Genomic DNA, 115,343 nt, shown 5'->3' on the forward strand with positions numbered 1-115,343 from the left:
CTAGCATTGCGAACAGGCTTAATGCCCAATGACAAACCTCAGTCTTGTTCTTTACCCCTTTTCTTCTGCAATGATTCAATACCTAAATTATCTCTATTTACTTGCTATTGCAAACATAGGATGACCACCTTTGGGTATTCAGGCAAAAGAAAATCGGCTAAAGATGTGCCTTTAGCCGATTTTTTTGTTGGTATGTAAATGATCAATTACTGCTGTCCGCCGGTGGCGTTGGCATTATTGAGGTTGTAGTAATAGCGGCCCTGGTAACCGGGCTGGAAGCCCGAGAACTGCAGCACTTTATTGTTGCTCACGATCTGCTCTACATCGGTAACAGATGCAACAGGAGCATCGTTGATGTTAGTGATCACAAAGCCTTTGTGCATCTGTGTTTTAGCCAATGATCCCTTGCCTATATCTGTAACAACAACACCTCCATCTATGCCATATTGCTGGCGCTCTGTAGCGGTGAGTGCTCTGAAGGTAGCGCCGAGTACATTGGTAGGTACTGTGGCCTTGTTGAGCTTTACAGTTGCGGTCATAGGCTTGCCATCGCGGAGGAAGGTAACTACCACATCATCGCCCGGAGTATAACGGGCTATCTGTTCCTGCAACTGTGGCTGATTGCTTACGTTTTGTCCATTTACCTGGGTTATCAAGTCTCCCTTTACCAGGCCTGCATTGGCGGCACCACTACCTGCATATACATTGCGGATGTATATGCCTTCGTTACGGTCTAATCCCAGTGACTTTAATTGCTCAGGAGTAGCAGTCTTATTGTCTAAGTATTCTATACCCATGTAAGCACGTTGTACCGCGCCAAACTTCATAAGGTCGTTAGCAACTTTGCGCACAATGTTTACAGGTATGGCATACGAGTACCCTGCATAAGAGCCGGTAGGAGAGGCGATAGCAGAGTTGATACCTATTAACTGGCCGGCAGTGTTGACAAGCGCACCGCCACTATTGCCGGGGTTTACAGCGGCATCGGTCTGTATGAATGACTCAATGGCAGATTCGGACTGTTGCTTATTGATGCCCAGCGAACGGCCTTTGGCACTAACGATGCCAGCTGTAACAGTGGCATCTAAAGAAAGCGGATAACCAACAGCCAATACCCATTGGCCCAGCCTTACGTTATCGGAATTGCCAAGCTCCATGTAGGGCAGATTTTTTTCGCCATCGACCTTTAGTATGGCTATGTCGGTAGATGGGTCTTTGGCTACCACCTTTGCTTTTGTGGTATAGCGGTCGTTGAAGGTAACTGCTACTTCATCTCCATTGGCTACCACGTGATTGTTGGTAACTATATAGCCATCGGGAGAAATGACCACGCCAGAGCCTGATTCTACCTGCGATGGAATGTAGTACTGGCGCGGGCCGAAGAGCTGGCTGTAAATATCGTTGGCATTATTGTCGACCACAGTGCGGGCTTTGGTAGTTGTTTTTACGTGTACTACTGCCTTCACCGATGCAGCTGCGGCAGCTTCGAAATTGACTCCGGCGTTAATTGCCGCGGTGTTGCCGGTTGACGTGTACGAAGTGTAATTGACCGGCAGGGTGTGGTCGGGGCCCTGAGTAAGGAAGGGAACGTTGCGTTGAAAATGTGCTGCAACGAAAAATGTCATAACAGACGTAAATGCAGCTGTTAAAATGACCGGGAACAATTTAGTTTTCATCGCTATTAATTGATTTTTAGTTTCGTGGTTAGTACCTCAAATTTATTACCTATAGTGTTTATAAAAATGTTAAAAGCGTTGGGTGAGTGGCGTTTTAAGATAGTGTTGGGAATTATGATTTCTGGTGGGATGTATGTCGTATTTCAAAGAGAATCGGCCCGTGCGAATGTCGTGGTTCGGCGCGGCTCACCATGACATTCTGGTGTGTTGTTGTAAACGTTCTGAGAAAAACTGATGTTAATCATTTGATTAAATCAATTTTTTAATTTTAACTTTGCAGTGAATTAATGATGAAAGAGAAGGAAGACATAGGGAAAAGCGAGAGTACGGAGCAGAAGATAAAAGAGGCTGCGCGGAAGGTATTTACCAGCAAAGGGTATGCCGCTACACGCACGCGTGATATAGCCGAGGAAAGCGGTTTTAACCTGGCGCTGATCAACTATTATTTCAGGAGTAAAGAGAAGCTGTTTGAAATAATAATGCTGGAGAACCTGCAACTCTTTATGGGCAGTATAATGGGCATTTTAGATGAGCCTGCGACCAGCCTGGAAGAGAAAGTAGATCTGCTGGTGACCTATTATGTGGATATGCTGATAGTGAATCCGGGCATACCGGTGTTTATCCTGAACTTGATCAATAACAACCCGGAAGCGTTGAAAGAAAAGCTGGATAGGGCGAGTCTTGTGGCCAACTCGGTATTTGTGAAACAGTTTCAGGAGTTGATGAAGAAGAAGGGGATGAACATCCATCCGCTCCATCTGTTTATGAATATCATTTCGCTTACGGTATTTCCTTTTGCCGCAGCGCCTATGATCAAAGCAAAGAATGATATAAGCGATGAAGCCTTCAATCAATTGATGCTGGAAAGAAAGAAATTGATACCCATGTGGGTGAAGGCGATGATGGGGGTGTAGTTGGAGGTAGATAGTAGATAGAGTAAAAAAGTAAGAAAAGAGCAGTACAAAAAAAGAAACAAGTGTTATGTATAAGCGAATACTAGGTACATTGATGGTGGTGATGGGAATGGTTGCTACATCATTGGGGCAGGTGACGTTCAGCTCGGTAGAGGATGTGTGGAAGTATGCTGATGAACACAATGTAACGATAAGACTGGCTAAGTATGAGGCCACAAAATCGGGCTTGGCAAAGAAGCAATCGGTTGGCGCACTATTACCATCGGTAGCTGCATCGGGGAGCTATACAGATAATATGTCGCTGCAAACAACTTTATTGCCGGGTATCATATTGGGTAAGCCCGATGGAACATATGTGCCAGTGCAGTTTGGACAGAAGTACATTTATACCGCAGGTATTACTGCACAGATGGATGTGCTTAATTTACAGACTTGGTTCAATGTGCGTACGGCTAAGATCACAGCGGGTATGAGTAAGGATTCACTGGCCAGTACCCGTAAAAATATTTATCAGCAGGTAGCTACTCAATATTATTCGGTGTTATTAATGACAGAGGCTGCAAGGCTGGCTGCAAGGAGTGAATCGATATCTGATTCGGTGTTATCTTCTGTAACCAATAAGTTCAACACGGGCACAGTAAGTAAGGCTACAGTAGATGTGGCGAAGATAAACCTGGCGAGGACACAGCAGACCAATATCACAGCGCAATACCAGATACAAACTGCCAAGAATAATCTGAAAGCATTGCTGGACATGTCATTGAGCGATTCGCTGATCATTACCGGGATATTGCAGAGTGCAATGAAAGCATCTGACGATGCTTTTAAAGATGATCCTGCAGTGAAGCTGGCATATGGTGCGCTACAAATAAGTCTCAGTCAATACAGGGCTTCCAACAGCACATTTCTGCCAACTCTTTCAGTGCTATATAGCAATACCAAACAGCAGAACGATAATAAGTTTGAGCCATTCAGCAGTGGTGGTCCGGAGTGGTATCCCGCACAATACTGGTCGTTGAGAGCATCGTGGAATTTGTTCAATGGTGGCAGCAGGTACTTCCAGAGCCGGAGGAATAAGATAACTGTAGATGAGCGTAAGATGCAGTACGAGAGTGCGCAAAAGCAGTCGGTAGTGAATGACGAAAACCTGAGACTGAATTATAGAAAGACGCTAGCGCTGCTGGAGAAGACCGATGAGGTGATGCAGTTGTCTTTCGATAATTATACCCACATATCTAACCGTTATGCAGAGGGAGTTTCGTCATTGGATGACAGGCTGAATGCTTTCTCGGATTATATAGGGTATCAGAATCAATACCTGAACAGCCTGTCTGATATGCTGGTGCAATTGTACCAGGTGAAGATCAGGCAGCTGGAATTATAAGTTAAAAGTCAAAAGTGAAAACTAAAAAGTGTGTGCTGAATGGGTTCACGCAAAGAGTGCGGAGATCTTAAGCTGAGTTTGAGCGCGCGAAGACTTTGATGTAGAAGGTAGTAGCAGAGTTATACAATAATATAAATTGTCTTTAATTTTTTAGAATAGTATTTTATGAAGACCAAGTTGCAACAAATTTCACCAAGAATAGCATTGGGTATAGCGTTGCCGGCGCTGGCCATATTTTTTGTTACATCGTGCAAACCTAAGTATGATGAGGTGATGCCTAAGACAGGGCCTGTTACGGAAGCTGTATTTGCATCGGGTAGTATAGAGCCTAAGGATGCGTACACGCTTACCTCTATATCAGACGGATTTATAGTGAAGAGCCTGGTAACCGAAAACGACCTTGTTAAGGATGGGCAGGTATTGTTCTCATTAGATAACAGGCAGCAGAACACACAGGTGCAGATTGCGCAGAATAATGTGCAGTATGCGGCTATAGGGGCGAATAGTGATAACTCACCGCAACTGCTGCAAGTGCAGGCGCAGATAGATGCAGCGCGTGCGAAGAAGACCACAGACTCAACAACGCTTGCACGTAACGAAAGATTGCTGACGACCAATTCTGTATCGAAGCAGGATGTAGATAATGCCCGGCTCAACTATCAGTCATCGCTCAGTAATTACAATGCTGCTGTAGAGAACTACAGGGTCACTGCTAATAGGGTAAGACAGGACCTTGCCAATACCCGTGCTCAATTGCAGAACGCGCAGGCTGGTAACCAGTTCTATGAATTGAAAGCAATAGGTATGAGCAAGGTATACCAGATATTTAAGAAGCAGGGCGACCTTGTGAAGCGAGGTGACCAGGTAGCACAGCTGGGGAATCCTGATTCTATTGTCATTAACCTTGATGTGGATGAGGGAAGTATCTCCAAGATAAAACTGGGTCAGCAGGTGCTGGTAGAGTTGAATACCCAGAAGAACAAAACGTATGAAGCGACCATCAGTAAGTTGTATCCGCACTTTAATGAATCATCACAATCATATAAAGTAGAGGCGAGGTTTGTGAAGGAGTTGCCGGGGTTGATACCGGGTACGCAGCTGCAAGCCAATATTATAACCAACAAGAAAGAAGGCGTATTGCTGATACCTCATACTTATGTGCTACAAGGTAACAAGGTGCAGGTGCAGCATGGCAAGAAGATAGACACAGTAGCCATTACTACAGGTATTGTATCTGATGAATGGATAGAAGTGACCGATGGTATTACGGCAGGTGATAAGGTGGTGAAGCTGAAGTAAGTCAAAAGTCAAAAGTTAAAAGTGAAAACTAAAAAGTGTGCGCTCGCACAGGGATACTACATATTAGTGCTTGAGTTTTCACTATTCCATTAATGGAGTTTAGAATTTAGTCAAAATGAAGATCAGTGTAAATACAGAAATTGCGCTCACCTATCTTTCGTCGAGAAAGAAGCAGACGGCTGTGGCAGCGATGGGGGTGATGTTCGGCATATCGATGTTCATCTTTATGCAGTCGCTGATGAAGGGCACGAATGATTACTTTGAAAAGTCATCGTTCAGTACTACTGCACATATAAGGCTGTATAGCGAGAACAAAGTTGCCGATGCGCATATGCTCAATAACTTTCTTAAAGATAATTCTACCAAGATACTCACTAACCCCAAGCAGCTGAAGCAGAGTCAGGGGTTGACCAACCCATATGGCATCATCCAAAACATCAGGGAAAATCCGCAGGTAGTAGCGGTGACGCCACAGGTAACTGCAAATGTTATCTATGCCAGTGGCAGTGTAAACATCAATGGTACTGTTGCGGGTGTGAGCATAGATGAAGAGGACAAGATGTTTGATGTGCAGAGCAATATGAAAGAAGGTGATCTGCATGATCTGAACAGGGTGAACAACGGATTGCTGATAGGAAAGGGGATTGCTGATAAACTAAGCTTGCGTGTAGGTGATAACATAACAGTGAGAGCGGGTAGTGGTAGCCCCATGATCATGAGAGTGGTGGGGATCTTTGCAACAACTATAAAGCAGATAGACGAAACAAAATCTTACGCGAATATAGTGCAGGCACAGAACCTGCTGGGGAAAGACAGGAGTTATGTGACAGACATAAAAATAAATCTGGCCGACTATAACAATGCCCCAATGGTTGCCAAAGACATAGAGACAATAACGGGTTATAAGGCAGAAGACTGGGTGCAGAGCAACGAACAGCTGAAGGCTGCCTTCAAGATAAGGGCCATTATTCTGAACAGTGTGATAGGTGTGATATTGCTGGTGGCAGGCTTTGGTATCTATAACATCCTGAACATGACCATCTATGAGAAGATAAAGGAGATAGCTATTTTAAAAGCTACAGGATTTTCTGGAAAATCTGTTATCAGTATCTTCCTGCAGCAGGCGGTATATATAGGATTGATGGGTGGCATTATAGGTGTGATCTTTGGTTTTCTAATTACATTCATGGTGTCTAAAATATACATTGGTGCGGGTACGCTCAAGTATCTGCCTATGTCGTTTTACATACCACACTACATAGAAGCTGTGAGCTTTGGTATCCTTACTACTATAGCGGCCGGTTTCTTTCCTGCAAGAAAAGCATCAAAAGTTGACCCTGTAACAATCATACGCGGATAATGGAAAACACAGCATTAAAGACGACCAACATAACCAAGTATTTTCATGACCCGGTGACTATACCAGTGCTGAAGAATATAAGCCTTGAAGTAAAGAAGGGCGAGTTTGTTTCTATAGTGGGTAAGAGTGGTTGTGGTAAGAGTACATTGTTGTATGTATTGTCTACAATGGACAGAGACTATGAGGGTGAACTGGAAATAAACGGAGTAAAAGTTACGGGACAGTCGTTGAATAATCTTGCGGCCATACGTAATGAGTCTATAGGGTTTGTGTTCCAGTTTCACTATCTTTTGCCCGATTTTTCCTGCCTTAAAAATGTAATGATACCGGGTTTGAAACTGGGTAAATTTTCTCCTAAGGAAGTAGAAGAAAGAGCCTACGAAAAGCTGAAGATGTTTGGCGTGGAAGAGCTGGCGCTGAAGAAGGCCAATAAGCTGAGTGGCGGCCAGCAGCAGCGCGTAGCCATTGCCCGTGCACTGATCAATGATCCTGCAATTATAATGGGCGATGAGCCTACGGGTAATCTTGATTCGCGAAACACGGGTATTGTGTTCGATCTGTTTCAGAAGTTATCTCATGAATATGGACAGACGTTGATCACAGTGACACATGATGAAGACTTTGCACAGCGCTCTGACAGGATCATAGAAATGGCGGATGGTGAGATCACTAATCACGGACATAAGTAACGTTTGGTTATCTTTGAAGGCAACTATTTTATTATGGCTCGGATCTTGCGCGCGTTAGTATTTATGGCAGTTGTGACGTTGATCAGTGAGCCTTCATTTGCACAGCCTTCAGTTATTAAACCCAACCCACGGTATGCTTACAGATCGCAGGGTTATTTGCTTTCTTCAAGATTTCCTATTGATGATATAACAGGTGTCACAGTTGAAAATTTCCGTGGGAAACACAAGCTGTCGAGTAAAGAATTATCCTTCCTGAAACAGCAACTAAAGCTGGCCAGAGCCTTTGGTGGGCTTGAGGTTGAGCCCGGTCATATTGTAGTGCATATACAATTGAAAAGTAACAGCAAGGTGAAACTTGGCTATACGTATGCATCAACAGGGTCTATTCACTTCGAGAGAGGTAGTGCAAATGGTAATGATTTCTCCGGTACTTTCTTCCTATCTGTAGATTTGAATTTTGATAATTATTAGGATCGTTTCTTTCCGGATCATTGTTAAGAAAAGCTAAAATTTATTTTACCTATTTGTACTTACGAAATAATTCGTACGTTTGTCGTACGAAATAATTCGTAGGAAGGATTGCAGATATAATTTGAGCAATGAATAATAGCAAAGTAAAGCCAACGGCAAGTGAACTGGAGATACTGAATATACTTTGGAGCAAAGGGCCCAGCACCGTAAGGGAGATACATGAAGTACTGGAACTGAACAAAGATGCGGGGTATACTACTACACTTAAGCTGATGCAGATAATGAATGAGAAGAGCCTCGTGAAGCGTGATGAGACCAGTAAGAGTCATGTGTATAGCGCAAATGTTTCGAAGGAACTGATGCAGGGGCAAATGGTGAAAGGGATGATCGATACTATGTTCAACGGATCGGCATCTCAATTGGTGATGCAGGCACTGGGTAACCATAAGGCCGATGCGAAGGAGCTTGATGAGATAAGGAAGTACCTGGACCTGATGGACAATAAAAAGTAACAACATACATATTATAGCATTAAGATACCTCTCCATAAAACATACGCATATGAACACACTTTCATTAACCTCTTTACTAACACATTCCCTGGCCTGGGCATTATTGTATTCCCTTTGGCAGGGGTTGCTTGTATACGGCACTTTGTTTGTAGTGCTGCGTGCGCTTCGCGATGTAAGTTCGCGCCTTAAGTATTTCATTTCTATCGGGGCGTTTACCACTATGGTTGCGTGGTTTGCGGATACATGGATGACACAGTACCAGAAGCTAAAGGGTATAACTGTGTACATTACTAATGGTAGTGGTGTGGCCGCGCCACTGGTGACGCACCAGGGAGTAGCGAATCCAACCATTAACATTGCAGACCAGAGTATCATTAAAAATGCACTCACAGGGATGGAGCGATATTCATCATTGATCATTGCTGTTTATTGTGCCGGTCTTGTTTTAATGTTGTTCCGCTTTGCAGTGAACCTATGGCAGGTGCGTATGTTGAAGAAGAGTGGGGTTGTAGCGCCACAGGAGCATTTGAATGACCTGGTAGCGCAGTGGCAGGAGCAATTTAATATATCAAGGCCGGTAAAATTGCTTTTGTCTGCTAAGGTAGATGTGCCAATGATGTTAGGCATACTGAAGCCGGTAATACTGCTGCCGGTAGCTACTATTAACCACCTGAGTATGGATCAGCTGGAGGCTATACTGGTGCATGAATTGGCGCATGTCAAAAGGCAGGATTTCTTGTTCAATATATTTCAGACCATAGTAGAAACAGTACTCTTCTTTAACCCATTTATCTGGCTGATATCTTCTGTCATACGCAAAGAGAGAGAGAACTGTTGCGATGATATGGTGGTTGCCAGTACAACAGATCCTATGCCTTATGCAAGAGCACTGGCTATACTGGAGACCAATCGCTACGAGGCAAATTTGGGGCTGGCGGTAACAGGCAGAAACAAAAAGCAGTTATTTAACCGTATAAAAAGAATAATGGAAATGAAAAAGCAAAACATCAACTACAGTCAGCTGGGTATAGCTGCTGTGATCATTATTACCATCGTGTTTTCACTGGCGATATTTACTCCTTCTTTTGCGCAGAAGAACAAAGTGAAGAGGGATGATAGTGACTCAACAAAGACAACAAAGGCATACGCTTATAAGAAAGTGATCATTGATAATAATGGAGACAAAAAGGAGATCAACAAGACTATCAACATTAATGATCACAGTGATGTGCAAGTATCATTCAATGATGATAATATTTCCGGAGACTTTAGTAAGGCTATTACAGATATAGTAAAGGCAGCCACAGAAATAGCTGCGTCTGTAACAAAGCTTGATGATGTGGATGTAGAAGCGGAGATGACGCAGGCGCGTAAGGAAATGGAAAGTGCAAGGAAAGAGATGCGCGCTGCGAAGAGAGAGATGAGGACTGCGCAAAAAGAAATAGACGCAGTTGATTGGGATCAGTTAAGAGCGGAGATCAATAAAGGCCTTGCAGAGGCTAACAAGGCACTTAATGATCCTGAATTGAAGAAGGAGATATCTTTGGAGATAAGGAGAGGTATTGAGGAAGGGAAAGCTGCGTTGGAGCAGACAAGGGCCGAATTGCAGCGTCAAAGAATCGATCTGTCTGTTACAAAGGATGAAGATGAGCATGTAACGAAGAGTTCAGAAAATGATTTTGACGAGATGCTGGACAAAATGGAAAATGAGGGATTGATCAACAGGAATAAGGGATTTAACATAGTAAAGAGCGAGAATGGTACGCTGATCATTAATAGTGAAGTGCAATCAGGTAGCGTTTACAACCGCTACAAGCAATACCTGGATGCCAATAATATTGTTATTAGTGGCAAGAAAGGGAAGTTGAGCATTACCGTCAACAATTAGTGTGTCGACAATTGTTGGAAACAAAAAAAGCGTTCATTCCGATTGGGATGAACGCTTTTTTAGTTTTAGGATCTAGGCCTTCTTTTTTTCGTGATGGAATATCGCTTTGAATGTCTGGCTCATCTTGCCATCGCTCTTGTTCTTTACATTGAAGCTAAGGCTTACCAGTGCCAGCTTACTTTCCATGTTGCTGTATATTTTAGCACCGTTAGCATCTTTATAATCCTGGTTCATAAAGTTGCCGGGATAATACTGGAAACGAATGGTAAAGTTCCCTTTCAGGCTGATGCCGGCAAATACATATGGCATAACAGGAGTGACTTCTTTGCTAAACCACTCGTTTGATTTTGTTTTGTTCTTCCTGCCATCTGTAAAGGTTTTGATCTTGTAGTTGGTAGGGAAGTCTACGCCACCGCCTATCAGGCCAAATGTACCCTTTGGTTTAAGGTTGCCAAATTTAAACCCAATCGGAATACCTACGGCATATACCCGGCGTTTTACAGTAATGCTAACGCCTGAGGTCGTATTTCCTTTCTCGATATATCCCAGGTTTTTAACGCCAAATCCCGCATACATACCAAAGTGGTTGCTGAAATCTTTGTTTACGTTCATGCCCGAATTGATGAAATAGCTAAAGCGCGGAATGTTGGTTATGCCATTGTAGCTGGATGTAGACATGGAGAACAGCGCACCATCGAGTGAGCTTGATGTGTATACTTTGCTGCCTTTTGGTGGCAGTGGGTCAGTAGGCGTAGTTTGCGCAGTGCTGAGCTGTGAAAATGAGGCAATGAATGCCGTTAGTGCTAGAAATCTTTTCATGCAGGTTAGTTTTGCCGTAAAGGTATAAAACCTTTTAACTGCAAAAATTACAGTTTTTATGCTTTGGCATAGCTATTGCCCATTATCTTTACTATCCTTATTTTATCTACAGGGATGAATTATTTGTCATAATGTCTTAATTATTATAAATGTTAGATATGTTTTTTGGCCAAAATGAGCATGAAATGGAGTTTATGCCCATAGTGCCTTTAGGAGAAGACGAAATGGACGACCAGGAGAAGAATTCTATTCCTTCTGAGTTGCCTATAGTGGTTTTGCGTAATACAGTGCTTTTTCCTAATGTAGTTTTGCCTATCACAGTATCCAGGGACAAATCAGTAAAGGCAATAGCCGAGGCGCAGAAAGGTGATAAGTGGATTGGTGTTGTAGCGCAGAAAGACAGTACCAATGATGATCCCGGCACAGGTGATATTTATCATATCGGTACATTGGCCAAGGTGGTGAAGCAAATAAAGATGCCCGATGGTAATATTACCATCTTCATTATGGGGCGTATGCGCTTTAAGATAGATAGCTTCTCGCAGAGCGACCCTTATCTGGCAGCAAAGGTGAGTTATCTTGAAGATATTTATCCTAAAGAAGATGCATCTTTTGATGCGTTGATGTCGTCTATCAAAGATTATTCTGAGAAGATAGCGCAGATGTCTCCGAATATTCCTTCTGAAGCATCTATAGTACTACGTAACATAGAGCAGCAGAGTTTCCTGATGCACTTTATTGCCAGCAATATTTCTTCAAAGCTTACCGACAAGCAGGCTTTGCTTGAGGAAAATGATGTGCAAAAGCGCGCTGAGCGCCTGTTTCAGCTACTGCAAACAGAGCTGCAACTGGTAGAGCTGAAGAATGAGATCACTAATAAGACCCGTGCAGATATAGACAAGCAGCAGCGCGAATACTTCTTGCAGCAGCAGATGAAGTCTATACGCGAAGAGCTGGGTGGAGATCCTAATGACCGCGAGATAAAAGACTTAATAAAAAGAGCGGAAGAGAAGAAGTGGACCGAGGGTGCTAAAGAACTGTTCAAGAAAAATATAGAGAAGCTGGAGCGTATGCACCCCAGCACACCTGATTATTCGGTGATCTATAATCATCTTGACCTGATGCTGGACCTGCCATGGGGCACTTATACCGAAGATAGCTATGATCTGAAGAACGCACAGAACGTGCTGGATGACGACCACTACGGTATGGAGAAAATAAAGGACCGTATACTGGAATACCTGGCTGTACTGAAGTTGAAGGGTGATATGAAGTCGCCTATTCTTTGTTTTGTAGGCCCTCCGGGTATTGGTAAAACATCTCTTGGACGCAGCATTGCCAATGCCATACACCGCAAGTATGTAAGGCTGAGCCTTGGTGGATTGCACGATGAAAGCGAGCTGCGCGGACATCGTAAGACGTACATAGGTGCTATGCCCGGTAGGATCATACAGTCTATAAGAAAGATAAAGTCTGCTAACCCTGTATTTATACTGGATGAAATAGACAAGATAGGCAAGGACTTCAGGGGAGATCCTAGTTCTGCATTGCTGGAAATATTGGATCCTGAGCAGAACAGCACATTCTATGACAACTACCTGGAGCTGGAATTCGATCTGTCAAAGGTATTGTTCATAGCTACAGCCAATAGCCTGAGTGAGATACAGCCCGCGTTGCGCGACAGGTTGGAGATCATACAACTATCGGGTTATTCTGCCGAGGAGAAGACCGAAATAGCCAAGCGCCACCTCATACCGAAGCAGAAAGAAATGCATGGCCTTATGAAGGTGCCTATGAAGTTTGCCGACAAAGTAATAGTGAAGCTGATACAGGACTACACACGCGAAAGTGGTGTACGTGAGCTGGACAGAATCATAGCTGCTATGATGCGTAACATGGCCAAGCAAGTGGCTATGGAGGAAGTAGTGGAAAAGCAGGTAACTCCCGAGTTTATTGAAACGGTATTGGGCAAGCCAAAGTACACTAATGATATCTATACCAAGGGACATCCTACAGGTGTGGTGGTTGGTCTTGCATGGACCTCTGTAGGAGGTGATATTCTGTTTATAGAAACATCATTATCGAGAGGTAAGGGTGGTGTTACACTAACGGGTAATCTAGGTAATGTAATGAAGGAAAGTGCTACTACTGCATTGTCTTATCTTAAAGCACATGCTGCAGATTACGGCATTACTTATGAACAGCTGGAAGAGATGAATGTGCACGTGCACGTGCCGGAAGGTGCTGTGCCGAAAGATGGTCCTAGTGCGGGTATAACCATGTTTACTTCATTAGCATCAGCATTTACAGGCCGTAAGGTAAAACCTTATTTTGCTATGACGGGTGAGATAACACTGCGTGGACAGGTACTGCCAGTAGGTGGTATAAAGGAGAAGATGCTTGCAGCTAAGCGTGCAGGTATAAAGGACGTGATATTGCCCGCGCAAAACGAAAAAGATGTAGAAGAAATAAACAAGGCCTACATAAAGGGCATGAGGTTCCATTATGTAACCGATGTGAGTCAGGTGTTAGGTTTGGCGCTTGCCAAGTAATTGAGGTCTATAGAAATGGAAATGGCTGCTTCGGGTGAAGCAGCCATTCTTGTTTTATGCTTGTCTGAACCATGATTTACATGATTAAATGATGGGCATGATTCCAGCTACAATAGGGCGATTCCGAATTTCTCTCCGATCTTTTGCAGGTCATTAAACACGCTTTCGTTTAGAGGTATGCCATCTTTCATGCGTATGGCTTCCATTTCGCGTTCCGGGTCACCGGGTATCAATACCTTTTCGTGGCCGGGTGCCGGTGTAGCTGCGCGGAAACGGGTGATCCAGTTGTCCATATGATCTTTAAATTCATCTGCCGGGCGGAATGCATCTACGCGCATAGCACCGAAGAAGTGACCAAGGCCTTGTCCGGGCATGTTTTCGGGCATAGGCACATAAGCAGGGAAGGGTGGTGCCCAGGGGCCATAGCTGGCGCCGCTTAGTACTGCAGAGAATATGTCTACAATACTGCCTAGTGCATAGCCTTTATGGCTGCCATGTTCACGGTCGCTACCGAGGGGTAGCATTATGCCGCCATCTTTCAGCGCATGTGCATTTGGAGTATCGGTGCCCGCTGCGTCCTGTACCCACCCTAGCGGGGCGTCTCCATTTTTTCGCTGCAGTATTTCAAGTTTACCATTAGATGCTGTAGTGGTTGCAAAGTCGGCCACGAACGCCGGTTGTTTGTTTGCCGGAATAGCTACTGCTATAGGGTTGGTGCCCAGCATACGTTCTATAGAAAACGTTGGGGCAACAAGCGCGCTGGCATTGGTCATGGCGATGCCGGTCATGTCGTGTTTCAGCGCCATCATAGCGTGATAGCCTGCTATACCAAAGTGATTGCTGTTGCGTACACTTACCCAGCCTGTACCAGCTAAAGCTGCTTTATCTATTGCTACCTGCATGGCAAAAGGTGCTACAACCAGTCCCAGTCCTGCATCTCCATCTACTACAGCCGTAGAAGGGGTTTGATATGTGATCTTGATGTTGGGTTGGGCATTAATTCTTCCTGCTTCCCATAATCTTATATATCCAACCAGCCTCGCAATGCCATGACTGTCTATACCTCTTACATCTGCTGATAGGAGAACAGTGGTAGCTGTTGTTGCGTCATTTTCGTTACAGCCCATAGCTGTAAATGCATCGTGGGTGAAGGCGTAAAGCTGGCTATATGTAAACGTTTGCTCCATAGTGCAATATAGAGCAAATCGTTGGCAGGTGGTTGTATTTCAACTTCCAGAGTATCAGCTAAAACAGAATTGTATGTTATTCCGTATGTTATTTATAATTCAAAGATTTTTGAATATAGTATTATTTTGTATAATTTATATGAAATTTAACTAAGAGTTAAAAAAAAGATGAAATTTATTGTAGTTGGACATTTTTTCTGGTTTTGGATGACTTTTTTACAGAAAAAATGTTACAATATTTCACTTTTTTGATGATTTATATCATCTAATTCAGTAGATTTACTTCTATTGAATAATTTTAATTATTATCAAATAATAATATTTTGTAACTATAATTTTAAAAAAGTTGATTTCTAACTGTACGAATATGAAGGTGATGTAGCTAAGTTACCCAGTTATTAATGCCGGCGTAGAGTTATATAACGATATATTATATGGAAGTAAAGATAAAAATGTGTTTGACCGAAAAAAAAACGTTTATGAAAAGAATACTACTCACTATCCTTGTTGCAATTATTGGATTAAACGCTAGTGCCCAATTATCGGGTACGAAAAACGTACCGGGGGATTATGCCACACTTGGTGCTGCTATAGCGGCCCTGAACACAAATGGGGTAGCCCCGGGTGGGGTAACTATTAATGTTGTAGCCGGAAATGCACAAACGGCGCCGCTGGTAGGGGGGGCTGGGTCTGTAGCCGGATCTATAGGTGCCGGATATGTAATTAATATTACCGGTACATATGCGCCATCGGCTGCAAACCCGGTGGTAATACAAGGTAATGGTAATACGGTTACGTCGTCATCGTTGGGTGCAGCAGCAACTAATTACAATGATGCCATATTTACTATTGCTGGTACCAGTTACGTAACCATTAAGAACTTCAGAATGCGGGAAAATGCTGCTAATACAACTATTACAGCATCTAATAACTGTACAGAGTTTGGTGTGGCCATTGTCGGAGCAACCATATCCGGCACTCATGTTGGGTCTCAAAACTGTTTTGTTCAGGGATGTAATATTTTATTAAGTACAACCTACACCTGCAATATTGGTATATACTCCAATTCCAGCAATGTATTTACCACTGCGTATTCCACTGCCAACAATCCTACAACTACTGGTGGTGCAAATAGTTACAATACTTATTATCTTGATACTGTACAAAGCACTACATCTGGCATTGTGCTATTAGGTAACGCATCATTTAATGACCTGAATACTGTGGTAGGTGCGTTAAACAATGGCGATACCATTGTGCTTGGTGCGAGAACGGCGAACATGGTGATGGCTACAGCCTATGTAAATTATGGTAAGACGCAACAGGACGGTATTTATGCAATTAATAATTTCAACATAAATGTCAATTATGATCAGGTGACATTGAGTGTCGGCTCTACAACCAACTCAGAGCAGGGTATATACATAAACACATGTGCCACAGGAAGTACATTTACAACCCAAATTACCCGCAACCATATTACATTTAGGACGGCATATGCACCTGCAGCGGTAACAGCAGCTGGAGCTATTCGAAATGGTACAGGTAGTGCTACTAATGCCACCCTAAAAATAAATAATAACTGGATTACTATGAATGTGGCCAGTACCGGCTTTGATTTTTATGGTATATACAATTCAGGAGCCGCACTTGTTGCTAATATAAATAACAATACAGTAAACGATACCACTACAGGTGCTGAAATATTCGCAATCTATAATACCGGTGCAATTGGAACACTGACAATAAATAGTAATTCAAGTTTAAATTATGTAACTGCCACTGATGGCGATATTTATTCGATTTATAATACAGGTGTTTGCACGACAGGTAACATCGACAATAATACTTTGGGCGTCAGGATGACTGCAGCAAGTGCTTATTCCCAAGTGGGTATCATCACATCAGGCGCAATAAGCAATGCCAGTTTCAGTAATAACAATATCAATATTAATGCCCCGTCGGTTACCGCAAATTGCTTTGGTATCAACAATTCGGGCGCGCTGGCTACTTCTGGAACATTTAGTTCAGACACTATTACTATCAGCGCTGTAGGCCAGGCCCTTATAAATACAGGGGCCATTGGCACTGCAACATTCAATTATAATATTATTTCTCTTTCACCCGTAGGTACTAATGCTATTTACGGTATTTATCATAGTACAGGAGCGATCACATCGGGAGATTTCAGTTATAATCGAATATCATCACCAGGTACTATTGCCGGGCAATTTGCCGGTGTATATCTTTTATCCGGAACAATAACTACCGCCACTGTTACCAATAATATAATTAACACGACAAACAGTGGTATTTCTTACGGTGTATACCGCGGAGCAAGTCCCGGTACAACCTATACTGTGAGCAACAACTCAATAACTTTAAAACAAACGGCGACTGGCGTTAACACTTTTGGATCATATTGTTCACCTACTACCGCTATTCCCAACGCTTTTTTTAACAACAACACTCTTGATCTCTCCAACACGGCAGCGGCAACCGCCAGTACTTATTTTTTATATACCGCCGGTGCTGCAAATGCAAGTGGGGTTAAAAGCACGTTCCTGAATAACACATTCAAGTCTACCTTTGGGTTGGCCACAACATCAGGTAATATTTTATTATTGTATTGTGCCAATGAAAATCCTATTGATAGTATTTGTGGCAACAGAACATCCGGTACTATATCAAAGACCGGAAGCGGTGGACTCTTTTACGGGATATATAATGCCGGCGCAGGCAGTACATTTAACGCCACTACTATTTATGGCAACAATATGAGCAATATTTCTGTAGCAGGAACAACTCAGGTCTATGCAATCTATTCTGCTACTTATGCCGGCCAGGCCAGACTGATTGCTTATGATACAATGAGTAATATTACGGCATCTACCGGGATACTCAGTGGGATAATAGCCGATTACTGCGCATCTACAACTGTTTCAACTAATTGTTACCTCAGTAGTTTATCTGGAGCAGGCAATGTTTATGGTATCAGTTATGCTACCAATACAGCTCCAGGAACAGCATCTGTCAATGCTATTGGCGGAATCATTAATGACAATGTCGTCACAGGGCTTTCGAGCAGCAACGCGTCAGCTACTGTAATGGGTATTAATCTTAATGGTACTACTACGTCTGTTTTCTCTGCTTATAATAATAATCTGGGAAACTTTTCATCCTCGGGTAATACTGCTCCGCTTTTATACGGGATATATTTGCCGTTTGGTGTAACACCGAATCTTTATAACAACGTGATCCATGATTTCACAACTACAGCCGGTGGTGCAGCCAACGCTAAAATATATGGTATACATCTTGCAACAGGAGTGGCCACTACGGCATCAATTTATAAAAACACTCTTTATAATCTTAGCGCGGGTAATTCTGGTGGTGCTACCACTCAGGTAAACGGTATCTACCTGCCGGGTAATACAGCCAGTCTTATTCACAATGTATACAATAATAACTTGTCAGCCTTTTCAGCGGCTTCAGCTACAAACCCCGATGCGGTGGTTGGTATTAATATGGCCGCCACAAATCCAACATGGAATCTATACTACAATACGCTTAATTTGCAATCTCTTGGTGGTGGGGTGAATTTCGGTGCCGCGGGTATACTCTTCCCAACTGGAACTACATTGCTCACGTTGAAGAATAATATCATCAACATGACTTCATCCGGCACGATTGCTGCTAACGGTATATTGGCTTGCGTGAGAAGGAATGTTTCAGGGACGGGAGGTACAGCGCCAGCTACGTCCAATTACGACGGCAACTATAATATATATTCAGTAAACTCCGGAGCCCGTAATTATTTTTACGCTGAGCAAACAGCGGGCGGTGCTCTTACAAATGGTTACAACCTTACAACCGATGCCAACTTTAATTCTTGTAATGCGTTGTATAAGGCATACATGGCAAGCGGCAGGGAAAGTCAGAGTTACTATGAGAATAATCTGTCTTCTTTATCAACAGGCGTTTTTGCACCTACATCATCTTCATACGCCTACCAGGCTGGTTTGCAGATTACTTCTCCGGCTATTACAGATGACTACGCGGGTGTCACTCGCAATAATCCTCCGTGTATAGGTTCCCTTGAATTTGCAGGTTCTTATCCGGCAAGTGGTGCACCGGTAATTACTTACTCTGCGCTCAATCCCGTAAGCTATTGCATTGCTGCGCCTCCAACGCTGAGTGCAGTTATTACGTCGGGAGCCGGCGTAAATACTACAAACGGAACGAAGCCAAGATTGTATTATAAAGGTAGTACTGACGCAAACGCATATAATGGCAATACGAACGCAGTAGATGGTTGGAAGTGGGTAGAAGCAAGCAATTCATCTTCACCTTTCATCTTTACGCCGGATTATTCACTTATACTTACGGCACATGCTCCGGCTGCAGGGACTGCCATGTCCTATTTTGTGGTTGCGCAGGACAATAATGTGGTTCCTTTGGTAGCGTCCAAAACAGTGGGGTATGCTGCAGGCTATTGCCCTACCAGCGTAGCGCTTACTAGTGGCGCGTTTCCTACAGTAGCTGCACCAACTATCAATTCTTATGTGATCACTGCCATCCCTTCATTCACTTCTGCCAGTGCTCCGATTAATTTTTGCGGAACTACAAATCCTGCAACACTTTCATTGTCTCCAAATGCAGCAGACCTGTTGGTGCAGTGGCAGAACGATTATGGATCAGGATACACAAACATTTCCGGTGGTACTAGCAGCACGTATCTGGCTACTCCGCCAACAGTAGGTGGAACATCTGCAACAGTTAATTACAGGGCTAATCTTACTTGTAATGCTTCTGTTGTAGCTACATCAAGTGCCACTGCTACCTCGCTATATAATCCAACTGTTACAACGAGTACTCCTGCAGATCGTTGTGGTACTGGTACAGTAACATTAGCGGCTACAGGTCCGGTAGGTACTGTACTGGAGTGGTTTGCAGCTTCTACGGGTGGTGCGCCATTGGGTACCGGTACCACCTTTACCACGCCGTCTATCTCAACAAATACAATCTATTATGTTGCCGATTCATTTGGATATTATGGCAACCCACAAACGGTTGGCCCAATTACTACCGCAATAGGTTCTACACTCACCGGCAGATTTTTTGGATTATACAACAATGCTGGTTTGAACTTTACAGTTAATACGCCACTTAATCTGCAATCAGTAGATATTTTTCCCAATGCATCAGGTCAGTCCTTTTCTATAGTGATATATAATTCAAGCGGTACCATAATAAATACAATAGCGGGCACGACAACAGTTTCAAGCGGGGCTCAAACAGTAACGCTGAACGTGTATCTTGTACCGGGTACCTACCAGATGGCCTTCGGAACTTTAGGGGCGAGTCTAAGTCCATATTTTAATACTTCAGGATATAGCTTCCCTTACAATGCAAACTTCAATACTTTGTCAATTACTTCCTGTCCTATTGCAGGGTACTACTTCTATTTTTATAATTGGAAGGTGAGGGCCGGATGTACTTCGCCGCGAACGGCAGTAACAGCTACTATCAACCCACTTCCTACAGCAGGCACTATTTCCGCTACGCCTAACCCGGTATGTGCGGGAAGTACACTTACTTTGTCTGAAACCGGTACACCTGTTGGCAGTGGCTCTATGGCATCTTACAATTGGAGTGGTCCTAATAGTTATGCCAGCTCCGGCACGGGTACAGTGGCCAATGCATCGTTTGCACCTGCATCTACACTGGCAAGTGGTATATACAGCCTAACAGTTACCTACCCGGGTACAGGGTGCACCAGTTTGCCGGCTTCTTCATCATATGTAACCGTCAATGCATCTACAACTCCTGTTATAGGTGGTACGTTGAATGCATGTGTGGGTGCTACAAGTAACCTTACTACGTCAGTGCCTTCAGGTACGTGGCTGAGTACCAATACCGGAGTTGCAACTATTAATGCATCACTTGGAATAGTTACAGCTGTATCTGCCGGCACAACTACTATCAGCTATACATCTCCGTGTGGCGTTGTTGCTACGGCTACATTCACTACCAACTCTACTCCTACCGCAATTACGGGTGTTACCGATCTGTGTGTCAGTTCAGTTACTACTATGTCTAACGGTACCGGAGGTGGTACATGGAGCAGTACAAATACATTTGCAGCCAGTATAAACTCATCTACAGGTGTTGTAACAAGCGGAGCAAGCTCGGGAACAACAACTATCTCTTATGTGATAGGGTCTTGCGGTGTAGCATCCGCGCTGAATATCAGCAATAACACTCCCGGATCTATTACCGGTACCACAACGCTTTGTGTTGGGGGCAATACTACCTTAGCCTGTTCTCCTTTAGGCGGTACATGGTCTTCCAGCAATACGGCGCTGGCCACCATCAACAGTTCGGGAGTTGTGACCGGTGTATCTACAGGAACGCCAAATATTACCTATTCCACTGGTTGTGGCACACCGTCGGTACAGGCTGTAACAGTAAGCGGATCATCCATTACCTTGTCTACAAATGGTCCATTATGTTCGGGTACTACAGCCAGTCTTTCGGCTGCGTTGGGTGGATCTGGTACTTACTCATGGACCGGCCCCAACAGCTTTAGTTCGGCATTACAGAATCCAACCATTGCCAACGTAACTACTGCAGCTTCTGGTACTTATAGTTTTACAGCAACGGTAAGCGGATGTTCTAATTCTTCTACTGTTTTCCTTGCCGTAGATGCTTCTCCTTCAGTTACAGTTTCTGCATCTCCTTCTGCAATATGTCTCGGTGGTGTAACCAGTTTGACAGACGTAGTTTCGGCGCCGCTTTCATTTATGATCAACGCGATTCCGTATTCTCTTGCCACTTTAACATCGCCGACAACACTTACTAGTGGATCGAGCTGGACTGGTGGTAATGACGACGGTTATATCAATGTGCCGCTTAACTTCACGTTCAATATGTTTGGCACAAACTACACGACCGTGAATATTTCTGCAAACGGATATGTGAATTTTGGTACGTTAAGCGCCAGCTTTGCATCATCACCGGTAACACTGCCTTCAACAGGTAGCTCGGTTCCGAAGAATATGATCTCTTTGTTCTGGCATGATATGGTGGTAAATAGCGGTAGTATAACCTACGGCGTTATGGGTACAGCGCCTAACAGAACCTTTATCATTAATTATAACGCTATCCCAGATGCCTCAGGCTTAAATACAAACAGTGGGCAGGTAGTACTGCATGAAACTACCAATAATATTGAAGTGATGGTGTCGAGTACAGCCAGCTCTGCAAAGACTTGTGGTATCCAAAACCTTGCCGGTACTTCAGCGTTAACCGCGGTCGGCGAAAATAATGCAACGTATGCTATTACTCCTGCGGCTCCGCAGGGCTGGAGATTCAGTACGCCTAGCTATAATTATGCATGGACACCAGCTACGGCATTAAGTAGTACAACTATCTATAATCCGGTTGTTACAGGACTTAGTGCATCTCAAGTGTATAGTGTAACTACCGCAGATATATATAGCAGCTGTAGTGGATTGTTATCTAGCGTTGGGGTAACAGTTAATCCTGTGCCTACGGTTGCAAGCGTTACACCGTCTGCATCAAACTTGTGCACCGGTGGTTCTATAACGCTTACTGCCGGATCTGTTTCAGGTGGTGTCGGCTCATTCGTTTCTTATGTATGGTCTGGCCCCGGAGGGTATTCTAATACTGTTACTTCTGTTAGTACGGTTACAGTATCGGCTACGCCAGGTGCTACTGGTGCGTATAGCGTGGTTGCTAATTACAGCGGCAGTGGCTGCGCAGGCACAACACCAGCGGTTTCTTCTGTTGTGACGGTTACTCCACAGCCTGCTATTACTTCTGTCACTCCATCATTTACAAGCGCCTGTGCAGGATCTTCGCTAACAATAACAAGTACTGCAACAGGTGGTGTTGGAACGAGTAAATATACCTGGAGTGGTGCGTCGATCGCCACTACTACAACTAGTACAGGTACATCTCCTGTATTCTCGCCAACTTTGGCAGGCACAAACACCTATTCAGTAGTGCTGCACTACGATGGGGTAGGATGTATCGATAATGGCTCAACAACGTCTGTAACTACTAATCCTAACCCATCAGCATCTGTAAGTGCTGCAATGCCAAACATTTGCCAACCAACTACTGCGGCCTCTGTTGGTTTATGCAGCATTTTGGGTGCTCCAACTACCTATAGCGTTGTATGGAATGCAACAGCTATCAGTGATGGTGGTTTTAGTAATATCTCAGCAGCAACTTTATCAGGTTCTTCCGTTACATTGATATACAATCCTTCCGGTGGCGCAGGTTCGTTTGATGGTACATTGACTTTGTCAAACGGTTCTTGTACAAGTGCACCATATCCTGTGCATACCATCGTTCATGCCGAGCCGCACGTTGCTGTTGCTGCAATTAACACACCATGTGTTGGTTATGCGGGTAGCATAGTGTTTACTGGTACTGATAGTGCCAGCGTAGCATATAAAATTGATGGTGGTTCTACTGTTAATTTCTTATTTGCGGGTACTACACATACACTTTCCACGGGTGCTATCACATCTGCACACAACTATCTGATAGTTGACGTTCACAATGCTGTTTGTACTACAACAACTGATCCGGTAATAGGCACAACGATTACCATTACCCCTACTCCTATGGCATGGGTAGGTGGTACCGGTGGTGCAGGGCATGAGTCTGAGTGGAATAGAATAACCAACTGGAGCTGTGGTTTCGTGCCAACAGTGGCGGATGATGTACAAATATCCGCTGCGGCATTTAATCCGGTAGTACCTAGCTCGTTTACTGCAACTACAAGAAATCTTACAGTTAGCAGTGGCGGTGTGCTGGTGATTGATGGTAGTAGCGAAGTCGATGTAAAGGGCTCTTATAACAACAGCGCACAGGTACTCGGCGCCGGTAAGGTTGTCTTGAATGGCGGCTCGGCCCAGGCTATTACGGGTATTGGTACAACTAATAATCTTGTGTTAGATAATAGCTCAGGGGCGACCATTAATACGGGCTCTCGACTTATTATTGGTAATACCATTACGATCACTTCGGGTACGTTGACAACTAATGATAGTCTGGAGTTGGCATCAACAGATACGAATGCCACTGCCCGTATTGCTCAGATACCATCATCCGGGGCAGCCATAACTGGTCAGGTGAAAGTAGACCAATATGTTATGGGTGGCTATCGCAGGTTCCGTTTCTTCAGTCATCCATTCAGCGATACTATGTCACTTAGCCAGTTGCAACCGTACATAGACATTACCGGTCCCGGTGGTACTGCCAATGGATTCAGGTATACAGCTTCTAATTCCCCTTCTGCATTCAGGTTAGACCCTTATACCGAGAATTCGAGTATGGGTTATGACCCGGGTTGGAAGCCATTTACAAGGATCAATGCAGGTGCCGCTGATTCCAATAAGGTGCATCCTGGCCAAGGTATCCGATTCTTGATTAGAGGCGCAAAGGGTGAAGGGCTAGGATATCTGGGTTACATAGGTGGATATACCGTATCACCAACTACCTTCAAGATGATGGGTAATGTTAATCAGGGAGATATATCTGTAAATCTGGCACAAGGCGCAACACCAACACTGCAGAGCTACAATATGGTGGGTAACCCTTATGCATCACCTGTAGATATGGGTACCGTTATCTGGAATGCGAGGGCCGCCGGCCAGGTTATGGGTGGTGCGTTTTTCGTCTTTGATCCTTCTCTGGGTGCCGGTGGACAGTTTGTTCCTGTTAACTTGAGTGGATCACCTATTCCTTATTACGTACAGGCCAACACTTGTATACAAGTACAGGCCGATCATGATGGTGCGCACATCGACTTTACTGAAGCGGATAAGTCGGCAACAACTTCTAATTACTTGTACAAAACGCCCGTACAATACACTAAGCTGAATGTATACGATGAAAATTATCACACGTGGGATATGTTGCAATTTGACTTCAACGATAAGGCAACTGATGAAAACGATAGAATGTTAGACGCGGTTAAGCCAATGGGTATTTCAGACTTCAATTTTTATAGTCAGGCAGCAGACAACAGCAAGCTGGCTGTAGATAGTCGTCCGTTTGTGGCCGAAAAGGTAATACCATTGGGTATAACCAGCGGTTACCAGCAGCAATTCATCATCCGTGCAGACAACGTAGTTGTGCCTGCCGGTGGTCAGTTGGTGCTTCATGATAAGTTGCTCGGAAAATATGTTGACCTGAACCAGGGTACAGAATATGCCTTTACAATTGGTAAAGACAAAGCTTCACAGGGCGACCGCTTCGAACTTGGCTTGAAATCAACTGTCCCACTTCCGGTTAAGCCTTTTGCCGTGAGCATGACACCAAATCCTACTACTGATGATGTGAAGATCAGCTTTACCTCAGGTAAGAAAGACAAGGTAACAGTTCGCGTTATGGACATTAGTGGTGTAAGTATCTACAGCAAGGATCTTGGCGAACAGCAAGACGGTACTATAAGTGTTCCGTTGAGCAGTTTTGCAGCAGGCTTCTATATGGTAGAACTGACACAGGGCGATCAAAAAACAACACAGAGATTGGTGAAGGAATAATTTCACTTTTGATGACAAAAAGCAGGCCACCTCCCAATTGGGAGGTGGCCTGTTTCATTGGGCAGTGCATGTGCTTTTTATAATATTTACATGTATTGTTTTCTCTCTTTATAACTTAACTTTGCCCCATAAATTACAAAAATAATCAATGACTGAAGTGCTGCATAAAGTTGTGGATGAAACGAGGCAGGGTGAGGCGTATGCTCCATTTGTGAATGACCCGAACCTGTTCAGTAAAAAATTTTACATAGAGAGTTATGGCTGTGCTATGAACTTTAGTGATAGTGAGGTAATTGCTTCTATCTTAAATGATGAAGGATACGGATCGACTCGTGACTATGAGGTTGCCGATCTGGTATTGATAAATACATGCTCTATAAGGGAAAAGGCAGAACAAACTATCCGTACACGTTTACAGGCTTTTAAGAAGGTAAAGGAGAAGAACCCTGGTATGCTTATCGCCGTAATGGGTTGTATGGCCGAACGCCTGAAAGCAAAATTACTGGAAGAAGAAAGGCTGGTAGATATAGTGGTTGGTCCTGATGCCTATCGAAGTTTACCGGGGCTGATTGAAGAAACTACAGGGGGGCAGAAGAGTGTAAATGTATTATTGAGTAGAGAAGAAACTTATGCAGACATCGCGCCAATTCGCCTGGATAGTAATGGTGTAACTTCTTTCGTCAGCATTATGCGTGGTTGCAACAACATGTGCACATTTTGTGTTGTGCCTTTTACCCGTGGCCGTGAGCGCAGCCGAGATGCCGTGAGTATTCTGAACGAGTGTCGTGTACTGTTCGATCAGGGTTACAGAGAGATAACTTTGCTGGGACAGAATGTAGATAGCTATTATTATACCGGTGCAGATGGCATTGATGTAACCTTTGCCGCCTTACTGGAAAGTGTGGCTCAGATTGATCCGTTACTACGTGTAAGGTTCAGTACTTCTCATCCTAAAGATATTACCGACGACGTATTGCATACTATGGCCAAATACCATAACATCTGTAAGTATATACACTTGCCGGTGCAGAGTGGCAATACGCGGATATTGCAGCAGATGAACCGCACTTATACCCGTGAATGGTATTTGCATAAAGTAGCCAGGATAAGAACTATAATGCCCGATTGCGGTATCAGTACAGATGTAATATCAGGTTTTTGCACTGAGACTGAAGAAGAGCATCAGGATACATTGTCTTTGATGCAGGTATGCGATTTTGATATGGCCTATATGTACTCTTACAGCGAACGCCCCGGCACACTTGCCGCGCGTAGGTTTACTGACGATGTGCCTGAAGCGGTAAAGAGCAGAAGGCTGGCAGAGATCATCAAGGTGCAGAAAGATAACCAGGCAATAAGTTATAGAGCCGATATAGGTAAGACCTTTGAAGTACTCATAGAAGGCAACAGTAAGAAGAGCGAGAACGACTGGAGTGGTCGCACAACCCAGAATAAGGTTGTAGTATTTCCTAAGGGAGATGCGGGTCTTAACAAAGCGGATTATTGCCACGTAAAGATCATACATGCTACTTCAGCTACATTGATAGGGGAGTTGGTATAGCCTAAAGCTATTTTGATAAAAGTCTTTACGAGAGAAGCCTTCCACAATAATTGCGGAAGGCTTCTCTCGTAAAGTGATTACAGGCTATTAATGGGCAATAACCACCTTCTTACATTCGATCATTTTACCGGTTTGTATCACCAGACTATATACACCTGGGGTAATAGTGCCTGTATTAATGCTGAAATTGGACTTGCCTGGTTCAATTGATAAATTGTATATCTCCTTACCTGAGAGGTCATAAAGCTCAATATATCCTTTGTTGTCATTTCCTTCGAGTACAATATCGAGGCGATCGTTAGCGGGGTTAGGGTGAACATTGGCCTTTATTAGTTCTACATTAGTAACGCTTGTGTTGTCTCCCTTGTCCATTATATAAAAATCATCAACACCACCTACTGTAGTGCTCTGGCCATTGTCATCCCAGTTAGACAGAATGGAATCTGATGCTACAAACCTTACCTGGATGTGTGAAGCACCGGTTACAAATGCATTTACCGGGAATATTCTGTGCCGCCATTGTACATCGGGCTGGTAGGTACGCTCTACTGTTTGCCATGTGCCACCGGCAGTATTCCTTATCTGCACTATCCAGGGGTCGTTCTTGAAATTGTTGCCCTGCTCATTTGAATACCAACGGTAATATTCCACCACAGGTGAGGTGAAGCTACTTATGTCGAACGATGGACTCAACGCGGTAGTGGCACCGCCTGCTACCGGTGTACCCCAACTGCTACCTGCACCGGTTCCACTAACAAGGCATTTACCGGCTCCTGTTGTATGATCACTTATAGGAAAGGCGGTAAAAAATATATTAGACACAGGGAAGCCCCATTGCCATAGTCCTGATGTTGCATCATCGCCCGGGTTGCCACCTATGCCCCAGCCAGTGGTGTTAGATTCAAAATCATTACTGATCTTCCTTACCACCCCTACACCAAACTGATAGGGGATGGTAGTTTGTTCCGCAGGTATATTGGGGTTACAGGTGAGTGGAAAATAGCCATTAGCAATACCCAAGGAATCGTGCATAGTAAAGTAATACTCTACTGTTGTGCCTTGTGGTTGCGAAGGTATGGCTGCAGAATAACCTCCTGTAATGGGTGCCATAATAAGCGATGTCCATGTACCGGTGCTATTGGTTCTGTAATTAAGGGAAAGGTCATGCAGGTAGGCTCCCCCCGTCATAGAGAGTGATACATAGACAGGAATGGTTACGCCGGGTGTTCTGTTGATGATTTCATTGTGGAACAGCGTGGCATCACCCTCAAGATATATACCATGCCTTGCGAAGGCTGCTACAATCTGGCTATAGTGAGGTGTACCGTTGCTGAGGTTAGCGTCATTGTCGTCGGCCATCAGGGCATCTATCAAAATTTCCTGGTAAACGACACCTTCAGTTCCGTTGGGGCCATCGGGTACATCATAATAAACATCAGTAAAGAGCTGAGTCATGGTAGGTACACTACCTATGTTCACACCAAGGTCCCACCAGCATCCGGCTATGATCTGGCCTGCAGCATGTGGTTCGGGTACCATATCTAAAGGATACACCTGCGGTGTCATATCATACCTGCGGATAAATCCGCCGAAGCCAACAAACGGATTGTAGCCCAGTACTGCATCATGGGTGATGCTCATGCCCCAGACATCGGCATATGCTTCATTGAGCGCATCATTCATCATAGACCCTACGGTATGAGTGGAATAGAAGTGGTCGTTGATAGCATGTCCATATTCGTGGTAAACAATATCGCCTATTTCTGCAAAAGAAGTACACTGTGCGTCGGCCGCAAAAAAGTTAACAGAAACGCCATCATAATATGCGTTGCAGGTGCCGCTGGTCAGGTCCACATTTGTTGGCATAGGATAATCAAGGTCGGTAAACGAGGGGAAGTAACCCTTCATGAAGTTATGGACCCTGTTCACATGGTAGTACGCATTTACATGCCTGTCGCTGGCTGGTGCTGCAGTGGGGTAGGTGTAGGTAGTGCCCGGCAGCAGCACTGTGTCGCTGAATTCCGGGGTCAATCCGGTTGCATTATCAACAACAATTGCCCATTTACCCGATAGTCGCACGCCTGCGGTAACAGGAAGTATCCAAAGGGGTGTGTTGAGCACACCGGTGCTATTAGTATTTAATGTGGTAAGGCCATCAGTCACATCAAGATCCGTTAGCGCCTCCAGCGTAGCAGGATTGTTAGTGCCATTTTTATAGACCATTCCCTTAATAGTAACATCAAAATCAGTTTCTTTTACTTCATTCATTCTGTACAGCACCTCCCCTGTCAGTCCGTCCACATATCCTGTGAGAATAAGCGGTACACTGCCTTTTATATTGCCCTTAATTTTAAAATGCCACGCGGGGTGCAGGGTATAGCCATCTGCCTGTGGAATGGGAAACCACGCCCATTCCGCGTCTACAATGGCACTCGATACAGTAATGCCCTCTATGTCTTTTATAACATTATTCTTTGCATCTTCGGTTGTAATTGATAGAAGTATATTTTTTGGGGTGCCGTAATTTTTCATCTGTATCCTTGTCAACGCTCCCGTCTTTGAAAACCGGAATTTAAGTGCGGAGAATACAACTGGATGACCATTGACTATTTGGTGGTAATTAATATAATCAGCATTTGGCGCGGCATACTCATTTGCCAGCTGCCAATCGCTCTGTTTAACCCCCGCACCCTCTAGTTTCCGGTTGATGATCGATGTGGCTTTTTCCTGTAGCGTATTGCCATCAATAGCTAAGGGTCTACCGTAAACATTGGTGAATGTCCCATTCAGTTTGTCTGTCGTGGCCATCCAGCCTGGAAAGTATGTTTTTAAAAGATTTCTTGTTTTTTCTCCCGCTTCAGTATTAGCAGGCAAAGATTGGTATTTGCTGAAAACGGATATTGTATAGGTCTTTTTTTCTTTTGCCCATGTGCCTAAAGGCAATGTGAGCATTAAGGCGAGTGCTGTTCCGGTGATGAGTTTAAGTTGCAACATAGAGAAGATTATTGAGTATGAATAATGAAATTATGCTTTTTGTGAATATTACCCGCATATATAGACGTTTTTTTTAGGTTTGTGCTTGGGTTTTAGCTGAAATATTAATATCTTTTGACAAGACTGATTTATGAAGAATAAACTATCGGCAAGTCACTTTATCAGGTATTGGTTGTTATTGCCAATTTTCTTTGTGTATTCGGGTGTTTTTGCTCAGCACTTTACCGATACAATCCATACAGACTATCGGGCCTTTAAAGGAAAACTCATAGTACTCAATGAATGCCACAACGTGGCTTCAAACGATAAGGTATATGAGCACATTGTAAGACAGATAGCAGCAGGTGCCAACACTGGAGATACATTGAACCTGGTATTGGAGATGCCTTACAGTAACGCTTGTCTGCTAAACAAATACTTGCAGGGAGATACACACCCAATACCCTGGAATTTGCGAAAATATATAGAGGCATTAAAGGGGCTGAAAACGCCGCTGCGCATTATTGGGGTAGATTTTGAATATGACCTGGGTGGAAGAGCGAGGTACTATCTGCCGTTTGTGAACAGGATAATAGAGGAGTTAAAGATGGGCAACATACCCGGCCAGCCGCTTATGGATTACTTAGCGGCGCTAAGGCGCGATACCATATGGGTGCAACCGGACAAAAATGAACTGATCTCATTTTACACTGAAGAGCAAAAGAAGACAGTGGTGGGCAGCGCGGCGTACACCACACTTCGCGACTTACTTTTTGTATTGGCCGCGGAACACAATATCAGTTCACATGGGCATAGAGATAATGTTGCTTACCGTAGGTTTATTGAAGCACAGAAAAAAGGGATCGTGAGATTTTCAAATAGCTATAATGTGCTGATATATGGCTCTGTCCATACCGACCCCTCAAACAGGCACAACATTTATAGCAACTTCAGGTATAGGCGATCGTCTCCATTTAAGGACAACGTATATAGCATAGCACAGGTGTATATAGATTGTAAAAGCACAGGTGATTATTTTGAACAGAAATTAAGAACAGTCAGTGCTTCGATACTGAACGGCAAAAAGAAGAATGATGATAATTTGTTAGCCTATGTCAGAGAGCGCTACGCCACACAGTCATTCAATAGTGTACAATGCGTCAAGGACATAGGTGGTTTTTCTGTCATTGAACCTTATAAGCCGCACATCATATCCTGGTTTATACATTGGATGGTGGAGGAATAGCAGATATAAAAACACATTGATTACCTGTTTTCATAATAGCAACCTATTTTTACAGTATGAAGCGTTACGTAGCATTTTTAAGAGGCATCAATGTCAGCGGTAAGAAACTGATAAAGATGGAGGTGTTGAAAGGCATATTTGTAGACTATGAATACAAAAATGTGGTTACCTATATACAGAGTGGTAATGTGATATTTGACGCCGATCCGGCTAAGGCCGCTGACCTGCGGGCCAACATAGAAAAGATGCTGGAAAAAGAACTGGGTTTTGAGGTTGTAACTATTGTAAGGTCGGTAGACGAGATAAAACGTGCAATTGGCAATAATCCATTTAAAGAGATTGATGGCGACAAGAAATTATACATAACATACATGTCTGATAATCCTGCTAAGGAGAACGTTGCCGCCTTGGACAGTGCATTAGCATTTGGTGAAGAGCTGCATGTACGCGGTAAAGAACTATTCTTTGTTACCCAGATGTATGGCAATACTAAACTCTCTAACACGTTCATTGAAAAGAAATTGAACCTGGACGCCACTACGCGCAATATGGCCACTACCAAAAAGGTGATTACGCTGTAAAAGCAAAAAGGCGGCACGTGCGTAGAGACGCAATGTCACCCTGAGTTTTATCGAAGGGTTGCGTCTCCACATAACATGAGCCACCGGGCGTATTTCTTTTGGAACTCAGCACAAAACCACCCCAAAAAACTCCCGCAGATACCCCATGTGTTAATAAATTATCAATGTTTTCGTTTTTTTAAAATTTGAATTACCTTTGCGCATGGCAATAAAATCTAAGTTTTATGGCGAAGGACTTACGTTTGACGATGTACTCCTGATGCCTGCTTACTCCGAAGTACTCCCGCGCGAAGTAAACATCTCCACCAATCTCACAAAAGACATTAAGATCAACATTCCAATGATCTCTGCGGCTATGGACACCGTAACAGAGGCTCAGTTGGCTATAGGTCTTGCCCGCGAGGGCGGTTTGGGTATTCTGCACAAGAATATGAGTATCGAACAGCAGGCCGACCAGGTGCGCAAAGTAAAGCGTTCTGAGAATGGGTTGATCGTTGACCCGATAACCCTTATGCCTGATGCGACCGTGGGAGATGCCATAAAGATCATGAAGGACAACCGCATAGGTGGTATTCCTATTGTAGATAAGAATCACATTCTGGTAGGTATACTCACTAATCGCGATCTGCGTTTTGAAAAAGATACCAAGAAAAAGGTGAGTGAGGTAATGACCAAAGATCGCCTGGTAACAGCACCGCTGGGTACTGATATGCTTAAAGCAGAAGGTATACTGGAACAGTACAAAATAGAAAAACTACCAATAGTTGATAAGAAGAATAAGCTGATTGGCTTGATCACTTTTCGCGATACGCTACAGTTGAAGAGCCACCCTAATGCAGCTAAAGACACAATGGGCCGCTTACTGGCCGGTGCCGCAATTGGTATTACCGAGGATATACTGGATAGGGTAGAAGCTTTGAAAAATGCAGGCGTTGATGTGATTACTTTAGATAGCGCTCATGGTCACTCTAAGGGTGTAATTGATGCAGTGAAGAAAGTAAAGAAAGCATTTAAGAATATTCCTATCATAGCAGGTAATGTGGCTACAGCAGCCGGTGCAAAAGCATTGGCCGATGCAGGTGCCGATGGCGTGAAAGTAGGTGTGGGACCAGGTTCTATCTGCACTACCCGTGTAGTAACAGGTGCCGGTGCACCGCAGCTTACAGCTATTGTTGAAGCGGCTCAGGCATTAAAGAAAACAGGTGTTCCTGTTATTGCCGATGGTGGTATCCGCTATACGGGTGATATGGTCAAGGCTATTGCGGCAGGTGCATCATGCATCATGGCCGGCTCTATCTTCGCTGGTACAGAAGAAAGTCCGGGAGAAACGATCATCTATGAAGGCCGTAAATTCAAGTCTTACCGTGGTATGGGTTCTGTAGAAGCCATGCAGGAAGGATCAAAAGATCGTTACTTCCAGGATATGGAGGCCGATATAAAGAAGCTGGTTCCGGAAGGTATTGTTGGTCGTGTACCTTACAAAGGCTATCTCAGCGAAGTAGTGCAGCAGTTTGTAGGCGGTCTGCGTGCTGGTATGGGCTATTGCGGTGCAAAAGACATAGCCACTTTACAGACAGAATCTCAGTTTGTTCGTATCACAGCAGCAAGTATGGCAGAAAGCCATCCTCACGATGTGGTGATCACCAAAGAAGCACCGAATTATAGTCGTTAATAACTAATTCAATAAAATTACCAAGAGCCTATCTTTTATCAGATAGGCTCTTGGAATGAAAGGACTTAACCACCAAATAATGTCATGGTGAGCCGCAAGCACACCCGAATGTCATGGTGAAGCTCTCGAACCACGACATTCGCATCAGGACGTATTCGTTTTGTAGCACCAATAACACACTCTCCTCCTTTTGAAGGAGGAATACCTCAATGTTCCGCTCCTTGAGCGGAACATTGAGGGGAGGTGGCTAAATATATAAGGAACTACCGCCCTTAACCGGGCATCAGAAGAAAAAAAATGGAATACAAACTACAACTGGTAGACGAAAAAGTAAAACAGCAGCAGGTAACTGCACTGCACCTCATCACATCCCTGGCTTTCCTGGGTGCGGGTGCTATCATTTTTGTCTACAACTACGTGATCACTTATTGGGGATTAGCATTGTTGATCATTGCACTGGGGCTGCTTGTTCTTACTATAGCCAAAAACAAAATGGTGACCTCTCCGGCCAACAACACAAAACTGCGCATAGCAGAGTTGATCATTGCGCTGGCTCTGTTAGGCTATTCGATCTCTCAGCAGTGGCGTTTTCCAATGGGTATGTTTGCTGTGCTGAGTGCCGTGCTGGCTTTCTCGCTTTTTTGGGAACGTAAAGCCAATGCAGCACAGTTCGTAATTGTCAGCGAAGAAGGTATAGATATTCCGGCTGGCGTAAGAAAGAAGCTGTTGGAATGGGCAGGAGTGGAAGAGGTATTATGGAGGTATGGCACCTTATCTATTGACTGTACCGACAATCATCTCTATCAGTGGAATGTATTGCCGGCCACATTCGGTCAGGATGCATTTGAAGCCTTTTGTAAAGCACAGGTAGCAGCCAACATGGATAAGCGACCTAAAAATGATTGGTAGGCGGGAGCAATATTCTTTCTACAAAAGGGTTATTATTGCATCTTCATTTTTGACCATCTGCATAAATACCGACTTTGAATAACATCATCCGTTTCGCAATAATAGGTTTTGGAAATATTGGCCGTCGTCATGCCGAGCATATCCTGCACAATGCAGATACCATGCTTGTTGCGGTATGCGATACCAATGTGTCTGTTGCGGATCGGGTGCCCGAAGGTGTTCCTTTTTATACATCTCTGGACACAATGTTGCAGCAGGGAGATATAGATGTACTATGCGTTTGTACGCCCAACTATCTGCACGAACAGCATACCATAGCCGGCTTGCAGGCAGGTCTGCACACGGTTGTAGAAAAGCCAATGGCACTAAGCGTTGCTGAGTGCGACAGGATGATAGCAGCCGCAGAAGAGGCTGGTAAGACCATATTTGCAGTAAAGCAAAATAGGTACAATCCACCTGTGCAGGAGGTAAAGAAACTAATGGCTGAAAGCAAACTAGGCAAAGTATACATGATGCAGGTCAACTGCTTCTGGAACCGTGGCGATGCCTATTATTCAGAAAGCGACTGGCGCGGAAAGAAACAAAAAGATGGCGGTTGCCTGTTCACACAGTTTAGCCACTTTGTAGATATTCTCTATTACCTCAATGGCAGTATGCAGCAGTCCGAAGGGCTGATACACAATTACGCTCATCAGCACAATACTGAAGTAGAAGATGCCGGTAGTTTTGTAATGCGCTCTGCAAATGATGCCATTGTTAACTTCAACTTTACCACCTGTGCATACCAGAAAAATATGGAAGGATCAATAACCATATTCGCAGAAAAAGGTACGGTGAAGATAGGAGGGCAATACCTCAATACGATAGAATACCAGCAGCTGGAAGGTGCAGCACTTCCCGAGATCAACATCAGTGCCAAGAACAACGACTATGGACTGTATCAGGGCTCAATGAGCAACCACGATAAGATGATACAAAATGTAGTTGACGTACTCAACAGCGGCCAACCCATTATGACCACTGCCGAAGAAGGCCGCGAAGTAGTCCGCATCATCGAACAGATGTATGCAGGTGCAGCTAATAAATGATATTCAGGGAAGTAAAATATTTTCAAACGATACTTTGGTAGAGACGCATAATTGCGTCTCCACAGCAGGTGGGCGCATCAACCTGCCGATTGTTATGTTGAGCCTGAGTTTATACTGAGCTTGTCGAAATGCCGAGCCATCACATCCGCACCCGACTTAATCGTTTTGGAAAGCAGAATATTCCTCCTCACAATTAACGCCTCAACGCCGTATATTTACAACCAAACAATTCATCAATGTTCAGCTACTGGGAGCAGGAGAGTTTCACACGTTACGACCACATAGTTATCGGGGCCGGCATCGTTGGCCTGAGCATGGCGATAGAACTTAAAGATAAGTTCCCGGCAACGCGAGTATTGGTATTGGAACGCGGCTTACTCCCAACAGGTGCCAGCACCCGCAACGCCGGTTTTGCATGCATGGGTAGCGCTACCGAACTGCTCGATGATCTGCAGCATACTACAGAAACTGAAGCAGTTGAACTTTTTGAATGGCGCAAAAAAGGATTAGAACTTTTAAGGAAACGATTGGGCGACAGTAACATAGGCTACAGAGAAAATGGCAGCTATGAACTGATCAGCACCGACGAACTGGAAGCGCTTGATAAACTCGAATACCTCAACCAACTTCTTCTGCCGATTACCGGCAAACCTGCATTCAGATTGGCTAACGACAAGGTGGGTGAATTCGGCTTTTCAAAAGACTACACAAAAGCCCTCATAGAAAATAACTGCGAAGGAGAACTGCATAGTGGCATGATGATGCGTGCACTCACTGATATGGCCATCAGCAAAGGCATAGAAATTAAGACGGGTGCTGACGTTATAAAATTTGATGATCTCGACACCAGGGTAGAGGTATTGCTTCGCGATCCATTCCGAAATGAAACATCGGTACTGCACTGCGATAAACTATTCATCTGCACGAATGCCTTTACCAAACAATTACTACCCGATGTTGATGTAGTACCAGGTCGCGGACAAGTGGTGATAACCCACCCGGTACCCGGACTTAAATTTAAAGGCATCTATCATTTTGATAAAGGGTATTATTACTTCCGTGAGATCGATGGTAGAGTGCTGCTCGGCGGTGGCCGCAACCTCGATTTTAAAACAGAGAACACCACCGACTTCGCGCTCAATGAAATGATACAAGCCGACCTTGTACAAAAGCTCTATGACATTATCCTGCCATCTACTCCCTTCACCATAGATCGCCGCTGGACAGGCATCATGGCCTTCGGAGCTAATAAATTTCCGATCGTTAAAGCCTTCTCACCTCGCGTCTTCGGCGCCTTCCGTATGGGCGGCATGGGAGTAGCATTGGGCAGTGAGGCGGCAAGGAGGCTGGTGGAGATAGTGGCTGAAGGAGATTGATTTTTACAATTTTATTTTGAATAACGAAGTAACTGAGAAGCCCTGAAAGGGCTATCAATGTTAGCCCGGGGTTTTAACCCCGGGGAGGTGAATGTCTATCTAAAACTCCCTTTCCAACACCTCCAGTACACTACCTATAGGCAAGCCCATTACATTATAATAATCTCCGTTTATTTGCTCTATGCCTGTCACGCCAATCCATTCCTGAATGGCATATGCACCTGCTTTATCAAACGGCTTATAGTTGCTCACATAATGCTCAATTTGTGCTGTGCTCAGCTTACGGAAATACACCTCTGTAGTAATAGAAAAACTTTGCTCCTTATCATCCTTTCTTATGCAAACACCCGTCACCACCGTATGCATCCTGCCGGATAACCTGGAAAGCATATCAACAGCATTGGCGGCATCAGTTGGTTTGTTCAGTATATCATCGTCCAGTAGTACAACAGTATCAGCTGCTATCACTATCGCACCAACGGCTTTATGTGCAATTGCATCAGCTTTCTTCTTGGCCAGGTACACAGGTAATTCCTTGCCCGGCATGCCAACCGGCGGCGTTTCATCAACATCAGCAATGATCACCTCAAACTGTAGTTCAGCCATTTCCATAAGCTGTTTTCTGCGTGGCGATTGCGACGCCAATATTATTTTATTCACTGGATATTCTGTGTTGTAAAGTTGTAAACAATAAGCGATGCAATGCCCGCGAGCATTATGAACTTCAGCCATTTGCTGGCGCTATGGTAATGCGGTATTGTGTTTTTTCGTGAAAGATATATGCACCACCACAATATTGGGGCAACGATAAAAAGAAGAGTGTAATAGCCCAAATACGAGTAGTAATGTTTACTGAGGTAATAGGTAATTATTGCGAGCGCTATCACTGTTGTTACACCAAGCGTCTGTGCAAACCTTGCTGAAAACTGTAGTCCCTTCTTTATCGGCATTGTCATGCAACCCTCGGCTGCGTCACCCTTATAATCTTCCATATCCTTCACTATCTCGCGCATCCAGGTGAGCATGAACGCAAAGAACGCAAAGCCGGCAAACATCCATTGAGGATCAATGGCGGGCATTAAGAAGCTCGTCATTGGTGGAGGTGTTGGAAAGTGCATTCGTAGTGCTGGTTCATAAACCAATAGTACAATTACCGTAAGCGCGGTCAATAAGGCTATCACAAGATTCCCTGTCATGTACTGTCGCTTAAAGTGCGTCGAGTAGAACCAAAGCAGTATGATGGATAGACATTGAACCCACATCCACTCAAAATGATGACTATTAAAGGCAATGCCACCAGCCAATGCTAATCCCGCAATATTTAGTACCACATGTGCAATTATTGCCGTACGGAGAGGAATACGTTTCTCTAAAATTACTTTTTCAGGACGGTTGATGATGTCTATCTTGATATCGAAATAGTCGTTAATTATATATCCTGCCGCAGCAATAAGTATTGTAGATCCGGATATAAAAAGAAAGTCGACCATTCGGTATATACCCCATGTATTACGACTGTCGTATATAAGGCAATACCAAACCAACAACTGTGTCAGAAACACAATCAGCAGGTTCTTATAGCGTATCAACCTCAGCCAGTTCATCATTAAATTAAAGGTCAAAAGTGAAAACCTAAAAGTGGCATAATTAATAGCAGAATGATGGTCTCGGGTATTCAATTTTCGAGACAAAGGATTTAACCCGGGTCTACCCGTTTATATCCATCCGTTCGTAGAGACGCAAGATTTTGCGTCTCCAGAGAAGTTGTTTTCGTGCACAAAAAGGCGGTCATTACGTAAAACTGCATCTACCCTCTTTGAGCCATTAAGCTATTCCTCAATTGAGCCATTTATTACTTGTTCCAGTTCCCCGGGTCCACTCTCCACTGCTCCAATGTTACCTTTTCCTCAGGTTTGAACAAGCCCTTTTCTTCCGCTACTTCCATCAATGCCTGGTAGTTGCTTATGGTAAACAATGGTACATTAGCTTTAGCAAAAGCTTCATCAGCCACCGGGAAACCGTAAGTGAACAACGCACACATGCCTATCACATCGGCACCTTCTGCACGCAACACATCTACTACCTGCAGGCTGCTCTTGCCTGTAGATACCAAGTCCTCTATGATCACTACCTTCTGGCCCGGAGTCAATACACCCTCTATCTGGTTGCCCATGCCATGCTCTTTCGGTTTCGCACGCACGTAGATGAAAGGTAATTTCAGCAGATCAGCCGCCATCACACCATGTGGTATACCCGCTGTGGCAACACCTGCTATCACTTCGGCGTCCGGAAAATGTTCCAATACCATATTGGCAAGTTCGCTCTTTACAAAATCACGTACATAAGGAAAAGATAATGTCTTACGGTTGTCGCAATACACCGGCGAATGCCAGCCCGATGCCCATGTATATGGTTTTTGTAGGTTCATTTGCAAAGCCTTAATTTGCATCAGTTTCTCGGCAAAATGTTTAGATGTGCTCATAGCTGTCAAACCTACGCCAAAAGCACAAACCTGCAAAAATACTACCATGAATTTTATACAAAAACTCTACTACAGCGATAAACCCATCGTCCTAACCAACAACCTGCAGGCCTGTATTACAGATAATCCAGAAATGAGCGAATACAAAGTTTTTCATGGCTTAAGTGGCGTACATTTCTCAGAAGCGCTCGATCACCTGCATCAGAAAAACAACAGGGGCGCCATCATAGAAGAACAATCTTCAGGCGCACTTATGGAGCACATCGATAACTTCTTCAAGGTCATTAAAGCGGGTGGGGGACTGGTGTATAACGCCGAAGGCAAAGTGCTGATGATCTTCCGACGTGGTAAATGGGATTTGCCCAAAGGCAAGCTGGACAAAGGCGAAACCATAGAAGAATGTGCGCGGCGCGAAGTAATTGAGGAAACAGGCATAAAGCAACTCACGCTGGGCAGCCATCTTACAGAAACCTGGCACCTATATACCGATCGTGGCCGTAACCTGGTCAAGCATAGCATCTGGTACACAATGACATCTACAGATACCGAGCCATTAAAACCACAGGCCGAAGAAGACATTATGGAAGCCCGCTGGACAGACACGAAAGATCTGGCACCAATGATGGATAATTCCTACCGTGCCATTAAAGACGTATTACAGGCTGCTAAGATTAGTTGGTAGAACATAGAAATGAATATCACAACTCTGGTAGAGACGTATAATTGCGTCTCCAATGCGGCTGGGCCTAGGTAGCCGCAACTGGTCGAAGCGTCTCGCTTCGTCCTATTCCATGCAAGCGTCCCGCTTGTGGAGAAACTGAGACTACTACTGTCGCGAGAGTTAGCGCAGCGCTCTCGTGACCACTCAGTTTAACGGGTCTCTGACCGCCATAGCGAATGGGAAATTTAGAGAAGCAAACCAACTATCTCGACATCCTTCTCTCTCTCGCCTCTTCCTTCAGCTTCTTCAGCAATATTTGCTTAAACTCCCTTTCCGACATATTCAGGTCAGAAAGCTGTTGCTGACTGATGATCTTTAAAAACCTGTCCTGATACTTTTTCTTGATCAGCAATATCTGTTGCTGGCAATCCAGGTCATCGGCCACATACTGCATGATCACAAAATCCTTTGCATCGGGGTGTGCCTTCGTATACTTTTCCTTATATGGTTTTCTTGCGGTACGTGCTTCTGCTTCATACTCATTATACAGCGGTATGAACTCTCCGGATTGTGTTGCGGAAAGATGAATTCTGTCAGTTATATACGCCATTTTAGCGGCATGTATACGTGCCTTAGCTGCTTCGTCACGCTGGGCATAGGTTGTGCTTACAGTTAAAAGCAGTGCAAGTATGAGTAGTAGATTTTTCATATAATTTTATTTAGACTTAGCTGAGATCTTTCAATTTGAGTTGCTCAGCAGTTTTAGTTATTCCCAACCGGTTTCATTCAGGTAGGCGATAATATCTTTATTGTCAATATTCAGGTCATTAATATTGCCCTCTTTCAAAACCTCATTTACATCCAGCGCATACCTGGTTTGCACATAGCTCTGTAGCTCCGCCTGCGGCACCGATGATAGCATTTGTTCCGGTGCTTCTTTATGCGTAGAGAAAGTAATAAATCCACCTATGCTAATGATCATCGCAAGCATAGCAGCGGTAAGCCATTGTGCGCGAGGTACAAAAACACGTCTGTTGCCTGTCTCTTCTGCTGTAACCTTTGCCATTATCTTCGATGGCAATTGATCAAAATAATCTGCTGGTACGTCGTAAGGCGCATCATGCTTTATTGTAAGCTCTCTATCACCTGCCATCACCGTAGCGGCAGCGTGTTCGGGTAGCTGATTGAAATAACCCTGAGGCACGGCATAGGGCATGCTGCGCGGCATATCCGCCAGCATGCTGTTCAATTCCTTAAGCTCATCCTTTATGTTATTGTGGTTATTCATTGCATTTATAAGACATTCGTTACATTCAATAGTTTAATCTCTTTGTAGAATTATTACCCTTCCAGCAGCTTGGCTTCTACTTTCTTTACTGCGTGGTGATAAGATGCTTTGAGTGCTCCGGCCGATGTACCCAACAACTCCGACATCTGCTCGTAGGGCATCTCGTCATAATACCTCAGGTTGAAAACCAGCCTTTGTTTATCGGGTAAAGATAAAATGGCCTGCTGTAGTTTCCACTCTATTTTATGCGGAGAAAAATCCTTTTGAGATGCCAGCTTCTCCGCAAAAAAGTTCTCATCACCCGACAAAGATACCGATGCATGCCGTTTTTGTTGCTCTATCCAGGTAAGGGTCTCATTGGTAGCTATGCGGTAGAGCCAGGTATACAACAGCGCTTCCTCTCTAAACTCTCCCAGGTTCTTCCACACCTTTATAAACACATTCTGCAATATATCATTCGCATCATCATGCACTACCACCATCCTCCGGATATGCCAATACAGCCGCTCCTGGTACTTGCGCACCAGTTGGGTAAAAGACGCCTCCTTTAGTTTTTCATTCTTAAAGGAAACCACCAGCATATGATCGTTCAACCGATCAGTTTCATCCGGCATTGTTGTTCAGCTGTTTGTAAATAGACTGTAGAAAGGTAAGAAAGTTTAAAATGGTCGCAGATGTTTAACTTTGCAACAGTCGGCCTTCTACTGTAAATGTCTTAATTTATATTACTAATGTTTGATGTTTTAGAGAAATATAAAAATTGGGATCACTTCTTTTTTTGTTCTGATAATTCCATGGCAGATGTATGCAATGCTCCAACTGATAATGCAGGGGTATACTTAGTTTATGCGTTAAAGAAAGGAAGGATTGAATTAGTTTATATTGGACGATCAGGAAAACTCAATCGTGATGGCACTCTGTTTATAAGGAAAGGTGGTATCAAAGATAGGCTTGTAAATGGGAAACGTGATGGGATGTTGCGAACAAGGTTCTGGCGTGCTGAGATGATTAATGAAGAAATTGAAGTTCTGGATATATATTGGTATGTCACAGAATCCAAAGGCAAGTTTGATTGTCCTGACCAAGTCGAAGATATATTGTTGAGAAATTATAAGTCTATCTATGGGCAGCGTCCCAAATGGAACCGAACCTAATAAGTGTTGAAATGCTGACAGATTGTATCATTTTATTAATTAGGATGACAATTAATCACGTCGTTTGTTTTATCCTCCCTAACTTTTCAACTGCATTTTTAATGTATATGTTCTTAAGATGCTCCGGTAAAAAACTCTGCTCAACAAGCGCTTCTATTGCATTTTGCTTTGCCCCAAAGCTGTCAATTATCCGTTCCGCTCTTATGGGAATTATGCCCAGTCTTTTAGCCAGTTCCATAAAATTCTCCCTGCCATAGTGCCCATACTTGGAATAATAAGGAGAATCAATATCGCCGGGGTAAAGATCTAAAGCTGTGTCGGCCTCCTGTGGGGTGTGTATTATCGTACTTAACAGATCATACGCCGGAGTTAATTGGTATTCGCCATTATCGTCTCTTATCAGCGAAAAATTCTTCAGGTGGGCGTCGCCATTAGAGATCACATAATTGAACACCACCAGCTGAAAGAACCTTTCCAGAGCGGGCATAGCTGCCGCGACAAATTGTTTGATAAGCACGCCTATTTCTTCATAACTACCGTCATACTTATATGCTTCGCCATGAGTTTGACTAGTTCGGTTTGTGAGCTGTGCGAAATCTTCTTGCTGATATTTTGTACCGTCGTCTTTTACGTCAAATCTCCTGGTTAGGTAGGCGGGTTCACTATCTTTAAATAGTATCAGCCCGTTTTTGGCTGTGCTTATTTTGAATACCTGTTCCGCTATTTGCATGGTCAGGTGTTCGTTTTCAGGAACTTCCTCTATGTTCGCCAGTTGTCTTGCGGGAGGAATGGGTTTCAGAATATACTGTCCTCCTTGTTCACACAGCACAAGGTCGTTTTCTGCTCTACGCAATGAGTATTTTAGTTGTACACCCGATATCGACAACTGTTTCGAGTGCTCCTGATACATAATGATATTATCGGCAGTCGGAGCCGGGAAGTCTAACACAGAGCCTATTTTACTCTTGTCAAACAGCTTCTTTCTACAGGGTGTGCAGTAGCTTTCTTTTACGTCGGTATAACATCCTCTACATTGCATTTTCTTCTTGTTGTATGGTTATTGCGCCTATTGTGTCATGGCCTGCAGTTAATAGCAGTCTTTTAAAATCATCTTTTTCGTCAATTTGGTACAGCCGGCATTGTATGTCCTTATTTACCCCTTCCGATAGCAGCCCGTAGAAGAAGGCAAACATTTTATCTGATCGATATTCCTGTTGGATTTTAGGTAGGGTAAGGCTGATTGGGGGATTGGATTTGCCGGTAAAATAATCATCGTCGTAGCGGAAAATATAGCTTCCTCCTTCAGGCCGCTCCAGCGTACCAGCTTTTAAACCATTATTATAAACTATGCCTTTCATTACTCAACTCTTTTTATATCCACTATTATTTCAAGTCCCAATACCTCAAATATCTTTTGCAACGTATCTAATGAGGCATTGCCCTTCCCTTGTTCTATCAAATAGATGAACTTAGACGATATGCCGGCCATCTCGGCAACATCTTCCTGCTTTAACGTAAGATGGTCTCTCCGCTGTCTTATCAAATTGCCTATTTCAATCTTTGTCATCAGAAATATATTGCTGATTTTTTGTAAAAATAATAATATTATTTTCAAAATCGCTAAAATCAGCAATATATTACTGATAAAATGAGGGTTAATGTTTCCCTAAAATATCCCTAACACATCCACGGTAAAAGTTATATCCTATCTTTAAATCATGTTTCGTTTTTACATTTCCATTTTTCTATTGCTTTTGCAACTCCCGGTTTTCGGACAGGTGGTAGATGGGATTGTGTCGGACAATGTAGGCGGCCAACCCGTGGCTGGCGTAAGTGTTACCAACAGGCGAACAGGTGTTACAGTGGGAACGGATAAGCAAGGCCTTTATGTTATAGACGCTACCGATGAAGATGTACTCGTTTTTCGTCATGTAGCCTATCGCACCTATTACAAAACACTATTCCATGGTGACAATTCGTACAAGAGAATAACATTGGAGCCTGCCACATATAAACTAAGAGATGCCACAGTTTCCCGTACAAAATACCAGCAGGATTCTATTGCCCGGCATGAGATATATGGCCACGAACTCACCCGCCCGCTGGTTCCCAAACCAAAGTTTTATGGCATAGCATGTGTGGGCTGTTTTGGCTGGCTGGCAGATAAGATCACCGGCAACAGTAAACCTGCGAAGCGCTTCAGGGCAAAATTTGCATCTGAAGATGAAATGAAATTTATCGACACCCGCTATACATTCGATGTGGTTACCGCAATGACCGGTATCAGGGATACCGACAGTATGGTCACATTTATCAACGCCTATCCCATGGATTATGGTTTCGCCCGCAATGCCACTTCACTCGAACTTAAAGCCTGGGTGCGCGCTAATTATAAAGAATATCAAAAACAGTTTTTTGTGAAGAAAGAGCAATAACATATCCACATTCCATGGCCTCAGATCCCTTAAATCACACTCCGGCCAACCCATACACCCGAAACAAAAATTGTGAATATCTTCATTTGCTAAAAACACCTTCCCAAACGACCTTTGTAGGCCAATTTTTAAAATCCTCAACTCTATTTTTTACCTTTCCTTAAAAAATAACTATGAAATGTTATCATATTCTACGCTCCTTGTCGAATTGCCAGCTTACTATATTGCCAAATTGAAAATCGGGCACGATCGGGCATGACCAAAAAATCTAACTCATTGAAAAACAACAAACTGCACGGAATCAATGCCCGATTAGAATTTCATTTTCATCGGGCATCACCTTAAGATCACCCGTTGTCGGTCTCAGACCGACAACCATCCGTCCGGTCCTCTTTGAGAAAAACTATTTGGATTTGTAAATCGGTAGTGGGACTACCACTAAAAACTGTCAACTTTTTTCAGGACGATGCAGATATGAGAATCATGAAAATCCTTTAATCCTTTTAATCCTGGTTCCGACAACGCCCATCGGGCACGATCGGGCATAACTCAAAATCACAACCAAATGAATACCAAAACATTACACCAATCCCATGCCCGATTAAAATTTTATTTCCATCGGGCATCATGCAAAAGCGTACTGCTATTCTGTTCATTCTAAAATTCCGGCCATTCTGATTCAGACAAATGCCATCGTGCCAAACATTGCCGAATTGTCGAATTATCGAATTGCCCATTGGCGAATTAAGTCTACACATTACTAATTTTCGCTGTTCTATTTTTATGTCAGACAAACGTTTTACTGCGTAATATCGTCTTATTAAGTAATTTACACACACCTATCTACAAAAGTTTAAATACCATGCGCATTCTTAAATTCATACTTCCTTTTATTTGTATCCTCATGTGGGCAGATAGTGCTTTGGCACAAAATCTCTTGCAGAACGGTACATTCAGTGCTTCCGGTGCTAACTGGATAACCTCGTGTACGAGTATCGAAGCTACGTACTTCGAAACCACTTACGGCGGTACAGTGGGTACTAACAGGGTCGCAGAGGTAGATGATGAGTCGTGTTTTCACCAGGACATCTGCGTTTTGCCCGGTGCCACCTATACATTCGCCATGCAGGCTTCCCGCCGCACATCCGGTAGCCCCAATCCACTAACAACACATATAAATATCATAGGGTTAGATGCGCTTGGCGCAACGGTGGCTACCTACGTTAATATGGACTTTACACGCACAAATACTGTATTTGCACTTACGGCTGTAGCGGGTATCCCTACTATAACTGTACCGGCTGGTTCTGGCGTTATCCGACTCAGGGTTACCCTTACCGACAATACATCTGGTTATTCTACATTGGGTATGATCGTAGATAACCTCAGCCTTACTTTTGCGGCTCCTCCTTCCGTTGTTGCGGCTGCTACTGCATGTCAGAATCACGCTGCCTCATTCAGCGTTTCAGGTGTTTCTGCAGGTTCCGATGTTTTTTATAACTGGACATTCGGTGGCAGTGCTACTCCGGCTACATCTACTTCGGCTACTCCGTCTGTAACCTGGATTACAGCGGGTGCTACTGTGGCTACCGTTCAGTTGGGTAATGGCACCTGTTGGGTAGATACTGTTTCGTATGCGGTAACCGTAAATCCGTCTGCCAGTACAACGCTATTCGATACTATCTGTTTCAACAGCCCAATTACGTTCAATGGTTCGGTGATCAGCACCAGCGGCACTTATCTCGACACATTATCTACTATTTCGGGTTGCGATTCTTTTATTACGCTCAACCTTGTGGTGAAACCACAGCCTGCTGCACCATCTATCACGGGAGATACTTTCTATTGCCAGGGCGAACCATTTGTTCCCTTTTCCGTAACAGGAACGGGTATCCTTTGGTACACCACTCCAACGGGCGGCGTTGGCTCTCCGGCGGCACCGGTTGTACCTACGGGCACGCCGGGTGTATACAATTACTATGCGTCGCAGGTAGTGAATGGCTGTGAGAGCGCCCGCGATTCTATCAAGGTTACTGTAAATCTTACACCGGTTGCGCCTACAGCATCAGGAGCAACATACTGCCAGTATACCGCTACTGTGCCGCTTACAGCCACAGGCACCAATCTGCTCTGGTACACAACACCTACAGGTGGCACCGGTTCTCCTACCGCCCCTACGCCATCCAGCGCCGTAGCAGGCGTATTTACGTGGTATGTAAGCCAGACCAATAATACCTGCGAGGGGCCACGAGCTACAGTTAATGTCACCATTTTTGCTAAACCTCCTGCACCGGTCATTACCAATACGCCTGGCACTTATTGCCCGGGTCAGCCATTCAATAACTGGACTATTGTACTTGGTTCTAACATTCTTTGGTATACAGCAGCAACAGGTGGTGTGGGCTCTGCTACCGCTCCGGTTGTCAATACTTCCGTACCAGGTACGTATACTTTCTGGGCCAGTCAGACGGTCAACGGTTGTGAGGGTGACAGGTCATCGGTAAACGTAGTTGTAAATGGTATTGTTACTGCCAACTTTACGTATAATATCAGGTATGGCTGTCATGGCGATACTGTTTCTTTTACTAACCTGTCTACCGGCGGTGTCAGTTATTCCTGGAATTTCGGTGATGGTACATCCTCTACTGCTTTTAGTCCTACACACGTCTATCCCGTTCAAAATACTTACATAGTTAAATTGTACACGCACAGCTATACCTCTGTAGATAGCAGCGTGCAGAGCATCGATCTCAATCATAAAGACAGTTCAGGATTTACCATCAGTAGTCCATTGATTTGTGAAGGGTCTTCTACCACATTTACTAACGGATCACTACCTGTCGTAGCCTCATACGTCTGGCTGTTCGGCGATGGTGGTACCAGCACTGTTATGAATCCTGCTCATACCTACACCGCCAGTGGCATTTATACTGTGGCGCTTATTGTTACAGATTTTGTGCCTTGTAAGGATACTTCCTATCAGGTAGTAACCGTAGATTCATCTGGGGGAATTGGCCTGAGGGTAACAGATACCCTACTCTGTCGGGGCACATATGTGACTATGACGACCGATTTCCTGGATATTGGTACCGACGTGCTGGTGTGGAATTTTGGTAATGGCGATAGTGCAAAAGATGTGAACCCTGTGGTGTACGCCTACCAGGAGCCGGGTGTATACACATTGACCACTACCGCAAGGTTCAGGGCGTGTCCTACGTTAACAACATCGCGCATCCTTACCGTATTGCCGCAGCCCGTCATTAACCTGGGGCACGATACGACGATATGTGCGGGTAGCGAGGCCGTGTTGCTTAAAGACTGGTTTAACGATGGAGTTGCAGGTATGTCCTGGTTATGGAATACCGGCGAGACCACTTCTTCTATTATCGTAGGTAGTGGTGGTGTATTTCAGGCAACCGTCCGTTTTGGCAACTGCTATGCCTCAGACTCCGTTACGGTCATCAACGATTGTTATGTTGATATCCCCAATGTATTCTCTCCTAATAATGATGGGCTGAACGACTATTTCAATCCCAGAGATTTCTTTGGCAGATCGCTTACCAGTTTTAAGATGGATATATACAATCGTTGGGGAGAGATCATCTTCTCTACCGACAAGCTTACCGGCAAAGGATGGGATGGCAATTACAATGGCGAACCACAAATGCAGGGCGTCTATGTATACACCGTCAAGGCCACCTTCGGCGACGGCCAAAAAATAGAACAGCGCGGTAATTTGACATTGCTAAAGTAAATTACGCACGGTGTCTGTAATGTCCTGTTTGAAATGCGCTATTATCACACTCTCCTCCTTTTGAAGGAGGAGTACCCTCGGAACGAGGGGGAGGTAGTTAACGTGTCGGGACGTATTCGTTTTGTACAGTATCATAATCTAGTTCTACAGTCATCCCGAATGTCATGGTGAGCCGCGCCGAACCACGACATTCGGTATCGGGCCGGTTCACTTTAAGGCCTACGAAGACGTCACTGCGAGGAACGAAGCAGTCTCGCGTCGGGACGTATTCTTTTTCGTATAGAAAGACATAATATTTAGCAAATAAAAACTGCGTAACATGTCTTTGGCACTGCGCTGAACGACATCAAATCCAACATCCCGATTGATCACATTGGGGTCTACCTGCGTGAGATAATCCCCCAAATAACATAAAATCCCTACTTTAGTCCTATGAATACCACAACGGGTGAAATACCTGCAATAACCTCATCTAAACCGGTACAGCGCGCATGGGCTATGTACGACTGGGCCAATTCGGCTTACAACCTGGTTATTACTTCTACTATCTTCCCTATTTATTATGAGGCGGTGACTTCTGTAAAATCCGCAAATGGAGAGGTGTTGAATGATACGGTTTCTTTTTTCGGCATCCAGGTCAAGAACTCTTCCCTGTTCGACTATTCAATATCAGCAGCTTATCTTGTTATTGCTTTCCTGTCTCCCATTCTCTCATCAGTAGCCGACTATAGGGGAAATAAGAAATTCTTTATGCAGTTGTTCTGCTACCTTGGTTCAGCGGCATGCTGCGGTTTGTATTTCTTTAAGCGCGACACTTTGGAACTGGGTATTATCTGCTCTTCTATTGCTGCGCTGGGATACTGCGGTAGTCTAGTGTTTTACAACGCCTATCTGCCGGAGATAGCGCCCGAGAATGAGCGCGACCGGCTTAGTGCACAGGGTTTTTCTTACGGTTATATTGGTAGTGTTATTTTGCAGGTCATCTGCTTCATCTTTGTCCTTAAGCCCGATTGGTTTGGAATAAAGGATGATTCATTTGCACCAAGATTGTCGTTCCTGCTGGTGGGTATATGGTGGTTTGGTTTTGCGCAGATCACATTCTTTAAACTACCCAAAGGTGTTGCGCTGCCTACCCAACCCTCGCATGGCGTGCTGGCTAACGGGTTTATAGAATTGAAAAAGGTGTGGGCACAATTGAAGCAAATGCCTGTGCTAAAGACATACCTGGGCGCATTCTTTTTTTATAGTATGGGTGTGCAAACGGTTATGTTGGCAGCAGCGTTATTCGGTAGCAAGGAGCTGAAACTGGAGCAGGGGCAGCTGATAACTACTATCCTCATTATTCAACTTGTGGCAATAGCTGGTGCTTATTTGATGGCCAAACTGGCGGCTACCTTCGGGAATCTCAAGGTTTTGCTATTTGTGCTGTTCATATGGGTGGGGATATGTGTAGGCGCTTATTTTGTTAAGACCGCTATGGAGTTTTATGTCTTGGCTACAGTGGTGGGTATAGTCATGGGAGGCATACAGTCATTAAGCCGATCTACCTATTCCAAGCTCATGCCAGTCACTCATGACACAGCTTCGTTCTTTAGTTTCTATGATGTTACCGAAAAGCTGGCTATCGTAATAGGAATGATGTCATTCGGTTTTATAGATAGTCTCATGGATATGCGTGCCGCAATTCTGGCCCTGATCACATTTTTTGTGGCGGGGGCATTGATTTTGTATATTGCAATCAGAAGGCAGACTGCACAAAAAATGGCGGTTGGCCACTAACACATAACAAACAGCTCAGAACTTCAATTGATATGAAAGTATATACAATAAATGCCGGCTATTTTAAATTAGATGGTGGTGCAATGCATGGGGTGGTACCCAAAGTAATGTGGAATAAGGCTAATCCCTCAGATGAGAATAACTTGTGCACCTGGGCTATGCGCTGCCTGCTCATAGAGCATGGCAACTACCGCATACTCGTAGATAATGGTATGGGGTACAAGCAAGACGAAAAATTCTTCAGTCACTTCCATCCGCATGGCGACGACAGTATAGAAAAGGGCCTGGCGAAACATGGTTTTACTACCGATGATATAACCGATGTATTCCTTACCCACCTGCACTTCGACCATTGTGGAGGTTCAATAATGAAAGACGCAGAGGGTAAGCTGGTGCCCACCTTTAAGAAAGCAGTATACTGGTCTAACCATAAACATTGGAAAGAAGCCATTAACCCGAACGAACGGGAAAAGGCTTCCTTCCTGAAAGAGAACATATTACCTATAGAGGAGAGTGGTCAGCTAAAGTTTGTTGATGTTGCGGATGGTGCCGAGTGGATGCAGGATATTCGTATCCGCTATTGCCAGGGCCACACAGAATCTATGATGTTGCCGCAGATAAAATATAATGATGCTACAATACTGTTTTGTGCCGATCTATTACCAAGTGTAGCCCACATATCATTGCCATGGGTTATGGCTTATGATATGCGTCCGTTAGATACGCTCAATGAAAAATCACGCATATTGCGCGAAGCCGTGGCTAACGACTGGGTGCTATTCCTGGAGCATGACCCTAAAAACGAATGTTGCATGTTGCAACAGACCGACAAGGGTATTAGACTAAAGAAAACATTTGCTCTTGCAGACCTTGAGACAGAAGTAAAAAAGTAATTGGCCTACCGGATGTGGCGCACCTCAAAGGTGTGCCACATCTCTTGTCTTAAAAACGGCATCTATTCTATCTCCAGCATAAACGCTTTTTCAGTTTTATTTTTATATACCAGCGATACAAAATACATTCCTTTTGATAGCTTGTGTATGTCAATGCTTTCCTCTGGCAAAACGCGGGATTGCTTGATCAGGTCTCCCTTCTCGTCGGTAATAACAGCCCATGGCGCTTTGGTCATATCCGGCAGATTACTGAAGGAAATACTACCTTTGCTACGCGCCATTTCCGTTCCTTCAAATATGTTATCGTGCTTCACCGTGGGTTTTGCTTTTGGGCTTTTAATGCGTGCAGTGCTTGCGTAAGATCTGTCTGATGTTTGTGCTTGTACAGCATTGAAACCTGCTACTAATGCGCAGATAATGATAATGCGTTTCATTTTCTTTTGTTTTAAAGGTGAGTGTTGTTGTCTGTATAAGACGCTGTAAAAGTAGAAGAGGTTACAAGGGTAGGCTTACCGCTAATCGGGTGATTTGCATTTCCGTAACAGGTGAAATAATGGGGGATAAATAACTAAAAAAGAAAAACTAAAAACTTAAAAGTGTCTGATCTGTTGCTTAATGAATAGACAGATAGGCAAATTCACAAATAGGAGGTGTGTCAATACTTGCTATTCACGCATAACGGGGGAGGTGATTAAAGTCTGATAGTCGATAGATCTTTATTGTCGCATTCCATCACATTTTACCACATTACCGCATTACCCACGCCATTCCTTAAAATATTATCTTTGCGCCCATGGAACTCAACGCACTCACCGCCATCAGCCCCATAGATGGTCGTTACCGCTCTCAGCTGGCCTCTTTAGCACAGTATTTTTCTGAATTCGGACTGATCCGCTACCGAGTAAGGGTAGAGGTGGAGTATTTCCTCTTTTTAGCTGAGCAAAAGATCATAACGCTGCCCGCTAAGGTAAAAGCCGCTAAACTCAGAGCCATCTACCTGGATTTTTCTGAGGCTGATGCAATGCAGATTAAGGGTATTGAGCGTACTACCAATCACGATGTTAAGGCAGTAGAATACTTCCTTAAGGAGAAGTTGAACGCAATGGGCGCAGGTGATAGCGTGGAGTGGATCCACTTCGGACTTACCTCTCAGGATATTAATAATACTGCTACACCATTACTCTGGAAGGAAGCATTGGAAGATGCCTACCTGCCTATGTTATACAATATTGTACTGCACTTGAGAGGTATGGCTAAGGAGTGGATCAATGTGCCATTACTCGCCCGTACACACGGACAGCCTGCGTCTCCGACCATGTTGGGTAAGGAGATAATGGTATTTGTGGAGCGCCTTGAAGGACAGATCAGGTTGTTGAGTCATATACCATTTGCAGCCAAGTTTGGTGGTGCTACCGGAAACTTCAACGCTCACCATGTTGCATTCAGCAAGCACGACTGGGAAAAGTTTGGTAATGACTTTGTGAACAACAAACTTGGTCTGGAACGTATGCAGTATACTACCCAGATAGAACATTACGATAACCTTGCAGCACAGTTCGACTCGCTGAAGAGGATCAACACTATATTAATAGATCTGTGCCGCGATATATGGCAGTATATCAGCATGGAGTACTTTAAGCAGAAGGTGAAAGAAGGAGAAGTGGGCAGCAGTGCTATGCCGCACAAGGTGAACCCTATAGACTTTGAAAATGCAGAAGGTAACCTGGGTATAGCCAACGCGCTATATGAGCACCTGAGTGCCAAACTTCCTATCAGCCGCCTCCAGCGAGATCTTACAGATAGCACCGTGTTGCGCAACGTGGGTATGCCGCTCAGCCATAGTTTCCTTGCCCTACGTTCAGTAGAAAAGGGATTAGGCAAGCTTTTGCTGAATGCCAAGAAGATGGAAGACGACCTGGAAAATAACTGGGCGGTGGTAGCGGAAGCCATACAAACCATACTACGCCGTGAGAACTATCCACAACCATATGAGGCACTAAAGGCCCTCACCCGTGGAAAAAACAGCATTGGCAAAAAAGACATTCATGACTTTGTAGAAAGGCTGAATGTAAATGCCAAGGTGAAGAAAGAACTGAAAGCCATCACTCCACATAATTATACAGGGGTAGGGTTTAAGTATTGAGATTAATCTGCGTTGATATCTAAAGCAATCCGAAAAGTTGCTTTTTTGAATTGCTTTAGATATTTATGTAACTTTCCATAAATGAGGAGAATTAGCCAAAATAGTAATGTGAAATATTTATGGCAAAACTAAAATACTATACAAGTTTTGATAGTTTGAAATCGGCCAATAGCCCTGTTGCGAAAAGCAAAAGAGCCCGGGTTCACGATAATGATGAGCTGAAAAAGCTGATCGATCTCATGAGAAGTGCCGCAGTTCCAAATGAGAATAAGATTTCTGATAGGTCTTTTAACCGATAATCAGATGGACACAAATTTGGCGGGCACGCTATGCAAAGTTTGTGGTGTTTTAAACAAGCACTCTGTCGAGTACTTGATTGTTGGCGGTATTGCTGTTGCAATACATGGATATTTCAGGCTGACTACAGATATGTCTGGTAGGGAGACAGACAAACCAGACTTTGATTTTTGGTACAATGCCACTTACAATAATTATTTTAGACTGTTGGATGCGATTGAAGAATTGGGCCAGGATGTCACTGACATAAAAAACGAAACTACGCCCGATCCCCAAAAGTCATTTTTCAAGATCGACATGAAGGCGTTTTCCGCAGACTTTTTGCCCGGATTGCCTGGTCTTTCCAATTTCAAAGAGTCATTCAAGCAGAAGAAAATCATAGTACTTCAGGAAGTTGATATTTTCTTTATTAGTTATGATGATCTCCTATTAACCAAAATTGCAACCGCCCGTCCCAAAGATCTGGACGATATTGAACATTTAAAGCAAAGACGAGATCAATAACACTTTCGGGGCGGTATAATGCCGCAGCTATACATACTTAGCACATATTGTCACCCCAATTTCATTTTCTCTTTTGATTTTGGTAATTTTGCACAAATTCTACGCATTAAATTTTTACTTCATGGCATTTGATATTGATCTGATCAAGAAAGTTTACGAACAATTACCTGGCAAAGTAGAAGCAGCGCGCAAGCTTTTGGGCCGTCCGCTGACACTTGCAGAAAAGACATTGTACTCACACGTGCACGATGCGCTTACTACAGCATACAGCCGTGGTAAAGACTACGTTAATTTCTCTCCCGACCGCGTGGCTATGCAGGATGCGACCGCTCAGATGGCGTTGTTGCAGTTCAGTACTTGCGGCCGCAGCAAGGTAGCTGTGCCAAGCACAGTGCATTGCGATCACCTGATACAGGCGAAAGTTGGTGCCAAAGAAGATCTGGCAACTGCGGTTGACGTAAACAAAGAAGTTTATGACTTCCTTGGTTCAATATCTGATAAATATGGTATTGGTTTCTGGCGCGCAGGTGCCGGTATCATTCACCAGGTTGTATTGGAGAACTATGCGTTCCCAGGTGGAATGATGATAGGTACAGATAGCCACACACCTAATGCAGGTGGATTGGGTATGATAGCTATTGGTGTTGGTGGTGCTGACGCTGTGGATGTGATGGCAGGATTGCCTTGGGAGCTGAAGATGCCTAAACTGATAGGTGTAAAGCTTACAGGTAAAATGAGCGGTTGGACATCTGCAAAGGATATTATATTGAAGGTAGCAGGTATCCTTACAGTAAAGGGTGGTACCGGTGCTATTGTTGAATACTTTGGCGAAGGCGCTGAAAGCCTTAGCTGCACTGGTAAAGCAACGATCTGTAACATGGGTGCTGAAATAGGTGCTACATGCTCAATGTTTGCTTATGATCCTAAAATGGCTGAATACCTGAAGGGTACTAGCCGTGCAGATGTAGCTGAACTGGCCGATAAGGTTAAGGACAGCCTTCGTTCTGATATTGAAGTTTATAACGACCCACATATTTTCTACGATCAGCTGATCGAGATCAACCTGAGCGAACTGGAACCATATGTAAATGGACCATTCACTCCGGATCTGGCTACGCCGATCAGCGAAATGGCTGCTGCTGTTAAGGAGCACGGATGGCCTGATGCAGTGGAAGTAGCCCTGATAGGCTCTTGCACTAACTCTTCTTACGAAGATATCAGCCGTTCTGCTTTCATTGCTAAGAATGCAATGGCAAAGGGTTTGAGCTGTAAGAGTGAATTCAATATCACTCCGGGTTCTGAACTGGTACGTTTCACTATTGCCCGCGATGGTATGCTGGACACATTCGACCAGATGGGTGGTGTGGTAATGGCAAATGCCTGCGGACCGTGCATTGGCCAGTGGGCGCGCCACGTAGCCGACCCTGCAAAGAAGAATACAATTGTAACATCATTCAACAGAAACTTCGCTAAGCGTAATGATGGTTTGTCATCAACCCACGCTTTCGTAGCTTCTCCTGAAATAGTAACAGCATTTGCGATCGCCGGTAGCCTTTCTTTCAATCCGCTTAAGGATACATTGAAGAATGCTGCGGGTGAAGATGTAATGCTTGACGAACCACAGGGTTATGAAATGCCTCCACGTGGCTATGAAGTAGAAGATGCAGGTTACACTGCACCTGCTGAAGATGGTAGCAAAGTGCAGGTAGTTGTAAAGGCTGACAGCAGCCGTTTGCAGTTGCTGGAGCCATTTGCTGCATGGGATGGTAATGATATGCTGGGCCTTAAATTGCTGATCAAGGCATTTGGCAAGTGTACTACCGACCATATCTCAATGGCTGGTCCATGGTTGAAATTCCGTGGTCACCTGGATAATATCTCTAACAACATGCTGATAGGTGCATTGAATGCATTTAACATGGAGCCTAACAAAGTAAAGAATCAGTTGGATGGTTCTTACGGCGAAGTGCCTGCTGTGCAGCGTGCTTACAAAGCTGTAGGTATTGGCAGTATAGTAGTAGGTGATGAGAACTATGGTGAAGGTAGCAGCCGTGAACACGCTGCTATGGAGCCACGCCACCTGGGAGTAAAGGTAATACTGGTAAAGAGCTTTGCCCGTATCCACGAAACCAACCTGAAGAAGCAGGGTATGCTGGGTATCACATTTGCAGATAAAGCAGACTACGACAAGATACAGGAAGATGATGTATTGGATATAGTAGGTCTGAAGACTTTTGCAGAAGGTGTGCCATTGACAGTAGTATTACACCATGCAGATGGCTCACACGAGTCATTCCAGGTAAACCATACCTACAACCAGCAGCAGATAGAATGGTTCATCGCCGGTGGTGCATTGAACGTTATCCGTCGCAATGTAGCGAATGAGGGTAAGTAAGTTAATTAGTTAAAAGGTTAATAAGCCATAGCCCGTTCTGAGAAGGATGGGCTATGTTGTTTTTATAGCTGACCGGAAATTATATTATTCTTAAAAGATGTTAATGAAACATACAGAAGTATCATATAATCAATCATTCACCTTACATTTGTATCAACAATCTATGCGTAAACTGAACAACATAAAGGATTTTATTGAGTGGAAAGCATTCGGGGTATGTTCGGCAATGGGCGAACGTATGGGGGTTGCTACATCACGTATCCGGTTGTGGTTTATTTATATTTCCTTTCTTACAATGGGGTCTCCCATTATCATCTACATGGTGCTCGCCTTCTGGATGAATCTTAAAAACTACATTCTGTTGCGCAGAAGGAACCCGTTGAAGTGGTTGTAGATTAATTCTTACCAGCTCATAGAAGATACCTACCTTAGATATTATGGTATCATTTAGAATGAGCACTTTCTTATCATAATGGGTTACCCTACCAAAATACCATCGTCATGAAAAGAGCACTGATGCTTTTAGTATCCTGTGTGATGTGTAATCTGGCAACGGCTCAGAATGTACCTTGTTACATGCCATTATCAGGTCTTGTAGCATGGTATCCCTTCAATGGTAATGCTAATGACCGCAGTGGCAACGAATTAAATGGCATTGTTAATGGCTGTACGCTAACAACCGATAGATTCGGACATAAGAATCGAGCCTATTATTTTGATGGAACAGGGACTTATATAAATGTGCCTTATTTGCCACTTTTGGATATTCCGCAGGCTACCTGGAATATATGGTTCAAACTTGTACAACCCAACAATAATGCCATCACCGGCCGTTTTTTATGGGGCTGCGACCCTGGGATTGGCAAACACATTACCAATTATGTATACAGAGATGCTGTAGGGTACCAGGTAGTGTATCTTGACCCAAGGGTAACCTCACTGGAAGCAAAACAAACTTTGACCGATACTAGCTGGCACATGTTCACCACTACCTACGACGCATTAGCAGGACAAATGCGCATTTACCAGGACGGTATGTATATGGGTATGCAGGTGTTCACCCGCGTTAAATGGTTATCTGGTGACCTGCGTTTTGCATTATCCACAGATAGATATTGGCAGCCCTTTTACGGGGCATTGGACGATGCTTCTATACATTCACGTGTGTTAACTGCTGAGGAGATATACAGGTTATATAGAAGGGCAAGGCCGTCTAAAAGGCACCGGCATAGGTAAGTGTGTGGTTTATATATATATCCTTTCTTACAATGGGGTCTCCCATTATCATCTATATGGCGCTTGCCTTCTGGATGAATCTTAAAAACTACATTCAGCTGCGCCGGAGGAACCCGGTGAGGTGGTAATCGGCTCTTGTTTTTTATTTATAACTGACAGTTATAAATTCTCACTCCCCATTCCAGAGGTGTTATCCGTATTATTAAAATATGCAATTGTTTTAAGCAATAATGCACCGATTAATGCATGCGTATTTTAAAAATAATATGTAGAATTATAAAGGTTTAAAATTAAATATTATCTTCAACCTTGCTAAATACTGTCGTTTTTGACAGGCGGTATTACTATGCCCAGCACCTTACAAAAATTGAATTATGAAAATGAAATTTACCTCTGTGTACCGGAACGTCTCTTTTGCAGTGTTTTTATCAATCTTTGTGATTGTGCTGTTTATGGGAGGAACAAAATCAATTGGCCAGCCTACATTTAATAATGGTGCTACCCAGTCGTTTTCCGTATGCGAGAATTCCGGGGCATTAGATATTACATCCTATCTGACAATTAACGATCTCACATCGGGGTCTACAGAGACCTGGACAGTTGTGTCCTCCACAAGTGGGACATTGGGAGGATTCGATTATGCAGGATTTTCGAATGGAGCTGATATGACCCCGGTAGGGCTTTTTTACACACCTCCTGCGGGATTCAGCGGCACAGATGTTTTCAAAATTCGCGTCTCCGACGGAACAATAACTGATGAGACAACTATAACGGTAACGGTTGCTCCTAGCCCGGTACTACCTGCAATAGGAGGCCTATCATCTGTATGCGCTGGAAGTACAATAGTCCTTACAAGTGATTCTACAGGCGGAGCATGGAGCAGCAGCGACAACGCGGTTGCAACTATAGATGCCGGTACAGGTACCGTTACCGGGGTAGCGGCGGGTAGTGCTACATTGTCATATATATTTTCTAATTCTTGCGGTATAGATACGGCTACTCTTGCGGTTACTGTGCAAGAGTCACCTGCACCCATAACGGGAATCAATAGTATTGTTGCGGGGCAAACCATAACATTGAATGAGTCTGTTGCAGGTGGAATGTGGAGCAGCAGTGATGCAGCTATAGCTACAGTAACTGCAACCGGCGTAGTAACAGGTCTTTCGTTTGGCAATGCCAATATTTCCTATAGTACCGGCTGCGGAATAACAGCGGCATTTGCTCTTTCGGTGTTGGACACCATGGCGTTGTCTGACGCAAATGATACTACAGTATGTGCCGGTGCCGACGCAACACTCAGTGCACTTATATCAAGTGGTGGCAGTGGCGGTGGTGGATCCGGTTTTTATACAGATCTGCACTGGGAGGTGTCTACAGACGGAGGAGCGACCTTTACTACTGTAGCTGATGGAGGTGACTATACTTACTCAGGAGAGAGTCTTATAGTGCATACCACCACCTCATTGACAGGCAATAGTTACAGATTATATGTAGATGGTGGTGTGTCTGGTAACGGACTGCTTACAGTAAATCCGATACCTGATGCTGGCACCATAAGTGGTGCCAACACCGTTTGTACGGGAGCGGCAATAACCCTTGCAGAAACAGTAACAGGTGGTGTGTGGACAGCAAGCAACTCATCAGCGACAGTAGTTGGTGGAGTAGTTACGGGTGTTACTGAAGGGGTCGACACAATTATATATACTGTTACTTCGTTGGGCTGTACTGCAACCGCAACGTATGAAGTTACCATCAATGCACTGCCTGATGCAGGTTCAATAACCGGCCAGGATAGTGTTTGTATAGGTGCTTCGGTAATGCTAAGCAGCACTGTAATTGGCGGCACATGGACTACAAGCGATGCTTTGATTGCTACAGTTGATGCGGGTGGGAATATTACTGGATTGGGAGCTGGTAGTGTGACTATAGTTTATACTTCAACGACACCATCATGCGGAACTGATACGGCCAATCATACTGTGACAGTTAATCCATTACCTGACGCGGGTGCAATTAGCGGAGCTGCAAATGTTTGCGTTGGTTCTGTAATTACATTGACAAATACTGTAAGCGGTGGAGACTGGACAAGCTCATCTTTGAATGCAACAGTTGATGCAGCCGGAGTTGTTACAGGTGTAACTGCAGGAAGTGTCACTATAACTTATACAGCAAACACATTTAGTTGTGGTGCTAATTTTTCAACACATAACGTAACCATTGATGCCCTGCCTGATGCAGGTGACCTTAGCGGTTTAGACAGTGTTTGTGTAAATGCTTCTATATTATTAACAAGCACAGTTGGCGGCGGTGCATGGACTACCACCGATGCATCTGTAGCTACCGTTGATGCGGGTGGTAATGTAACCGGTGTTGCTGCCAGTAGTGTGACTATAGTTTATACTTCCACAACAGCATCATGCGGAACTGATACTGTTAACCATACAATTACGGTTAATCCTCTGCCCGATGCAGGCACAATAAGCGGTGCTACAGGTGTTTGTGTAGGTGGTACAATTACATTGACCAATACGGTAAGTGGTAGTGACTGGACAAGCTCATCACCAAATGCTACGGTTGACGCGTTCGGCGTTGTTACAGGTGTAACCGCAGGCAGCTCAACAATAACTTATACAGCGAACACCTTCAGCTGTGGCTCAGCGTTTACAACACATAATGTTACCATTGACGCTCTGCCAGATGCAGGTGCCCTTAGCGGTTTAGACAGTGTTTGTGTAAATGCTTCTATATTATTAACAAGCACAGTAGGCGGCGGTGCATGGACTACCACCGATGCATCTTTAGCTACCGTTGATGCGGGTGGTAATGTAACCGGTGTTGCTGCCGGTAGTGTGACTATAGTTTATACTTCCACAACAGCAACATGCGGAACTGATACTGTTAACCATACAATTACGGTTAGTCCATTACCAGATGCAGGGACAATAACCGGTGCTACTGGTGTTTGTGTTGGATCAACAATTAATCTTGTTACTACCGGTTCAGGCGGAGACTGGACAAGTTCTTCAACTGATGCTACTGTTGATGCTGCCGGTGTTGTTACCGGAGTTTCGACAGGAAGCGCTATCATTTCTTATGCTGTAACGAATAGCTGTGGTACCGCGGTTGATACGCAACTGGTATCGGTAAATGTGGCGCCAACCGGTATAGTGATCAGCACATCAGCCACAACGCTTTGTGGTAGTACACCGGGCGATGTTACCTTCAGTGGTCCGGCAGGTGCAGTTGTACGCTACCAGGAAATGCTCTCAGATGAGGTAGGCGCTACTCGAATTGATACACTGACAACTACATTGGACGGTGCAGGAAATGCGACAGTAGCCATTACTACAACTCGCCCGGGCCTAACTGGAAATATTACCTTCCTCTACACGCTGCTTGACGCTACATCAGGCGCTTGTAGTGCTTCATACACTGCGGCAGATAACGTGACATTTGCAACCCATTACATTAATGGCTGGTTAACGAATGTGTCTGGCAGTGGTGTATATACAGTTCCTACAGATGGAGCGCAGCATACCTTTATGTGCAGGGGTAATACTGCTGTAGTGCATTTGGCAACTGAACCTTTTGCGACTGCAATTTTCAAGATCCATAATGCCGCAACCGGAACTGATACATACGACACCTTAGTCGCTGATGTAATAGGTCATTGTGACGAACCGACACTGCCGATTTTTGATACTTTGATCTACACAGTGGTGGGTATATCCAATGGCGGTTGCAGTGCGTTTGAGATGACGTATGGTATAGATAATTTCTCTTTGTTACCACTTCCGCAAGCACAGATCACCAGTAGGTTGATACAGAATACGTTGGGTACAGGTGTGCCGATCGATGCCGCAACCTCGCAGGTTTGTGATGGTACAGACAAGAATATTGACCTGAGATTTAATGTTGAGGAGCTGAATGTAGTGGAAGGTACACCGACCACACCTATGCTTACGTACCATATTAATGGTGGTTCAGATATTACAGTTCCTATGGAATTCTATCCATTTACTACAACGATCAATACCGGAACAATATCCGGTAATACGACTATCTACTTTACCCAGGTTGCAGACAACGCAGGATGTCCAACTACATTGACGGACAGCATAAACCTCTTCTCTATTCCTGCTCCTGTTGTAACTATTTCAGGTGCAGCAGCATTGTGCGCGGGTAGTACTACAACTATATCAGCAGACTCTTCCGGTGGTGTATGGAGTAGCAGCAACATTGCTGTAGCTATTATAGATGCTACTACAGGAGTTGTAAGTGCAATTGCTGCCGGTATCTCTGTTATTTCTTATAATTATACAGGTTTATGTGGGTCGGGATCTGACACCATGTTGATCACCGTAAATGCTTTGCCTGATGCAGGCGCTATAACTGGATTGGACAGTGTTTGTGCTAATGCGACAATTGCATTGTCTACAACCGGCACTGGTGGTGTATGGTCTACAACTGATGCTGCGGTAGCTACAGTTGATGGTTCAGGCACGGTAACTGGTGTTGGTGCAGGGGATGCAACAATATCGTATACCGCAACGTCTGCGTCTTGTGGTACTATGGCCGCTACACATCTTGTAACTGTTAACTCGCTACCTGATGCAGGTACGCTCAGCGGAGCAGATACCATTTGTTCCGGTACATCGACAATGATCGTGAGCACGGTGCCGGGTGGCGCATGGACCATTACAGGCTTGAGTGCTACGATCGACGCTTCCGGAAATGTTACAGGTAATTCTGCGGGTGATAATATAGTAGTGTATATCTCTTCTACATTCAGTTGCGGTCAGGATACTTCATGGCACCCAATATATGTAAAAGCTGCCCCGGATGCAGGTACTATCACAGGCCCTTCGTCAATGTGTGTGGGTAGTACTGCGACATTATCTTCCGATATGCCGGGTGGCGTGTACAGCAGCTTTAACACATCTGTTGTTTCGTCAGATGCAGCAGGTAACTTAACTGCACTATCTGCTGATACGGTTACTATATTATATACAGTTAACTCTCCTAGCTGTGGTTCTGCATCTGCAGGTCACTTTATTACAGTTACGCCATTGCCTGATGCAGGGTCGATCACAGGATCTGATAGCGTTTGTGTCAACGGATCAGTACTATTAGCAACGACAACAACAGGCGGAACATGGAGCACAAGTGATGCAACGGTGGCTACAGTTGATGGAGCGGGTAATGTAACAGGTTTGATAGCAGGAAGTGCAATGATCGTTTATACTTCTACTGCGTCTTGTGGTACAGACACGGCCAGTCATTTGATAATCGTAAATCCATTGCCTGATGCAGGTGCCATAACCGGTGCAGATAGCATTTGCTTTGGTGACGTTACAACACTTACAAATACGACAAGTGGTGGTACATGGAGTAGTGCAGATGCAAATGTAGCCGTGGATGCTACGACTGGTGAAGTTACCGCTATCCTTTCAGGTACTGCTACAATAACTTATACAGCTGCGACATTCAGCTGCGGCTCTGCAACTACAACCCATACGTTGGTTGTGAAATCTCTACCTGATGCAGGTACAATTTCGGGCTTGGATAGTGTTTGTGCAGGTGCAGTTGTGACATTATCTAATACTGCAAGTGGTGGTGTTTGGACCAGCGATGACAATGCTATAGCTACTGTTGATATAACTGGCGCAGTAAGCGGTGTTGCAGCGGGTACAACAACTATTACTTACACTTCTTACGTGTTTGGATGTACGAATGCAAGAACGGTATTTGGCATTACAGTTAATGCTGCGTCAGATGCAGGTGCTATATCCGGTGCAGATAGTATTTGCTTCGGTGATGCAACTACGCTTACTAATACCGTAAGCGGTGGTACATGGAGTAGTACTGATGTTAATGTTGCAGTTGATGCTGCAACAGGCGAAGTAACGGGTATGATATCGGGAACTGCTACTATTACTTATACAGCAACTACTTTCAGTTGCGGATCTGCAACTGCTACTCATACATTGGTTGTGAAAACGCTGCCAGATGCAGGGACAATATCCGGTTTGGACAGCATTTGTGCAGGTGCTGTTGTTACTTTGTCTAACACAGCAAGTGGTGGTGTATGGAGTAGCAATGACAATGCTATAGCTACTGTTGATGCAACAGGTAATGTAAGCGGTGTTGCAGCTGGTACAACAACTATTTCTTATACCTCTTCAATATTTGGTTGCACTTCTGCAACATCAACCCATGATGTTACTGTTAATGCTCTACCTGATGCGGGCACTATAAGCGGTGCTGACAGTATTTGTTTTGGCGATGCAACTACGTTGACCAACACGGCTAGCGGCGGTACATGGAGTAGCGCAGATGCAAATGTGGCTGTTGATGCCGCCACAGGGGAAGTGACCGGCATGCTTTCGGGTACAGCTACTATTACTTATACAGCGAATACCTTCAGCTGCGGATCTGCAACAGCTACTCATACATTAGTTGTGAAATCTCTACCTGATGCGGGAACAATATCCGGATTGGATAGCGTTTGTGCAGGAGCTGTTGTTACATTGTCTAATACAGCAAGTGGCGGTGTATGGAGCAGCAACGACAATGCGATAGCAACCGTTGATGCAACTGGTAATGTTAGCGGTGTTTCAGCCGGTACAACAACAATTTCTTATACTTCTTCAATATTTGGTTGTTCATCGGCAACATCTACTTATGATGTTACTGTAAATCCACTACCTGATGCAGGTACGATAAGCGGTGCAGCTAACGTGTGTTTTGGTTTGACCACTACTTTGACCAACACTGCAAGTACCGGCACCTGGAGCAGTTCCGATAACGCAATAGCTACCGTTGATGCTTCTGGTATTGTAACAAGTGTTGCAACAGGTACAGCAACTATTTCTTATACGGCAAATACATTCAGTTGCGGTTCGTTATCTGCGACACATACGATAATAGTTGATTCTCTGCCAGATCCGGGTACGATAACAGGATTTGATACAGTCGCAATTGGTACAGATATAACACTTACTGCTACAGTAGGCGGTGGAATATGGACAAGCAGTGATCCTGCTGCAACAGTTGTCGGCGGTGTGGTTACAGGAGTGAGTGTTGGTAATGCAACTATTAGTTATACTGTAACAAATAGCTGCGGTACAACATTCGCAACAAAAGATATAGTTATAGATGGCTGTCCTTTGCCGGATACAGGAATTATTTCTTCAGTTGCTTCGTCAACATGCGCCGGGTCAACCATCACTCTGACAACAACTGTAGCCGGTGGCAACTGGATTACAAGTGATGCCTCAGTAGCAACAGTTGACGTAGCAACCGGAATTGTATCCGGAGTAGCTGCAGGTAATGTGATCGTATCTTATACAACAACAAATACCTGTGGTTCATCTATAGATACAATAATGCTGGCCATTGATGCATTGCCAGATGCAGGTACAATAAGCGGCCTGGACAGCGTTTGTGCTGCTGCTTCTATTACACTCACTAACACCGTAACAGGTGGTACATGGAGCAGTGCTGATGCCAATGTTACTGTTGATGCAGTAACAGGTGCAGTAACTGGCGTTACCGCTGGAACGGCTACAATAACATACACAGCTGCAACATTCAGCTGTGCTAGTGCTACAGCTACTCATACAGTAACTGTAAATGCGCTGCCTGATGCAGGTGCAATAAGCGGCCTGGACAGCGTTTGTGCTGCTGCTTCTATTACACTCACTAACACCGTAACAGGTGGTACATGGAGTAGTGCTGATGCCAATGTTACTGTTGATGCGGCAACCGGTGCAATAACTGGTGTTAGCGCAGGTACTGCAACAATAACTTACACAGCAACAACATTCAGTTGTGGTAGTGCAACCGCTACTCATACAGTAACAGTGAACGCGTTGCCTGATGCTGGTACAATAAGCGGTCTGGATAGCGTTTGTGCTGCGGCTTCTATAACACTCACCAACACTGTAACGGGTGGCACATGGAGCAGTGCTGATGCAAATGTTACTGTTGATGCAGTAACCGGTGCAATAACCGGTATTTCTGCAGGTACCGCAACAATAACTTACACAGCGGCAACATTCAGCTGTGGTAATGCAACAGCTACTCATTCAGTAACCGTAAATGCGCTGCCTGATGCAGGAACAATAAGCGGCCTGGACAGCGTTTGTGCTGCTGCTTCTATTACACTCACTAACACCGTAACAGGTGGTACATGGAGTAGTGCTGATGCCAATGTTACTGTTGATGCGGTAACAGGCGCAGTAACGGGAGTTAGTGCAGGTACAACTACAATAACTTACACTGCTGCTACATTCAGTTGTGGTAGTGCAACAGCTACTCATTCAGTAACCGTAAATGCGCTGCCTGATGCAGGAACAATAAGCGGCCTGGATAGCGTTTGTGCTGCTGCTTCAATTACACTCACTAACACCGTAACAGGCGGTACATGGAGCAGTGCTGATGCTAATGTTACTGTTGATGCTTTAACAGGTGCAGTAACCGGCGTTAGCTCAGGTACAGCAACAATATCTTACACAGCTGCTACGTTCAGCTGCGGTAGTGCTACAGCTACTCATGCAGTAACTGTAAATGCCCTGCCTGATGCTGGTACAATAAGCGGCCTGGATAGCGTTTGTGCTGCAGCTTCGATTACACTCACCAACACCGTAACAGGTGGTACATGGAGTAGTGCTGATGCCAATGTTACTGTTGATGCGGTAACAGGCGCAGTAACGGGAGTTAGTGCAGGCACAGCTACAATAACATACACTGCTTCTACATTCAGTTGTGGTAGTGCTACAGCCAATCATACAGTAACTGTGAATGCATTGCCTGATGCGGGTACAATAAGCGGCCTTGACAGCGTTTGTGCTGCGGCTTCGATTACACTCACCAACACCGTAACAGGTGGTACATGGAGTAGTGCTGATGCTAATGTTACTGTTGATGCTGTAACAGGTGCAGTGACCGGTGTTAGCGCAGGTACGGCAACAATAACTTACACAGCAACAACATTCAGCTGTGGTAGTGCAACAGCTACTCATTCGGTAACTGTAAACGTGTTGCCTGATGCAGGTACAATAAGCGGTCTGGACAGCGTTTGTGCTGCAGCTTCTATAACACTCACTAACACTGTAACGGGTGGTGCGTGGAGCAGTGCTGATGCCAATGTTACTGTTGATGCAGTAACGGGAGCAGTAACTGGTGTTAGCGCAGGTACTGCGACTATAACTTACACAGCAACAACATTCAGCTGTGGTAGTGCAACAGCTACTCATTCAGTAACTGTAAATGCACTGCCTGATGCAGGAACAATTACCGGCACTGATAGTGTATGTGTAGCTTCTGCAATTACTTTAACTAATACAGTAACAGGCGGTGCATGGTCAAGCTCTGATAACTCAGTTGCAACAATCGATGCTGCGGGAGTAGTTAGCGGTGTTGCGGCAGGTACTGTAACAATAACATACACAGCAACAACATTTAGTTGTGGTAGTGCCACAGCTACTCATACAGTAACAGTGAACGCATTGCCTGGAGTTCCGGCAATTACGGGCATCACAGCGGTTTGTGAAGGTGTATCAACTACACTAAGCAATACTACAACAGGTGGTGTATGGAGCAGCACTAATACTACGGTAGCGAGTGTGAACGCTTCAGGTGTTGTTACTGCAGGTGTGGCGGGTTCTGCTACCATACTGTATACAGTAACCAGCATTTCAGGTTGCACCACTATACAGGGTACAACATTTACTGTTAATCCGCTTCCGGTATTGTCGCCGATCACAGGTGCTATAGCAGTTGCGTCTTTGTCCAGCATCACGCTGACAGACACTGCTGCTGGTGGCATATGGACAAGCAGTGATCCTACACGTGCTGTAATTAATGCTACAACAGGTGTTGTAACCGGTGTCGCCATCGGTACCACTACTATCACTTACACTAAGACAAGTGGCTTCGGTTGTACTTCTTTCGTTACTTACAATCTTATCGTAGCGGGTTCACTTACTTCAACAACGATTTTGCCGTTCGGTTCTGCAACGCTTTGTCATGGCAACGATGTGAATCTTGTCACAGTAACAGCAGGTGGTGTAACTGATCAGACTTTCCAATGGTACATTGATGGTATTGCAATACCTGGTGCTACCAACCAGAGTTATATCACTGATACATTCGGATTCTTTAATGTGGTAATAACCAACCTTGCAGGCAGTCATACAGTAACCGGTGTTACTGTGGTATTGCCGCCTACTCCGGTTATTCATCTTACAGGTGCCAACATACTGTACACGGGTTCATTCGCTACTTATCAGTGGTACCTGAATGGTGTGGCTATTACAGGTGCTAACACCAGTATCTATAACGAAACCGCACCGGGTGCTTACACAGTTGTTGTATCTGATGGTAATGGTTGTACCGATACTGCTGATGCTTATTATATATGGCCGGCCGGTGTACAGAATGCAGGTGGTAGCGGTATCAGTGTTAAGTTGTTCCCTAACCCTGCAACTTCAGTTATCTACATACAATCATCTGTAAAGGTGAATATAGCTGTATTGACCGCTGATGGTAAGAAGGTGATTGAAAGCAATGATGCTACTTCAATTGACATCAACAACTTGGCAAATGGTATGTATATGATCATGGTTTACGACCAGGATAATATGTTGCTGAAGGTGGATAGAATAATGAAGGTCGACTAAGAAAGGTCACTATCAATAGGTCTAGAAATAAGGCTGGCTCAGTTTTTGAGCCAGCCTTATTTCATAAATTTGCAAACACTAAATGCCCAGTTGGGGAGACGTTTTATATGAAAGGTTGGAAAACGATCGCACTACTTGTTGTTTCTAATATCTTTATGACATTTGCCTGGTATGGTCACCTCAAGTTCAAGCAATATGAATGGGGCAAGAACCTCGGATTATTCTCTATAATCCTTATCAGCTGGGGGATGGCCTTCTTTGAATACGTGTTCCAGGTACCGGCCAATGAAGGTGGATTTAAGGATAACGGTGGCTCATTTAACCTGGTTGAATTAAAGACCATTCAAGAGGCTATTACGCTAATGGTCTTTATGATATTCACCCTTGTGTTCTTTAAAGAGCAGAAATTGCAGTGGAATCATTTACTGGGTTTTGGGTTAATTGTTGCAGCCGTATATGTGATCTTTAAGAAATGGTAGGTGAAAAAGTGAAAATTTAAAACTAAAAAGTAAAAAGCCACACTGCTTTGCTATGTGGCTTTTTATCTCCGATATAGATTTGACAACTTTTTTAAAAGTTGTCAAATCTTAACTAACCTTCGTTTTCTTCTTCGTCAGCAACTTCTACCTCTTCCGCCTTCATCCTTTTGCTCAAAGGCAAATCACCTTCAGCACGTAATTCCAGCAATGCAACATTCTCAATATGATGAGTGTGCGGGAACATGTCTACCGGTTGCAGGCGGGTAATGCGGTATGCACTGTCCAGCAGTTGCAGGTCGCGGGCCTGGGTAGCAGGGTTGCAACTTACATATACCACCTTAGGAGCGCGCATCTTCAATATCTGCTGCACCAGCTTCTCATGCATACCTGCACGTGGCGGATCGGTGATGATGACATCGGGTTTGCCATGTTCTGCGAAGAAGGCATCGGTGCAGATATCTGATACGTCACCTGCATAGAATTGACAATGCTCCAATCCGTTGAGCGCCGCATTTTCGTAGGCATCCTTTACTGCATCAGCTACGGCTTCTATGCCTATCACTTTCTTAGCACCTTTCGAACAGAATATACCTATGCTGCCCGTTCCACAATAAAGGTCATACAATACTTCATTGCCAGTCAACCCCGCAAATTCGCGGGTAATTCGGTACAATGCTTCGGCCTGGTAAGTGTTGGTCTGGAAAAAAGATTTAGGCGAGATCTTGAACCTGAAATCTTCCAGCTTTTCTTCTATCCATGGTTTGCCGCTATAGCACACTACTTCCTGGTCATAGATAGTATCATTCATCTTGCCATTGATAGTGTAATGTAGCGATGTAATGCCCGGTATATTGGCCAGCATATGGTCAAGGATCGCTATGCGCTGTTCCTTGTCCTCATTATTTATGACCAGGTTTACCAATACTTCATTGGTGGTTGTTACGCGAATGATCACATTGCGCAACCAGCCCTTATGGCCTTTTATGTCGTAATAAGACAGGTTGTGGGCTTTAGAATAGTTGCGCAACACATTCAGCAGAATGTTTGTTGGCTCATGCTGCAGGTAGCAGGTATGCACCTCAACTACCTTATCGAACAATCCCGGCGCATGAAAACCCAAGGCAGGTTCCGGTGCAAATTCTTCTGTTCTTTCACCTATCTCTTCAAATGTTCGGTAGCGCTTCGATGAGAAGGTAAACTCCAGTTTATTGCGGTAGTAGCGTTCATGAGGACTACCTACAATTAGTTGTATCTCCGGCAGTTCCACCTGTCCAATACGTGTGAGCTGATCTTCTACTTGCTGTTGCTTATACTTAAGTTGCTGAGCGTAGGGGAGCATCTGCCATTTGCAGCCGCCACATACGCCAAAATGCTGGCAAAAAGGCTCTACGCGCAATTCAGATGGTTTTACCAACTTGGTCATACGCCCCTGAGCCCAGCTCTTCTTGTCCTTGGTAACTATGGCATTGATCACATCTCCGGGTACCACGTTTTCTACAAATAGTACCTTACCGTCATCAAGGTGTGCTATACTTTTTCCTTCAGCCGCATATGCGTCGATGGTTATATTCTCTAATGGCGGTGTTCTTTTCTTATTACGAGACAAATGTTTGTTTATTTATTTTGAGATGCGAAATTAGTTTAATTATTTCTTCTTCGGGCTGCTTCCCATGTAGAATACCAATTCTCCGCCGTTCATTATGTCGTCATGATTAAGAAAATGGTCGGTTACTTCCTTGCCATTAATGGTTACCTTCTGCACGTACACATTTTTAGCACTTTGGTTCTTTGTCTTTATGGTGAATGTCTTGCTATTTTCAAGGTGCAGACTAGCTTCATCAATGGCGGGACTGCCCAGTGAATATTTTACAGATCCAGGCGCTACCGGATAAAAGCCCATTGCCGATAGAATGTACCATGCGCTCATTTGTCCGCAGTCGTCATTGCCGCTAAGGCCCGATGGAGTAGGGTGGTACATGCGTTTCAGTATCATGCGCACACGTTCCTGGGTTTTCCAGGGTTGGTCTGTCCAGTTGTATAGGTATGCTACGTGGTGGCTCGGTTCATTGCCATGCACATAATTACCTATAATACCGTCACGGGTTATGTCTTCCGTTGCCGCGAAATATTTGTCGGGGAGCTCAAAATTGAATAATGAGTCAAGATGCGGTACAAAGCGCCTATTGCCACCCATCATTTTTATCATTTCAGCGGGTGCGTGGGGTACATACAGGCTATAGTTCCAGGCGTTACCTTCAATAAATCCGGCCTCGTCAGTGTTGAGCACGTCAAACTCTTTTTTGAATGAGCCATCGCTCATGCGTGGCCGCATGTAGCCGGTTGTAGAGTCGTAAACATGCTTATAGTTTTGTGCCCTGGCTATAAACTCAAGATATATATCGTTTCGATCCAGTTTTTTGGCCATTTGTGCTATACACCAGTCGTCATACGCATATTCCAGCGTCTTGGATACTGACGAACCATTTTTGTCTTCAGGCACATAGCCCATGTCCATATAGTAGCCAAGTCCATCATAACTACGGTGGCGTGCGGTTGTTACACAAGCGTCCAGAGCTCTTTTACCATCCATATCAGCATTGCCTTTTACAATAGCATCTGCAATTACCGATACACCGTGGTAGCCGATCATGCACCAGTTCTCATTAGCCGAATTGCTCCATACCGGTAACATTTTGTGCACACTCTCGTCGTAATGGGCTTCCATTGACTGTATCATGTCGCCATTTCTTTTGGGCTGTATGATGTTGAAGAATGGATGTAAGGCCCTGTAGGTGTCCCACAATGAAAATGTGGTATAGTTGGTCCAACCCTTGGCTTTATAGTCCTGCTGATCCAGTCCTCTGAAAGAACCGTCGGCATCCATATATACTGTTGGATTGATAAAAGTATGGTACATGGCAGTGTAGAAGTTTTCCATAGTTTCCTGTGGTGCCTTTATTTCTATCTTTTCCAGTTCTTTTTCCCACAGTCGCTGGCCCTCTCTTTTTACTTCATTGAATATCCAGCCCGGTGCTTCTTTATGCAGGTTGTCGAGTGCATTAGCAGTGCTTACGGGCGATATGGCAAATTTGATCTTTATGCGCTCATCTTCTTTTGTTGAAAAGTTGAAATACGCACGGATTTGCCGGCCTGCTATTTCCGGGAAATTCTCTTCTTGTTTAAATTTTCGCCAGAAGCCACCATATACCTCTTTCTTAGAATTGTTCTGATAGCCATAGCTGGTGAATGGTTTGGAGAGCACCATTGCAAAATAGAGGGTTCTTGTTCTTGCCCAGCCTGTTGTCTGCCTATAGCCGGTTATCAATGTATCGTTCACTATCTGTAGATAGGTCCATACATTTTTATCCGGGTAATTATATATCCCATACATCAGATCCAGGATAATATGCGCGCTATCACTTTTGGGGAATGTATATTGATGGAAGCCCACACGGGTGGTAGTGGTGAGCTCTGCGAGTATATTGTGGTCTTCCATTTTCACTTTATAGTAGTTAGGCTCTGCCACTTCGGTATTATGCGAAAAGCGGGTTCTGTATCCGCTTTCAGGCTTGTCGGCAGTGCCCGGATTTAATTGCAGTTTTCCTGTTGTAGGCATGATCAGGAAATCCCCAAGGTCTGAATGGCCCGTGCCACTGAAGTGGGTATGCGTAAAGCCAACTATAGTATTATCCCCGTATTGGTAGCCCGCACAATATTTATAAACGTCTTTATTATACTTGCCGTTCAGTTCATAGCTCTGTGTATCCGTCTCAGGGCTTAGTTGCACCATGCCAAATGGAACGGTAGCACCCGGGTATGTGTGTCCCATCCTGTCTGTGCCCGTCATTGGGCGCACATACTGAATGAGATTCTTGTCTTGTGCCAATGCCGGGGATGCAGATAGGGACAGACAAACCAATGGTAATAGTTTACGAGTGAGGTACAGCATGGTTTAAATTTAGCGGTAATTCTCGTAAATCAGCAATATTGTGCGTGGGAAGCATTAACCCTAATTAACGCTATTGTCATACTATTATCAATATCTATGGGGTTATTGTTATAAAAACGACAATACGTGACTTGTATCATACCCTCGTAATAAGGCAAGTGAGCAAACAGTGTTATATTTGCACCGCAAAAGAGATAATATCTCGTTTGATATTTTATTTTTAATTATTGTAATGGAAATATTAGAAAGTAATTTTAGACCAAATGTTCCGATAATAGAGGCTGATAGCATTGTTATCCGTTTTTCGGGAGATTCGGGCGATGGCATGCAGCTTACAGGTAACCAGTTTACCGACACAGCGGCTTATTTAGGTAATGATCTGAGTACTTTTCCTGAATTTCCGGCCGAGATACGTGCCCCTATAGGCACTACAGCCGGTGTTTCGGGCTTCCAGGTGCATTTTGGCAGTAAGGAGATATTTACCCCCGGTGATGAGTATGATGTATTAGTAGCAATGAATGCTGCTGCGCTGAAGGTAGACTTGCCAAGGTTGAAAAAGGGTGGTGTTATCATTACTAACACAGCCGGTTTCGATAAGAAGAATCTAAATCTCGCCGGTTTCGCTGAAGGTGTTAATCCATTAGAAAACGGATCGCTTGATGGTTATACTGTTCATAAGATAGATGTTACCCGCTTTACCAAAGAGTGTCTTTCCGGTACTTCTTTGGGTATGAAAGATATAGAGCGTTGTAAGAACATGTTCGTTTTGGGCCTCCTTTTCTGGATGTTTGACGAACCAATGGAATACACCATTACCTTCATCAATGAGAAGTTTGCTAAGAAGCCGGAACTGGCTGAGGCGAATATCAAGACATTGAAAGCTGGGTGGAATTTTGGAGATCATACTGAAATGTTCACAACTCGTTTCAAGGTAGCTGCGGCTAAATTGCCAAAGGGTGTTTACCGTAATATCTCGGGCAATCAGGCTACTGCTATCGGCTTAGTGGCTGCATCAGAACTTTCGGGATTGGCAATGTTCTTAGGTTCTTATCCTATAACACCGGCTTCCGACATTTTACACGAATTATCTAAATACAAGACCAATAACGTAAAAACTTTCCAGGCTGAAGATGAGATAGCAGCGGTTTGTGCGGCTATCGGTGCTTCTTATGCGGGTGGATTGGGTGTTACAACTACCTCTGGTCCGGGTATGTCACTTAAGACGGAAGCCATTGGTATGGCTACTATGCTGGAGATACCACTGTTGATAGTAAATGTACAACGTGGGGGACCATCAACAGGATTACCTACGAAGACGGAACAGAGTGACCTGATGATGGCCATGTATGGTCGTCACGGAGAGGCTCCGCTGCCGGTTATTGCAGCATCGTCTCCTGCAGATTGTTTCAATACCATCCTTGAGGCCAGCCGCATAGCTATTGAGTATATGACACCGGTTATCTGCCTTACAGATGGGTATATAGCTAATGGTACAGAGCCATGGCGTTTCCCGGCAGCAGCAGATCTGGCGCCTATAAAGGTGAATTTCACTACAGAAGCTAATGGCCCTGATGGTAAGTTCCTGCCTTATAAGAGAGATGAAAGAGGTGTTCGCCCTTGGGTAAAGCCCGGTACGAAAGGCCTGATGCACCGCATAGGTGGACTGGAAAAGCAGAATGAAACGGGCAATGTAGCGTACGATGCGCCTAATCATGAGCTGATGACCCGCCTGCGTGCAGAGAAGATCGAAAAGATAGCAGACACTATACCATTGATCAAACCAGATAGCGGCAACGAAACCGGTAAAATGGTTGTTCTCGGCTGGGGATCTACAAGTGGTGCCATAAAAACTGTAGTGCGTGAGTTGATTGATGAGGGTCATGATGTAGCACATGTACACCTGCACCATATTAACCCATTCCCAAAGAACCTGGGTGAACTGTTGAAAGGATATGACAAGATATTGATCCCTGAAATGAACAGTGGTCAGCTGATCAATCTTATAAGGGCTAAATACCTCTTGCCGGCTATTGGTTACTCCAAGATGCAGGGACTGCCGTTCACAACGGTAGAATTGAAAAATAAAATTCTCGAAATAATTAAATAATTCAACATGTCAATTGTGACAGAACAGGATGCGGTACCAAAGCTAACAGCAAAAGATTTTGCTTCCAATCAGGAAGTAAAGTGGTGCCCCGGTTGTGGTGATTACTCTATATTAAAGCAGGTTCAGACCGTATTCCCGGATTTTGGGGTGCCCAAAGAGGATATAGTATTTATATCTGGCATAGGTTGTGCAGCAAGGTTTACATATTATATGGATACCTATGGTATGCACAGTATACATGGACGCGCGGCTGCTATAGCTTCCGGAGTAAAGGCTCAGAACCCCGATCTGAGTGTTTGGGTAGTATCTGGCGACGGTGATGCATTGTCAATAGGTGGCAATCATTTCATTCACCTGATGCGTAAGAACTTTAATGTAAATTACCTGGTGTTCAATAACCAGATATACGGGTTGACAAAGGGGCAGTATTCGCCGACATCAGAAAAAGGGAAAGTAGCTAAGTCTACTCCTTTTGGGTCTATAGAAGAACCATTTAATCCTTCTGAACTGGCGCTGGGTGCTAAAAGCACTTTTGTAGCCCGCTCTTTAGATCGCGATCCGAAACATATGCAGATGGTGCTGAGACGTGCACATGAGCATGTGGGTACTTCGTTTGTAGAGATCTACCAGAATTGTCCTGTATTTAATGATGCCGCATTTTTTGCGTTTTCTGAAAAAGATACCAAGAAGGAACAGGCCATATTTGTAGAGCATGGCAAACCATTGATATTTGGTAATGCAGAGGAAAAAGGTATCAGGTTCGATGGTCTTACTCCTGTTATTGTAGATATGAATACAAGTGGTTATTCTGTCAATGATCTTTGGATACATGATGAGGGAGATAAGACAAAGGCCAATATATTGGCACGCTTCTTCGATAGTACTTTTAATGGTGAATATTTTCCACGTCCGTTTGGGGTATTCTACCAGGAAGATCGCTCTACTTACGAGATCTCTATGAAAGAACAGATAGAAGAGCTTACAGAAAGAAAGGGTCGCCCGTCATTAGATGCCATTCTTTCGGGTAATAAGACCTGGACCATTCTCTAAGGAAATATATTTCAATAACTTATGCGATCCCCGGTCACTTGTGGCCGGGGATTTTTATTTGCTGTGAACCAACTACTTACACAAAGCGCGACGCGCCTGTCCTGTGATCATTGGGAGCAGAAGGCAATTATATCTTACTTTTGTGCTATTGGTTTCCTGTTTATATACATTGTTCTGGCACAGTTTTTATAAAGTTCCAGTACTTGTAAACACACATTTGTTTAATAAATGCCAATAAATGATGTGTAATCTTTTAAGGAAGTTAAAAAAATGATTATGAAGAGAAAAATTACGCGATTCAGACAAAGCGTTTTCGGGATTGGGCCACTAATACTGGTGTTTCTATTGATGTGCGGTAGCCAATCTGTAATGGCCGCCGTACCCCCCGTTATAAACAATGTAACCCCGTTGACGGGCATTCCTGCTTCTGGAGTTATTACAATTACCGGCTCCGGCTTTAACGACACTGCGTCCCGCAATGTTGTTCTTTTTGGCGGTATACCCGCAACTGTTACTACGGCCACGCCGGTGTTACTTACAGTTACAGTGCCTATAGGTGCTGTGTACTCAAATGTGTCGGCAATGAATATGACAACGAGACTCACCGGTTATTCCGCTGATTTCTTTTTGCCTACATTCAACGCTGCACCTTACATCCCGTTTTCGCACGGATTCAGGCCTAAGGTAAATTTACCGATCGTTCACCATTCGGGTACCAATGCGCTTACTTATCATGCTGTAACAGGCGATATAGATGGTGATGGTAAGGTAGATCTTGTTGTAGGATCGTATGATTCTGCATTTGGACAGACATTTTATAGTGCTGTAGAAATATACCGCAATATTGGTACAGATGGCGTAACGGCTTATGATGCTCCTGTAGCATGTACTGCGTCTTATGGAATACACAATGTAAAGCTAGCCGACCTTGATGGTGATGGTAAGCTTGATATTATTGTGTCAAGTAGTGGATCAGGACGCGTATCGTGTATAAGGAACAAGAGTGTGCCTGGTACTATTACAATGGCGCCAAACCTGAATGTAAGATTGACAACAGGTGCATTTGAAACCGTAGTTGCAGATTTTGACGGTGACGGAAAGCTGGATATCGCAGCTGCCGAATACCAGAGAGATAGTATTATGATCTATCAAAATATCATTTCTACTATTCCAACTAATGCCTTTACAAGTGCAGGAACATTTAAACCGTATTATGTAGCATTTAGAGCCGGCAATGGTCCGGTAAGCCTTGTTGCTACAGATATTGATGGAGATGGTAAGACAGATCTTGTAGTTAGCAATAACTCTTCTAACGACATCTCATTATTAAAGAACAATTCAGTTGTTGATTCATTTATGTTTCAGACAGCTGTAAATATTGCTGCCGGCGACGGACCACAGCAAATAATAGGCGCTAATGTAAATAATGATGGCAAGCCGGATCTTATTATAAGCAGCTACAACACCAGCTCATTGCTCATTTTCCGTAACCAGGCATCTACAGGTGCATTCAGTTTAACTACACTTGCCGCCCCTGTTAGTTATGATCTGGGTAATGGAGCCAATGGTATTGCCGTAGGCGACCTTGATGCAGATGGTAAGATGGATATTGTTGTTTCAAAATATCTTGCAGATTCATTTACTGTTTTAAAAAATACATCTATCGGTTCTGTTATTGACGGAACATCTTTTACAGTTGATAGCAGTTACTTTATCGGTTTCGGTCATGGTCCGCTAGGCATTACGATCGCCGATGTTGATGGTGATACTAAAGCAGACATCATCACGGCTAACAACAGTAATAGTACTGTTTCAATTTTCGAATCTTTCGAACTGCCTGATGCAGGCGCCATAGATGGTCCTGATTCAGTTTGTGCAGGATCTAATGCTACCTACACCAGCACACACGGTGTGGGTGCAGTTGGCTACTGGAGCGTAACTAACGGCCATGCTACCATTGTTGGCGGCTCGGGCGCGGCAGATACATCTGCTACGCTTACCGGAGTAAGTGCCGGTGTAGATACTATTGTATACAAGCTAGTTTACCTTTCAGATACCAATACCTTTACTAAAGTAGTAACGATCAATCCATTGCCTTCTGCCGGTGGTATTACAGGACCTACTCAGGTTTGCCAATTGTCAACAATTGACCTGAATAATCCTACAGCAGGAGTTGGTTATTTTACTAGCACTGACACTTCAATTGCTTCAGTTGATTCAACTACAGGCCTGGTTACTGGCCTTATGCCTGGTATTGTTACAATTATGTATACTGCTACTTCATTTAGCTGCGGTACTACTACTGCCACTCACCCTATTACCGTGTTGGGCTTGCCGGATGCAGGTACAATAAGTGGATTTGGTGGTACATGCGTTGGTTCTTCTATAACATTGACAGCCTCAGTATCAGGTGGTACCTGGTTCAATCAATACCTAGCTATTGCAACTGACGCTCCCGCAGGCGTTAACGATGTGGTTACCGGTCAGACAGTAGGTGCAGATACGCTTATGTATGTAGTAACTACCCCTACTTGTGGTAGTGATACTGCTATACATTCAGTAGGCGTAATTGAAGCTAATCATTCATTACCTATTCATGGCGATACTTCAATTTGTTTGGGTGGTACTAATACATTGACCAATGCCGCTACCGGCGGTCTTTGGACAACCGGCAATCCATTGGTTGCCGTAGTTGATCCACTTACAGGTGCCGTTACAGGCGTGGGTGTGGGTACAACTAATATATCTTATGCAGTTACTTATGGCTGTGGGGTTATTGATACGTTTATTTCAGTTACAGTTAATCCTGGTCCGGTAGTAAACCCTATCACGGATAAGACAGTATGTAATGGTTCACCTTTGGTTGTAACTTTCTCAAGCCCTACACCGGGTGTTACCTACTCATGGACTAACAGTGATCCTTCTATAGGATTGGCTGCGGGTGGCACAAGTAATCCAATTGTATTTATTGCTACAGACACAGCAGCTGCAGGCACTACCGGTGTTATCACTGTGAATGCAACTGCCAATGGTTGTACAGGTGCTGCAACTAATTTCAATATCACAGTTAAGCCTACAGCAACGCTGACAAGTACAACAACTCCGCCTTCAGTATGTAGCGGTAGTACTTTCAGTTATGTTTCAGCAGCAGATCGTCCGGGTACTATCTTTACATGGCATCGCAATGCGGTAACGGGTATATCTAATCCTGCTGCAAGTGATTCAGGAAATATCTCTGAAGCCCTGGTAAATACGACTACTGATTCTGTTCATGTAATCTATGTGGATACGCTTAATTATAATGGTTGCAAAACGCACACTAACATATCTGTTTATGTAAAGGCAACTCCATTGCTTGCATCTACAGCTACATTGCCAATATGCGATAGCAACCTGTTTACGTTTGTTCCTTCAAGCGCTACAGGTGGTGCATCATTTAGCTGGTCACGCGCTGCAATAGCAGGTATAAGCAATCCTGCCGCCAGCGATACCGGTGCTGTAATGGAATGGTTGAATAATACAACTGCCAATCCTATAACTGTAACCTATTTCTTCACTACTACCGCCAGCGGTTGCAGTGGCAGCCAGAATGTTGTTGTTATAGTAGAACCTACAGCAGTGTTGTCAAGTCCGCTTAATGCAGGTACAGTATGTGACAGCTCATTGTTCACATACGCGCCAACAAGTGCTACTACAGGTGCTACATTTAGCTGGACACGTGACGCAATAGCCGGTATAGCTAATCCTGCCGCTACAGGTGTGGATACAGTTAATGAGTACCTCTTTAATACAACAGATACTGCTATCGTGGTTACCTACAAGTATCGCGTAAATATCTTTGGTTGCGCAGATACACAGCTGGTTACCGTAACGGTTAATCCTCGTGCGTATCTTACAAGCGATCTTACTCCTTTAGGCATTTGCAGCGATGATTTCTTTAATTACAACCCCACATCTAATATTACAGCTACGAGCGTTACTTTCTCATGGACACGCGGTACTGTATTAGGTATCAGCAATCTGCCGGGTAGTGGCGTTGGTAATCCAAATGAAATGTTGTTCAATACTTCCGCAACGTTCGTTGATGTGCCTTATGTCTTTACAACTACTTACCTGGGTTGTTCATATGCACAGATAGTAACTGTAAGGGTGCAACCAAAACCAATATTGACAGGTGCTACGCACGATACAGTATGTAGCGGAACACCGTTCTCTTACACACCTACACCTCCGTTCACCGGCATTACTTATGCATGGACAAGAGCCGCGGTAGCAGGTATCAACCCTGATACTGCCAGTGGTACAGTTTCTATCAACGAAACATTGAATAACACTACGCTTACAAGGTTGGATGCGATCTATGTATACACTTTAACAGCTAATGGTTGTTCGTACACACAGAACTTTACTCTTACTGTTGATCCACGCGTTACACCATCGCCGATCATTACTACGCATTCACCGGCTGATGTGTGTCTGAACACAATGTATCAGAATTTCGGTGCCGGTTTCTCTCCTGCTGATACAGATATCATTTATACATGGTCTGCAAGGAATGCTTCAATATTCGCTCATGGTACAAGCTCACAATATGCGTTGGTAAACTTTATAACACCTGGTACAGCGTATGTAGTATTGTCAACTAATGTATCTCAGATCAATTGTATCACTTCCGATACATTTGTAGTGAATGTAAGCACAACGCCTGCTCCTCAGCCTGTGGTTTACTATCTTAACAAGCAGTTCGTTTGTTTACCAGCTGATATGGATACTTACCAGTGGGGTTATGATAACGAACAGTTAGATTCTACAATACTTACCGGTGAAACTAATCAGGATTATGTTAACCCTACTCCGGATGGTGGCAAGTACTATTGGGTAATTACAACAAAGGGTGGTTGTTTCCAGAAGACTTATGCTAACACACCTACGACAATTACCAATGTGAATATGGACAACATGTCTATGAAACTCTATCCTAATCCTGCAAGTGAAATGCTGACCGTAGAGGTGAACAATACACTGAGCAGCGACCTGGAAGTACAGTTATTCAACATGGTGGGTCAGGTTGTTGGTACAGCTAAGGTGATGAACAATAAGGCTGTCTTCAGTGTTGGCAACTTTGCTTCAGGTTCTTACCTGGTGGCTTGTTATAGCAACGGTGTTAAGGTAGCTGCATCAAGATTCATTAAGAACTAATCTGAAACAATAAAAAGAGGTATGACGATAAAATAAAGTCTTCTAAAGTATAGCAGACTTTATTTTATCAACCCTCCAAAAACAGAAACACTCACTTTTAAAATAAAAAGTATGAAAAAATTATTATTACTCATTATAGGCCTCCAGGCATCATTGTATGCAGGGGCACAAACAACAGGTTATAGTAGCCATGGCGATAGCCTTTTATCAAGGTGGGTTATAGATGTTAATGCGATGGGCGGTATCCTTATGCAGGATTACACCACTAAAAACACACTCGCTAACTATCCAAACGCGGTTAACTCTAACTTGGGCCACATGAACTTTACCAATGGTGGTTCTGTAGGTGGTGATCTGCAGGTAGGTTATTTCTGGGGTAAGAAGCGCCACTTTGGTGTAGGAACCGGTATCAATTATATGTATCAGTTTGGTGATGCTGGCCTGAAGGATTTTCACGTAGAATACCAGGCTACAGATTACAATAACAACATCTATCGCCAGGTAATATCAAGCAACTACAAGGTGTCTGACAACCTTACGATCAATAACCTGAATATTCCTTTGGTACTGAAGTACAAGAACAGGTTCTCTAAGCATTGGGGCTTTACTGCCGATGCGGGTGCAATGTTCAACCTACAGATGGTCAATGATTATAAAACAAACGGTTCTTTTAATTATGAGGCGATCTACAAGTTTGCTGATGGTTCTCATACCGTTTATGATAACTCACCGGTACCTGCCTCTACAGACTACTTCATTACAAAGGCCGAGTTCCTTCGTAATAATCCTAACGGCAACGTACAGGCATATTTCGATAACCTGCGTGCTCAGGGAAATAATGTAGGCCTTAATGTTACTGCTAATCAGTCTAAGGGTACTGTAAAATATAATAGTGGTTCTGTAGGTTTGTTACTTCGTCCTGCTATGAATTTGTTCCTTTCCGATCACGTCGCGTTGAACTTTGGTGTATACTATGTATATCAGACGTTTAAGAACGATGCAATGAGCGACTACATGGTTACGCGCAAGGTTGGAGATTATAATTCTTCATTAAAGAGTGTATCGTCTGTAAATACGCACAATGTTGGTTTGAATGTAGGCGCACGTTTCTTCCTTGGCAAGGCCAAAGACAGGGATCACGATGGTGTTCCTGACAGAAAAGATCTTTGTCCTGATGATTCTGGAAACATTGCTTTCCAGGGTTGCCCTGACAGGGATGGTGATGGTATCATAGATAAAGAAGACAAGTGCCCTGATGTGAAAGGATTGTTGAAATATAATGGCTGTCCTGATACCGACGGTGATGGTATCATCGATCAGGATGATGCATGTCCTTTGGTTGCCGGTTTACCTCAGTTCCATGGTTGTCCTGATAGAGATGGTGATGGAATACCTGATAAAGATGACGCATGTCCTGATGTTCCTGGATTAGCTCAGTACCATGGTTGCCCTGATACCGATGGTGATGGCATACCCGATAATGAAGATAAATGTCCTACAGTAGCAGGTCCGGCAAGCAACAATGGTTGCCCTGAAGAACCGAAGCCAACTGCAGTGCCTGAAGACGGAAGAATAGATGTTTCTACTCCTATACTGTTCGACATTAACAAGACCACTATACACAAGTCGTCTATGCCTATTTTACAGGAAGCGGCTAAGGAAGTAAACGAGTATCAGGATGCATATATCCATGTAGATGGTTATACCGATGCTACAGGTACAAAGGCTTACAACCAGAAACTGTCTGTAAGAAGGGCAGCAGCTGTTAAGGGAGCCCTGAAGAAATTGGGTGTTAACGGTCAAAAGGTGAAGACAGCCGGTCATGGTGAATCTCATCCTGCAGCTACTAACAAGACAAGTGAAGGTAGAATGCAGAACAGAAGAGCTATTATTGAGATCAGAAGTTCTAAGAAATAGTTATTTATATTTGAATTAAATAAAATAGTTGCTCCAAACGGGGCAACTATTTTTGTTTATACCCTTTGATAATCAAAGTTTTATTTACCTGCATTGCCAAATGATTTTGTCCATGCGACTGTTCAGAATACCTTGCAATATTATCCATTTGTTAATGGCTAATATAAATCGCTTATTATTTACTTATTTAATAGTTATATAGTTATAAATTATTTTTTGTGCTATTTGTAGAAAAAACCTACTAAATTTAGTAATATTACAAACTTAATTTATAATAATAATTAATGCATATATTTACGCCGATAAAAAGGTAGTAAAAAGTACGTGATTTTATTAAGTTCAAATTGCTAATCACCAATATTAAGAGGGTCTGCCATTTGCTATATGCGCCAGATTCAAATATGATTTTTATGATCAAAACATTTAATCAATTCAGATTCCGCATTAGTCAGCTGGGGTTTCTATTAGTGTCATTTTTGCTGTACAATTCCAACTCAGCTTTCGCAACTCCGCTCACTGCTCCAGTTATTAATTCCGTTAGCAGTTTGCAGATTACTCCGCTTTCTTCCATCACAATATCAGGCGCCGGGTTTAGCAATGTAGCTTCAAACGATATAGTGTATTTTGGGGGACAAAGAGCATTGGTCACGTCTGCAACTACGACACTTTTAACGGTTGTAGTTCCAGTTGGTGCACCTTATGGATTGATCTCTCTTACTAATCTCACTAACAACCTTACGTGCTATTATTCACAGTATTTCACCCCCGATTTTGATAACAGTTGTGTATTGCCGGGTAGCGCAGGATTCAAACCACGTGTTGATATTGCTGTTACAGGTACTGTCTCATTGCACAACCGTCCACGGCATATTACAATGGGTGATATGGATGGTGACGGTAAACCCGAAATGGTTGCATGTATGTATGATACGCTTGCGCCGGGTATAAGCGCTGTGTTTGTGTATCCTAATATTGGCGGTGATGGCCTCGTTAAATACGGCACTCCTGTAATTTGCTCTTCTGGAGCGGGTGGTACTAATGTAAAGCTGGCAGACCTTGATGGCGATGGTAAGCTTGATATAATAGTTGCATGTAGTGGGTCGGGGGTAATTTCTTGTATCAGGAATATGTCGACCGGGACCGGATCATTTGTATTTGCGGGTAAGCGTGATTTGTATCCGCTGGCGGGCGCACCGGAAGTGGCCATAGCGGATTTTGATGGCGATGGTCGCCCTGATGTGGCTGCTACAACTTATAACAGCGCCCAGGTAAAGGTGTTCCGTAATCAAATGATATCTATTCCGGCGGGGACTTTCCCGGCTACTTTCTTTGGCGCAACTGCCACTTTCGACTCTTTTGATGTAGGCAGTTACAGCGGTGCATATCCTGCAAGTATTTTTGCGGCCGACTTTGATAAAGACGGGCATATAGACCTTGTGACAAGTAATAACTTTGATGGAACAGTTTCGATATTAAGAAACACTTCGGTTTCCGGGACCATTGCTTTTGCTCCTCATGTGGAGTTTAGTGTAGGTGGCTCGCCAACAGAGGTGCAGGCTGCCGATATTAATGGCGATGGCCGGCCAGAAATAGTAGTAGCCGATTACTTTACTACAGCAATGTCGGTATTTGCCAACAATACTACAACAGGCATTATCAATACTACTTCTTTCGATCGTTTTGATATCCCTACTGTAGACTCTTCTTACGGCCTTAATCTGAGTGATATTGACGGAGATGGGAAGATCGATATAGTTTTTTCCAGAGGTAACGCTAACAGCCTGGCCGTGTTAAAGAACACTCACATATCTGGTAATCCCATTTCGGCAACATCGTTTGCTGCAGGTGCCAAATACAGTACAGGTATAGGGTCTGAGTGTCAGGGTTTTTGCATTGGCGATATGGATGGAGATACCAAGCCAGATATTGCTGTAGCTAATTATGGCACTAATTCAATTTCCATTTTTGAAAATATTTCCACCCCAGTCTCTTCTCCTGTTGTTGGGGCAGATTCCATTTGTTTTCAATCATCGGCCACTGTGAAAAGTGCCCATTGCAGCAATGCCACTGGATACTGGTCAGCGGTTAATGGTCACATTACTATAGTCGGTGGTGTTGGAGCTGCAGATACAATGGCTAGTATAACCGGGGCATCGGTAGGAAGAGATACTATTGTGTATGCTGTAGTTGATCTGTTTGATACTGTCTTTGTGAAATTTGTTATTGACGTAAAGCCGCTTGCTGATACCGGCATTATCACCGGCCTTTCAGCGGTTTGTGTTAACTCTTCTATTCTTTTGTCTGATACTACTTTGGGTGGTACATGGACAAGCAGCGACACGCTGATAGCAAAAGTGGGTCTGCTGTCGGGTATTGTTACCGGTATCGGAGCAGGCAATGCTACCATTTTCTATACTACACAGTCTGTGAGCTGCGGTCCGTTAAGTGCATCGCATGTGGTTACAGTCAATCCATTGCCCGATGCAGGTAATATTGCAGGTCCTACCGGTACGTGTGTGGGAACACCTATTACACTGACTGCCTCAGTAGTTGGTGGTAACTGGTACAATACAAACGCACTCATAGCCACTCATGCGCCCTCAGGTTCTGTAGACGTTGTGACCGGTGCCGCCATTGGTGCCGATACTATATTGTATGTGGTCACTTCACCAACTTGTGGTAATGACACTGCTATGAAAGAATTGGGTGTTGTAGCCGCAAATTCTTCGTTACCCATTATCGGTGATACAACAGTGTGTGTCAATGATACCATCATTTTGTCTAACAGTGCCTCTGGTGGTTCCTGGACAAGTGGTAATACAGCTGTAGCTACAGTAGATCCCGCCACCGGTAAAGTTACCGGCGTAACAGCAGGAAATGTTACAATATCATACACCGTTACTTATTCGTGTGGTCCTGTTGATACATTCATCAATATAAGGGTTAAGCCTCTGCCTGTATCGGGTATTGTATCCGGACCTACATTTATGTGCATTGGTTCGCAGATCACATTAACTGTTTCCGGTGCCAGTGACACAGGCCATTGGGCAAGTAGCAACCCTGCTGTAGCGTCTGTGCTGTCATCAACTGGTGTGGCTACAGGTATTGCCGCAGGTGTGGATACTATTTTCTTTAGTGTTACATCGGGTTGCGGTACCGCAAGTTCATTTATTTTAGACACTGTCTTTGCAGTGCCGCCTGTCGATAGTATTACAGGTGCAATGTCTGTATGTCCCGGTGCTGTACTTACATTATCATCTACCGGTGGTGGCGTATTGGGTACGTGGAATACTAGTAATGCGGCAATTGCCACTGTTACCGGTGGGGTAGTTACCGCTGTCAATTCAGGGACGGCAATTATCTCTTATACCGTGCTTAATGTGTGTGGTTTATTCACAGATACTGCCGCGGTTATGGTTTATCCACACCCTGTTGTCAATCCGCTTTCAGATCAGGCGGTTTGCAATGGTGGTACATTCAATACAGTATTTACGGGGCCGGTTACAGCAACCGCTTTCACCTGGACCAATAGTAACACAGTGATTGGTTTAGGTGCATCTGGGGCTAACGATACGTTGATCTTTGTAGCCGCTAATACTACCGATTCTGTGATCAGCGGATCGGTAATCGTTACACCTCAGGCTAACGGTTGCATAGGCAACAACGATACGTTCACCATTTCTGTAGAGCCTACTCCGGTATTATCTACACCGTTGGCGCATACCATTTGCGATAGTGCTGCATTCTTCTACGTACCCGGTACAACTACCGCCGCAGTTACATATACATGGACGCGTGATTCTGTCACTGGCGTGATCAACAGCCCCGGTGCAGGTGCTGATACCATAAATGAGGTATTGTTCAACAACACTTTATTGCCGGTTACAGTAACCTATGTGTACACACTCACCGTTAATGGATGTACCAATGTGCAGACATTGACAGTGACCGTTAATCCTCGTTCAGTCCTCAGCAGCTCTCTTACTCCCGCAGATGTGTGCAGTCACTCACTTTTTTCTTATTCTCCGTCGGCTACAATTCCTGGCACTACTTTCACGTGGCATCGTTCGTTGGTGGCAGGCATCAGTAATTTTGCAGCCAGTGGGGTAGACAATCCTAATGAGGTATTGAAGAATATGACAATCAACACTATCGCTGTACCTTATGTATTTACGTCTACGGCTTATGGATGTTCGTATGCACAGATCGTTACGGTCAATGTTAAACCAAGACCTGTACTTTCCAGTGTTACCAGCGATACTATCTGCAGCCGTACACCGTTTAATTATACCCCTACCAGCACTTTAACAGGTACAACCTTTGCGTGGACGAGACCTGTGGTCGTTAATATCATTCCTTTAACTTCATCTGGCACCGGTGCAATTCATGATACCCTTGCCAATACATCTACATTGGGTAGTGTGAATGCAGTCTACGTTTATACGCTTACAGCTAATGGTTGTGTAAATACACAAAACGTTGTCGCAACAGTGAACCCGGCAGCATCGCCCATTCCTGTTATCACAACAAAATCTCCTGATGCTGTTTGTGCCAATACGCTGTATCAGAATTTCGGTACATCATTGCAGCCGTCCGATCCAAGTGTACAGTTTATCTGGACAGCAACTAATGCATCAGTGTATGCTACAGGCAGTAACGACCAGTATTGCCTCGTTAACTTCCCTACACCAGGAAATGCTGTTGTAACAGTAACTGCTAATGTGATTGGTTTCAACTGTTATCTGAAAGACACCTTCGCTGTTAACGTCAGCTCATCATACTCCGAGCAGCCTGTTGTTCTATACCTGAACAATATTCAGTTCGTATGCCTGCCAAGTAACATGGATACCTATCAGTGGGGTTATGACAATACACAGCTCGACTCAACCATACTAACCGGCGAAGTAAGTCAGGATTATGTGAATACAACGCCTGATTTCAGTAACAAGTATTACTGGGTAATGACTACTTATAATGGTTGTACACAAAAGACCTACTACAAGGTGCCTGTGGGCATAGAAGAGGCTAACGGACAGGTAGCTGCCATTAAGCTTTACCCTAACCCCGCAACCGACATGATCACTGTAGAGCTATCTGGTATGCATACCAGCGATATCACTACCGGTATCTACGACATTACCGGCCGTAGAATAAGCACTACCGCAATGATCGGCAATAAGGCTACGCTCAGCGTTAATGCCTTGGCAGCCGGTGTATACATGGTAGATTGCTACCACGATGGTATTAAGATTGCAACAGCAAGATTTGTAAAAAATTAAGATAAAGGAATAAAGAAATTAAGATGAAGAAAGTTTTTCTATTATTAATGGTGTTGTGTGCATCATTGCTTACACATGCCCAGGGCTTTGCCAACTATGCAGATAGCATGTTGTCGCGCTGGTGCATAGATGTGAATGGCAGGGGAGGGTTACTCAGTCAGAATTATACTTCATTGTATACACTCGACAATTATGCTCAGAACATTAACAGCAACACAGGTACGCTCAAATTTAAGAACGGATACAATGTAGGTGGTGAGCTGCAGGTAGGATACTTTTTTGGCCGCATGCGTCATTGGGGTGTTGGTACAGGTATCAACTATACTTCGATGGTTGGCGATATCACTGTTGATGGTTACCATGTCGAGTATCGTGCAGTAGATTTTAAGGACAATGTGTACAGGCAGGTGCTTACTGCAAACAATGTTGCTGAGCACATGGAGATGACAGGCTTCAATATTCCGGTACTGTTGAAGTATAAGAATCGCTGGTCAAAACACTGGGGTTTTACTGCTGATGGTGGTTTGATGTTGGGTGTACAAAGAAGTAACTCGTGGAAGGCGGATGCTTCTTTCAACTATGAAGCAATTTATAAGTTCACAGACCTTACACACACAGTATACGACGATGCCCCCGTTGCCAATGTAGAAGATTATTTCATCACCCGTGCTAACTGGCTGAAGAATAATCATAATGGCGATGTACAGGCTTATTTCAATGACCTCAATAATAAAGGATATAACGTAGGGCTGAATGTAAAACCTGGCTCAGGTTCAGGTAAAACTACCTTTAGTTCTGTTACGTTGGGCATACTCTTAAAACCATCTGTCAACTTATTCTTATCTGACAATGTTGCCCTCGACTTTGGTGTGTATTATATGTTCCAGCCGTTCAAGGGTGGTGCAGATCGTGGGTATACACTTACGTCTAAAGTAGGTGACTATAATACAGTGTTGAATAGCGTATCAACTGCCAATACGCAGTCTTACGGTGTCAACATAGGTGCACGTTTCTTCCTTGGTCGCAGGCCTAAAGATAGAGATCATGATGGTGTGCCTGATAAGAAAGATCTTTGTCCTGATGATTCAGGTTCTGTATTGTTGCAGGGTTGCCTTGATAGGGATGGTGATGGCATCACAGATAAGAATGACTCTTGCCCTGATGTGAAGGGACTTGTTAAGTTCAATGGCTGTCCCGATTCAGACAAGGATGGTATAGAAGACAGAAAAGATGAATGTCCTTTTGATGCCGGATTGAAGCAATTCAACGGCTGCCCCGATAGGGACAAGGATGGTGTAATAGACAAGAACGATGCATGTCCTGATGTTCCGGGTGAAGTACAATACCGTGGCTGCCCGGATAGTGATGCCGATGGTATTCCTGATCCCGAAGATCATTGCCCTACAGTTCCTGGTCCGGTAAGTAATTTTGGTTGTCCTGAAGGTTCTGGTACTCATGGTAGTAATGTTGATTCGCTGAAAGATGTAGATCCGTCAACACCAATATTGTTTGATATCAATAAGACTTCCATCAAGAAAGAATCAATGCCGGTATTGGAGAAAGCCGCCAGGTTGATGAAAGAAGGAAAGGATATTACCATCAACATCGGAGGATTTACCGATAACACTGGTCCGGAAGATTACAACCAGGGCTTGTCAATTATGAGAGGTATGGCGGTAAAGCTGGAATTGGTAAGAATGGGTGTGAAATTCGAAGCTGTTAAGGTAACTGGTTATGGCGAAAAGAAACCTGCGGCGCCTAACAATACGCCGGAAGGCAGAAGGAAAAACCGCAGAGCGGTAATGAATGTAGGAAAGTAAATTAATCATGTATAACGAAAATGGCCATCACAAAATGATGGCCATTTTTATTTTCATCGATAATGCCAAATAGACATCTATTTTACACTTTTGAATAAGTCAACCACTCTCCTCCTTTTTGAAGGTGCCGGACACGGCACGAGCGTAGCTCTGTACCCCAACATTTCGGCTTTTTCAGCCGAATGTTGGGGGGCGGTATTGCGTTGGGTGTATTTTTTAAGTCGAACCGGTATAACATATTATCCCATGCAGACTTGCTGTCGCCGAATCCTTGTTACTGCACCTTATCTTTCCCTTTTACACAGTTGCTTTACCCCTCACCATACACCATACGTAACACCTACGTTCACACCTAGTGTCTCCACATTCACAGATGAAACAGTGTTTAGGGGAGAATGATAATCACCGATCCATTTACTGATCACATAACGTTGTTCAGTAGTCTTTGTGTAAGATTGGTTCATATACGTCAACCCCAGATCAATAGCTAATTTTTTAGATAAAGTCAGATTTACAGAAGGGTGCAATATCAAGCCTGTTGACGCTTTATATTTAACTGTTCCTGAATTGTCTGGATGGACGTTAAGTGCCACACGGTAACCACGGCCTCGCAATGTGTCGAAATAGGTTTCTACGCCATGCGGAATATTTTGGTAGCCAACGGTCTCTCTAGTGATGACCCAATCATTCTGGTCTGGTATTGTACTATTATCGTAAACCGTCGTCGTGCCACCCCAGGGCTGTGTTTGAAATTTATATATGGCCTCGTAGTCAAGTGATGCAGTCGTTTTGTACGAAGCATAACAAGCTATGCCAAACAGCACTTCCGCATCCATATTGAAGCCTATTCTGCCCGATAACTTAGTTTGATATTTCAGGACGAGCGGTATATTAATGTTGCTTTGATATACTCGTTCTGAAAGCTCATTAGCGGTTATTATTTGTCTGAAATCATTATCTACGAAATCACGTTCCTGATATTCTACCCGGAAGTTATGAAGTTGTGCTTCTCCGCTTTGGTATTGGTACATAACCCCTGTACCCAGGCCCCAATGTCGTTTTTTATCAAAGAAATATCCTGCCTGCAATGTAACACACATGCTCACTCCGTTTTTATATTCCAGATGCCCCGTATTAGATGTGCTAACACTGTTTTGGTAATTGTCTAAGGTGTTTACAGTAGTATAATCCTGCGTTTGTGCGCCTATGGTAGTACTTGCATCAAATTTCCATTTTGGCAGGCCACTGGTGTCTTTGCTTCCCTGTGTCTGGGCTCCGGCTGTGCGGGCAATAAGTGTGGCACTAATGGCGATCAATAGTGTAGACTGTAGTTTATTCATAATGACAGGATTTTCGATTTATAGTGTTTACAATACAGCAAGTTAGTAAATATTATCTTTATTTAACGCGTATGTCGCATATCATCCATATTTTGTCGCATACCGATAACAACAAATTGTACTCATTTACTAAGTTTGTCTAAATATCTGCAACATGGCAAAAGAACCACGTATAGCCGCAAAGTCTGTTGACGAGTATCTGGCTGCATTACCCGACGACGTAATGCAGCTGCTGGAAAAACTGCGCAAAACCATCAAGGAAGCTGCCCCGAAAGCTGAAGAGTCTATCAGTTATCAGATACCTACCTACAAACAAAACGGGCCGGTTATCTTCTTTGCTGCATTCAAAAACCACTGCTCCTTGCTGCCGGTAGATAAAGACGTCCAGGAACTCTTTGCTAAAGAGTTGGAGGGCTATAAGATCAACAACTATACAGTTCAGTTTACAGTTCAGAACCCATTACCTGCGGCGCTTGTAAAGAAAATAGTAAAGCTGAAGTTGAAGAAGAATAAAGAACGGGTTTCAAAAAAGAAGGGGCCTAAATAGTTTGCACTTATATAATGAGTTTCTTATGCATATGTAAGTTTGGTTGCTACTCAAATTCACGTACACAGAATTAACCTTCGCAACATTTCATTTCTCTCGTCTCGTTAAAATAATATCTTGCATTACCGATTGGTATGCAGCTCTACAAGTATTCATATTTAAATTTTATTTTGTAGAACTATTTGTACAGAACACCAGCTACCTATTATATTTTAATAACTTGCACCTCCAATTGATTGATTATGGTTAATAAACTGAAGAAGGTCAGCATTTTGTTTGCTTTGGCATTAAGTTCATACGCTCAGGCGCAAAACCTCACTAAATATATCGACCCTATGATCGGCACAGGTGGCCATGGTCACACTTACCCCGGCGCTACAGTTCCGTTTGGTATGGTGCAGCTCAGTCCCGATAATGGAGATGAGGGTTGGGATTGGTGCAGTGGCTATAATTACAGCAGCCCTGCTATCGCTGGCTTCAGTCATATGCACCTGAGTGGTACCGGTTGTGGCGACTGGACCGACATCTCTGTGATGCCGCATACCAGCCTTATAGCTGATTCTTTCAGGTTCTTCAAAGTACCTTTCGATCATAAGAACGAACAAGCGTCTGCCGGTTTCTATAGTGTTGCCATGAACAACGGTGTTAAAGTATCGCTTACCACAACCGAGCGCGTAGGCTTCCACAAATACGAATTTCCAAAGGGTAGCACCCCGTTTGTTCGTTTCCAGCTCAATTACATGATCAACTGGGATAGCACTGTTAAGACGCGTATTCTGTTGCTCAATGACTCTACAGTAGTAGGATATAGATACTCTTATGGCTGGGCCAATGTAGAGCGCGTTTACTTTGCAGCGCGTGTAAACAGATCAATAAAGAACCTCCATATTTTTGAGTGCCGCACTCATGGCGAAATAAAGCAGATAGACGAAACCGGCAAGGACTACAACGGTGAGCTTGAATTTACAGACCTCAATGGGCAGCCATTGATGATGAAGGTGGCACTGTCATCAGTTAGCTATGACAAGGCCCTGGAGGCACTGCGGGAGATAAAGGGATGGGACTTTGAAGCCTATAAGAAGAAGGCAGAAATGATGTGGGAGCATGAGCTGGAAAAGACTGTTGTCAAGACCAATGATGAACACCTGAAGCGCATCTTCTACACTGCGGTTTACCACACCTGTCTGGCGCCTGTTTTGTACTCTGATGCTGATGGATACTATAAGAACGCTAAAGACAATGTGCGCCGTATGCGCAAAGGTCAGCGTTACACGGTTTTCTCTTTGTGGGATACTTTCAGAGGTTTGAACCCATTGTTTACCTTAACACAGCCTACCCGCAATATCGATATCCTCAATAGCATGTTGGCTTTCTACGAAGAGAATGGCCTTTTGCCGGTATGGGACCTCAGCACTTTTGAGACCAACTGTATGAGTGGTTATCACGCTGTACCTGTCCTTGCTGATGCTGTACTTAAAGACACCAAAGGCCTCGATGCGAACCTGGTATTTGAAGCTATGTTGGCCAGTGCCAACCAGAAAGAACGTGGCACACAAGACTATATAAAATACGGTTACCTGCCTTCCGATAAGGGGTCTTTCAGCGTTACACTCACTGTAGAGTATGCTTATGACGACTGGTGTATAGCTCAGGTAGCTAAGAAATTGGGTAAGATGGATCTCTATGCAACATTCATGAAGCGTGCAGACTCCTGGAAGCAGTTATTTGATGCAAAAACAGGCTTTATGCGCGGCAAGAAAGCTAATGGCACATGGGTAACTCCGTTCGATCCATACTTCGCTTCTACCGACTGGAGAACGTCTAATTACGAGGAAGGTAATGCATGGCAGTACACCTTCTTTGTGCCGCATGATATTCAGGGCCTTGCCAACGCATTCGGAGGTAACGATGCATTCCTACTCAAATTAGACTCATTGTTCAGCGTTAATTCAAATATCAAAGGTGAATCTGCTCCTCCCGATATGAGCGGACTTATAGGCCAGTATGCTCATGGCAATGAACCTAGTCACCACATCGCCTACATGTACAACTTTGTAGGTCAGCCATGGAAAACGCAGGAGCGTGTGCGCAACATTATCGAAACTATGTACCACGATCAGCCTGAAGGCTACGCCGGTAATGAAGACTGTGGACAGATGAGTGCCTGGGCCGTTTGGAGCATGATGGGTTTCTTCCCTGCCAATCCTGCTAATGGCGAATATGTATTCGGTAGCCCTGTCTTCGACGACTTGTCGCTAAAACTGCCTTCAGGAAAGACCATGCAGATCAAAACCAAAAACAACAGCAAGGCCAATATGTACATACAGGGCATCACCCTCAATGGTAAGCCTTATTCAAAAACTTACATCTCCCATGCCGATTTATTGAAGGGTGGGGTACTGGAATTTACTATGGGCGACAAGCCCAACAAAAAGTGGGGGATAGAGACCAATAACTGGCCATCTACAGCGCTTAAATAAAGCTTTAGCAACTATTCACCTCATTCAAAGAGCCATGGCTAACACCCATGGCTCTATTTTTGCGAGCGCTGCCAATAAATTTGAGGTCTAACCAATCTGTTCAGTACATTTCTTCGTAATTATTTGACTAACAGAGCACTATCTCAAATTTTTTTTGAAAAAAGGTGCCATTTTATTTTGTTATTCAATTGTTAATCGATAAGTTCGTGTTTGTAAATAATATCAACTATGGCTCGTGATCTAAAAGGGTATAAGAATATTGAAAAGCTTGTAAATGAGTTGATTAAGTCGCCAAAACAAGTAAAGCCAATAGCCACACAAAGCATGATAAGCGACTGTGTGCAGGTGCAGCCCTATAATTACATAGACGGTAATGTGCAGGAGGTGATCATCAGCAATGTTTCGTTTATCGCCGATTTTTCACTGATATCTATTGCCGCTAATAAGCTCATCATTATTGAAGATTGTGTTTTTCATGCCGCTATGCAGCTGCACTGTCTCAAAGATGCCCGCATCATCATTCGTAATTGCAGGTTTAGGCAGGCGCCTGTTGTAAAAGCCAAAAGATCGCAGGTATCTGAAATGACCAACATCCCTGACACACTGCCTTTAACTACAAATTTAACTCCCGATACTTCATATTCTTCCGCTATTGCGTTGCTGGATACCATTATCCTCAACTAAAGTTAGTCTGCTATTGCATCGTACATATCTGGCACATACCCGATTGGCGTATGCAATAGCAGAACCTAATTATTTTCCTTCGCCACAGAAATTAGACGGCAATTTAAGTCACTAATAGCACGTCATGATGCCGAAGGTATCAGAGGTCTGTAGCAAATTCAGTTACTAATACATGTCATGATGCCGAAGGTATCACATGTTTGTATAGGCAACGTTCGGTGTGAGGTCATAGACATAATATGGCTTTAAATCCATCACACGCACTTTTAGGTTTTCACTTTTCACCTTTGACTTCTTTTAGTCCTACCTTTGCAGCTTTAATCATTACTGCTTGACTACTCCGAATCCCGATAAACAGATCATGTTCAAAAATCGCCTGCTCAAGGTGTGGAAACACATCAGCAAACTGGCTAAAAGGCAGAACATTGCCTGTTTCCGCTTTTATGATCATGATCTTCCTGAATTTCCTTTTGCCATAGAATGGCTGAATGGCGATGTGCATGCCGCAGAATACAAGCGCAGGCATGGTATGGAAGATGAGGAACACGAACTCTGGCTGGCGGCTTGCAAGCAAACCATAGCTGAGGTTATAGAGGCTGACCCCGAACGCATATTCATGAAGATCCGTCAGCGCAAAGCAGGCAGGCAGGGGCAGTACGAAAAATTCAACGACGAGAAAGAAGAAAAAGTAGAAAGAATAGTGCCTGAAGGTGGCCTTAATTTCATTATCAACCTTACCGATTATCTCGATACAGGCCTTTTCCTCGATCACCGCATAACGCGCGGCATGGTACGCGATGAGGCCAAGGGCAAGAATGTCCTTAACCTGTTTTGCTACACTGGCTCATTCAGCGTATACGCTGCCAGTGGCGGCGCTGCCAGCGTTACCTCTGTAGATCTGTCTAAGACCTATATCAACTGGGCTAAGCGAAATATGCAGTACAACAAGCTGTATAAAGATACCCAGCACGACTTCATACATGGCGACGTGATGGAGTGGCTCGACTATATGCCCAAAGACACTTACGATATCATCGTCTGCGATCCACCTACATTCTCTAACAGCAAGCGCATGGAAGATACATTCGATGTGCAGCGCGATCACGTAATGCTCCTAAAAAAGCTACTAAAAGGTTGCACCGAATACGGCAAAATATACTTCAGCAACAACTATCGCGATTTCGTTCTCGACCGCGATTCCATCCCGGCCGCAACCGTAAAAGACATCACCGCACAAACCACCCCCTTCGACTTTCAGGGAAAACTGCACCGCAAATGCTACATGATACAGAAGTAATTCGGATACAGTGTCTCATACTGTCGCTAGAGTTAACACAGCGGTCTCGTGACGACTAATTTGATGGGTCTCTGACCCGACACATCACATGGCCCCTGCACTGGTCGAAGCGTCCCTCTTCGTCCTCACCCATGCAAGCGTCTCGCTTGCGAAAAACATTACCTTTGGATTGGGGCGAGGAGTTCGCACTCCCGAATGTCATGGTGAGCCTGAGTTTACATTGAGTTTATCGAAGTGCCGAACCATGACATTCGGCATCGGGCCGGTTCTCTTTGAGCTACTTCTTATCACGCCCTCTTTTGTCAACACATCACTGTATTCCCTTTGTATTTATCCGGCAAAGCATTTTATTTATCTTTGTATAAAGAATGTCTGTTATCATGGAAGTTAAGGAACCTGCCGTAGCGTACAATAAACAGTATATGACCATTCCGGAATATCTGGAGATGGAAAATGCATCTGCTGAAAAACATGAATATTATCAGGGTGAGATCTTTACAATGTCTGGCGCAAAGGTGCCGCATAACCGTGTTTTCAAAAATCTTTACAAGGCTTTGTTACTCAACCTTGATGGCCTTCCCTGCTAACCGTATAGTAGTGATTTGCGCATACACATTGAACACAACACGCTATTTACCTACCCTGATATATCAGTGATATGCGGTGACATGATAACGCTTAATAATGACGACTTCAATGTCCTGAATCCTACCTTGCTCGTTGAAATATCATCACCATCCACCCGAGCTTATGACAGAGGACAAAAGTTTACATTATACAGGGACATTCCTACTCTTAAGGAGTATACTATTGCAGACCCTGATACTAAATCAATTGAAAATTGGCACATCAACGCACTTGGAAATTGGGAATTGGAAAAATATACGGACGTTAACACTTCACTGCATCTACACAGCTTGAACATCGACATTCCACTACCAGACATTTTTGAAGGCTTATAATTTATTTCATACGAGTACATAACCTAAAACTGCCCGTTTGGTGATCCTCTTTGAGACATCGCACTGGTCGAAGCGTCCCGCTTCGTCCTCACTAATGCAAGCGTCTCGCTTGCGAAAAAACTACTCAAACAACTCCTCCTTACTCATCGGCCTGCGCTCTATCAGCCACTTAAACCTGCTCAGGCGTGTGTTAGGTATGTCGGCCTTTTCCAGCGGAGTTAAGGTCTGATGTACATTCTTATTAAACAATATGCTGCTTATAGACTGATCTGCAAAAAACACCCGCATCTTATCGCCTTTAGCCTGCAGTACGCCTATATACGCACCCGCACCATCTTTGGTGTAGTAGATCACTTCGGCATTAGGATACACGTTAAGGTCCATCATCGCATTATTCTTAAAAAATCCTTTCAGCGTCTTGCCTTGCACCTGGTCATATAGGCCTGCATCTGTGGGTCCTGCCAGCGATACTATAAAAGCATTATTAGGCACATAGATACTCTTTATCCTGTTACTGTCGCTTAGCTTCATGATGATGGTATCGCCCGTCACCTGGCTGTTTCTCGACCACGCTACAGGGTTTGTGATCATACGGATGCACGAATCGGTTTGTGTATAGACTATACTATCGCACACACCTTGCAGTGAGTCTGAAAATATCTTTACATGATGATAGCCGGTAAACAACAACGGCGCTGTAGAGTCAGCTACAGTAGTGTCTTCAGCAATAGCCGCAATGGCTGGCTCTTTTTTGTTCTTTCTTTTTTTCTCTTTGGGTATTACTATTTCTGCCGGTTTGTCTTTTTGTCCCGCAGTTACCAAAGTATCCCCCGCTGTAGCTTTGTTCTTCTTTGCAGTCAGTATCGGTGCAGAATAAAATGTATCTGCCCTCAGGTACAGCGTATCTTTTCCATTTACGGTTTGCAATACGGGGTTATCTATCGCCCACATCACACGCTTCTTTATCAGGTAGGTAGCCCTGCCGCAATACATGGTAGAGTGGTGGCCCGTATCTACTGCTATCACATGGCCATAGGCGTAGCTAAGACCTCGTTTTTTATTGTAGTAAAGGGTATCCGATTCTATATACTGACCATCATACCATACTGAAGATGGGGAGTTGAAACCCGCTACGCCATTTATGTTATCATAATAGCCATTACTCGTTTGTAGTATGGTACGCCCGCTATCACCCACCACCAGAGACTTTGCGAAGAATTGGGTCAACTTTGTCTCCGTATTATACATCATGTCTTGCGACTTCGTATGATACTGTGGATCTTTTACAATGGCATTACCCAGGAAGTGAGCCTCCTTGGTCTTTACATTATAGATAGCTCTGTTACTCGTTACTATTGTAGAATCTGCCTGTAGGGTGCCGGTGTTTTCATATTCACCTACTTTAGTGCCCAGGTTATAGGTAAGGTCATCGCTCCATAGCCTGTTCTTGCCATCAGTTAGGGTCACATTGCCCTGCATGTAGGCTATCTTTGTCGCAGCAGTATACCGCAGATAGTCGCACGTACCCTGTGTGCCGCCTTCCTGTGCTATCCTCACATTGCTGAATGCCTGTAGGGTATTGGTGGTCTTATTCTGATAAAGACTATCGCAATAGAGCGTATCCGTTCCCTGTTGCATGATCACATCGCCAATAAATCGGAAGTAGTCGCCAGTATCGGTATGGGTAAAAGTTACCAGCCGGTTGTTAAGTATGTGTATGGTTATTTTAGAGCTGTCTGTTTTTTGGGCATAAACGCTTGTGTCGCACAATAGTAGTGCAGACAGGCATAAAGCATAAATAAGAGCAGTGCAGAAATTCTTCAAACGTTGTAGTGTAGCTTTTAAGGCGGTACTTAATCTTTCTTCTTTTTGCCAAACACCGTCACGTTTATATAACGCGATGGGTGAGCCTTAAGATCTCCCAGTAAGTTGGTCATATTGGTATACAGATCCTTATTGTTGATCAGTTGCCCTAACGATCCCTCGCCTTTATTGATCTTGGTAGTAATACCATTCAGTTGGGTAGAAACGCTATCGAATTGAGCAAGTGTTCTCTGTAGTGGCGCCTTGGCCATTTGGTTAGACACATTGCTGAAGTTGGCCATTATTCGACTGAGCGTATCATTGTTCTTGGCCAGATTAGCCGAAAAACTGTTGGCATTGCGCAATATCCCTTTTACGTTTTCAGTTTCACCATTTAGTGATGCCGTCATCTTAGCCAGGTTATCAGCTGTAGTATTAATAGACGCTATTGTACCCTTTATTCCGTTGCGGTTATCTTCACCCAGCACAATGTTCACTCCTGCAATTACAGTGTCCAGTGAGGCAACAGTTTTGCGTAGGGCAGCTATCAGTGGCGTTATCTCCTTGGTTACATTGTCCATTACGCCTGGCTCTTCAGCTGTCAGCAGGGTAGATTTAGGCTCAGCAACACTGCTGCTTTTACCCAGGTCCAGCCTTATGTTCTTACCGTCCAGCAATCCCGCCGATACGATCGTAGCAACTGTTCCCTGCGGAATGATCACATCTTTCCTTACGGCTATGGTCACTTTTACGCCACGCTCTTCTTCCAGCTCCAGAGATGTGATGTGGCCAACAACCAATCCACGTATCTCTACTGTGGCTGAGTTAAGCAATCCATCTACATTCGTGTAGTTGCAGTAGTAGATATTATCTTTTGAAAAAAGATCTGCGCCTTTCAGAAAGTAGAAGCCGGAAAAAAATATAACAAGCGATATGGTGGCCAGCAGGCCAATTCTCACTTCTTTAGAAATAATCATAAGTAAGTTTGATGTAACAAAAATAACACCATTAAAGTAATAATGCAGAGATTGGGGCAATTAACTCCTCATATAAACGCTAAAGTTTATTAACAAATCAGTTGCTATTTAATTATTTGTTTGGGGTAATACATTGGTTAGTTGTGCGGTAGGGGCTGTTTTTCTATCATCGCTATGTTATATCGTTACCTCCGTTTTGTACGAAATAATAATTCTGGCACGCTTTTCAATACTATGTAAAGTATGAAAAAGCTAATCTTATTATCCGCCGTATTATTTGCCACCTTCACGGGGTATAATGCCAATGCACAGGTGAGCGTTAATTTCAACATCAGCACGCAGCCCATTTGGGGCCCTGTTGGGTATGATTATGTACAATACTATTATATACCGGATATCGATGCGTATTACTATGTAGACCGCAGAGAATATACTTACTTCAGTGGTGGTCGTTGGATAACATCACGATATCTGCCTCCAATGTATCGCAATTATGATCTTTACCATGGCTACAAAGTGGTGGTAAACGAACCAAGGCCTTGGTTACATCACGATCGTTACCGCAAGGAATATGGTCAATACAGGGGGCGCCATGATCAGCCGTTTATTCGTGATAGCCGTGATCAGAGATATTACGCTAACCCACATCATCCGCAGCATGCGCAATACCAAAGTACCCGCCCTGGTGGTAATACCAACAGGCCGCAGCAGGTAATGCCACCACGCGGTAACGGTCCTCAGCAGCAAGGCAATCCGGGTCATGGTCATGGTAATAATGATCATAAGGGTAACGATGATCACCGGGGCAATGATAATCGCGGTGGAAATGACAATCGGGGTGGAGAACGCGGCGGCAATGACAGCCGTGGAGGAGATCGCGGAAACGGTAACGACAAAGGTGGTGGCCACGGTCACCGTTAATTCATAGCATTTCTATATTCGTTTTAAGTATTTAGCCTCGCACCAGCGGGGCTAAATTTTTGCAATAGATACTCGAAAAATATATTCAACTTTAAGTAACCCCTCCTAACTCATTGAACTATTGACAACTAGTTCATTGCGCCATTTCAATGTGAATATCTTTATTTTATCAGGTCATTTTCCCGTATTAATTTACACTCAAATCAGGCGAAAAGCCCCCCGATCTTTGACATCTTGAACCTTATCATCTTAACTATACCCGAATGTCAGGGTGAGGCCCTCGAACCCCTGACTTTCGCACTGGATGTATTCGTTTTATTACTTCCCTCACATCGTAAGGGTAATCCTTTTCGGTTGTGCGCAACCATATGTAGGTCCATTTATATCGATACGTTCGTAGAGACGCAAGATTTTGCGTCTCCACATGCGGCCGGGCGGTAACTAACATGTAAACCTATTTAAGGACGAGGCAGTGACAACAACAAGTGACAACTCTGGTAGAGACGCATAATTGCGTCTCCAAGCCGAATGAGCTAGTATCACACTGTCGCGAGAGTTAGCGTAACGCTCTCATGACGACAAAAATTAACGGGTCTCTGCCCCGAACACCAAAAACTGGTCGAAGCGTCTCGCTTCGTTCTAAGGTATTCAAGCGTCCGCTTGCGAAAAAAAGTAGCAGCATGTGGCAGAAAGTGGCAGGAAGTGGCAGAATGTAGCAGTTTGTTGAAATACCCTGAAACGCCAACCCACAAAGCACTTCACCCCATATCCCTCGAACAAAACTGCCACTTTTACGAAAAACTGCCACTTTTCAAAAACTTCCTCTGGCCGTCATTGCGAGCCCTTCGCGAAGCAATCTCACGAAAGGACGTATTCGTTTTGGGCACTACTACACTAATATGGAATTAGTGCAAATAAGCTGATGTAAAACAACTGCATTTACCGGTCCACTCAAAATCGGGCACGATCGGGCATTGGCCTTTTTCATAACTAATTGACTATGATTATTTTATCAATTTTCCATGCCCGATATTATTTTCATTTCCATCGGGCATCAGTCATATAGACTCTTGTCATCCCCTCTCGCGAGAATTGGCGCAGCGCTCGTGACGATAAAAATTAACGGTTCTCATTTAGTGCACAACGCCCCAACACCAAAAAAAGGTGCGACACCAGCCGCACCTTTTCAAAAATATTATTCACTAACCTTACTTGTTAATGATCAGTTTTAATTGTTTTTGGTCTGCATCCGATATGATCCTCAGGAAGTAAACCCCGTTGGCCAACTGTCCCGCAAGGTTCAGCGGCTCATTGATCTGCCCTCTCTGCGATGCTATGGATTTGCGATAGACTACACTTCCTTTCAGGTCCATAACCTCTATCTGCAGCTCGTCATCATTCCTTACACCTACAGCACCGGTGAGTGTAAAATTACCCGCTGTTGGGTTAGGGAATAATGATACGCCGTTGCCCGTCGCGTTGATGTCAGTTACATCAAGGAAAGAAGCGTAGATGATCACGGCATTGCTGGTATCTTTATTAGGTATCGCACAGATAGCATTGCTCCTAACAACGCATCTTACTGTATCATTCTCATAGACATGACGTGCATAAGAAGAATTGGTTGCGCCGACTACAGCTACCCTGTTTACATACCATTGGAACGTAGGTGAAGTGCCTGCGTAAGTAGATGCACAGAAGAAGGTAACAACAGCGCCCAGGTAGGCAACTGTATCATTTGGTGAAAACGACACAGAAGCATACGGAATAAGATGCGGGTAAATAACGAAAGTTGAAGTATCTCTTGCAGTGTCTGGCTGATGGCATACCAGGCTGCTTACCATATTTACAATAACCGTATCAGTAGTTGTTGGTGAGTAGGTATATGAGGTGCCACTGCCCACAACCACGCCGCCTCTTATCCACTGGAAAGACGGACCGCCGCCGCCATTAACTCCTGTGGCTGAAAAAGTAACAGGTGTGCCGGAACATGCGGTGTCTGGTGTATGGGTCATTGTAACTGAAACAGGTAAATTGGCGGTTACGCCCATAAAAATGGAATCTGAGTACACAGTATTCACCGGCAGCGCGCAAGGGAAGTTGCTGGTAACACGGTTGACAATATAATCACCATTGTTCAACGCCGCATCAGTGTAAGTACTGTTGGTAGCACCGGATATGAAAAGACCGTTCTTGCTCCAATTAAAGCTTGGGTTAGTGCCTCCGTTAGTAACTGTAGCAGTAAAGGTTACCGGTACACCAAAGCATATGTTGTTCAGCGATTCATGAATAGTGTCTGTGGGCGTTACATATGGGCTGGCAGATACGTTATTGGTATCGCTTTCAGAGCATGCGTAAAAATTAGTAGCTGTTACCCAGTAGCTGCCTGGTAAAGTTACAGTAATGATCTGTGTAGTAGCCGATGTGTTCCATACATATGTACTGCCGGGGTTGCCAGCGTTCAGTGTGGTAGATCCGCCTGATCCGCAGATATAAGCATCTGCTCCCAGGTTAACGACCGGACTTGGGTAAAGCAATACAGAGAAGGTGCTCGGTACTGTGCAGCTGTGCGCATCTGTAACCAATAGGTTGTAGACACCATTATTAGCAGCTGTAGCTGCAGGTATGTTAGGCGATTGGTCAGTAGAACTGAAGCCCGCTGGTCCACTCCATGAGTAAGCATATGCTGCGGTTCCGCCTGTTGGTGTCGCATACAATGTAAGCGTACCGCCCGGGCAGAAAGGTGCATTTGATGCGGTAAATACGGTCAGTGGTGCCGGTTCAGAAACGATCACTGTTGTGGTGCTGGTACAAGTTCCGCCTTCGGTAACAACAACTGTATACGAACCGGAATCAAGACCCGATATATTCTGGTTGGTAGACATAAAGCCTGTAGAGCTGGTCCATGAAAAGCTGTACGGAAGTGAGCCTCCGGAAACAGTTAAAGAAACGCTGCCGTTAGTTGTGCCGTGGCAGGTCATATCTGTAGGGGTAGCAGAGAGGGTCGGAGGGGTACAGGGAGGCGTTGCCAATGCATTGAAGTTTACACCCAGAAGTGCAACAAGCAATGATAAGGTAAATAATACTCGCCCTTTAGTATAGATTATTTTCATAATAAATTAAAGTGAATTCACTACAAATATAAATAAGAATATGCCTAAAGCAAATAAAAATATAGCAGTACCCCGAATAACGATTTATCTGGTTGAAAGAGTATAATATAATTATAGTATATACAGGGTTCAAGTAGCGGAATTGCTTTAAAAAATATTTGCCAGTTAATTAGATATGAAAACCTCAACTAGGCAGGTAAGGGGCAGGTGTGATAACTGATATTATTTCATTCCATTGACCATTGGTTTAATAAATTAACTGAACTTTGCCAACGGAGTAACAATTATGATATTTTCATCGAAACTGATAGAAGACGCGGTACAGGAATTTTCCAGGCTGCCGGGCATAGGAAAGAAAACAGCATTGCGCATGGTGTTGCAACTGCTGAAGATGGATGAGCAGGAGGTAGATGAATTTACCGGTGCCGTATCCCGCATGCGCCATGGTATCCGCTTTTGCAAAGAATGCCACAATGTTGCAGATAGTGAGGTGTGTGTGGTTTGCGTTAATCCGGGCCGGAACCGCAACCAGATCTGTGTGGTGGAGAACATCCGCGATGTTATTGCAATTGAAAGTACGCAACAGTTTAGTGGATTGTATCATGTATTGGGTGGCATCCTGTCTCCGCTCGATGGCGTGGGCCCCGAACAGCTGAATCTTTCCACATTGCACCAAAGAGTTAAAAATAACGAGGTGTCAGAATTGATCATGGCACTCAGTCCAACCATAGAAGGCGATACTACGGTATATTATATAGCCCGCCAGCTCAAAGACCTGCCGGTCACCATTACCACCATTGCCCGCGGCATAGCCTTTGGCGGCGAACTGGAATATGCCGACGAAATGACACTTGCCCGGTCTATAGCCAAAAGATTGCCTATAGATAATTATGTGACCATGAAATAAACGTTTGTTCATGATCCGTGAATTCCCATATACCCTGTGGCGGCGGTTGATGTGTATAATAGACCTAAATTTGATCCGGAAACATTATTTATGAAGAAAGTACTGTTATTAATAATGCTGGTTAGCTTTTGTACAACTATCCATGCGCAGCAACCAATGGCCCACAAACCGGTTCAGAAGACAATGGACGAGAGATTTAACCTATATAAGGAGCAGTTCATACAGCAGATGTGGGTCGTTTACCCCGGTTGGGCGAGTAGTGTGGGTTTTCATAAGTACGATACTGCTTTGATCATCCCCGATGAGCGATCAAGACAAAAGGAAAGGGAGTTTTGCATGCGCAACCTGTCAGCTCTCCATAGCTTTAAGATGGACGAGCTGAGTGACCTCAATAAGATCGACTATCACCTGATGGAAAATCAGCTCAACTATTCCATTTTCAATATACAGGAGTTCAGGGCATTCGAGTGGGATCCTTCTACTTACAATGTTTCCGGTGGTTTTGCCGAGTTACTGGCCAATGATCACATGCCCCTCGATAGAAGATTGCATAGCTTCTACGTGAAAATGGAGCACGTTCCTGAATACTATCAGGCTGCAAAAGCAAATATTAAAAACCCAACAAGGGAGCACACAGACCTGGCCATGGAGCAGAATGGCGGTGGTCTTTCGGTATTTGGTAAAGACCTGGAAGATGCACTTGCCAAGAGTAAATTGCCTAAAGAAGAGAAAGACAAGATACTTGCAAGAGCAGCAAAAGCTACTGAATCTATAAAAGGTTATGTGCAATGGTTGCGCCGCGATGGTCGTGATGCCAAAGGCCGTGTTGATAAAAAGCAATCGGCACAAAGCCAAAATGGAGGACGGAGTTTCAGGATAGGTAAGCAACTCTATGATAAGAAGTTTGCCTTTGAGATCCAGTCAGGGTATACTGCCGATCAGATCTATGCAAAAGCAGTAGCACACAAAGAAGAGCTGCATGCCAAAATGTTTGAGATCACAGAACAGTTGTGGCCTAAATATCTGAAGGGAGTAAAAATGCCGGAGAATAAACTGCAGGCAATAAAGATGATGATAGATACATTGTCTGTAAAGCATGTGAGGCCGCAGGATTTCCAGACAACTATTGAAAAGCAATTACCAATGCTCACCAACTTCATTAAGAAGAAGGAACTCATCTATATTGACCCTTCAAAGCCACTGGTGGTGCGCAGGGAGCCTGATTATATGGCGGGTGTAGCAGGAGCATCTATAAATGCTCCCGGCCCTTATGACCGTAATGGCAATACCTATTATAATGTAGGTAGCCTTGATGGCTGGAGTGCCGCAAAATCTGAAAGTTACCTGAGAGAGTACAATCATTATATACTTCAGATACTTAACATTCATGAAGCTATACCCGGTCATTACACACAATTGGTATATGCCAATCAGTCTCCAAGCATTATCAAATCTATACTAGGTAATAATGCCATGATAGAGGGGTGGGCGGTCTATACCGAGCGCATGATGCTCGAAAACGGGTATGATGGTGATAAGGGACCAGACAGTGATGAAGCATCGCCCGAAATGTGGTTGATGTACTATAAGTGGAACCTGCGCAGTACCTGCAATACCATATTGGATTATGATGTACATACAAAGAATCTGAGTCAGAAAGACGCGCTTAAATTACTAATGGAAGATGCATTTCAGGAAAAGACCGAGGCAATGGGTAAGTGGAAAAGGGTGTCTGTTACACAGGTGCAGCTTTGCTGCTACTTCACCGGTTACACCGAAATATATGACCTGAGGGAGGAAATGAAAAATAAACAAAAAAGGAAGTTTGATCTGAAACAGTTTCACACACAGTTCCTCAGCTACGGCAGTGCGCCTGTTAAGTATATAAAGGAGATGATGATGAACAGCGATGAGCAACCTGTGCTTCCTAATGCTGAGCAGGAAATGATGTTGCGGGAACAGAAGATGAAGGAAGCGAGAGCAAGAAGTGAAATGCAGCAAAGAGAAAGAAATGAAAAAATGCAAAAGAAAATTCTGGATATGAAGAAGCTCCAGGACGAGAAGAAAAAATAAGTGTTGTACCGGGCAGCTATTGAACGAAAACTAAAATAATATAACTGCCTATATTTGCTCTATTAGATAAGTAATAATTATGCGTAAAAATCTACTCCTTATCGTTGTTGCTGTTTTATTGGCAGCCACAGCCACTGCTACCAAAAAGAAAGTTCTCTTTATAGGTAACAGCTATACCTATACCAATAACATGCCATTGATGTTACAGTCCCTGACCACGTCATTGGGTGATACGTTGGTCTATGATGAGTCTGATCCTGGTGGGTATACCTTACAACAGCATACGGTCTATGCTAATACCATTACCAAAATATTCTCGCAGCAGTGGGATCTTGTGGTGATACATGAGCAAAGCCAAATGCCGGCCTTTCCTCCATCGCAGGTAGCTACAGATACTTACCCATATGCTGCCCGCCTGGATAGTATGGTTCATGCCAACGATAGTTGCACGCAAACCATGTTCATGATGACGTGGGGCCATGCTAATGGCGATCCTATGAATTGCGGTAGTTATCCTGCTATCTGCACTTACGATGGGATGCAACAGCGACTGAGAGAAAGCTATATGGAAATGGCATTGAATAATAATGCTATTGTTGCACCGGTAGGTATGGCCTTTAAAATAATGGTAGATAGTGCTTACACGCCATGGTTGTTTATTTCAGATAGTTCGCACCCACTTGTTCCCGGTTCTTATCTGGAGTCTTGCGTATTGTATGGTTCTATCTTCCATAAGCCAACATTGAACGCCTCATATCTTTCTGGTCTTTCAACAACAGATGCACACCTCTTACAGCGCATAGCAGATAAGGTGGTATTTGATAGTATGGATCTGTGGCAGCAACACGGCCATTACCCTTATGCAGGCTTTACTCATTCCACTTCAGGTAGCACTGTAAGCTACACTAGTACTTCATCGGTTCCTTCCGCTGATTCGTGGTCATTCGGAGATATGGCAACAGATACTGCTGGTAACCCATCACACATATACACCAACAACGGTACATACACCGTGTCGCATACTGTAAGCAATAGCTGCTTTTCTGAAACATTAACGGATACTGTTCACATTGGCCTTACCACTATAGGCGTTAATAACATCTCCGGTACTATTCCTGGTGCCATCATAGCGCAGGGTGGGGGGGCGTTGAGGTTCGCATTGACGCTAAATGCAAACGATAAACTGGAGTTGATAGATATGAAGGGTGTGGTAGTAAAGGCCTACTCTTCCGCAACATTGCCAGCTACAGATAACCTGGCGCCTGGTATCTATGTGTTCCGTTTATACTGTAATAATGGTGCATCTATAAGTGTGGGCAAGGTTAGTGTTTATTAAGAAGTAGATAGCAAATAGTTCATAGTACTTTGACTGTTTAATTAATTTGGTAGCATTAAAGAGGTAAAAATTATGTCAGCACGGTTTCATGGGTTACGCACCGCTATTTATTTTGTTGATGATGTAACTAAGGCTACAGAATGGTATATAGGAGTGCTGGGCATACAGCCTTACTTCAATGAGCCATTTTATGTTGGCTTCAATGTAGGAGGTTATGAACTGGGTCTGCATCCAACCGAGGCCCGCAATGATAGCCAGCCCAACAGCATAGCAATATATTGGGGCGTTGATGACGTACAAGCCACCTACGACTCAATGATAGCCGCCGGTGCCACCCCACATGAGGTGCCCAACGAAGTAGGCGCAGGCATAATTGTCGGCGCAGTAAAAGACCCGTGGGGTAATGCACTGGGCGTGATTTATAATCCGCATTTTGTGTTGGGAGGATAAAGAATTAGTGCTTAATAATTTACCCAGTTTGATTGCGGGTCTTGATACATTGATAACACAGCAAGAATGACTATGTTTTTATCTATGATAGTATAGTGTGCTGCGTATGGAAACTTGTCTAAAACTGCAAAACGAATATCATTATATCGAACTGCTCTGGAGAAAGGATTTGTAGAAATTGCTTTTACTTGTTTTTTGAAATCCTGGTAAAATCGTTTGCCCAAACCATGCAATTGCCCGTTATAGTAGTCCACTGCTTTTTGAATCTCTGAGATCGCACGTGGAGTTAGAATAGGTTTGTACTCTTGCATTAATCTACCTTTATCATTTTTTGTGCATCCTCCCAGCTAACCAACTCTTCCGGGTGTAGTTTGTAGTATTCCTTCCTTTTTAGAACTTCTTCAATTTGCCAATGAGGAATTTCAAATGAACTTTCAGGAATAAGTTCTACTGCATCAAGTTTTTGCAAATCTTCAATAATTGCAGACGCGTATTCCTTTTTTACGACGATATGATAAGTATTCTGCACAGCACCTTTTTTATAAAGATAAGAATTTTTATTCTTCTGGTGTTTTGTTGGAAAGTAGCAAAATGTTAAAACAACCATGGGGCGCTTCTGCGCCCCATGGTTTGCTATTCACACACTTTTTACTATTATGACTTCAGCATTGCATCGCTGGCGGTTTCGTTGCGCATGGCAATTACGTCGTCAAATACATCGATGAGCACTGGTTTTGTTTTGTCTATGTCGCCGGCTATGATCTTCTTACTGAGCATGTTGATGAGGTCTTTTTGTATGACTCTCTTCAATGGTCTTGCACCATACTGAGGATCAAATCCACGCTTTACAAGGTAGTCGAGGGCGTAGTCGGTAAACTGCAGGTCTATGCCTTGTTGCGCCAGCTGTTCGCGCAGGTGTTCCAGTTGTATCTTGATGATGCCTCTTATTTCCTTGCGCATCAGCGGGTGGAACATGATGATGTCATCTATTCTATTCAGGAATTCCGGGCGCATATTGGCCTTCAGCACATCCATTACCTGGTCTTTGGTAGCTTCCATTACATTGTGGATATCATCGCCGTCTTTTATGTTGGCAAAGTTTTCCTGTATAATGTGGCTACCAGTGTTGCTGGTCATGATGATGATGGTGTTCTTGAAGTTGACCACACGGCCCTTGTTGTCTGTCAGGCGACCATCATCGAGTACCTGTAGCAATATGTTGAATACATCAGGATGTGCTTTTTCTATTTCATCGAGCAGGATAACTGAGTATGGTTTGCGGCGTACAGCTTCTGTGAGCTGTCCACCTTCATCATAGCCAACATATCCCGGAGGTGCACCAACAAGACGGCTTACGCTATGCTTTTCCTGGTATTCACTCATGTCTATTCGGGTCATCATACTGTCGTCATCAAACAGGATCTCAGCCAAAGCCTTTGCCAGTTCGGTCTTACCTACACCGGTTGTGCCCAGAAATATAAATGAGCCAATTGGTTTGCGTGGATCATGCAAGCCTGCACGGCCACGACGTATAGCATCAGCTACTGCTTCTATAGCTTCATCCTGGCCTATCACCCGTTTGTGCAATTCATCTTCCAGCAACAGTAGTTTAGAACGCTCGCTCTGCAACATACGCTGTACCGGTATGCCTGTAGCTTTAGCAACGTTTTCTGCTATATCCTCAGCATCCACTTCTTCCTTCAGCAGGCGCTTGTGATGCGTGTCTATCTCATTAAGTTCTTTCACCATGGCATCTACAATAGCTTCCTGCTCCTGCACTTTGCCATAGCGTATCTCGGCTACCCGACCATAGTTGCCTTCACGTTCGGCTTGTTCAGCTTCCTGCTTCAGGTGGTCTATCGTGTTTTTCGCTTTGTTGATCTTATCAACCATTTCCTTTTCTTCCAGCCACTTTGCTTTCAATGTATCACGTTGCACACTGAGCAGAGATATTTCCTGGTTCAGTTCTTTGAGTTTTGCCTCGTCATTTTCCCTCTTAATAGCCTCGCGCTCAATTTCCAGCTGACGGATACGACGTATCAGTTCATCCAGAGCCTCGGGCATAGAGTTGATCTCCAGCTTCAGCTTGGCTGCACTTTCGTCTATGAGATCAATGGCTTTGTCGGGCAAGAAACGATCGGTTATATACCTGTGCGACAGTTCCACTGCAGCTATGATAGCTTCGTCTTTTATCTGAACCTGGTGGTGGCTTTCGTAGCGGTCTTTCAATCCACGGAGAATAGATATGGCATCTTCAACAGAAGGCTCATCTACAAACACGCGCTGGAAGCGGCGTTCTAGTGCTTTGTCTTTTTCAAAATACTTCTGGTATTCAGTAAGGGTAGTGGCACCAATTGCGCGGAGTTCACCACGAGCCAGAGCAGGTTTTAAGATGTTAGCCGCATCCATCGCACCTTCCATCGCGCCGGCACCTATGAGGGTGTGGATCTCGTCTATAAAGAGAATCACATTGCCATCGCTTTCGGTCACTTCCTTTATTACCGCCTTTAGTCTTTCTTCAAACTCACCACGATATTTGGCGCCTGCCATCAATGCGCCCATATCCAGTGCGAAGATGATCTTTGATTTCAGGTTGTCGGGTACGTCGCCATTAATGATACGATGTGCCAGACCCTCAACGATAGCTGTTTTACCTACACCCGGTTCGCCCACTAAAATCGGGTTATTCTTAGATCTGCGGCTGAGGATATGCAGTGTTCTGCGTATCTCTTCATCACGACCAATTACGGGGTCGAGCTTGCCGTTGCCGGCCATCTCGTTGAGGTTTTTGGCATAGCGCTGTAACGAGTTGTATTGCTGATCTGAGGTTTGAGAATTTACAGTATTGCCCTTGCGCAATTCCTTTATTGCTGCGACCAATCCTTTTTCAGAAAGGCCCGCATCTTTAAGCAATTTACCCGTATCGTCATTCACCTGCAACAATGCAATGAGGATATGCTCTGGAGTGACAAATTCGTCACTGAAGGTCTTCATAATATTGGTAGTGCGCAGCAGTGCACTATTGGCATCACGACCAATGTTCTGGCCGGGTTCGCCACCTTGCATTTTGGCCATTTTAGCCAACTGCTCTTTTAATTTGCTTTCTACAAATGGTATATTGACATTGTTCTTTTTAAGTAGGTAGGTAACAGGTCCTTCAGTATCATCTAGCAGTGCCTGCAGGATGTGGGCTGTTTCAATAGCGGGGCTTTGGTGATTGAAAGCCAGTTGTTGTGCCTGTTGTACAATTTCCTGTGCTTTTATTGTGAAGTTGTTCATATTCATGATACTCGGTATTTAGTGTTTGAACTATATGCTTAAAAACTGTTCCAAAAATAAAATACTGAAAAAATGTCATATAATGAATTGATTTATAGACAGTTTGTCGGATTTCTGAAAGTCCTTCTGCAATAATAGCATATAGTGGAGTATGGTGCGATGACCTGAATCAGTAAGGGAGGCGTCAGCCAATAATATTTTGACGACTAGAATATCTTCCGCTGGCGGAGATAATGTTACAGAGGAAGTCTAGCTCGAGTGATTCAATCTGATTGGGGCGGAAACTGCTTGTAAGGCTTCTTAATAAAGGCCCATTTTTACTTTCACGATCAGATAAAAGGAAGAAGTCTGTTACACACCTTCAAAAATATCCAGTAATGGAATGTCAATGTTCAAGCTGTGCAGGTAGAGCGAATCGGTAATGTCGTTGTATTCATTGAGTTCCCAGTTGCCATTGGCGTTGATGTACCAGTTTTCAATTGATTTGTTCTCTGGGTAGGCAATGGTGTATTCGTTGAGTGAAGAGATGTCGCGGTATAGCTTGAATTTTGCTTCCCTATCGTATGACCTTGTAGATGGTGATAGAATTTCAACAAGCAAAGTTGGATTGAGAAAGTTGAAATCATCATCGTTCAGACTTTCCAAATCTCCACAAATGACTGAAATATCCGGATAGGTAAAAAGGGAATTCTTAGGAATGTGAATACGCATGTCACTGCTAAAAGGCTTGCATGATTTACCTTTTAACATATACGCCAAAGCTCCGAAAAAATTAGTAAACACGTGATTATGTGGTCCTTTGGCACCGGACATAGCGAAGACCTCGCCATGATAGTATTCATGCTTCTCAGTTGCAGCATTTTCCATCTCCAGGTATTCAGGTATGGTAATGTATTGTTTATTATAATCGATGGCGGCTTCCTTTACTAGCATAGTAGCAGATGTTTACCTTGCAAAGATAAATAAATTGTTTCATCTGACTTTTCGCTTATGTTATTTTTCAGGTTCATCCAACCATTTACAAGATTTAGCATTTAGTATAGTAAGGGATATAAGTGAAGCAGATTATTAGGCGTAAATTTAGAAGTATAATAACAGCAACTACTATTGAGAATAGACCTACATACTAATACTGACGAGGCTCTGCTGGTAACCCGGTGCAAGAAAAAAGATGAGCAGGCGCAGAAGATCCTATACATGCGGTATGTGGAGGATATGATGGTGCTGTGCATGAGATATATTAGTGATAGAGAAGATGCAAGGGAAGTGTTGATGGATGCGTTCCTGAAATTTTATAACAGCATTTCGGATTTTGAGTATAGAGGCGAGGGAAGTGTGAAGGCCTGGTTGAAAAAGATAGTGGTGAGTTATTGCCTGATGTTTTTAAGGAAGAACAGACTGACGTTTGAAAGTACAGATGATGAGCGATACCACACGGAAATAGCGGCTCAGGAGCATATAGTAGAGGAGATGAACGCGAAGGAAATTTTATTGCTGATACATGGATTGCCTGCGGGTTGCAAGACAGTTTTTAACCTATACATTTTTGAAGGGCAAACGCACAAGGAAATAGCACAAACGCTGGGGATAAGTGAGGGTACATCGAAGAGCCAACTGCACCTGGCCAAGTCGATATTGAAAAGTAAGATCTTGATAAATAGTTAAAATGAGCGGCAAAATGACACATGACGAAGAACAATATTTGCAGCAAAAAATGGATACAGCCAGCCTGAAAGAACTCTTTCCGGAGTTTGATAAGGAGGCTGAGTGGAAGGTATTATCGGGTAAAATGAAACCACGTAGCGTGCCCGACTATAAGTGGATGAGGGTAGCGGCAATGTTGCTGCTGGTAGTGAGTGTTGGTGGTTACTTATTGTTTGTAAATAATACCAGGTCACCTCGGAATAATGAGATCGCTTCTAGTACCAATACATTACCTGATACGATAGTAAAGAAAGCAGCTAATGAAATGGATGGGGGTGTGACTTCTGCAGCCGAACCCCGTCAAATTGCTTCCGTTTCTTCGCCAACCAAAGTGAAAAGAGCTACGTTCATCAGCAATAGACCATTACAAGCTATATCTGCCATGGCTCTGGTGACCGGTACTTATGGTAAAAGCACCGAGGCTATTTGTAATGCTACTAAGTGTGCAATTGAGATATGCATATCCCAGACAGTGAAGTGTAAAGACAAGGCGCCTGCGGCAGTAGCTGATTGCCGCACGTTGGAGCCTGACCAGGCGGGGCCACTGAAGTATACCGACCCGGAAAGATATGGCTGTACGGTAACCGTTGACGAGATACGCATAAAGAAGGTGGCCACCGGAGAAACAATAGTTATTAATTCTGAGACGCAGCCGGGATCGGCAGAGGAAATGTTGCAATGTTTTACCGGAGAAAAGAAGTGTGATATGATGGCGGGGTTCTTTGATACCGATTGCAATGACAATAATTCGCCCCGCAAAATAACTATTGACAGCCATTACGGGGATGTGATCATTCAGTAGTAAAGGGAGTCTCACCCTGGCCCTCTCCAAGTGATAGGGAGATAAAATGTCCACGCTGTCGCGTGGGTGATACGATAAAATCTACAAGACGATGTTTATTTACGTTATAGGCCCCGCCTGTTGTAGCCCCGCCTTTGCCTATTTTTTCCATTTTTTAATCATAAAACAAAACAAACATGAAAAAGTTAATGATGTTGACCATTTGCCTGATCTTATCGGGAGCAGTTGCTACTTATGCGCAGGAAACCAAAGCAGAAATAAACGCCACCAGCGACGCAGGTATAATGGCGTTCAATGAATTGGTACATGACTATGGTGAGGTGCCTGAAGGACCTATGGCTGAATATGATTTTGTATTTAAAAACAAGGGGAAGAAACCAATTGTAATTAATAAGGCAGTGGGGTCTTGCGGTTGTACT

Annotated in this window: 72 protein-coding genes and 1 pseudogene (1 of these 73 running past the window's edge); 49 read left to right on the forward strand and 24 right to left on the reverse strand. The window is 44.0% G+C overall.

What is annotated here, in order from left to right:
- Nucleotides 1-206: 206 nt before the first annotated feature.
- Nucleotides 207-1,676 (reverse strand): trypsin-like peptidase domain-containing protein, encoded by a 1,470-nt coding sequence (locus tag CJD36_RS14495; protein ID WP_105039919.1) that lies wholly within the window; start codon nt 1,674-1,676, stop codon nt 207-209.
- A 287-nt stretch (nt 1,677-1,963) separates the two neighbouring features.
- Between CJD36_RS14495 and CJD36_RS14500 the strand changes: the two genes are divergently transcribed.
- The 8 genes from CJD36_RS14500 (at nt 1,964) to CJD36_RS14535 (ending at nt 10,193) form a co-directional block, all read left to right on the forward strand.
- Entirely contained in the window at nt 1,964-2,590 is a 627-nt protein-coding gene (locus tag CJD36_RS14500) for a TetR/AcrR family transcriptional regulator (protein WP_105039920.1), read from the forward strand.
- A gap of 67 nt (nt 2,591-2,657) precedes the next feature.
- Nucleotides 2,658-3,974, forward strand: a complete 1,317-nt coding sequence (locus tag CJD36_RS14505; RefSeq protein ID WP_105039921.1) for a TolC family protein — start codon at nt 2,658-2,660, stop codon at nt 3,972-3,974.
- 165 nt (nt 3,975-4,139) lie between these two features.
- Nucleotides 4,140-5,273, forward strand: coding sequence for an efflux RND transporter periplasmic adaptor subunit (locus tag CJD36_RS14510; protein WP_105039922.1), 1,134 nt, complete (start codon nt 4,140-4,142; stop codon nt 5,271-5,273).
- Nucleotides 5,274-5,388: 115 nt separating this feature from the next.
- Complete coding sequence (locus CJD36_RS14515) at nt 5,389-6,633, forward strand: ABC transporter permease (RefSeq protein ID WP_105039923.1); 1,245 nt, start codon at nt 5,389-5,391, stop codon at nt 6,631-6,633.
- Nucleotides 6,633-7,322, forward strand: coding sequence for an ABC transporter ATP-binding protein (locus tag CJD36_RS14520; protein ID WP_105039924.1), 690 nt, complete (start codon nt 6,633-6,635; stop codon nt 7,320-7,322). Before CJD36_RS14515 ends, CJD36_RS14520 begins: the two co-directional genes overlap by 1 nt.
- Before the next feature lie 33 nt (nt 7,323-7,355).
- Nucleotides 7,356-7,793 (forward strand): hypothetical protein, encoded by a 438-nt coding sequence (locus CJD36_RS14525; protein ID WP_133162655.1) that lies wholly within the window; start codon nt 7,356-7,358, stop codon nt 7,791-7,793.
- A gap of 128 nt (nt 7,794-7,921) precedes the next feature.
- Nucleotides 7,922-8,305, forward strand: coding sequence for a BlaI/MecI/CopY family transcriptional regulator (locus CJD36_RS14530; RefSeq protein ID WP_105039926.1), 384 nt, complete (start codon nt 7,922-7,924; stop codon nt 8,303-8,305).
- Between the two features lie 49 nt (nt 8,306-8,354).
- Nucleotides 8,355-10,193 (forward strand): M56 family metallopeptidase, encoded by a 1,839-nt coding sequence (locus tag CJD36_RS14535; RefSeq protein WP_105039927.1) that lies wholly within the window; start codon nt 8,355-8,357, stop codon nt 10,191-10,193.
- A gap of 72 nt (nt 10,194-10,265) precedes the next feature.
- On the opposite strand, the gene CJD36_RS14540 is transcribed toward CJD36_RS14535, so the two are convergent.
- A complete protein-coding gene (locus tag CJD36_RS14540; protein WP_105039928.1) occupies nt 10,266-11,012 on the reverse strand; it encodes a porin family protein in 747 nt (248 codons plus the stop codon).
- 158 nt (nt 11,013-11,170) lie between these two features.
- On the opposite strand from CJD36_RS14540, the gene lon reads away from it, so the two are divergent.
- Nucleotides 11,171-13,564: an endopeptidase La gene (gene lon, locus CJD36_RS14545; RefSeq protein WP_240609357.1), complete on the forward strand. Its 2,394-nt coding sequence runs from the start codon at nt 11,171-11,173 to the stop codon at nt 13,562-13,564.
- Between the two features lie 107 nt (nt 13,565-13,671).
- On the opposite strand, the gene CJD36_RS14550 is transcribed toward lon, so the two are convergent.
- Nucleotides 13,672-14,751: an Ldh family oxidoreductase gene (locus CJD36_RS14550; RefSeq protein ID WP_105039930.1), complete on the reverse strand. Its 1,080-nt coding sequence runs from the start codon at nt 14,749-14,751 to the stop codon at nt 13,672-13,674.
- A 479-nt stretch (nt 14,752-15,230) separates the two neighbouring features.
- Between CJD36_RS14550 and CJD36_RS14555 the strand changes: the two genes are divergently transcribed.
- A complete protein-coding gene (locus CJD36_RS14555; RefSeq protein ID WP_133162656.1) occupies nt 15,231-25,337 on the forward strand; it encodes an Ig-like domain-containing protein in 10,107 nt (3,368 codons plus the stop codon).
- Nucleotides 25,338-25,485: 148 nt separating this feature from the next.
- The gene (gene miaB / locus CJD36_RS14560) at nt 25,486-26,898 is read left to right on the forward strand and encodes a tRNA (N6-isopentenyl adenosine(37)-C2)-methylthiotransferase MiaB (RefSeq protein ID WP_105039932.1); all 1,413 of its coding nucleotides are present in this window, start codon (nt 25,486-25,488) and stop codon (nt 26,896-26,898) included.
- Nucleotides 26,899-26,985: 87 nt separating this feature from the next.
- On the opposite strand, the gene CJD36_RS14565 is transcribed toward miaB, so the two are convergent.
- Entirely contained in the window at nt 26,986-29,892 is a 2,907-nt protein-coding gene (locus CJD36_RS14565) for a T9SS type A sorting domain-containing protein (RefSeq protein WP_105039933.1), read from the reverse strand.
- 130 nt (nt 29,893-30,022) lie between these two features.
- Here CJD36_RS14565 and CJD36_RS14570 point away from each other — a divergent pair, with 130 nt between their 5' ends.
- The 6 genes from CJD36_RS14570 (at nt 30,023) to CJD36_RS14595 (ending at nt 36,743) form a co-directional block, all read left to right on the forward strand.
- Nucleotides 30,023-31,117 (forward strand): hypothetical protein, encoded by a 1,095-nt coding sequence (locus CJD36_RS14570; protein ID WP_105039934.1) that lies wholly within the window; start codon nt 30,023-30,025, stop codon nt 31,115-31,117.
- Between the two features lie 56 nt (nt 31,118-31,173).
- Nucleotides 31,174-31,698 (forward strand): DUF1697 domain-containing protein, encoded by a 525-nt coding sequence (locus tag CJD36_RS14575; protein ID WP_105039935.1) that lies wholly within the window; start codon nt 31,174-31,176, stop codon nt 31,696-31,698.
- Nucleotides 31,699-31,900: 202 nt separating this feature from the next.
- Nucleotides 31,901-33,370: an IMP dehydrogenase gene (gene guaB, locus CJD36_RS14580; protein WP_105039936.1), complete on the forward strand. Its 1,470-nt coding sequence runs from the start codon at nt 31,901-31,903 to the stop codon at nt 33,368-33,370.
- Between the two features lie 297 nt (nt 33,371-33,667).
- Complete coding sequence (locus tag CJD36_RS14585; RefSeq protein ID WP_105039937.1) at nt 33,668-34,279, forward strand: hypothetical protein; 612 nt, start codon at nt 33,668-33,670, stop codon at nt 34,277-34,279.
- A gap of 74 nt (nt 34,280-34,353) precedes the next feature.
- Nucleotides 34,354-35,367: a Gfo/Idh/MocA family protein gene (locus tag CJD36_RS14590; RefSeq protein WP_105039938.1), complete on the forward strand. Its 1,014-nt coding sequence runs from the start codon at nt 34,354-34,356 to the stop codon at nt 35,365-35,367.
- A 236-nt stretch (nt 35,368-35,603) separates the two neighbouring features.
- The gene (locus tag CJD36_RS14595; protein ID WP_105039939.1) at nt 35,604-36,743 is read left to right on the forward strand and encodes an NAD(P)/FAD-dependent oxidoreductase; all 1,140 of its coding nucleotides are present in this window, start codon (nt 35,604-35,606) and stop codon (nt 36,741-36,743) included.
- Nucleotides 36,744-36,842: 99 nt separating this feature from the next.
- Here CJD36_RS14595 and CJD36_RS14600 read toward each other — a convergent pair whose 3' ends face one another.
- The 3 genes from CJD36_RS14600 to pyrE form a co-directional block, all read right to left on the reverse strand.
- The gene (locus tag CJD36_RS14600) at nt 36,843-37,403 is read right to left on the reverse strand and encodes a Maf family protein (RefSeq protein WP_240609358.1); all 561 of its coding nucleotides are present in this window, start codon (nt 37,401-37,403) and stop codon (nt 36,843-36,845) included.
- On the reverse strand, nt 37,400-38,350 hold the full coding sequence (locus CJD36_RS14605) for a geranylgeranylglycerol-phosphate geranylgeranyltransferase (RefSeq protein ID WP_105039941.1): 951 nt from the start codon (nt 38,348-38,350) through the stop codon (nt 37,400-37,402). The genes CJD36_RS14600 and CJD36_RS14605 overlap by 4 nt, the downstream gene beginning before the upstream one ends.
- Nucleotides 38,351-38,595: 245 nt before the next feature.
- On the reverse strand, nt 38,596-39,273 hold the full coding sequence (gene pyrE / locus CJD36_RS14610) for an orotate phosphoribosyltransferase (RefSeq protein ID WP_240609359.1): 678 nt from the start codon (nt 39,271-39,273) through the stop codon (nt 38,596-38,598).
- On the opposite strand from pyrE, the gene CJD36_RS14615 reads away from it, so the two are divergent.
- Complete coding sequence (locus CJD36_RS14615; RefSeq protein WP_105039942.1) at nt 39,272-39,907, forward strand: NUDIX hydrolase; 636 nt, start codon at nt 39,272-39,274, stop codon at nt 39,905-39,907. The two genes, pyrE and CJD36_RS14615, sit on opposite strands and share 2 nt — an antisense overlap.
- A gap of 241 nt (nt 39,908-40,148) precedes the next feature.
- Here CJD36_RS14615 and CJD36_RS14620 read toward each other — a convergent pair whose 3' ends face one another.
- The 3 genes from CJD36_RS14620 to CJD36_RS14630 are packed head-to-tail and all read right to left on the reverse strand — an operon-like array spanning nt 40,149 to nt 41,788.
- Nucleotides 40,149-40,595 carry a hypothetical protein gene (locus CJD36_RS14620; RefSeq protein ID WP_105039943.1) on the reverse strand — a complete coding sequence of 149 codons (447 nt, stop codon included), beginning with the start codon at nt 40,593-40,595 and terminating at the stop codon, nt 40,149-40,151.
- A gap of 57 nt (nt 40,596-40,652) precedes the next feature.
- Nucleotides 40,653-41,174 (reverse strand): hypothetical protein, encoded by a 522-nt coding sequence (locus tag CJD36_RS14625; RefSeq protein WP_105039944.1) that lies wholly within the window; start codon nt 41,172-41,174, stop codon nt 40,653-40,655.
- Nucleotides 41,175-41,227: 53 nt separating this feature from the next.
- The gene (locus tag CJD36_RS14630) at nt 41,228-41,788 is read right to left on the reverse strand and encodes an RNA polymerase sigma factor (protein ID WP_240609360.1); all 561 of its coding nucleotides are present in this window, start codon (nt 41,786-41,788) and stop codon (nt 41,228-41,230) included.
- Nucleotides 41,789-41,905: 117 nt separating this feature from the next.
- Between CJD36_RS14630 and CJD36_RS14635 the strand changes: the two genes are divergently transcribed.
- On the forward strand, nt 41,906-42,328 hold the full coding sequence (locus CJD36_RS14635; RefSeq protein WP_105039945.1) for a hypothetical protein: 423 nt from the start codon (nt 41,906-41,908) through the stop codon (nt 42,326-42,328).
- Between the two features lie 55 nt (nt 42,329-42,383).
- Here the strand turns inward: CJD36_RS14635 and CJD36_RS14640 are convergent, their stop codons facing one another.
- The 3 genes from CJD36_RS14640 to CJD36_RS14650 are packed head-to-tail and all read right to left on the reverse strand — an operon-like array spanning nt 42,384 to nt 43,895.
- Nucleotides 42,384-43,367, reverse strand: coding sequence for a type II toxin-antitoxin system HipA family toxin (locus tag CJD36_RS14640; protein ID WP_105039946.1), 984 nt, complete (start codon nt 43,365-43,367; stop codon nt 42,384-42,386).
- Nucleotides 43,357-43,686 carry a HipA N-terminal domain-containing protein gene (locus CJD36_RS14645; protein WP_105039947.1) on the reverse strand — a complete coding sequence of 110 codons (330 nt, stop codon included), beginning with the start codon at nt 43,684-43,686 and terminating at the stop codon, nt 43,357-43,359. The genes CJD36_RS14640 and CJD36_RS14645 overlap by 11 nt, the downstream gene beginning before the upstream one ends.
- Nucleotides 43,686-43,895, reverse strand: a complete 210-nt coding sequence (locus CJD36_RS14650) for a helix-turn-helix domain-containing protein (RefSeq protein WP_205685619.1) — start codon at nt 43,893-43,895, stop codon at nt 43,686-43,688. Before CJD36_RS14650 ends, CJD36_RS14645 begins: the two co-directional genes overlap by 1 nt.
- Before the next feature lie 151 nt (nt 43,896-44,046).
- Between CJD36_RS14650 and CJD36_RS14655 the strand changes: the two genes are divergently transcribed.
- From CJD36_RS14655 to CJD36_RS14670, 4 genes are all read left to right on the forward strand, one after another.
- On the forward strand, nt 44,047-44,763 hold the full coding sequence (locus tag CJD36_RS14655; RefSeq protein WP_117601802.1) for a carboxypeptidase-like regulatory domain-containing protein: 717 nt from the start codon (nt 44,047-44,049) through the stop codon (nt 44,761-44,763).
- An 862-nt stretch (nt 44,764-45,625) separates the two neighbouring features.
- Entirely contained in the window at nt 45,626-48,517 is a 2,892-nt protein-coding gene (locus CJD36_RS14660; RefSeq protein ID WP_105039949.1) for a PKD domain-containing protein, read from the forward strand.
- 432 nt (nt 48,518-48,949) lie between these two features.
- Nucleotides 48,950-50,296, forward strand: coding sequence for an MFS transporter (locus CJD36_RS14665; protein WP_105039950.1), 1,347 nt, complete (start codon nt 48,950-48,952; stop codon nt 50,294-50,296).
- Nucleotides 50,297-50,328: 32 nt separating this feature from the next.
- Entirely contained in the window at nt 50,329-51,189 is an 861-nt protein-coding gene (locus tag CJD36_RS14670; protein ID WP_105039951.1) for an MBL fold metallo-hydrolase, read from the forward strand.
- Nucleotides 51,190-51,251: 62 nt separating this feature from the next.
- On the opposite strand, the gene CJD36_RS14675 is transcribed toward CJD36_RS14670, so the two are convergent.
- Nucleotides 51,252-51,623, reverse strand: coding sequence for a T9SS type A sorting domain-containing protein (locus CJD36_RS14675; protein WP_105039952.1), 372 nt, complete (start codon nt 51,621-51,623; stop codon nt 51,252-51,254).
- Between the two features lie 359 nt (nt 51,624-51,982).
- On the opposite strand from CJD36_RS14675, the gene purB reads away from it, so the two are divergent.
- The 7 genes from purB (at nt 51,983) to CJD36_RS14720 (ending at nt 68,928) form a co-directional block, all read left to right on the forward strand.
- On the forward strand, nt 51,983-53,332 hold the full coding sequence (gene purB, locus CJD36_RS14680) for an adenylosuccinate lyase (RefSeq protein WP_105039953.1): 1,350 nt from the start codon (nt 51,983-51,985) through the stop codon (nt 53,330-53,332).
- Between the two features lie 303 nt (nt 53,333-53,635).
- A complete protein-coding gene (locus CJD36_RS14690; RefSeq protein WP_105039955.1) occupies nt 53,636-54,133 on the forward strand; it encodes a DUF6036 family nucleotidyltransferase in 498 nt (165 codons plus the stop codon).
- Between the two features lie 121 nt (nt 54,134-54,254).
- Complete coding sequence (locus CJD36_RS14695; RefSeq protein WP_105039956.1) at nt 54,255-56,528, forward strand: aconitate hydratase; 2,274 nt, start codon at nt 54,255-54,257, stop codon at nt 56,526-56,528.
- Nucleotides 56,529-56,631: 103 nt separating this feature from the next.
- Nucleotides 56,632-56,922, forward strand: coding sequence for a PspC domain-containing protein (locus tag CJD36_RS14700; RefSeq protein WP_240609361.1), 291 nt, complete (start codon nt 56,632-56,634; stop codon nt 56,920-56,922).
- A gap of 107 nt (nt 56,923-57,029) precedes the next feature.
- Complete coding sequence (locus CJD36_RS14705; protein ID WP_105039957.1) at nt 57,030-57,764, forward strand: LamG-like jellyroll fold domain-containing protein; 735 nt, start codon at nt 57,030-57,032, stop codon at nt 57,762-57,764.
- A gap of 374 nt (nt 57,765-58,138) precedes the next feature.
- Complete coding sequence (locus CJD36_RS14715; protein WP_105039958.1) at nt 58,139-68,449, forward strand: Ig-like domain-containing protein; 10,311 nt, start codon at nt 58,139-58,141, stop codon at nt 68,447-68,449.
- 107 nt (nt 68,450-68,556) lie between these two features.
- On the forward strand, nt 68,557-68,928 hold the full coding sequence (locus tag CJD36_RS14720) for a DMT family protein (protein ID WP_105039959.1): 372 nt from the start codon (nt 68,557-68,559) through the stop codon (nt 68,926-68,928).
- A gap of 112 nt (nt 68,929-69,040) precedes the next feature.
- On the opposite strand, the gene rlmD is transcribed toward CJD36_RS14720, so the two are convergent.
- Nucleotides 69,041-70,534, reverse strand: coding sequence for a 23S rRNA (uracil(1939)-C(5))-methyltransferase RlmD (gene rlmD / locus CJD36_RS14725; RefSeq protein ID WP_105039960.1), 1,494 nt, complete (start codon nt 70,532-70,534; stop codon nt 69,041-69,043).
- Nucleotides 70,535-70,573: 39 nt separating this feature from the next.
- On the reverse strand, nt 70,574-72,877 hold the full coding sequence (locus CJD36_RS14730) for a GH92 family glycosyl hydrolase (RefSeq protein WP_105039961.1): 2,304 nt from the start codon (nt 72,875-72,877) through the stop codon (nt 70,574-70,576).
- Between the two features lie 232 nt (nt 72,878-73,109).
- Here CJD36_RS14730 and CJD36_RS14735 point away from each other — a divergent pair, with 232 nt between their 5' ends.
- The 6 genes from CJD36_RS14735 to CJD36_RS14760 all read left to right on the forward strand — a co-directional run bounded on the left by CJD36_RS14735 (nt 73,110) and on the right by CJD36_RS14760 (nt 90,249).
- On the forward strand, nt 73,110-74,984 hold the full coding sequence (locus tag CJD36_RS14735) for a 2-oxoacid:acceptor oxidoreductase subunit alpha (RefSeq protein WP_105039962.1): 1,875 nt from the start codon (nt 73,110-73,112) through the stop codon (nt 74,982-74,984).
- A 6-nt stretch (nt 74,985-74,990) separates the two neighbouring features.
- Entirely contained in the window at nt 74,991-76,034 is a 1,044-nt protein-coding gene (locus tag CJD36_RS14740) for a 2-oxoacid:ferredoxin oxidoreductase subunit beta (protein WP_105039963.1), read from the forward strand.
- A 276-nt stretch (nt 76,035-76,310) separates the two neighbouring features.
- Nucleotides 76,311-81,233, forward strand: coding sequence for an FG-GAP-like repeat-containing protein (locus CJD36_RS14745; protein WP_161499321.1), 4,923 nt, complete (start codon nt 76,311-76,313; stop codon nt 81,231-81,233).
- Between the two features lie 111 nt (nt 81,234-81,344).
- The gene (locus tag CJD36_RS14750) at nt 81,345-83,150 is read left to right on the forward strand and encodes an OmpA family protein (protein ID WP_105039965.1); all 1,806 of its coding nucleotides are present in this window, start codon (nt 81,345-81,347) and stop codon (nt 83,148-83,150) included.
- A 410-nt stretch (nt 83,151-83,560) separates the two neighbouring features.
- Nucleotides 83,561-88,429 carry an FG-GAP-like repeat-containing protein gene (locus CJD36_RS14755; protein ID WP_161499322.1) on the forward strand — a complete coding sequence of 1,623 codons (4,869 nt, stop codon included), beginning with the start codon at nt 83,561-83,563 and terminating at the stop codon, nt 88,427-88,429.
- 23 nt (nt 88,430-88,452) lie between these two features.
- A complete protein-coding gene (locus tag CJD36_RS14760; protein WP_105039967.1) occupies nt 88,453-90,249 on the forward strand; it encodes an OmpA family protein in 1,797 nt (598 codons plus the stop codon).
- Between the two features lie 317 nt (nt 90,250-90,566).
- On the opposite strand, the gene CJD36_RS14765 is transcribed toward CJD36_RS14760, so the two are convergent.
- A complete protein-coding gene (locus tag CJD36_RS14765; protein WP_105039968.1) occupies nt 90,567-91,589 on the reverse strand; it encodes an outer membrane beta-barrel protein in 1,023 nt (340 codons plus the stop codon).
- A 154-nt stretch (nt 91,590-91,743) separates the two neighbouring features.
- Between CJD36_RS14765 and CJD36_RS14770 the strand changes: the two genes are divergently transcribed.
- The 5 genes and pseudogenes from CJD36_RS14770 to CJD36_RS23985 all read left to right on the forward strand — a co-directional run bounded on the left by CJD36_RS14770 (nt 91,744) and on the right by CJD36_RS23985 (nt 97,559).
- The gene (locus CJD36_RS14770) at nt 91,744-92,136 is read left to right on the forward strand and encodes an iron chaperone (RefSeq protein WP_105039969.1); all 393 of its coding nucleotides are present in this window, start codon (nt 91,744-91,746) and stop codon (nt 92,134-92,136) included.
- Nucleotides 92,137-92,378: 242 nt separating this feature from the next.
- Nucleotides 92,379-94,616 (forward strand): GH92 family glycosyl hydrolase, encoded by a 2,238-nt coding sequence (locus tag CJD36_RS14775; protein ID WP_105039970.1) that lies wholly within the window; start codon nt 92,379-92,381, stop codon nt 94,614-94,616.
- Between the two features lie 228 nt (nt 94,617-94,844).
- The gene (locus CJD36_RS14780; protein WP_105039971.1) at nt 94,845-95,300 is read left to right on the forward strand and encodes a hypothetical protein; all 456 of its coding nucleotides are present in this window, start codon (nt 94,845-94,847) and stop codon (nt 95,298-95,300) included.
- A 331-nt stretch (nt 95,301-95,631) separates the two neighbouring features.
- Nucleotides 95,632-96,597, forward strand: coding sequence for a class I SAM-dependent methyltransferase (locus tag CJD36_RS14785; RefSeq protein WP_240609362.1), 966 nt, complete (start codon nt 95,632-95,634; stop codon nt 96,595-96,597).
- Between the two features lie 422 nt (nt 96,598-97,019).
- A pseudogene (locus tag CJD36_RS23985) lies at nt 97,020-97,559 on the forward strand (Uma2 family endonuclease).
- A gap of 120 nt (nt 97,560-97,679) precedes the next feature.
- Here CJD36_RS23985 and CJD36_RS14800 read toward each other — a convergent pair.
- Nucleotides 97,680-99,383 (reverse strand): OstA-like protein, encoded by a 1,704-nt coding sequence (locus CJD36_RS14800; RefSeq protein WP_161499324.1) that lies wholly within the window; start codon nt 99,381-99,383, stop codon nt 97,680-97,682.
- A 29-nt stretch (nt 99,384-99,412) separates the two neighbouring features.
- Nucleotides 99,413-100,339 (reverse strand): MlaD family protein, encoded by a 927-nt coding sequence (locus CJD36_RS14805; RefSeq protein ID WP_105039975.1) that lies wholly within the window; start codon nt 100,337-100,339, stop codon nt 99,413-99,415.
- A 243-nt stretch (nt 100,340-100,582) separates the two neighbouring features.
- On the opposite strand from CJD36_RS14805, the gene CJD36_RS14810 reads away from it, so the two are divergent.
- Nucleotides 100,583-101,260, forward strand: coding sequence for a hypothetical protein (locus tag CJD36_RS14810; RefSeq protein WP_105039976.1), 678 nt, complete (start codon nt 100,583-100,585; stop codon nt 101,258-101,260).
- Between the two features lie 1,208 nt (nt 101,261-102,468).
- Here the strand turns inward: CJD36_RS14810 and CJD36_RS14815 are convergent.
- Nucleotides 102,469-104,373, reverse strand: a complete 1,905-nt coding sequence (locus CJD36_RS14815) for a T9SS type A sorting domain-containing protein (RefSeq protein ID WP_105039977.1) — start codon at nt 104,371-104,373, stop codon at nt 102,469-102,471.
- Between the two features lie 286 nt (nt 104,374-104,659).
- On the opposite strand from CJD36_RS14815, the gene recR reads away from it, so the two are divergent.
- The 4 genes from recR (at nt 104,660) to CJD36_RS14835 (ending at nt 109,139) form a co-directional block, all read left to right on the forward strand.
- The gene (recR, locus tag CJD36_RS14820) at nt 104,660-105,280 is read left to right on the forward strand and encodes a recombination mediator RecR (protein ID WP_105039978.1); all 621 of its coding nucleotides are present in this window, start codon (nt 104,660-104,662) and stop codon (nt 105,278-105,280) included.
- A gap of 90 nt (nt 105,281-105,370) precedes the next feature.
- Nucleotides 105,371-107,353: a DUF885 domain-containing protein gene (locus CJD36_RS14825; protein ID WP_105040323.1), complete on the forward strand. Its 1,983-nt coding sequence runs from the start codon at nt 105,371-105,373 to the stop codon at nt 107,351-107,353.
- Between the two features lie 79 nt (nt 107,354-107,432).
- Nucleotides 107,433-108,689 (forward strand): PKD domain-containing protein, encoded by a 1,257-nt coding sequence (locus CJD36_RS14830; protein ID WP_105039979.1) that lies wholly within the window; start codon nt 107,433-107,435, stop codon nt 108,687-108,689.
- A 72-nt stretch (nt 108,690-108,761) separates the two neighbouring features.
- Complete coding sequence (locus CJD36_RS14835; RefSeq protein ID WP_105039980.1) at nt 108,762-109,139, forward strand: VOC family protein; 378 nt, start codon at nt 108,762-108,764, stop codon at nt 109,137-109,139.
- A gap of 11 nt (nt 109,140-109,150) precedes the next feature.
- Here CJD36_RS14835 and CJD36_RS14840 read toward each other — a convergent pair whose 3' ends face one another.
- From CJD36_RS14840 to CJD36_RS14855, 4 genes are all read right to left on the reverse strand, one after another.
- Complete coding sequence (locus CJD36_RS14840) at nt 109,151-109,450, reverse strand: type II toxin-antitoxin system RelE/ParE family toxin (RefSeq protein WP_105039981.1); 300 nt, start codon at nt 109,448-109,450, stop codon at nt 109,151-109,153.
- Entirely contained in the window at nt 109,450-109,746 is a 297-nt protein-coding gene (locus CJD36_RS14845) for an addiction module protein (RefSeq protein WP_105039982.1), read from the reverse strand. Before CJD36_RS14845 ends, CJD36_RS14840 begins: the two co-directional genes overlap by 1 nt.
- A 47-nt stretch (nt 109,747-109,793) precedes the next feature.
- Nucleotides 109,794-112,418 carry an ATP-dependent chaperone ClpB gene (gene clpB, locus CJD36_RS14850; protein WP_317047172.1) on the reverse strand — a complete coding sequence of 875 codons (2,625 nt, stop codon included), beginning with the start codon at nt 112,416-112,418 and terminating at the stop codon, nt 109,794-109,796.
- A 351-nt stretch (nt 112,419-112,769) separates the two neighbouring features.
- The gene (locus tag CJD36_RS14855; protein WP_105039984.1) at nt 112,770-113,351 is read right to left on the reverse strand and encodes a Uma2 family endonuclease; all 582 of its coding nucleotides are present in this window, start codon (nt 113,349-113,351) and stop codon (nt 112,770-112,772) included.
- A 174-nt stretch (nt 113,352-113,525) separates the two neighbouring features.
- Here CJD36_RS14855 and CJD36_RS14860 point away from each other — a divergent pair, with 174 nt between their 5' ends.
- The 3 genes from CJD36_RS14860 to CJD36_RS14870 form a co-directional block, all read left to right on the forward strand.
- Nucleotides 113,526-114,083, forward strand: coding sequence for an RNA polymerase sigma factor (locus CJD36_RS14860; RefSeq protein WP_105039985.1), 558 nt, complete (start codon nt 113,526-113,528; stop codon nt 114,081-114,083).
- Nucleotides 114,084-114,096: 13 nt separating this feature from the next.
- A complete protein-coding gene (locus tag CJD36_RS14865) occupies nt 114,097-114,924 on the forward strand; it encodes a hypothetical protein (RefSeq protein WP_133162657.1) in 828 nt (275 codons plus the stop codon).
- 176 nt (nt 114,925-115,100) lie between these two features.
- A protein-coding gene (locus CJD36_RS14870; RefSeq protein ID WP_105039987.1) for a DUF1573 domain-containing protein crosses the window boundary here: on the forward strand, nt 115,101-115,343 show its 5' portion. The gene runs 195 nt beyond the window's last position; the window shows 243 of its 438 coding nt (coding positions 1-243); the start codon lies at nt 115,101-115,103; the stop codon falls past the right edge of the window.

The sequence above is a fragment of the Flavipsychrobacter stenotrophus genome (genome assembly GCF_002954265.1).
Classification (GTDB): Bacteria; Bacteroidota; Bacteroidia; order Chitinophagales; family Chitinophagaceae; genus Flavipsychrobacter; species Flavipsychrobacter stenotrophus.

What these genes read in the sequence shown, in the direction of transcription:
- CJD36_RS14495 (WP_105039919.1), bottom strand. Translation starts at nt 1,676, where the DNA reads ATGAAAACTAAATTGTTCCCGGTCATTTTAACAGCTGCATTTACGTCT.
- CJD36_RS14500 (WP_105039920.1), top strand. Translation starts at nt 1,964, where the DNA reads ATGATGAAAGAGAAGGAAGACATAGGGAAAAGCGAGAGTACGGAGCAG.
- CJD36_RS14505 (WP_105039921.1), top strand. Translation starts at nt 2,658, where the DNA reads ATGTATAAGCGAATACTAGGTACATTGATGGTGGTGATGGGAATGGTT.
- CJD36_RS14510 (WP_105039922.1), top strand. Translation starts at nt 4,140, where the DNA reads ATGAAGACCAAGTTGCAACAAATTTCACCAAGAATAGCATTGGGTATA.
- CJD36_RS14515 (WP_105039923.1), top strand. Translation starts at nt 5,389, where the DNA reads ATGAAGATCAGTGTAAATACAGAAATTGCGCTCACCTATCTTTCGTCG.
- CJD36_RS14520 (WP_105039924.1), top strand. Translation starts at nt 6,633, where the DNA reads ATGGAAAACACAGCATTAAAGACGACCAACATAACCAAGTATTTTCAT.
- CJD36_RS14525 (WP_133162655.1), top strand. Translation starts at nt 7,356, where the DNA reads ATGGCTCGGATCTTGCGCGCGTTAGTATTTATGGCAGTTGTGACGTTG.
- CJD36_RS14530 (WP_105039926.1), top strand. Translation starts at nt 7,922, where the DNA reads ATGAATAATAGCAAAGTAAAGCCAACGGCAAGTGAACTGGAGATACTG.
- CJD36_RS14535 (WP_105039927.1), top strand. Translation starts at nt 8,355, where the DNA reads ATGAACACACTTTCATTAACCTCTTTACTAACACATTCCCTGGCCTGG.
- CJD36_RS14540 (WP_105039928.1), bottom strand. Translation starts at nt 11,012, where the DNA reads ATGAAAAGATTTCTAGCACTAACGGCATTCATTGCCTCATTTTCACAG.
- lon (WP_240609357.1), top strand. Translation starts at nt 11,171, where the DNA reads ATGTTTTTTGGCCAAAATGAGCATGAAATGGAGTTTATGCCCATAGTG.
- CJD36_RS14550 (WP_105039930.1), bottom strand. Translation starts at nt 14,751, where the DNA reads ATGGAGCAAACGTTTACATATAGCCAGCTTTACGCCTTCACCCACGAT.
- CJD36_RS14555 (WP_133162656.1), top strand. Translation starts at nt 15,231, where the DNA reads ATGAAAAGAATACTACTCACTATCCTTGTTGCAATTATTGGATTAAAC.
- miaB (WP_105039932.1), top strand. Translation starts at nt 25,486, where the DNA reads ATGACTGAAGTGCTGCATAAAGTTGTGGATGAAACGAGGCAGGGTGAG.
- CJD36_RS14565 (WP_105039933.1), bottom strand. Translation starts at nt 29,892, where the DNA reads ATGTTGCAACTTAAACTCATCACCGGAACAGCACTCGCCTTAATGCTC.
- CJD36_RS14570 (WP_105039934.1), top strand. Translation starts at nt 30,023, where the DNA reads ATGAAGAATAAACTATCGGCAAGTCACTTTATCAGGTATTGGTTGTTA.
- CJD36_RS14575 (WP_105039935.1), top strand. Translation starts at nt 31,174, where the DNA reads ATGAAGCGTTACGTAGCATTTTTAAGAGGCATCAATGTCAGCGGTAAG.
- guaB (WP_105039936.1), top strand. Translation starts at nt 31,901, where the DNA reads ATGGCAATAAAATCTAAGTTTTATGGCGAAGGACTTACGTTTGACGAT.
- CJD36_RS14585 (WP_105039937.1), top strand. Translation starts at nt 33,668, where the DNA reads ATGGAATACAAACTACAACTGGTAGACGAAAAAGTAAAACAGCAGCAG.
- CJD36_RS14595 (WP_105039939.1), top strand. Translation starts at nt 35,604, where the DNA reads ATGTTCAGCTACTGGGAGCAGGAGAGTTTCACACGTTACGACCACATA.
- CJD36_RS14605 (WP_105039941.1), bottom strand. Translation starts at nt 38,350, where the DNA reads ATGATGAACTGGCTGAGGTTGATACGCTATAAGAACCTGCTGATTGTG.
- CJD36_RS14615 (WP_105039942.1), top strand. Translation starts at nt 39,272, where the DNA reads ATGAATTTTATACAAAAACTCTACTACAGCGATAAACCCATCGTCCTA.
- pyrE (WP_240609359.1), bottom strand. Translation starts at nt 39,273, where the DNA reads ATGGTAGTATTTTTGCAGGTTTGTGCTTTTGGCGTAGGTTTGACAGCT.
- CJD36_RS14620 (WP_105039943.1), bottom strand. Translation starts at nt 40,595, where the DNA reads ATGAAAAATCTACTACTCATACTTGCACTGCTTTTAACTGTAAGCACA.
- CJD36_RS14625 (WP_105039944.1), bottom strand. Translation starts at nt 41,174, where the DNA reads ATGAATAACCACAATAACATAAAGGATGAGCTTAAGGAATTGAACAGC.
- CJD36_RS14630 (WP_240609360.1), bottom strand. Translation starts at nt 41,788, where the DNA reads ATGCCGGATGAAACTGATCGGTTGAACGATCATATGCTGGTGGTTTCC.
- CJD36_RS14635 (WP_105039945.1), top strand. Translation starts at nt 41,906, where the DNA reads ATGTTTGATGTTTTAGAGAAATATAAAAATTGGGATCACTTCTTTTTT.
- CJD36_RS14640 (WP_105039946.1), bottom strand. Translation starts at nt 43,367, where the DNA reads ATGCAATGTAGAGGATGTTATACCGACGTAAAAGAAAGCTACTGCACA.
- CJD36_RS14645 (WP_105039947.1), bottom strand. Translation starts at nt 43,686, where the DNA reads ATGAAAGGCATAGTTTATAATAATGGTTTAAAAGCTGGTACGCTGGAG.
- CJD36_RS14650 (WP_205685619.1), bottom strand. Translation starts at nt 43,895, where the DNA reads ATGACAAAGATTGAAATAGGCAATTTGATAAGACAGCGGAGAGACCAT.
- CJD36_RS14655 (WP_117601802.1), top strand. Translation starts at nt 44,047, where the DNA reads ATGTTTCGTTTTTACATTTCCATTTTTCTATTGCTTTTGCAACTCCCG.
- CJD36_RS14660 (WP_105039949.1), top strand. Translation starts at nt 45,626, where the DNA reads ATGCGCATTCTTAAATTCATACTTCCTTTTATTTGTATCCTCATGTGG.
- CJD36_RS14665 (WP_105039950.1), top strand. Translation starts at nt 48,950, where the DNA reads ATGAATACCACAACGGGTGAAATACCTGCAATAACCTCATCTAAACCG.
- CJD36_RS14670 (WP_105039951.1), top strand. Translation starts at nt 50,329, where the DNA reads ATGAAAGTATATACAATAAATGCCGGCTATTTTAAATTAGATGGTGGT.
- CJD36_RS14675 (WP_105039952.1), bottom strand. Translation starts at nt 51,623, where the DNA reads ATGAAACGCATTATCATTATCTGCGCATTAGTAGCAGGTTTCAATGCT.
- purB (WP_105039953.1), top strand. Translation starts at nt 51,983, where the DNA reads ATGGAACTCAACGCACTCACCGCCATCAGCCCCATAGATGGTCGTTAC.
- CJD36_RS14690 (WP_105039955.1), top strand. Translation starts at nt 53,636, where the DNA reads ATGGACACAAATTTGGCGGGCACGCTATGCAAAGTTTGTGGTGTTTTA.
- CJD36_RS14695 (WP_105039956.1), top strand. Translation starts at nt 54,255, where the DNA reads ATGGCATTTGATATTGATCTGATCAAGAAAGTTTACGAACAATTACCT.
- CJD36_RS14700 (WP_240609361.1), top strand. Translation starts at nt 56,632, where the DNA reads ATGAAACATACAGAAGTATCATATAATCAATCATTCACCTTACATTTG.
- CJD36_RS14705 (WP_105039957.1), top strand. Translation starts at nt 57,030, where the DNA reads ATGAAAAGAGCACTGATGCTTTTAGTATCCTGTGTGATGTGTAATCTG.
- CJD36_RS14715 (WP_105039958.1), top strand. Translation starts at nt 58,139, where the DNA reads ATGAAAATGAAATTTACCTCTGTGTACCGGAACGTCTCTTTTGCAGTG.
- CJD36_RS14720 (WP_105039959.1), top strand. Translation starts at nt 68,557, where the DNA reads ATGAAAGGTTGGAAAACGATCGCACTACTTGTTGTTTCTAATATCTTT.
- CJD36_RS14730 (WP_105039961.1), bottom strand. Translation starts at nt 72,877, where the DNA reads ATGCTGTACCTCACTCGTAAACTATTACCATTGGTTTGTCTGTCCCTA.
- CJD36_RS14735 (WP_105039962.1), top strand. Translation starts at nt 73,110, where the DNA reads ATGGAAATATTAGAAAGTAATTTTAGACCAAATGTTCCGATAATAGAG.
- CJD36_RS14740 (WP_105039963.1), top strand. Translation starts at nt 74,991, where the DNA reads ATGTCAATTGTGACAGAACAGGATGCGGTACCAAAGCTAACAGCAAAA.
- CJD36_RS14745 (WP_161499321.1), top strand. Translation starts at nt 76,311, where the DNA reads ATGAAGAGAAAAATTACGCGATTCAGACAAAGCGTTTTCGGGATTGGG.
- CJD36_RS14750 (WP_105039965.1), top strand. Translation starts at nt 81,345, where the DNA reads ATGAAAAAATTATTATTACTCATTATAGGCCTCCAGGCATCATTGTAT.
- CJD36_RS14755 (WP_161499322.1), top strand. Translation starts at nt 83,561, where the DNA reads ATGATCAAAACATTTAATCAATTCAGATTCCGCATTAGTCAGCTGGGG.
- CJD36_RS14760 (WP_105039967.1), top strand. Translation starts at nt 88,453, where the DNA reads ATGAAGAAAGTTTTTCTATTATTAATGGTGTTGTGTGCATCATTGCTT.
- CJD36_RS14765 (WP_105039968.1), bottom strand. Translation starts at nt 91,589, where the DNA reads ATGAATAAACTACAGTCTACACTATTGATCGCCATTAGTGCCACACTT.
- CJD36_RS14770 (WP_105039969.1), top strand. Translation starts at nt 91,744, where the DNA reads ATGGCAAAAGAACCACGTATAGCCGCAAAGTCTGTTGACGAGTATCTG.
- CJD36_RS14775 (WP_105039970.1), top strand. Translation starts at nt 92,379, where the DNA reads ATGGTTAATAAACTGAAGAAGGTCAGCATTTTGTTTGCTTTGGCATTA.
- CJD36_RS14780 (WP_105039971.1), top strand. Translation starts at nt 94,845, where the DNA reads ATGGCTCGTGATCTAAAAGGGTATAAGAATATTGAAAAGCTTGTAAAT.
- CJD36_RS14805 (WP_105039975.1), bottom strand. Translation starts at nt 100,339, where the DNA reads ATGATTATTTCTAAAGAAGTGAGAATTGGCCTGCTGGCCACCATATCG.
- CJD36_RS14810 (WP_105039976.1), top strand. Translation starts at nt 100,583, where the DNA reads ATGAAAAAGCTAATCTTATTATCCGCCGTATTATTTGCCACCTTCACG.
- CJD36_RS14815 (WP_105039977.1), bottom strand. Translation starts at nt 104,373, where the DNA reads ATGAAAATAATCTATACTAAAGGGCGAGTATTATTTACCTTATCATTG.
- recR (WP_105039978.1), top strand. Translation starts at nt 104,660, where the DNA reads ATGATATTTTCATCGAAACTGATAGAAGACGCGGTACAGGAATTTTCC.
- CJD36_RS14825 (WP_105040323.1), top strand. Translation starts at nt 105,371, where the DNA reads ATGAAGAAAGTACTGTTATTAATAATGCTGGTTAGCTTTTGTACAACT.
- CJD36_RS14830 (WP_105039979.1), top strand. Translation starts at nt 107,433, where the DNA reads ATGCGTAAAAATCTACTCCTTATCGTTGTTGCTGTTTTATTGGCAGCC.
- CJD36_RS14835 (WP_105039980.1), top strand. Translation starts at nt 108,762, where the DNA reads ATGTCAGCACGGTTTCATGGGTTACGCACCGCTATTTATTTTGTTGAT.
- CJD36_RS14840 (WP_105039981.1), bottom strand. Translation starts at nt 109,450, where the DNA reads ATGCAAGAGTACAAACCTATTCTAACTCCACGTGCGATCTCAGAGATT.
- CJD36_RS14845 (WP_105039982.1), bottom strand. Translation starts at nt 109,746, where the DNA reads ATGGTTGTTTTAACATTTTGCTACTTTCCAACAAAACACCAGAAGAAT.
- clpB (WP_317047172.1), bottom strand. Translation starts at nt 112,418, where the DNA reads ATGAACAACTTCACAATAAAAGCACAGGAAATTGTACAACAGGCACAA.
- CJD36_RS14855 (WP_105039984.1), bottom strand. Translation starts at nt 113,351, where the DNA reads ATGCTAGTAAAGGAAGCCGCCATCGATTATAATAAACAATACATTACC.
- CJD36_RS14865 (WP_133162657.1), top strand. Translation starts at nt 114,097, where the DNA reads ATGACACATGACGAAGAACAATATTTGCAGCAAAAAATGGATACAGCC.